This window comes from Streptomyces acidicola, assembly GCF_009377235.1.
In the GTDB taxonomy this organism is placed as follows: domain Bacteria; phylum Actinomycetota; class Actinomycetes; order Streptomycetales; family Streptomycetaceae; genus Streptomyces; species Streptomyces acidicola.
Genome location: NZ_VMNX01000007.1, coordinates 1 through 114,095 on the forward strand (window position 1 = coordinate 1; position 114,095 = coordinate 114,095).

The 114,095-nt window shown below is 70.7% G+C and carries 94 protein-coding genes and 2 pseudogenes; 39 read left to right on the plus strand and 57 right to left on the minus strand.

Annotated features, from left to right (window positions below; genetic code table 11):
• Window positions 1-166: 166 nt before the first annotated feature.
• From folP to FPZ41_RS04380, 3 genes and pseudogenes are all read right to left on the minus strand, one after another.
• Window positions 167-958: pseudogene (folP, locus tag FPZ41_RS04370) on the minus strand (dihydropteroate synthase); the annotation flags it as partial.
• A gap of 128 nt (window positions 959-1,086) precedes the next feature.
• Entirely contained in the window at window positions 1,087-1,947 is an 861-nt protein-coding gene (locus FPZ41_RS04375) for a class III extradiol dioxygenase subunit beta (RefSeq protein WP_152859294.1), read from the minus strand.
• Entirely contained in the window at window positions 1,940-2,299 is a 360-nt protein-coding gene (locus tag FPZ41_RS04380) for a protocatechuate 3,4-dioxygenase (protein WP_152859296.1), read from the minus strand. Before FPZ41_RS04380 ends, FPZ41_RS04375 begins: the two co-directional genes overlap by 8 nt.
• A 281-nt stretch (window positions 2,300-2,580) precedes the next feature.
• Here FPZ41_RS04380 and ligM point away from each other — a divergent pair, with 281 nt between their 5' ends.
• Window positions 2,581-3,984, plus strand: a complete 1,404-nt coding sequence (ligM, locus tag FPZ41_RS04385; RefSeq protein WP_152859297.1) for a vanillate/3-O-methylgallate O-demethylase — start codon at window positions 2,581-2,583, stop codon at window positions 3,982-3,984.
• Between the two features lie 110 nt (window positions 3,985-4,094).
• Here the strand turns inward: ligM and FPZ41_RS04390 are convergent, their stop codons facing one another.
• Both FPZ41_RS04390 and FPZ41_RS47905 read right to left on the minus strand, forming a co-directional pair.
• Window positions 4,095-4,781 carry a response regulator transcription factor gene (locus FPZ41_RS04390; RefSeq protein ID WP_322619813.1) on the minus strand — a complete coding sequence of 229 codons (687 nt, stop codon included), beginning with the start codon at window positions 4,779-4,781 and terminating at the stop codon, window positions 4,095-4,097.
• Window positions 4,778-4,930, minus strand: a complete 153-nt coding sequence (locus tag FPZ41_RS47905) for a hypothetical protein (RefSeq protein WP_228022452.1) — start codon at window positions 4,928-4,930, stop codon at window positions 4,778-4,780. Before FPZ41_RS47905 ends, FPZ41_RS04390 begins: the two co-directional genes overlap by 4 nt.
• A gap of 589 nt (window positions 4,931-5,519) precedes the next feature.
• Between FPZ41_RS47905 and FPZ41_RS04395 the strand changes: the two genes are divergently transcribed.
• Both FPZ41_RS04395 and FPZ41_RS04400 read left to right on the plus strand, forming a co-directional pair.
• A complete protein-coding gene (locus tag FPZ41_RS04395) occupies window positions 5,520-6,167 on the plus strand; it encodes a sulfatase family protein (RefSeq protein ID WP_194235982.1) in 648 nt (215 codons plus the stop codon).
• A gap of 295 nt (window positions 6,168-6,462) precedes the next feature.
• The gene (locus FPZ41_RS04400) at window positions 6,463-7,248 is read left to right on the plus strand and encodes a hypothetical protein (RefSeq protein ID WP_152859299.1); all 786 of its coding nucleotides are present in this window, start codon (window positions 6,463-6,465) and stop codon (window positions 7,246-7,248) included.
• A gap of 262 nt (window positions 7,249-7,510) precedes the next feature.
• On the opposite strand, the gene FPZ41_RS49790 is transcribed toward FPZ41_RS04400, so the two are convergent.
• The 5 genes and pseudogenes from FPZ41_RS49790 to FPZ41_RS04420 form a co-directional block, all read right to left on the minus strand.
• A complete protein-coding gene (locus FPZ41_RS49790; RefSeq protein WP_322619829.1) occupies window positions 7,511-7,918 on the minus strand; it encodes a YybH family protein in 408 nt (135 codons plus the stop codon).
• A 36-nt stretch (window positions 7,919-7,954) separates the two neighbouring features.
• Window positions 7,955-8,347, minus strand: a pseudogene (locus FPZ41_RS49795) (nuclear transport factor 2 family protein); the annotation flags it as partial.
• Window positions 8,348-8,607: 260 nt separating this feature from the next.
• Window positions 8,608-9,768 (minus strand): NAD-dependent formate dehydrogenase, encoded by a 1,161-nt coding sequence (locus tag FPZ41_RS04410; RefSeq protein ID WP_152859303.1) that lies wholly within the window; start codon window positions 9,766-9,768, stop codon window positions 8,608-8,610.
• Window positions 9,769-9,873: 105 nt separating this feature from the next.
• Window positions 9,874-10,806: a LysR family transcriptional regulator gene (locus FPZ41_RS04415; RefSeq protein WP_152859305.1), complete on the minus strand. Its 933-nt coding sequence runs from the start codon at window positions 10,804-10,806 to the stop codon at window positions 9,874-9,876.
• Between the two features lie 119 nt (window positions 10,807-10,925).
• Window positions 10,926-11,663: a uracil-DNA glycosylase gene (locus FPZ41_RS04420; protein ID WP_152859307.1), complete on the minus strand. Its 738-nt coding sequence runs from the start codon at window positions 11,661-11,663 to the stop codon at window positions 10,926-10,928.
• 261 nt (window positions 11,664-11,924) lie between these two features.
• Between FPZ41_RS04420 and FPZ41_RS04425 the strand changes: the two genes are divergently transcribed.
• Together FPZ41_RS04425 and FPZ41_RS04430 are read left to right on the plus strand one after the other, a co-directional pair.
• Window positions 11,925-12,287 carry a DUF488 domain-containing protein gene (locus FPZ41_RS04425; protein WP_152859309.1) on the plus strand — a complete coding sequence of 121 codons (363 nt, stop codon included), beginning with the start codon at window positions 11,925-11,927 and terminating at the stop codon, window positions 12,285-12,287.
• 488 nt (window positions 12,288-12,775) lie between these two features.
• A complete protein-coding gene (locus FPZ41_RS04430; RefSeq protein ID WP_322619814.1) occupies window positions 12,776-15,634 on the plus strand; it encodes a carbohydrate binding domain-containing protein in 2,859 nt (952 codons plus the stop codon).
• A gap of 92 nt (window positions 15,635-15,726) precedes the next feature.
• Here the strand turns inward: FPZ41_RS04430 and FPZ41_RS04435 are convergent, their stop codons facing one another.
• Entirely contained in the window at window positions 15,727-17,907 is a 2,181-nt protein-coding gene (locus FPZ41_RS04435; RefSeq protein ID WP_152859311.1) for a glycoside hydrolase family 36 protein, read from the minus strand.
• Between the two features lie 327 nt (window positions 17,908-18,234).
• Between FPZ41_RS04435 and FPZ41_RS04440 the strand changes: the two genes are divergently transcribed.
• Window positions 18,235-19,221 (plus strand): LacI family DNA-binding transcriptional regulator, encoded by a 987-nt coding sequence (locus FPZ41_RS04440; protein WP_407698749.1) that lies wholly within the window; start codon window positions 18,235-18,237, stop codon window positions 19,219-19,221.
• Window positions 19,222-19,302: 81 nt separating this feature from the next.
• On the opposite strand, the gene FPZ41_RS04445 is transcribed toward FPZ41_RS04440, so the two are convergent.
• The 4 genes from FPZ41_RS04445 to FPZ41_RS04460 form a co-directional block, all read right to left on the minus strand.
• The gene (locus FPZ41_RS04445) at window positions 19,303-20,310 is read right to left on the minus strand and encodes a PfkB family carbohydrate kinase (protein ID WP_152859315.1); all 1,008 of its coding nucleotides are present in this window, start codon (window positions 20,308-20,310) and stop codon (window positions 19,303-19,305) included.
• Window positions 20,307-21,800 (minus strand): purine-cytosine permease family protein, encoded by a 1,494-nt coding sequence (locus FPZ41_RS04450; RefSeq protein WP_152859317.1) that lies wholly within the window; start codon window positions 21,798-21,800, stop codon window positions 20,307-20,309. Before FPZ41_RS04450 ends, FPZ41_RS04445 begins: the two co-directional genes overlap by 4 nt.
• 133 nt (window positions 21,801-21,933) lie before the next feature.
• The gene (locus tag FPZ41_RS04455) at window positions 21,934-22,941 is read right to left on the minus strand and encodes an ADP-ribosylglycohydrolase family protein (protein ID WP_152859318.1); all 1,008 of its coding nucleotides are present in this window, start codon (window positions 22,939-22,941) and stop codon (window positions 21,934-21,936) included.
• 46 nt (window positions 22,942-22,987) lie between these two features.
• Complete coding sequence (locus FPZ41_RS04460) at window positions 22,988-23,710, minus strand: GntR family transcriptional regulator (protein WP_152859320.1); 723 nt, start codon at window positions 23,708-23,710, stop codon at window positions 22,988-22,990.
• A gap of 325 nt (window positions 23,711-24,035) precedes the next feature.
• Here FPZ41_RS04460 and FPZ41_RS04465 point away from each other — a divergent pair, with 325 nt between their 5' ends.
• The 6 genes from FPZ41_RS04465 (at window position 24,036) to FPZ41_RS04490 (ending at window position 31,578) form a co-directional block, all read left to right on the plus strand.
• A complete protein-coding gene (locus tag FPZ41_RS04465) occupies window positions 24,036-24,638 on the plus strand; it encodes an exonuclease domain-containing protein (RefSeq protein ID WP_152859321.1) in 603 nt (200 codons plus the stop codon).
• 271 nt (window positions 24,639-24,909) lie between these two features.
• Window positions 24,910-25,638, plus strand: a complete 729-nt coding sequence (locus FPZ41_RS04470) for a M23 family metallopeptidase (RefSeq protein ID WP_194235983.1) — start codon at window positions 24,910-24,912, stop codon at window positions 25,636-25,638.
• 277 nt (window positions 25,639-25,915) lie between these two features.
• Window positions 25,916-26,617 carry a LuxR C-terminal-related transcriptional regulator gene (locus FPZ41_RS04475; protein ID WP_194235984.1) on the plus strand — a complete coding sequence of 234 codons (702 nt, stop codon included), beginning with the start codon at window positions 25,916-25,918 and terminating at the stop codon, window positions 26,615-26,617.
• On the plus strand, window positions 26,614-27,867 hold the full coding sequence (locus tag FPZ41_RS04480; RefSeq protein ID WP_152859327.1) for a sensor histidine kinase: 1,254 nt from the start codon (window positions 26,614-26,616) through the stop codon (window positions 27,865-27,867). The genes FPZ41_RS04475 and FPZ41_RS04480 overlap by 4 nt, the downstream gene beginning before the upstream one ends.
• Before the next feature lie 116 nt (window positions 27,868-27,983).
• Window positions 27,984-28,946: an NAD(P)H-dependent flavin oxidoreductase gene (locus FPZ41_RS04485; protein WP_152859329.1), complete on the plus strand. Its 963-nt coding sequence runs from the start codon at window positions 27,984-27,986 to the stop codon at window positions 28,944-28,946.
• A gap of 202 nt (window positions 28,947-29,148) precedes the next feature.
• On the plus strand, window positions 29,149-31,578 hold the full coding sequence (locus FPZ41_RS04490) for a SpoIIE family protein phosphatase (protein WP_152859331.1): 2,430 nt from the start codon (window positions 29,149-29,151) through the stop codon (window positions 31,576-31,578).
• A gap of 90 nt (window positions 31,579-31,668) precedes the next feature.
• On the opposite strand, the gene FPZ41_RS04495 is transcribed toward FPZ41_RS04490, so the two are convergent.
• Window positions 31,669-32,148 (minus strand): carboxymuconolactone decarboxylase family protein, encoded by a 480-nt coding sequence (locus tag FPZ41_RS04495; protein ID WP_131557637.1) that lies wholly within the window; start codon window positions 32,146-32,148, stop codon window positions 31,669-31,671.
• A 124-nt stretch (window positions 32,149-32,272) separates the two neighbouring features.
• Here FPZ41_RS04495 and FPZ41_RS04500 point away from each other — a divergent pair, with 124 nt between their 5' ends.
• Window positions 32,273-33,262, plus strand: coding sequence for a pirin family protein (locus FPZ41_RS04500; protein WP_322619815.1), 990 nt, complete (start codon window positions 32,273-32,275; stop codon window positions 33,260-33,262).
• 37 nt (window positions 33,263-33,299) lie between these two features.
• Window positions 33,300-33,638, plus strand: a complete 339-nt coding sequence (locus FPZ41_RS04505; RefSeq protein ID WP_152859332.1) for a GNAT family N-acetyltransferase — start codon at window positions 33,300-33,302, stop codon at window positions 33,636-33,638.
• Window positions 33,639-33,702: 64 nt separating this feature from the next.
• Here FPZ41_RS04505 and FPZ41_RS04510 read toward each other — a convergent pair whose 3' ends face one another.
• Window positions 33,703-35,442: a cellulase family glycosylhydrolase gene (locus FPZ41_RS04510; protein ID WP_152859335.1), complete on the minus strand. Its 1,740-nt coding sequence runs from the start codon at window positions 35,440-35,442 to the stop codon at window positions 33,703-33,705.
• A gap of 279 nt (window positions 35,443-35,721) precedes the next feature.
• Here FPZ41_RS04510 and FPZ41_RS04515 point away from each other — a divergent pair, with 279 nt between their 5' ends.
• Entirely contained in the window at window positions 35,722-36,786 is a 1,065-nt protein-coding gene (locus FPZ41_RS04515; RefSeq protein ID WP_152859337.1) for a LacI family DNA-binding transcriptional regulator, read from the plus strand.
• 251 nt (window positions 36,787-37,037) lie between these two features.
• Window positions 37,038-38,549 carry a glycoside hydrolase family 43 protein gene (locus FPZ41_RS04520; protein WP_322619816.1) on the plus strand — a complete coding sequence of 504 codons (1,512 nt, stop codon included), beginning with the start codon at window positions 37,038-37,040 and terminating at the stop codon, window positions 38,547-38,549.
• A gap of 33 nt (window positions 38,550-38,582) precedes the next feature.
• On the opposite strand, the gene FPZ41_RS04525 is transcribed toward FPZ41_RS04520, so the two are convergent.
• The gene (locus FPZ41_RS04525; protein ID WP_152859341.1) at window positions 38,583-39,113 is read right to left on the minus strand and encodes a CBS domain-containing protein; all 531 of its coding nucleotides are present in this window, start codon (window positions 39,111-39,113) and stop codon (window positions 38,583-38,585) included.
• A gap of 43 nt (window positions 39,114-39,156) precedes the next feature.
• The gene (ftsH, locus tag FPZ41_RS04530) at window positions 39,157-41,133 is read right to left on the minus strand and encodes an ATP-dependent zinc metalloprotease FtsH (protein WP_322619817.1); all 1,977 of its coding nucleotides are present in this window, start codon (window positions 41,131-41,133) and stop codon (window positions 39,157-39,159) included.
• A 309-nt stretch (window positions 41,134-41,442) separates the two neighbouring features.
• On the opposite strand from ftsH, the gene FPZ41_RS04535 reads away from it, so the two are divergent.
• Together FPZ41_RS04535 and FPZ41_RS04540 are read left to right on the plus strand one after the other, a co-directional pair.
• Window positions 41,443-42,441, plus strand: a complete 999-nt coding sequence (locus tag FPZ41_RS04535) for an alpha/beta fold hydrolase (RefSeq protein WP_152859343.1) — start codon at window positions 41,443-41,445, stop codon at window positions 42,439-42,441.
• 239 nt (window positions 42,442-42,680) lie between these two features.
• Complete coding sequence (locus tag FPZ41_RS04540) at window positions 42,681-43,754, plus strand: lysylphosphatidylglycerol synthase transmembrane domain-containing protein (RefSeq protein ID WP_152859345.1); 1,074 nt, start codon at window positions 42,681-42,683, stop codon at window positions 43,752-43,754.
• 42 nt (window positions 43,755-43,796) lie between these two features.
• On the opposite strand, the gene FPZ41_RS04545 is transcribed toward FPZ41_RS04540, so the two are convergent.
• From FPZ41_RS04545 to FPZ41_RS04555, 3 genes are all read right to left on the minus strand, one after another.
• Complete coding sequence (locus FPZ41_RS04545; RefSeq protein ID WP_152859347.1) at window positions 43,797-48,731, minus strand: DNA repair ATPase; 4,935 nt, start codon at window positions 48,729-48,731, stop codon at window positions 43,797-43,799.
• A gap of 75 nt (window positions 48,732-48,806) precedes the next feature.
• The gene (locus tag FPZ41_RS04550) at window positions 48,807-50,840 is read right to left on the minus strand and encodes a flotillin family protein (RefSeq protein ID WP_194235985.1); all 2,034 of its coding nucleotides are present in this window, start codon (window positions 50,838-50,840) and stop codon (window positions 48,807-48,809) included.
• A 90-nt stretch (window positions 50,841-50,930) separates the two neighbouring features.
• Window positions 50,931-51,419, minus strand: coding sequence for a hypothetical protein (locus FPZ41_RS04555; RefSeq protein ID WP_194235986.1), 489 nt, complete (start codon window positions 51,417-51,419; stop codon window positions 50,931-50,933).
• A gap of 443 nt (window positions 51,420-51,862) precedes the next feature.
• On the opposite strand from FPZ41_RS04555, the gene FPZ41_RS04560 reads away from it, so the two are divergent.
• From FPZ41_RS04560 to FPZ41_RS04580, 4 genes are all read left to right on the plus strand, one after another.
• Window positions 51,863-53,230: an MFS transporter gene (locus tag FPZ41_RS04560; RefSeq protein ID WP_152859349.1), complete on the plus strand. Its 1,368-nt coding sequence runs from the start codon at window positions 51,863-51,865 to the stop codon at window positions 53,228-53,230.
• Window positions 53,231-53,671: 441 nt separating this feature from the next.
• Window positions 53,672-54,754, plus strand: a complete 1,083-nt coding sequence (locus FPZ41_RS04565; RefSeq protein ID WP_152859351.1) for a non-reducing end alpha-L-arabinofuranosidase family hydrolase — start codon at window positions 53,672-53,674, stop codon at window positions 54,752-54,754.
• Window positions 54,755-54,949: 195 nt separating this feature from the next.
• Window positions 54,950-57,013 carry a non-reducing end alpha-L-arabinofuranosidase family hydrolase gene (locus FPZ41_RS04575; protein ID WP_152859355.1) on the plus strand — a complete coding sequence of 688 codons (2,064 nt, stop codon included), beginning with the start codon at window positions 54,950-54,952 and terminating at the stop codon, window positions 57,011-57,013.
• A 124-nt stretch (window positions 57,014-57,137) separates the two neighbouring features.
• Window positions 57,138-58,139, plus strand: a complete 1,002-nt coding sequence (locus FPZ41_RS04580) for an NAD-dependent epimerase/dehydratase family protein (RefSeq protein WP_152859357.1) — start codon at window positions 57,138-57,140, stop codon at window positions 58,137-58,139.
• 5 nt (window positions 58,140-58,144) lie between these two features.
• Here the strand turns inward: FPZ41_RS04580 and FPZ41_RS04585 are convergent, their stop codons facing one another.
• The gene (locus tag FPZ41_RS04585) at window positions 58,145-59,257 is read right to left on the minus strand and encodes a sensor histidine kinase (protein WP_152859359.1); all 1,113 of its coding nucleotides are present in this window, start codon (window positions 59,255-59,257) and stop codon (window positions 58,145-58,147) included.
• Window positions 59,258-59,259: 2 nt separating this feature from the next.
• Complete coding sequence (locus tag FPZ41_RS04590) at window positions 59,260-60,018, minus strand: response regulator transcription factor (protein WP_152859361.1); 759 nt, start codon at window positions 60,016-60,018, stop codon at window positions 59,260-59,262.
• A gap of 126 nt (window positions 60,019-60,144) precedes the next feature.
• Between FPZ41_RS04590 and FPZ41_RS04595 the strand changes: the two genes are divergently transcribed.
• Genes FPZ41_RS04595 through FPZ41_RS04605 form a run of 3 tightly spaced genes read left to right on the plus strand, consistent with a single transcriptional unit; the run spans window position 60,145 to window position 62,257 of the window.
• A complete protein-coding gene (locus tag FPZ41_RS04595; RefSeq protein WP_152859363.1) occupies window positions 60,145-60,867 on the plus strand; it encodes a glycosyltransferase family 2 protein in 723 nt (240 codons plus the stop codon).
• Window positions 60,864-61,481, plus strand: coding sequence for a TIGR04282 family arsenosugar biosynthesis glycosyltransferase (locus FPZ41_RS04600; protein ID WP_152859365.1), 618 nt, complete (start codon window positions 60,864-60,866; stop codon window positions 61,479-61,481). The genes FPZ41_RS04595 and FPZ41_RS04600 overlap by 4 nt, the downstream gene beginning before the upstream one ends.
• Window positions 61,478-62,257, plus strand: coding sequence for a class I SAM-dependent methyltransferase (locus tag FPZ41_RS04605; protein ID WP_152859367.1), 780 nt, complete (start codon window positions 61,478-61,480; stop codon window positions 62,255-62,257). The genes FPZ41_RS04600 and FPZ41_RS04605 overlap by 4 nt, the downstream gene beginning before the upstream one ends.
• A gap of 389 nt (window positions 62,258-62,646) precedes the next feature.
• Here the strand turns inward: FPZ41_RS04605 and FPZ41_RS04615 are convergent, their stop codons facing one another.
• Window positions 62,647-63,915 carry a molybdopterin-dependent oxidoreductase gene (locus tag FPZ41_RS04615; protein ID WP_152859369.1) on the minus strand — a complete coding sequence of 423 codons (1,269 nt, stop codon included), beginning with the start codon at window positions 63,913-63,915 and terminating at the stop codon, window positions 62,647-62,649.
• Window positions 63,916-64,113: 198 nt separating this feature from the next.
• Between FPZ41_RS04615 and FPZ41_RS04620 the strand changes: the two genes are divergently transcribed.
• Together FPZ41_RS04620 and FPZ41_RS04625 are read left to right on the plus strand one after the other, a co-directional pair.
• Entirely contained in the window at window positions 64,114-65,472 is a 1,359-nt protein-coding gene (locus tag FPZ41_RS04620) for a hypothetical protein (protein ID WP_322619830.1), read from the plus strand.
• Between the two features lie 199 nt (window positions 65,473-65,671).
• Window positions 65,672-66,577, plus strand: coding sequence for a helix-turn-helix domain-containing protein (locus FPZ41_RS04625; RefSeq protein ID WP_152859371.1), 906 nt, complete (start codon window positions 65,672-65,674; stop codon window positions 66,575-66,577).
• 44 nt (window positions 66,578-66,621) lie between these two features.
• On the opposite strand, the gene FPZ41_RS04630 is transcribed toward FPZ41_RS04625, so the two are convergent.
• From FPZ41_RS04630 to FPZ41_RS04750, 25 genes are all read right to left on the minus strand, one after another.
• Window positions 66,622-67,437: an SAM-dependent methyltransferase gene (locus FPZ41_RS04630; RefSeq protein WP_152859373.1), complete on the minus strand. Its 816-nt coding sequence runs from the start codon at window positions 67,435-67,437 to the stop codon at window positions 66,622-66,624.
• Window positions 67,438-67,609: 172 nt separating this feature from the next.
• Window positions 67,610-67,888 (minus strand): muconolactone Delta-isomerase, encoded by a 279-nt coding sequence (gene catC, locus FPZ41_RS04635; RefSeq protein WP_322619818.1) that lies wholly within the window; start codon window positions 67,886-67,888, stop codon window positions 67,610-67,612.
• A 22-nt stretch (window positions 67,889-67,910) separates the two neighbouring features.
• Entirely contained in the window at window positions 67,911-68,765 is an 855-nt protein-coding gene (gene catA / locus FPZ41_RS04640) for a catechol 1,2-dioxygenase (protein ID WP_152859375.1), read from the minus strand.
• A gap of 30 nt (window positions 68,766-68,795) precedes the next feature.
• Entirely contained in the window at window positions 68,796-69,899 is a 1,104-nt protein-coding gene (locus FPZ41_RS04645; protein ID WP_152859377.1) for a mandelate racemase/muconate lactonizing enzyme family protein, read from the minus strand.
• Window positions 69,899-71,113: an amidase gene (locus FPZ41_RS04650; protein ID WP_152859379.1), complete on the minus strand. Its 1,215-nt coding sequence runs from the start codon at window positions 71,111-71,113 to the stop codon at window positions 69,899-69,901. Before FPZ41_RS04650 ends, FPZ41_RS04645 begins: the two co-directional genes overlap by 1 nt.
• Window positions 71,110-71,667 (minus strand): flavin reductase, encoded by a 558-nt coding sequence (locus FPZ41_RS04655; RefSeq protein ID WP_322619819.1) that lies wholly within the window; start codon window positions 71,665-71,667, stop codon window positions 71,110-71,112. The genes FPZ41_RS04650 and FPZ41_RS04655 overlap by 4 nt, the downstream gene beginning before the upstream one ends.
• Window positions 71,664-72,617 (minus strand): PDR/VanB family oxidoreductase, encoded by a 954-nt coding sequence (locus FPZ41_RS04660; protein WP_152859381.1) that lies wholly within the window; start codon window positions 72,615-72,617, stop codon window positions 71,664-71,666. The genes FPZ41_RS04655 and FPZ41_RS04660 overlap by 4 nt, the downstream gene beginning before the upstream one ends.
• 51 nt (window positions 72,618-72,668) lie before the next feature.
• Window positions 72,669-73,448 (minus strand): SDR family NAD(P)-dependent oxidoreductase, encoded by a 780-nt coding sequence (locus FPZ41_RS04665; protein WP_322619820.1) that lies wholly within the window; start codon window positions 73,446-73,448, stop codon window positions 72,669-72,671.
• Window positions 73,445-73,969: an aromatic-ring-hydroxylating dioxygenase subunit beta gene (locus FPZ41_RS04670; protein WP_131557715.1), complete on the minus strand. Its 525-nt coding sequence runs from the start codon at window positions 73,967-73,969 to the stop codon at window positions 73,445-73,447. Before FPZ41_RS04670 ends, FPZ41_RS04665 begins: the two co-directional genes overlap by 4 nt.
• On the minus strand, window positions 73,959-75,218 hold the full coding sequence (locus FPZ41_RS04675) for an aromatic ring-hydroxylating oxygenase subunit alpha (RefSeq protein WP_152859383.1): 1,260 nt from the start codon (window positions 75,216-75,218) through the stop codon (window positions 73,959-73,961). Before FPZ41_RS04675 ends, FPZ41_RS04670 begins: the two co-directional genes overlap by 11 nt.
• Entirely contained in the window at window positions 75,215-75,577 is a 363-nt protein-coding gene (locus FPZ41_RS04680; RefSeq protein WP_152859385.1) for a hypothetical protein, read from the minus strand. Before FPZ41_RS04680 ends, FPZ41_RS04675 begins: the two co-directional genes overlap by 4 nt.
• Window positions 75,578-75,606: 29 nt before the next feature.
• Window positions 75,607-76,767, minus strand: coding sequence for an acyl-CoA dehydrogenase family protein (locus FPZ41_RS04685; protein ID WP_152859387.1), 1,161 nt, complete (start codon window positions 76,765-76,767; stop codon window positions 75,607-75,609).
• A gap of 133 nt (window positions 76,768-76,900) precedes the next feature.
• Entirely contained in the window at window positions 76,901-78,121 is a 1,221-nt protein-coding gene (locus FPZ41_RS04690; RefSeq protein ID WP_152859390.1) for a metal-dependent hydrolase family protein, read from the minus strand.
• Entirely contained in the window at window positions 78,118-79,560 is a 1,443-nt protein-coding gene (locus tag FPZ41_RS04695) for an ATP-binding protein (RefSeq protein ID WP_152859392.1), read from the minus strand. The genes FPZ41_RS04690 and FPZ41_RS04695 overlap by 4 nt, the downstream gene beginning before the upstream one ends.
• Before the next feature lie 14 nt (window positions 79,561-79,574).
• The gene (locus FPZ41_RS04700) at window positions 79,575-80,177 is read right to left on the minus strand and encodes a response regulator transcription factor (RefSeq protein ID WP_152859394.1); all 603 of its coding nucleotides are present in this window, start codon (window positions 80,175-80,177) and stop codon (window positions 79,575-79,577) included.
• 18 nt (window positions 80,178-80,195) lie between these two features.
• Entirely contained in the window at window positions 80,196-80,456 is a 261-nt protein-coding gene (locus FPZ41_RS04705) for a hypothetical protein (RefSeq protein ID WP_152859396.1), read from the minus strand.
• Window positions 80,453-80,881 (minus strand): nuclear transport factor 2 family protein, encoded by a 429-nt coding sequence (locus FPZ41_RS04710; RefSeq protein WP_152859398.1) that lies wholly within the window; start codon window positions 80,879-80,881, stop codon window positions 80,453-80,455. Before FPZ41_RS04710 ends, FPZ41_RS04705 begins: the two co-directional genes overlap by 4 nt.
• A complete protein-coding gene (locus tag FPZ41_RS04715) occupies window positions 80,878-81,714 on the minus strand; it encodes an ATP-binding cassette domain-containing protein (protein ID WP_152859400.1) in 837 nt (278 codons plus the stop codon). Before FPZ41_RS04715 ends, FPZ41_RS04710 begins: the two co-directional genes overlap by 4 nt.
• Complete coding sequence (locus tag FPZ41_RS04720) at window positions 81,711-83,477, minus strand: dipeptide/oligopeptide/nickel ABC transporter permease/ATP-binding protein (RefSeq protein WP_152859402.1); 1,767 nt, start codon at window positions 83,475-83,477, stop codon at window positions 81,711-81,713. The genes FPZ41_RS04715 and FPZ41_RS04720 overlap by 4 nt, the downstream gene beginning before the upstream one ends.
• Window positions 83,474-84,415, minus strand: coding sequence for an ABC transporter permease (locus tag FPZ41_RS04725; protein WP_322619821.1), 942 nt, complete (start codon window positions 84,413-84,415; stop codon window positions 83,474-83,476). The genes FPZ41_RS04720 and FPZ41_RS04725 overlap by 4 nt, the downstream gene beginning before the upstream one ends.
• A gap of 39 nt (window positions 84,416-84,454) precedes the next feature.
• Window positions 84,455-85,963: an ABC transporter substrate-binding protein gene (locus FPZ41_RS04730; protein ID WP_152859404.1), complete on the minus strand. Its 1,509-nt coding sequence runs from the start codon at window positions 85,961-85,963 to the stop codon at window positions 84,455-84,457.
• 96 nt (window positions 85,964-86,059) lie between these two features.
• Entirely contained in the window at window positions 86,060-86,947 is an 888-nt protein-coding gene (locus tag FPZ41_RS04735; RefSeq protein WP_152859406.1) for a sugar phosphate isomerase/epimerase family protein, read from the minus strand.
• A gap of 14 nt (window positions 86,948-86,961) precedes the next feature.
• Window positions 86,962-88,071, minus strand: a complete 1,110-nt coding sequence (locus tag FPZ41_RS04740) for a Gfo/Idh/MocA family protein (protein WP_152859408.1) — start codon at window positions 88,069-88,071, stop codon at window positions 86,962-86,964.
• 33 nt (window positions 88,072-88,104) lie between these two features.
• Window positions 88,105-89,025 (minus strand): sugar phosphate isomerase/epimerase family protein, encoded by a 921-nt coding sequence (locus FPZ41_RS04745; RefSeq protein WP_152859410.1) that lies wholly within the window; start codon window positions 89,023-89,025, stop codon window positions 88,105-88,107.
• Window positions 89,022-90,170: a Gfo/Idh/MocA family protein gene (locus FPZ41_RS04750; protein WP_322619822.1), complete on the minus strand. Its 1,149-nt coding sequence runs from the start codon at window positions 90,168-90,170 to the stop codon at window positions 89,022-89,024. The genes FPZ41_RS04745 and FPZ41_RS04750 overlap by 4 nt, the downstream gene beginning before the upstream one ends.
• 220 nt (window positions 90,171-90,390) lie before the next feature.
• On the opposite strand from FPZ41_RS04750, the gene FPZ41_RS04755 reads away from it, so the two are divergent.
• A complete protein-coding gene (locus FPZ41_RS04755; RefSeq protein WP_152859412.1) occupies window positions 90,391-91,626 on the plus strand; it encodes an ROK family transcriptional regulator in 1,236 nt (411 codons plus the stop codon).
• 92 nt (window positions 91,627-91,718) lie between these two features.
• Here the strand turns inward: FPZ41_RS04755 and FPZ41_RS04760 are convergent, their stop codons facing one another.
• From FPZ41_RS04760 to FPZ41_RS04770, 3 genes are all read right to left on the minus strand, one after another.
• Complete coding sequence (locus tag FPZ41_RS04760) at window positions 91,719-92,366, minus strand: TIGR00645 family protein (RefSeq protein WP_131557748.1); 648 nt, start codon at window positions 92,364-92,366, stop codon at window positions 91,719-91,721.
• Window positions 92,367-92,478: 112 nt separating this feature from the next.
• Window positions 92,479-95,304, minus strand: a complete 2,826-nt coding sequence (locus FPZ41_RS04765; RefSeq protein WP_322619823.1) for an FAD-binding and (Fe-S)-binding domain-containing protein — start codon at window positions 95,302-95,304, stop codon at window positions 92,479-92,481.
• A complete protein-coding gene (locus tag FPZ41_RS04770; RefSeq protein WP_322619824.1) occupies window positions 95,291-97,003 on the minus strand; it encodes an IlvD/Edd family dehydratase in 1,713 nt (570 codons plus the stop codon). The genes FPZ41_RS04765 and FPZ41_RS04770 overlap by 14 nt, the downstream gene beginning before the upstream one ends.
• A gap of 50 nt (window positions 97,004-97,053) precedes the next feature.
• Here FPZ41_RS04770 and FPZ41_RS04775 point away from each other — a divergent pair, with 50 nt between their 5' ends.
• The 6 genes from FPZ41_RS04775 (at window position 97,054) to FPZ41_RS04800 (ending at window position 101,974) form a co-directional block, all read left to right on the plus strand.
• Complete coding sequence (locus FPZ41_RS04775; RefSeq protein ID WP_152859416.1) at window positions 97,054-97,878, plus strand: IclR family transcriptional regulator; 825 nt, start codon at window positions 97,054-97,056, stop codon at window positions 97,876-97,878.
• A 69-nt stretch (window positions 97,879-97,947) separates the two neighbouring features.
• Complete coding sequence (locus FPZ41_RS04780; protein WP_322619825.1) at window positions 97,948-98,808, plus strand: fumarylacetoacetate hydrolase family protein; 861 nt, start codon at window positions 97,948-97,950, stop codon at window positions 98,806-98,808.
• Between the two features lie 11 nt (window positions 98,809-98,819).
• Complete coding sequence (locus FPZ41_RS04785; protein ID WP_152859418.1) at window positions 98,820-99,854, plus strand: zinc-dependent alcohol dehydrogenase; 1,035 nt, start codon at window positions 98,820-98,822, stop codon at window positions 99,852-99,854.
• Window positions 99,851-100,591 (plus strand): SDR family NAD(P)-dependent oxidoreductase, encoded by a 741-nt coding sequence (locus FPZ41_RS04790; RefSeq protein WP_152859420.1) that lies wholly within the window; start codon window positions 99,851-99,853, stop codon window positions 100,589-100,591. The genes FPZ41_RS04785 and FPZ41_RS04790 overlap by 4 nt, the downstream gene beginning before the upstream one ends.
• Before the next feature lie 195 nt (window positions 100,592-100,786).
• On the plus strand, window positions 100,787-101,569 hold the full coding sequence (locus FPZ41_RS04795; RefSeq protein WP_152859422.1) for a VOC family protein: 783 nt from the start codon (window positions 100,787-100,789) through the stop codon (window positions 101,567-101,569).
• Between the two features lie 108 nt (window positions 101,570-101,677).
• On the plus strand, window positions 101,678-101,974 hold the full coding sequence (locus FPZ41_RS04800) for a hypothetical protein (RefSeq protein WP_322619826.1): 297 nt from the start codon (window positions 101,678-101,680) through the stop codon (window positions 101,972-101,974).
• 194 nt (window positions 101,975-102,168) lie between these two features.
• Here FPZ41_RS04800 and FPZ41_RS04805 read toward each other — a convergent pair whose 3' ends face one another.
• Entirely contained in the window at window positions 102,169-103,623 is a 1,455-nt protein-coding gene (locus FPZ41_RS04805; RefSeq protein ID WP_194235988.1) for a S1 family peptidase, read from the minus strand.
• A 986-nt stretch (window positions 103,624-104,609) separates the two neighbouring features.
• On the opposite strand from FPZ41_RS04805, the gene FPZ41_RS04810 reads away from it, so the two are divergent.
• From FPZ41_RS04810 to FPZ41_RS04825, 4 genes are all read left to right on the plus strand, one after another.
• Entirely contained in the window at window positions 104,610-104,825 is a 216-nt protein-coding gene (locus tag FPZ41_RS04810; RefSeq protein ID WP_131557765.1) for a type A2 lantipeptide, read from the plus strand.
• Between the two features lie 149 nt (window positions 104,826-104,974).
• Complete coding sequence (locus FPZ41_RS04815) at window positions 104,975-105,781, plus strand: HlyD family efflux transporter periplasmic adaptor subunit (protein WP_322619827.1); 807 nt, start codon at window positions 104,975-104,977, stop codon at window positions 105,779-105,781.
• Window positions 105,766-108,027, plus strand: a complete 2,262-nt coding sequence (locus tag FPZ41_RS04820; RefSeq protein WP_152859424.1) for an NHLP family bacteriocin export ABC transporter peptidase/permease/ATPase subunit — start codon at window positions 105,766-105,768, stop codon at window positions 108,025-108,027. Before FPZ41_RS04815 ends, FPZ41_RS04820 begins: the two co-directional genes overlap by 16 nt.
• 1 nt (window position 108,028) lies before the next feature.
• Window positions 108,029-110,854, plus strand: coding sequence for an NHLP bacteriocin export ABC transporter permease/ATPase subunit (locus tag FPZ41_RS04825; protein ID WP_152859426.1), 2,826 nt, complete (start codon window positions 108,029-108,031; stop codon window positions 110,852-110,854).
• A gap of 3 nt (window positions 110,855-110,857) precedes the next feature.
• Here FPZ41_RS04825 and FPZ41_RS04830 read toward each other — a convergent pair whose 3' ends face one another.
• The 3 genes from FPZ41_RS04830 to FPZ41_RS04840 form a co-directional block, all read right to left on the minus strand.
• Window positions 110,858-111,385: an SRPBCC family protein gene (locus tag FPZ41_RS04830; protein WP_152859428.1), complete on the minus strand. Its 528-nt coding sequence runs from the start codon at window positions 111,383-111,385 to the stop codon at window positions 110,858-110,860.
• Window positions 111,386-111,391: 6 nt separating this feature from the next.
• A complete protein-coding gene (locus FPZ41_RS04835) occupies window positions 111,392-111,772 on the minus strand; it encodes an ArsR/SmtB family transcription factor (protein ID WP_152859430.1) in 381 nt (126 codons plus the stop codon).
• 429 nt (window positions 111,773-112,201) lie between these two features.
• Window positions 112,202-113,224 carry a Ppx/GppA phosphatase family protein gene (locus FPZ41_RS04840; RefSeq protein WP_152859432.1) on the minus strand — a complete coding sequence of 341 codons (1,023 nt, stop codon included), beginning with the start codon at window positions 113,222-113,224 and terminating at the stop codon, window positions 112,202-112,204.
• 303 nt (window positions 113,225-113,527) lie between these two features.
• Here FPZ41_RS04840 and FPZ41_RS04845 point away from each other — a divergent pair, with 303 nt between their 5' ends.
• The gene (locus FPZ41_RS04845; protein WP_152859465.1) at window positions 113,528-114,061 is read left to right on the plus strand and encodes a GNAT family N-acetyltransferase; all 534 of its coding nucleotides are present in this window, start codon (window positions 113,528-113,530) and stop codon (window positions 114,059-114,061) included.
• Window positions 114,062-114,095 lie beyond the last annotated feature (34 nt).

The window sequence follows — 114,095 nt, forward strand, 5'->3', positions numbered from 1 at the left end:
CCACACCCAGGCACTTCTCCGCCTGGCCCGCCAACGGATCAACGTGCTGTTCGCGATGCTCCGCGACAGCACCTTCTACGAACCCAGAACCCCACGCCTCGCTTGACGAAAGACATAGAGGCACCCCCCCCCACCAGGCCGGCCGGGCGCGCTCGCTGTCGGCCGGTCGAGCCTGGCCGAGGGCCGACACCACGCGGACCGCGTCCGCCGATGCGGCCACGTCGTGCACGCGGACGCCCCACGCCCCGGCCCGTGCGGCAATCACGGTCGTCGCGAGCGTGGCGGCATCCCGGCCGGTCGCAGGACGCTGGATGCGGTCACCGAAGAGAGCGTCACCCAGGAAGTGCTTGCGTGAGGCTCCCACCAGAACGGGAAAGCCGAGGTCGACCAGTTCGCCGAGATCCGCGAGCAGACTCCAGTTCTGCCCGCCCCGCTTGGCGAATCCCAGTCCCGGGTCGAGGATCAGCTGGTCGGGGCGGACGCCGGCTTCCACGGCAGCGTGCACCCGCATCATCAGCTCGACCGAGACCTCGCGCACGACATCGTGGTACACGGCGGCGGCGTACATGTCGCGGCTCGCGCCTCGGGAGTGGTTGAGCACCCACGGCACCCCGGCGGCCGCCACGACCCGTGCCATGGCGGGGTCGGCCAGGCCTCCGCTGACGTCGTTGACCAGGACGGCCCCCGCGGCCACAGCGGCGTCGGCCACCGCGGCCCGTGTGGTGTCGATGCTGACCGGGACACCGGCCGCCACCAGTTCACGCACGACGGGGACGACACGCTTCAACTCGTCGGCGAGATCCACGCGGTCGGCGCCCGGGCGGGTGGACTCCCCGCCGACGTCGACACAGTCGGCGCCGGCGCCTCGGAGGGCGAGTCCGTGCGTCACCGCCGCGTCCGTCGTGACGTACAGGCCACCGTCGGAGAAGGAGTCCGGGGTGACGTTGACGACTCCCATCACCTGACAGCGCTCGGCGAAGGCGGGGACATCGCCCTCATCGGTGGCGGACCGCAACCGCCCGGGAATGTGGACCGACACCGACAGGGCTCCTCCGTGAATGCGGGGTGACAACGGCGCGACACCGATCAGCGGGCGGGCCGCGTGGTGGTGTTCTCGAACAGCGCCAGACCGGCCGCGGTGTTGGAGGCAGGCACGTGGTACGCCGAGTGGACCTTGCGGACCTCGGCGTTCATCGCTCCGCGCATGACCAGCCACATGATCAGCTCGATGCCTTCGGAGCCCGCCTGGCGGATGTAGTCCTCCCGGCTCAGCGCCGCGAGTTTCTCCGGGTCCTTCTCGATCGCTTCGAGGAACATGTGGTCGAAGCTGGGGTTGATGAACCCGGCTCGCTGGCCCGCGAGTTGGTGCGACATCCCGCCGGTGCCGAGAATCCCGACGGTTCTCGCCCCGCCGTAGCCGGCGATGGCCCGCCCGAGGGCCTGGCCGAGCGCGTAGCAGCGTGCCGCGGTCGGCTGCGGGTAGCGGATGACGTTGACCATGATCGGGACGACCGGGCAGGGCCAGGCGTCGCGGGGCTCCGGCGTCCAGACGGACAACGGCACGGTGAAGCCGTGGTCGACGTCGAGTTCGGAGAACACCGTCAGGTCGAAGCCGTCGTCCATCAGCTGGTGCAGAAGGTGGAAGGAGAAGTCGGGGTCCCCCACGACGTCCGGGACCGGGCGACGGCCGAAGCCCTCGTCGGCGACCTGGTACCTCTCCGCGGTGCCGATGGCGAACGTCGGGACGATGTCGAGGTCGACCCCGTTGGCGTGGTCGTTGTAGACGAGGATCGCGACATCCGGCGTGCGCTCCGCGAGCCACTCCCGCGCCGGCCGGTATCCCTCGAACAGCGGCGCCCACACCGGCTCCGCGGTCATGCCGCGGTCCATCGCCGCTCCGATCGACGGCACGTGCGACGTGGCCAGTCCCCAGATCACCTCAGACATCGGTACGCCCTCCCGCCAGCATCTCGGCCTTGAAGTCCGCCTCGGACATCCCGGTGAACACACCGCCGAGGTACTGCATGGACAGCCCGTCCATCAACGCGAGCTTGTAGATGTAGAAGATGCTGCCGCCGAGATCGAGCATCGCCTGCCAGTCACGACCGAGAACCGCGGTGGTCTGCTCCTCGGAGAGGCCGAAGCGCCGGCAGTAGCCGGCCTGGTCGGCGAGGAACTCCGCGCGGGCGTCTTCCTTGCGCAGCGACATGAACAGCTTGTTCATATGGTGCCCGCGGCGGCTCGTCGGACCGTCGAAGACATAGGTCCCGGGCAGGTCCGGCCTGCTCTGGCTGGTCATGTGGTGCTCCCTGGCTAGGGCCGCGCGATGCGCCGCCAGTGGTTTGCTCCGACCGTAGAGCGCGAGATTCCGCCCGCCATCGCCCAGTTGTCGCGACCACCGGGCGACGACCTGTCGCATGCGGTGCACGACAAATGACGTACCGGCGGCCGGCTACGTCAAATGACCCGGAGGCACCGGCCGCCCCGGTCGTTCCGCTTCCGCCATTCCTCACTGCCGCCGCGCCGGGTCGGTCCCTAGCGTCGGACGGAGGATTCGCGACTTCAGAACGGGTGGCACCTATGAGCGCCAAGAACCTGCAGGACCTGCTGGACCAGACGGGCAACACCGTCGATCTGCTTCGAAACTCCCAGCTCGGGGCCTACATCTACCCGGTTGTGCCGGCGGAGTTCACCAATTTCCGCCGCGAGGTGACGGCCTGGCAGAAGACGGCCGTGCTGTTCGACCAGTCGCACCACATGGTCAACCTGTGGGTGTCCGGCCCGGACGCGCTGAAGCTGTTCACCGACACCGGCATCAACAGCACCGCGAAGTTCCCGGTCGACTCGGCCAAGCAGTTCGTGCCGGTGTCCCCCGAGGGCGGTGTGATCGGCGACGGCATCCTGTTCCGGCTCGCCGAGGAGGAGTTCGTCTTCGTGGGACGCGCCCCGGTCGCCAACTGGCTGATGTTCAAGGGCGGGCAGGGCTACAACCTCGACATCCGGTTCGACGACCGCTCCCCGTCGCGCCCCTACGGCAAGCAGGTCAACCGTGACGTCTGGCGCTTCCAGATCCAGGGCCCGCGCGCCTGGGAGGTGATCGAGAAGGTCAACGGCGGTTCCGTCGAGCAGGTCAAGTTCTTCAAGATGGGCTACATGAACATCGCGGGGGAACGGATCCGCACCCTGCGCCACGGTATGGCCGGAGCACCCGGGCTGGAGATCTGGGGATCGTACGAGACCTACGACAAGGTCCGCGACGCCATCCTCGAAGCCGGACGGGAGTTCGGCCTCGAACCGGCCGGAGCCCGCGCCTACTCCTGCAACACGCTCGAGTCGGGCTGGATCCCGTCGCCGCTGCCCGCGATCTACACCTCGGAGGAGCTGCGCCCGTACCGCGAGTCGCTCGGTGCCAACAGCTACGAGGCGATCAACGCGCTGGCGGGCAGCTTCGTCTCCGACAGCATCGAGGACTACTACCTCAACCCGTGGGAGCTCGGCTACGGCGGGTTCGTCAAGTTCGACCACGACTTCGTGGGCCGCAGCGCGCTGGAGGCCATCGACCCGGCCACCCAGCGCCGCAAGGTCACCCTCGCCTGGAACGCCGAGGACGTCGCCAAGCTCCTCGCCTCCCCGCTCGCCACCGACGGCCCCCGCTACCAGTTCTTCGACCTGCCCAACGCCAACTACGGCTCGTCGAACTTCGACGCGGTGCAGGACGCCGACGGCAACACCGTCGGGCTGTCGCTGTTCACGGGCTACAGCGCCAACGAGCGCAAGGCCCTGTCGCTGGCCACGGTCAACCCCGACGTCCCGCTCGGCGCCGAGGTCAAGGTCATCTGGGGTGAGCCGAACGGCGGCTCGAAGAAGACCACCGTCGAGCCGCACGAGCAGTTCGCCGTCCGCGCCATCGTGAGCCCTGCCCCGTACGCCGCCATGGCCCGCGATGCCTACCAGCCGGGGTGGCGCACCGCCGTCTCCGTCTGAGACCCACGACCAGCCAGGGTGCCGGTCTCCCTGAGGGGGTCGGTCTCCCCGAGGGGGTCGGCATCGTCCGTCTCCGCGCCCCGGTTCTCCTCACAGGCGCAGAATTCGAGTCAGCCCTGCGGTGGCACGAGCCCTTTCCGTACCGCGACGAGCGCGGCCTGGGTGCGGGATGTGAGCTGGAGTTTGCGCAGGACGTTGCTGACGTGCGTCCGTGCGGTGCGCTCGCTGATGACGAGCTCGTCGGCGATCTCCTGGTTGGAACGTCCCTGGGCGACGAGGATGAGGACGTCGCGTTCACGGCTGGTCAGCGCACCGATACCGGTCGGCGGCGACACGATCTCCCGGGTGAGCTGGCGGGCGATCGCTGGGTCGAGGAACACCTCGCCGGTCGCTGCCGCGCGGATCGCGGCGACGACCTCGTCCGGTTCGGCGTCCTTGAGCAGATAGCCCGACGCACCGTTGGCCAGCGCGGCGTGCACCCGCTCCATCTCTCCGAAGCTCGTCAGAACCACGACCTTCACACTCGGATACTGCTGGGTGATGCGCGCCGTCACCGCCACGCCGTCCATCTTGGGCATCAGCAGGTCGACCACGGCGACGTCCGGCAGTTCGTCGTAGGGGGCCATGGCCGCCAGCCGGTCCAGGGCCTCCTGGCCGTTGCCGGCCTCGGCGGCCACCTGTAGGTCGTCGAGCAGCTCGAGGTAGGCGCGGATACCACGGCGGACGACGGCGTGGTCGTCGACGATCAGGATCCGGATCGCTGTCCTGTTCGGAGCCGGCTCGGTCGGGGCGTTCACGGTGTCGGGTCCTCCGTCGGTTCGTCGAGCTGGTCGGGCTGCGAGAGCGAGGCATGGGGTACGAGAACCGGTAGCGGGACCACCGCACACGCCCTGCGGATGCCCCTGCCGGCGTCGGCCATGATCACGGCGAAGGCGTGGTCCCGCACGCCCTTGCGGATGGTGACCCGGATCGCCTCGGCGCGCCCGCCCGACGACGGCCTGGATGGTCACCGCCGGCCCCAGCTGGTTCGATGCCGTCGGCCGGAGCTCGTGAACCATGGCACGCAGGTCGGCGAGGACGGTCTGGGTCAACACTCCGAACACTCCGACCTCGTCGGCGAAGAGTGGCACACTTTCGGCCGGTGCGCTATCGGCACGGCTTCCCGGCATGACGGCCGACTCGGCCTGCATCCCGATGGAGAACACCTGCCGCACGATCGAGTCGAGCTGTGTGAACAGCCCATCGGAGTCGATCACGATGATGGCACCTGGACCCCCGACACTGCAGACCGTCGGGACAGCATGCCCATGGTCACGCTCCGCCGTCATCCGGCTCACGGCACATTCCCCGTACGTCATCCGTCGTGGGCGCACGGAGACGAGTGGCCGAGGCCATCGGTCTTGAGTCTTTGATTCGCTGATGACGTCCGGCGAGGCGTTCGAGGATCCCGTCTGCGGTCCCCACCCGGACAAACGGTCGTAGATCTTCATTCCCCAGCTTGATCCAGGCGCAGCTGTCCGCCTCAGGCACGCACGTTGCACGCGCATGCCAACGAGGCCGTACAGCGTGTACCGCTGGTCGTGTACTGGCCCGGCGTCACGGACAACCTGCCCGCCGACGAGCGGCGTTGCGATGCGCTCCTGTACAACATCGACCTCGCGCCCACGCTGTGCGAGCTGCTCGACCTGCCGGTCCCGTCCGGCTGGCAGGGCACGTCGTTCGCAGGCGCCGTACGGGGCGAGGAGATCCCGTCGCGGCCCTACCTGGTGCTGGGGCACGGCGCGCACACCTACCAGCGCTCGGTGCGCACCCGCGACCATCTCTACATCCGCACCTACCATCCAGGCGCGTACCGGCTGGAATGGGAACAACTGTACGGCGTCACCGAGGATCCGCACCTCACGACCGACCTGCTGGAGGCCGAGCCCGAGCTGGCCGCGCAGATGCGCACGCATCTCGCCGAGTGGTGGCACACCTACGCGGGACGGCCCGGCGCGCTGCCCGACCCCATGCAGTCCACACTCCAGGTGGGGCCGACCGGCTACAACGATCCGCAGGAGTACGCCGAGCACCTCCGAGCCACCGGCAGGGCGCACCTCGCGGACGATCTGCTGGAGCGCCTGGCGACCGCCACCGGCGCGCCCCCGGTGTCCTGGCACGCCCCACAACACACGGTGGCCTGACCGGGGCGGGAAACCCCTGACCCGCCTGCGGCGCCCGAACTGCCCCGTTCCTACGGGCCCTGCCGTCTCCTCCAGCCGGGCCGGCCACGCAACCGGCCCACTGCGCTGGGGCCCGCCAGCCCGCGTCGCTGAGGGGGTGGCTGAAGCCCTGGTCGGAGATGAGCTGGGCGGCCCGCGGTGCGGCGGCAATCCTGGACTTCATCGTCTCGCCCCTCTCCCTTGGCTGACGGGCCACGTCGTCTGCTCAGGATCAGGCTGTTCGCATGACACCCGCACCAGCAAGAGAGACCGCCTTATGGAACGACGCGCCTTCGCCGCCGCACTGTCCGCTGCCGCCGCAGCTCCCCTGCTGATCGGCGCCGCGCCGGGCCGTTCCGAGCACCAGGTGAGCCCCCAGGCAGACGCGCACCTTCAGCGCGAGATGCTGAAGGTGCTGGCGGCGGTGCTCCAGGACCCCGACACGGCCCGGACCGTGGTCCCCTGGATCCTTGACATCGGATTCGACTGGGCCCCGGCCACCGCGCCGGTGGACCAACTCGACTTCATCGTCGCCTACTCCTTCGGCAACCGGCCGCCGGCCAACGGCGGCGACCCGACCAGGGTGCTTGCCGAACCGGGGCCGATGAACGAGCAACTCGCCGACGTGGTTGCCGAGATCAGGGCGGTGCGGACTCTGCCGGTCTACGCCCAGTGGGAGATCGCGCACTTCCTCACCACCAAGCACGGGCTGGACCAGGTGACCGCGATCGAGCCGGTGATCGCTGCCGACGGCACGATCACCTATCTGAGTACCGATGGCGTCGCCGCCCAGGTGGCCGAGTTGCGCAAGGCCGCGTCCGGCGGGATCGGGACGGCCGGCGTGGTCGGCTGGCGGGACCACATCAAGCGTTGCGTGCTCACCACCAAGGGCCGGGGCATGACCGCGTTCGCACCGGAAGGCTTCACCATGCCGGACACCTACGACCCCGAGTCCGGGCAGCCTTGGACCCGGCGCCGCGACCTGTACCTGATGCACGACATGTCGGCGCAGTGGACCATGAAGCGGACTCAGCTGATCGCCGAGCTGTATCCCAACGGCTGAGCCTGTCCGGCGCGAGGAAGGAAAGGAAGAGACCAGCCTCGCGGGGCGGTGAGGTCTCTTCCTCTCCGGTTCGTCCGCAGCCGCGCGCCGGACCATTCCCGGGCCGATCGCTGTCGGCAGGACCGCAAGCCTCCATCGTCACGGCCACCGTTCTGCGCTTGCCGCGCCGGCGCGACCAGCCGCCTCGACTGCGGAGCACCAACATGCAGTTCCCTCGGCAGTGTTTCCACGGATACCGGTCGTGTCGGCGGGCGCTCATGTGTCAGGGGCTCAGGTCGGTCTTCGTCTCACCGGTCTCCGGGGCGTAGGGGTAGGAGACATGCTGGTGGATCATTTGCCACTCGCCGCCGCGTCGCTGGAGTACCCGGGTGCCCCGTGACCAGGTGCTGTCGGTTGTCCCGTCCTCCATCTCGCCGGTCATGTGGTTCAGACCCCAGACAACCGCGAGGTCGTCGCGGATCAGCACCTTCATCTCGGGCACGTCCCAGGTCACCCCACCTGGCGCCGATTCCAGTCCCGCGCGGCAGACCTCACGCACCCGGTCCCGGCCGATGTACTGCAGGGGCGCGTCGTGCTCGTAGGAGACGATGTCCTCAGCGATATGGGCCATCAGCCCGTCCAGGTCCTTCGCGGCGGTGCGCTCGAACCAGTGCTGGTGCACCGCACGCACCTCGCGCTCGGCCTGGGCCTGTTCGTCCGGGCCGTGGAGGTCGGGGAAGGAGTGGTGCTCGTGCGCCACCACCCAGCGTCCCCCCTCCTTGCGCAGTCCCAACGTGAGCCGCATCCGGAGATCAGGCTGATCGGCAAGCTCCTCCTCGGTGCCGCAGCGCAGCAGCGCGAAGGCGAAGGCGACGTCCTCGCCCGCCGTGACCTCCAGCTCCTCGATCTCGAAGCAGGCGCCTTGCGCCTGCCAGGTGAAAAACGGCGGCCAGACCTCCCGGTACGCGTCAAGGCCCCGCACCCCCTCGTACGGCGGCGGCACATCGAACATCACGATGTCGTCGGCGTGGTCTGCCGTGACCACGTTCAGGGCGCCCTGATGCACGGCCGCCGCCCACCGCTCGATCAGGTCGCGGATCTGCTCAGTGTCGTCGGACATACCGATCGCGGTTCCTTTCACTGCCGTAGTCGCGCCGGAACGCGAGGGACGAGCCTGTGCTGCTCGCCTCCCTACACGTAGACCGGTGCCGGGCAGGAAACTCATCGCGGGCACCGTGTCGCAAGATCCTGCGGAACCACGGCGGCAAGGACAGGTAGGGACGGAGGCCACCGCCCAGGTGAAGTCGACGAGCGTGCGCATCGGCCGCTGCTGAGCGGAGCGGGACGAGCCGGGCCGGGGCGGACGGCGGCCTCCGTGGGTCACTTGTTGACCGAGTACGAGTGGGCGCCTGCTCCGGCCAGGGCTCCCTCGTCGACGATGAGGTACTCGTCGCGGATCGGACGCCCGGTCAGCCAGGACTCCAGGATTTCGCGGGTGCCGGCCGCGTAGCGGGCCTGGGCGGACAGGGACGAGCCGGAGATGTGCGGGGTCATGCCGTGGTGCGGCATGGTGCGCCAGGGGTGGTCGGCGGGGGCCGGCTGCGGGTACCAGACGTCACCGGCGTAGCCCGCCAACTGACCGCTGCGCAGGGCGCGGTCCACGGCGTCGCGGTCGACGATCTTCGCCCGTGCGGTGTTGATGAGGTAGGCGCCGCGCCTCATCGTGGCCAGCAATTCGTCGCCGAACAGGCCCTCGGTCTCGGGGTGCAGCGGCGCGTTGATCGTCACGACGTCGCAGTGCGGCACCATGTCGGCCGTGCTCTCGTGGAAGACGAGCCCCAACTCGCGCTCGACGTCCTCGGGCAGCCGGTAGCGGTCGGTGTAGTGCAGCTTGACGTCGAAGGGGGCGAGGCGGCGCAGTACGGCCAACCCGATCCGCCCGGCGGCCACCGTGCCGACGTGCATGCCCTCCAGGTCGTACGAGCGGGCCACACAGTCCGCGATGTTCCAGCCACCGTCCAGGACCACCTGGTGGGAGGGCAGGTAGTTCCGCACGAGGGACAGCGTCATCATCACCACGTGCTCGGCGACGCTGATGCTGTTGCAGTACGTCACCTCCGCGACCGTCACCCCGTGCGCGATCGCGGCGTCGAGGTCGACGTGGTCGGAGCCGATGCCCGCGGTGACGGCCAGTTTGAGGTTCTTCGCGGCGGCGAGACGGTCCGCGGTGAGGTACGCCGGCCAGAACGGCTGCGAGATCACGACGTCCGCGTCGGGCAGTTCACGGTCGAACACAGACCCGTCGCCGTCCTTGTCGGAGGTGACGACGAGGGTGTGGCCCGCCTTCTCCAGGAAGCCGCGCAGGCCGAGTTCGCCGGAGACGCTGCCGAGCAGGTGGCCCGGGGTGAAGTCGATCGTCTCGGGGGTGGGGGTGGTCTGGCCGCCGGGGTAGTGGTCGATCGTGGGGAGGTCGTCGCGGGCGTACGTGGTCGGGTATCCGTCGGTGGGGTCGTCGTACAGGACGCAGAGCACCTTGGCCATGTCGCGGCTCCTCAACTGGCGTTGCGGGAAGGTGCGGTTCACGATCCACGGGATCGTTCGCGCTGGTCAAAGCGATCCTTGCTATGCCCTCATAGCCCGCTTCTATCAGCTGCGTCCACCTAGGTAGGAGTGCAGCAGCTCGTCCAGCGCGTCCCGGACGCCCGCCTCCCGCGCCACCGTCACCAGGGCCTCGGCGAGCACCGACTCGGGTTCGCTGCGCGCCACGACCAGCCCGACGCGCGGCCCGTGCGCCGCCCCCGTCAGCGGCACCACCCGCATGCCTTCCGGCACCCCGAACATGTGGAGCCAGGCGTGCGAGATGACGCTGGACCAGCGGCCACCGGGCAGATGGGCGTAGAGCCCGGCGACGCTGTCCGTTTCGATCGCGGGGGCGGCGGTGGCGCCGTCGGCGGCGAAGCACTCGTCGATGATCCGCCGGTTGCGCATCCTCGGGGAGAGAAGGCACAGGGGCAGGGCCGCGGCCTGCGACCACCGGGCCGTGTCGGACGCGCCCAGCGGGCCGTCGACCGGGGTGAGGAGCATGTACCGCTCCTCGTAGAGCGGGAAGCGTCGGACCTGGCGCAATGTGTCGTCGTCCAGGTAGGTCATCGCCGCGTCCAGCTCGAACTCGGCCAGTCCGTGCGTGATCTGTGCCGACGACAGCGACTCCAGGGTCACTCCGGCGCGCGGATGGCGTTCGCAGAACGGGGTGGTCAGCAGGGAGGCCACCGGCAGCGCCGTCGGTACGACGCCGAGGCGCAGCGTACCGGTCAACCCGCCGCGCAGCGCCGACAGTTCCTGCCGCAGCGCGTCCCCTTCGGCCAGGATCCGGTGCGCCCACGCCAGCACCACCTCGCCTTCGGGCGTCAGCCCTTCGTAGCGCCTGCCCCGCCGCACGATCGGTACGTCGAGTTCGTGTTCGAGCCGGCGTATCGCGGCGGACAGCGATGGCTGCGAGACGTAACAGGCGGCTGCGGCGCGGGCGAAGTGGCGTTCGCGGGCGAGTGCGACGAGGTACTCCAACTGACGCAGCAGCATGCACGGCCTCCGTGGGACAAGGGACGGCTGGGGTTCGAGGGTGCCGACGTACAGCATCGGTCAGGCCGCGCGCAGGTGAGGGTGAGTCCAAGGACCGTGCGCCGCCGGGCGGACGCACATCAGGCGCCGGGCGGCGGGCCGGGGCGCTGCCCGGCCGGCAGTCCGGCGAGGTCGGCGCCGCGGCGCAGTACGTCGCGGAGCATGGTGGGGGTGAGGGTGCGGGTGAACAGGTTGCGCCGGCTGGGGTGGTAGCAGCCCAGCAGGTGCAGTTGCCGCTCGTCGCCGGGACCGGCAATCAGTACGTGCGCACCGTGCCCGAAGTCCGGTCGCGGACGGGGCACTTGCCATCCCGCTTCCGCCAGCACCGGCAGCAGCGCGTGCCACGCGAAGGCGCCGAGTACCAGGACGGCCCGCAAGCTGGGACGCAACAACTCCAGTTCGCGGGCGAGCCAGGGGCGGCAGGTGTCCCGCTCGGTGGTGGTCGGCTGGTTGGCGGGCGGCGCGCAGTGCACCGGCACGGTGATCCGCACCCCGTACAGCTCCATCCCGTCGCCGCGGTGCGTGGCGGTCGGCTGGGAGGCCAGCCCGATGTCGTACAGCGCGGCATAGAGCGCGTCGCCGGCCGGGTCGCCGGTGAAGATGCGCCCGGTGCGGTTGCCGCCGTGCGCGGCCGGCGCAAGCCCGATGATCGCAAGGGGAGCGTCCGGCGGGCCGAAGCCGGGCACCGGCCTGGCCCAGTACTCCCAGTCCCTGAAGGTCCGGCGCTTGACGCGCGCGGTCTCCTCCCGCCAGGCCACCAACCGCGGGCAGGCCCGGCATGCGGCCACCGCCGCGTCCAGATCCCGGACCGTGTTCATCGAGGGAGCCGTGCGCGCGGGAAAGTCGCGTGACTCCGGCGGGACGTCTGCCGGGCATGCCGTCGCACCTCCTCGACACCGGGATGCGGGCCGTTGTCGATGCCGCCCGTACCGGGCACTCGTGAGGGCCACTCCGGGAGCGGTCGGCTCGCCCGAGAAGTCCCCGATAAACTGGTTGAGTCTGATTCCGTTTCGCGGCGGGGGGCCGAGCCGTCCAGCAGCTCAGGCCGAGCCGACCGATCGATCTGGAAGGGCACTCCCATGGCCAAACAGATCACGTATCGCAGAGTCTACGAGGAGACCTCGCCTCAGGACGGTAAACGTGTGCTCGTCGACCGGGTCTGGCCACGCGGCATGCGCAAGGAAGACGCGCATCTGGACGAGTGGCTCCGTGACGTCGCCCCGTCGACCGAACTACGCAAATGGTACAGCCACGAACCGAGCCGCTTCACCGAGTTCCGCCGCCGCTACTTTGCGGAACTGCGGGATTCCGGGCATCGGCAGGCCGCGGAGCATCTGCGTGATCTCGCCACGCAGGACAAGCTCCTGCTGCTGACCGCCACCAAGGACGTGGACCACAGCCAGGCCGCCGTACTCGCCGAGTGGCTGACCAGGAAGCGGTGACGGACACGCTTCCATGCCGCCAGGCCAGTAACCGTTTACGGTCGGATCGTAGAACGGGCAGGTGAGGTCGGGTAAGGCAGTTGAACCACATCGCCACCCCGAGCTTCCCATCGAGTCTGCGGTACGGGGCCTGAACTGCCTGTATTCAGCGGAGACTGTGGCCGCACAGGCCTTCCCTGCGAGCCGAAGTTCAGTCGTGCACGGCCATTGACCGGCCCACACCCCTCTCATTAGCGTGGAATACGTTTACTGCACCGGACATCGGACATCGGACGCCGGCCGCCGCCCGCTGCCCACCGCCCACCAGGTCCAGCGCCGAGTCGGCAAGCGGACTCGGCGCTGCCCGCCTCCCTCTCCTGTCCCTGCCCGACCGGGCCGACGGTTCGTTCGCCGCGGCAGGGGTGGCTGCCACACCCGCACCGAGCCGTATCGCCCCCGCAGGCCTCCTCTCTTGCTGCCGTCCCGCAGAGCCGAAAGGAACATCCACCGTGTTCGAGTCTCTCCAGCGCAGATCCCTTCTCAAGATGGCCGCGGGCACGGCAGCCACGGGATGGCTGTGGCGGGGCGGCACCGCCCAGGCCGCCGCCACGACCGGCACCGCTATGACCGGCGCCGTCACCAACACCGGTCCCCTCGACACGCTCGTCTTCGGGGACACCGCGTCGGAGAGCGCGCACGGTCTGACCGCGACCCTCTCCGACGTCGTCCCGGGCGGACTCGGCCAGGCAGCCCGTGTGCTCAACGCCCCTCAGACCGCCGGCTTCTGGGGCGGCACGCTGTCGGCGACGATGGCCTGCAAGCCCAGGGGCGTCACCTACATCACCATCAAGCTGTGGGGTTCGGAGAGCGGCGCGGACCTCGGCCGGCTGCAACTGTTCGCCGAGGGCAGGCAGGTCGGCCACTACCACCTGGGCGCCGTCGACCCCCTCGACATCGCGAGCGATGATCCGCGTACCCCGGAGCGGTTCTACTTCCACACACTGCCCCTGCCCGTCGACCTCACCGAGGGCAAGAAGGCGGTCTCCCTGGAGGTCCGCTCCATGGGCCGCATCGCCGGGTACGCGTCATCGGCCGACGAGTACTACAAGGACATGACCGGCCCGAGCCGCACGATCTACCGCCTCTACACCCACGACGAGCCGTACTTCGCCCTCGCCGCGGACGACGTCACCGGCACCATGCCGGCTCTCGCCACCCGTACCTCCCCTGGCAGCGAGGTCATCGACACGATCAACGCACGCGTCACCGCCCGGGCCGCCGCCGAGGCCGCCCGCCCCAGCGCCCAACTCGACCTGTGGTACCTGGACTTCCTCGCGCGTGCCTACGGCATGTCGTCGACGGGCGCGTACCGGCACATCGCCGTGCCGCCGCAGATCGCACGCAGTCTGGACGGCGTCTACTGGAAGTACGTCGCCGACTCCACCGTGATGACCGGCTCCAGCCAGCAGTGGATGGGCCTGGGACGTGCGGGACTTGTCCTGCTCGGCCTCGCCGACGAGCTGAAGCCGCTGCTCGACGAGCCGGTGCTCGGATCGCCGTACGGGCTCACCAACGCCGGTTTCGAGTTCGGTACCACGGGCTGGAGGTCCTCCATCTGGTCCGGCAGCGGCACCGCCTCCCGGGACACCACCGTGTACCGCACCGGCCACGCCTCGGCGAGGGTGACGGTCCCCAGCGCGGGCACGGTCGGCTACACGACCTCGGCCAAGATCCCGGTGGACCAGGGCACTTACACGTACGGCGCCTGGATCAAGACCGACGGCGTGGGCGCCGGCAGTGCCTTTCTGGACGTCCTGTTCTACGACGCGAGCGGCACGCCGGTCGGCGGCGACAACAAGGTCCACGCCTCGGCCGGTACCCACGACTGGGAGCACGTGACGACCGCCCTCACCACGCCCGGCGGCGCAACCCAGGTCACGATCAGCATCCGCCTGTCGGGCGCGGGCACCGCCTGGTTCGACGACCTGACGATGGTAAAGCCGGAGGGCTCGTCGTACGCACCGGTCATCCGCCGGGACGCCTGGACGAAGATGCTGCTGGACAGCCGCGAGTACTGGCGGCAGAACGTCCCGCAGTACACCAACCAGGCCATCATCTGCGCCATCGGCCTCTATCTCGCCGACCGCGGCCTCACCTACCTCGGTTCGGACGACGCCTGGGGCGAGAAGAAGGCCCGCGACCACATCTACCAGGCGGTCGGCCTCGTGCCCTGGCTGGGCCCGGAGAAGGCGGACGGCACCCCGACCATGCCGCTCGGCGGCTCGTACTACCAGGTCACCACGAAGGGCATCTCCAAGGAACTCGGCTACGCCGGCAACTACGGCGAACTCCAGGAGTGGCTCTCCATGGTGTACGACGCGGTCATCGGCATCGGCGGTGTCGAGGACACCACCCTGCACTCCCATCTGCTGAAGATCGCCAAGGCGCGCACCGTCTTCCACTGTCCGGCACTGGACGGCGACGGCTACAAGTCGATGCGAATGGAGGCGATCATCGGCTGGCGTGACACCGAGTACCCCGGCAAGGTCGCCTACGACGAGGGCAACAAGTGGGACGGCCACCCACTGCGCCTGGCCGCACTGCTCAAGGATCCCGACTACACCTCGTACGCCCAGCAGTCCATCACCGACAACCAGGCCTTCCACGTGCTGGAGGAGGCCGCAGGGCTCACCGCCTCCGCCCGCACCAACCTCAACCTGCTGAGCACCGCCGACGACTACGCGTACATCACCGGCGCCACGGGCAGCGGCGCCCAACTGCCCATGACGCCCGGGCAGCCCGACTTTGTCTTCTCCGACGAGGAGAACGGACTGGTCGCGGTCAAGCACGGCGACGAGATCCTGTACGCGTCGCTGTACTGGCGGGCCCGGTGGGGCGTCAACCGGCTCGCCCGCGTCCACCACATCAGCGCGGCGGGCATCGAGCGTTCGGCCACCGTCCGACAGGAGGTGAAGTACATCGCCGACGGGCGGGCCTTCACCGAACCCGACTGGGTCAACTGGGAGTTCACGGTGAACGACCTCGACATCCCGGACGGCGGTTTCAACCCGCCCGGCGACGCCCTGCACCAGGCGTACGCCGGACAGGTGCTCCCGCTGGCCAAGGCACCCGACGACGTACCGGAGCGCGACCCCGGCGTGGAGAGCCCGTACGCCGGACGCGCCTCCTTCTACCGGTGCGCGTACGGCCCGTATCTGATCGCCATGAACACCACCGCCGACCGCAGCTACACCTTCACCACGCAGGGCTTCGGCGAATCCACGAACCTGGTGACCGGGGCGAAGGTGAGCGCTGACGCCACACTGCGTGTGAAGCCGGGCACGACCGTGGTGCTGCGCAGACGCTGAGCCTGGTATCGCCGTATCGCCGTATCGCTGCGTCACTGTGCCGCTGTGCCGCTGTGCCGCTGTGCCGCTGTGCCGCTGTGTCGGTACGGCGGTCAGGCGCTCTCCGCCGGGTCAAGGGCGATCAGCACCGCGGACCCCTCGATCGGCAGGCCCACCCGCAGCGCGCGACCGCCCTCGTCCCAGTCGAGCCTCGTGCGCTCCCCAGCCTCGAACAGCACCCGGGGCCGACCGCCTGCGAGCGCGACCGTCACCGTCTCGGGCGCCCCGTCACGGCGCCACAGCGCCAGCAGCGTCGTACCGTCGTCCGCACTCAGCGCCAGGGCGAGCCAGCCGTCGCGCCAGCCCGGCAGGCCCAGCGGCCAGTGCGGGCGGGCGTTCGGCAGGAGGTGGCGGTAGGTCTTGTACGTGGCCAACGCCTCGCACACCAGCGCCATCCGGTCCTTGGCCAGCAGATCGGGGCGGCCGCTGAGGTGGACTCGGCCGAGCATGGCCGACACGAGCACCATGCCGAGTTCGGCCTCGGTGTGCTCGGCCTGCGGATACGCCCAGATGGCGCCCTGCTCCGGGGTGACCGCGGTGGGCGCGGCGGCGGCGATCGCGGGGAGCAGACGGAAGTCCTGCTGGTCGGTGACCGAGTGGATCGGCAGACGGGAGAGGATCGCGTGGTCGGTGCGGCTGCCGCCGGCCGCGCAGCTCTCCAGGACCAGGCCGGGATGGCGGTCGAGCACGCCGTCGAGCCAGTCGAGGTGGGCGCGGTTGTGGCCGAGCAGGCCGTCTCCAGGGCTGTCGGTGCCGTCGGGGCCGTCTGTGCCCGCGCCGATGTCGATGTTGTAGTCGAGCTTGAGGTATCCGACGCCGTAGTCGCGCACCAGCCGGTCCACGACCGCGTCGAGGTGGGCGCGGGCGGCGGGGTGCCGCAGGTCGAGTTGGTTGCGTCCCCACTCCACGACGCGGACGCCGTCCCGCCGGAAGAACGCCGCGTCCGGCAGTGCGGCGGCGACCGCGCCGCGCACCCCCACGACCTCCGGCTCCAGCCACAGCCCCGGCACCATCCCCGCCTCGCGGATCCGGTCGATCACCTCTCCGAGGCCGCCGGGGAACCGTGGCTCCGCCTCCTCCCACTCCCCCACCGCGTCCCACCAGCCCGGCACCCCGCCGGGGCCGACCGTGCGGGGCGGCTCGGCGTCGAACCAGCCGGCGTCGATGCAGAACACCTCTGCACCGGCGGCCGCCGCGGCGTCCACCAGGGGCAACAGTGCCCTGGTGCTGGGTTCGCCCATCAGGCTGTTCATGAAGTCGTTGAAGACGACGGGGAGTTGTTCGAGGTCGGGGTGCGGTCGGCGAGTGGCGCGCCGGTGGGTCGTCAGCGCGCCGACCGCCGCCTCCAGGCCGCCTTCCGGTACGACGGCCAGCGCGGCCGGGACGGTGTGAAAGGAGTCGCCGGGGGCGAGGCGGCGGCGCCACTGGTGTTCACGATCGGTGGGGCCGGAGAGGGTGAGGTAGACGTCGTCGAAGCGGTCGCCGAGCTCTGCGTGCCAGGAGCCGTTGTGCTCGATCTGCCAGAGCAGCGCCCGGCCGGTGGCCGTCTCCTCCAGGCAGCCCATCGGCAGGTACTCGGACGAGGACCAGGACCCGGTACTGGTCACGGCGACGCGGTTCTTCGATCCGGTCTGGCCGTACGCGACCATGCCGACGTCGTACAGGCCCCGCTCGGCGAGCGTCGCCCGGGACCAGCGGAACTCCCCGCTCCACGGGTTGGCGGCCAGCCAGAGGGACAGACCGTCCTCCCACCGCTCGCCGGCCGGGAGGTGGCGGGCCAGGTTGGAGAGGGCGAGGGACGAGACGTACTCCAGGGTCACCGGGGAGTCGCCCTCGTTCTCGACGTGTGCCTCCGTGTGCAGCACGGGCAGTCCAGGCCGCAGCCGGTACACGGCCGTCACACGCAACCCGGTCGTGTCGTCCGCCATCCGGACACGCAACGTCCGCACGCCTTCGTCCTCGTTCTCCTCATGACCGGTGCAGCGCAGACCTCGGGCGAGCGCACCGTCCACATGCCGCTTGCCCGACGTGCCCGACCGCCCGCTGCCGACGGTCTGGATCTCGACCAAGGGGAGCGCCCGCCGCGCGAGTCGCGCGCACAGGTCCGGCTCCCGCCCGGGATCGGGCAGGCCTGCCGGCTCGCCCACGGCCAGCAGCCGCGCGGGGCCGTCCGGGTCGAGGGATATGAGGAGCGACAACTGGTGGCTGCCCCAGCGCAGAGGGGTGAGCGTCATGGAGCGGCTCCGGCTACGGAGGGGGGAGGAAGAGCAGGCACAAAGCAATCCCGGAATCACGGAGTAAGGGAGCAACGGAGTAAAGGGCCAAGGGGGACCAAGGGACGAAGGGAAACGTTTACTGTGCGATCACGCTAGCTCCTCTCCTCCAGCTGCCGCAAGGCGCCCGGCTTGCAGTAACGTCGAGGCGTGACGGACAACGGGAACAGCGAGCGGCCCATCCCCCGCACGGGCCGGCCAGGAAAGCGGAAGCGGACCGACGCGCAGCAGGACCTCAGGGACAGGCCCAGCACGATCCGGGACGTCGCCTCGAAGGCCGGTGTTTCGGTGGCAACCGTTTCCCGCACCCTGGCCGGGAACTATCCCGTCTCCGACGAAACCAGGGCGCGGGTCATGGCCGCCGTCGAGTCCCTGCACTACGTGGTCAACGTGCACGCCAAGGCGCTCTCCGGGCGGGTCGCCGGCCCGGTCGCCCTGGTCATGAAGGACATCACCGGTCCGTCGCTCGCCCATGTCGCCGCCGGAGTGGAACAGGAGGCCGCCGACCGGGGCAGGCTGAGCCTGGTGTGCGCCACGCACGACGACCCGGCCCGCGAGGACGACCTGGTCCAGCTCATGCGGGAGCAGCACGCGGCCGCCGTCCTCCTCGTCGGCAGTGTGGTGCCGGACGAGGCGTACGACCGGCGGATGATCGGATACGCCGAGGCGTTGAACGCCGCGGGATCGCGCCTGGTACTGGTCGGCCGTCCGGCACCGGCGCCCGACCTGCCGGTGACCGTCGTGGACTACGACAACCGGGGCGGTGCCTTCCAGGCCACCTCGCACCTGCTCGCGTCCGGGCACCGGCGGGTGTTGTTCCTAGGCGGGGAGACCGGGCTGAGCAGCGGGGACGAGCGCAGGGCGGGGCACCGGGACGCGCTGCGCGCGCACGGCGTCGACCATGCCGAGGAGCTGGACACCGCGGGGACGTACACCCGGGCCTCGGGTTATGTCCGCACGCGGGACGCGTTGCGGGCCGGACTGGAGTTCACCGCCGTGTTCGCCGCCTCCGACGTGGTCGCGCTGGGCGCACTCGCCGCGCTGCGCGAGGCCGGCCTCGACGTACCGGGCGACGTGTCCGTGGTGGGTTTCGACGACGTGCCCTTCGCCACCGACCTGACACCGTCGCTGACGACGGTTCGGGTGCCCTACGAGGAACTCGGCCGCACCGCCGTACGCATGGCCCTGTCGCGCACACAGGCCCCCGCCGACGACCACGTCGTACTCGGCACCCAGCTCGTCATCCGCCGGTCGGTGCGCCGACTGGACTGGTAGGCACACTCGTTCGCGGACCTGCCGTCCGGCCTCTCCCCCGTATCCCGATCGCCGCCCTGGTGCGTGGCGCGCGCCGACGGGCTACCGCCGGAGCGCCGACGCCAGTTGCGCCGCTGACGGATCCTGGCCGAGGAAGTCGAGCAGCTCGGCGAGCGTCGGTGCGGTGGCGGGGCCGTGCCGGGTGACCGCGAAGGCCGCCGCGGCGTTGGCGCCCTGTGCGGCTGCGGCCGGGTCCAGCCCGTGGCCGAGGAGGGCCAGGAAAGCTCCCATGTGGGCGTCGCCGGCGCCGTTGCTGTCGACCGCGGTCACCCGGCGGCCGGGGAGGTGCTGGGCCTCGCCGCCGGGCGGGACCAGCCAGCAGCCGTCCGCGTCGGCCCGCAGCAGCACCCCGGTGCCGGAACCCAGCCGGGCGGCGAGCGCGACCGCCGCTTCACGGGCGTCGGCCAGTCCGGTCAGCAACCGTCCTTCACGCTGGTTGCAGCTGATCCAGTCGCAGCGCGCCAGGACGGGTTCCAGCACCTCCTCGGGGATCTCGGCGACCAGCGGACCCGGATCGAGGAAGACCTGGATGTGCTCCGGCAGCCGCTCCACGAGTGAGGCCAGGACCGGGCCGTTGACCGGGTAGGCGAGCCCGTATCCGGAGATCTGCACCATGTCGCCGGGTCGCAGCGCGGCGAGTACGGCTTTGGCGTCGGCCTCGGTCAGCCGGGCCTCCGCGCCGAGGCTGGTGGCGAAGGTGCGCTCGCCACCGTCGTCGACCAGGGCGACGCAGAACCCGGTGTCCGTCTCCGTGACCGGAGACAGCACCAGTTCGACGCCTTCCCGCGCGAGGTCCGTCCGTACTCGCTCACCGAACGGCCCTGTGCCGTGGGCGCCCGCGTACAGGGCCGGCATGCCCAGACGGCGGGCGGCGGTAAGGACGTTGAAGCCGCCGCCCGTGGTGAGGGCGGTGTCGCTGGAGATGATGTCGCCGCCGCGTTCGGGCAGTGCGGGCACCCGCATCACCAGGTCGACGATGGCGTTGCCGGCCAGAACCAGCCGGGCGCCCGTGACGACGCCGTTCTGACCGTTCACGTTCCGACTGCTCATGAGGTCTCCTGCGCGGCCGCAGCGGGAAGAACCTGCTGCTGGGGACGTTGTTCGGACGCCTCTTGGCGGACGGTGCCGTCCAGCCTGCGCAACAGCGCGTAGGCGCCGGCCGCGAGCGCCAGGGTCACGACCCATCCGAGCCCGTTGGACCCGATCCAGCTGTGGGCGAGCGGTCCGGAGAACCACACATCGGTCGCACTGGTGCTCGCCTCGGTGAACAGCAGGCCCACCACGATGGCCACCGCCCAGGCGATCATCGCGGCCCAGGCGAAACCACCGCGGAACCAGTAGCGGCTGGAGCGTCCGACGTTCATCAGGGCTTCGCTGTCGTAGGACCGACGAACCATGAGGTCCACCGCGAAGACGCCCACCCAGGCGGTGATCGGCACGGCGAGGAGGGTGAGGAAGGTGATGAACGGGCCGTAGAAGTCCTGGGCGATCAGGATGAAGTAGATCCCGCCCGCGAAGGTGACGACGACATCCAGGCCGACGGCGAGGGTACGCCGGACCCGTATGCCCAGGGTGATCATGGTGAGTCCGGCCGAGTAGACGGACAGGTGGTTGGAGAGCAGCAGCCCGCCGAAGGCGGCGATGAGGTACGGGATGGACATCCACGAGGGCAGCATCGCGTTGATCGCCGACACCGGGTCGGAGGCGGAGGCGAGGTCCGGCTCACCCGCCGCGAGCAGCGAGCCCAGCGAGATCAGCACGACCAGCGGAATACCGGCGCCGAAGGCGGAGGCGGCCACCAGCCTTCCGCCGGGGACCTTCCGGGGCAGGTAACGGGCGTAGTCGGCGCCCGCGTTGGCCCAGCCGATGCCGGTCCCCGCGGCGATCATGCCGATTCCCAGGACCATCGAACTCGCCGGTCCCACCGGCGCGCTGAAGACCTTGTTCCAGTCCACCGTGGCCGCGAGGAAGGCGATCACGATCAGGTTGAGCACGCCGAAGACGTAGGTCGCCCACTTGTTGATCCACATGATGGTGGCGTGCCCGAGTCCGCTGATCAGCAGCGTGCAGCCGATGAAGACCAGCAGACACACCACGGTGAGCACGGTGTTCCGCTTGATACCGAAGGCGACGTCGAGCAGCGCCAGCAGGGCGAACGCGGCCGTGGTGGTGTTGATGGTCTCCCAGCCGAGCCGGCTCAGCCAGGTGACCAGCGTGGGGCCCGCGTTGCCTCGTACCCCGAACACCGCCCGGGAGAGGGTGAGCGCGGGCGCTCCGCCCCGCTTGCCGCCGATGCTGAGTGCGCCCACCAGGGCGAAGGAGCCGAAGGACCCGAGCACGGCCACGATGGCCGCCTGCCAGAAGTTCAGGCCGCGGAAGCTGACGAGCGCCGCGCCGAGCGGCAGGCCGAGGATGCTGATGTTCGCGGCGAACCAGGTCCAGAACATCTGTCCGGCGTGGCCGTGGCGTTCGGTGTCCGGGACCGGCTCGATGCCTCTGGTCTCCACGGTGCCGACGCGGTCGTTCTCTGAAACCGCCATGGTCGTACCTGTCTTTCTCTCCGGTCTCTCCGGTGTCTCAAGTCGCTCCGGTCGAATCCGGTTGATCCGGTCGATCCGGTCTCTTCGGCCGGGGGTGCTCCGGTGCGGTGCGGGTTGGTGTGCGGGCGTGTGTTCACTCGGCCGGATCGGCGCGCAGTGCGAGCAGAGCGGTGGCCATCGGTTCCAGGTCGAGACCGTTGACCGAGCGCAGGGTGGCCAGTGCCTCGGCGGGCAGGCCGGAGGCGCCGCTGATGGCACCGGCGATGGCGCCGGCGATCGCGCCGATGGTGTCGCAGTCGCCGCCGAGGTTCGCCGCCAGCAGACAGGCCCGCCATGGGTCGCCGTCGGCGAGGGCCAGTACGGCGAAGGCCGCGGGAACCGACTCCTGGCTGGCGACGCTGGTGCCGACCAGATCGCATACGCGGTCCAGGGCCTGCTGCTCGGGCAGACCGCGGACCAGGTCCACGGCCCAGCCGATACGGGCGGCGATATCGGCGCCGGCGACCCAGTGGCCGCGCTCCGCGCCGGCCGCGGCCGCCGTGATCGCCGCGTCGAAGGCGTCCTCCAGGTCACCGCCGTCGACGCCCCGGCTCACCGCCGCGGCCACGGCGGCGGCGGAGGCTATGCCGATGGTGGTGTCATGGGTGACCTGGCACGCCGCCGCGACCTGGTCGAGGAAGCGCTCCAGCGGTGTGTGGGAGAAGGCGATGCCGACAGGGGTGATCCGCATGGCCGCGCCGTTGGTGGCACCGGACTTGCCCGCCTCCTCCGGCGGTACACCGCGGGACACCGCTTCCAAGGCGGCCTTGGTGGAGGGGCCGAGCAGATCGAAGGAGCCCTTGGCCTTCATGTCGCGCTCCCACTCCAGGAGCTCGTGTGCGAGCCGCAGCGGGTCGATACGACCGCCGGACTCGGTGAGCAGCCGGCCGACGATGACGGCTTGGTCGGTGTCGTCCGTGACCGAACCGGCGGGCATTCCGGCACTCACCGGATTGTCCGACGGACCGGGCTCGAACCCGGTGACGGTGCCGAACCGGGCGACAATCGAACGCCGGGACATGATCTGGGTGGGCATCCCCAGTGCGTCGCCCAAGGCCAGGCCGTACAGGGCGCCAAGGGCGCGGTCATGCTGGTGGTTCATTCGGGCTTCCTGTGAGTGTGCGCGTGTACGTCGGTTATGAGCCGGGTCATTCCGGCTGTGGCTGCTCGCCGAAGCCGAGGTGCAACTGGAACCGGGCGGGGTCGAGCAGGCTGGTCACCTGCTCCACGACCCGGCCGTCCGCTCCGCGGCTGACCCGGCGGGTCCTGAGCCAGGTCTCGCCCCCCGGGCGGCGGAGCAGCGCCGCTTCGTCGGCGGCCAGCGGCTGCACGCTCGCCCACTCGTCGCCGTGGGTGGCGCGCAGCCCCGCCGCAGCCAGGGTCTTGGTGAGCGAGTCGTCCAGCAGCCCGCGCAGCGGGACGTCGGCCAGGGCCGGGGCCAGCGGAACCCTGCTGCGCTCCAGTGCGACGGGTGTGCCCTCCGGAAGCACGCGCATCCGGTCGAGCACCATGAACTCGGTTTCCTCGACACCGAGTTCCTCGGCCAGCCGGGCATCGCGCACCGCCTCGAGGCGGAGGATCTCGGTGGTGATCCGGGCACCCTGGTCGGCCAGCGCCCTGGTCCATCCAAGCGTGTTGTCCAGCAGGCTGCCGTCGAAGGTGACGAACGAGCCGACACCAGCGTGCGTGGAGATCAGTCCTTGCCGGCTGAGCTCGTCCAGCGCTTGGCGGACGGTGGTCCGGCTGACCTCGAAGCGCCGGGTGAGCGCGTGTTCGCCGGGCAGCCTGCTGCCCGGCTCCAGGGTGCCGCTCTGGATCTCGCGGGCCAGGACACGGGCGATGCGCTGATGCTTGAGGACCTGTTTGGGCATGGCTGGAAGCTAGCCATACATGTCCAGTCTTGTCTAGAGTCAGATGTCTGCAACGTTCAGCGGCCGTCGGTCGAGGCGCAGTGCACCCTGAGCCCGCTGTGCGTGATGCGTCAGCCCGGTCTTCCGCGCGACCCCCAGGGTGGGACGCAGCCCTTGTGCCGCAACTTGCCACACAAGGCAATGAAGGCTGTACTCCCCATTAATAAATGGCGGTGATTCTGCGAGGGCAGGCGAAGTAGCCCTGGCGGGAAATCGTCTCTGCCGGCGCAAGAGCGCAAGGGGCAGGGCTAGCCTGTCAGCGACCCGCACCAGAGGGAGATCAATTTTGCGCACGTTCGTTCTATTCGACCTGGAATTCACGTCATGGCCAGGGGCGCTCGAGCAGGACTGGGGGGCGTCAGGGCAGCTTCGCGAGATTGTGCAGATCGGCGCGCTCCGCCTGCGTGAGGACTTTTCCATCGTCGAGGAGTACGAAGCGCTGGTCCGGCCCACGGCCAATCCACAACTGTCCTCGTACTTCACCGAGCTCACTGGAATCGACCAGGAGACCGTGGACCGTGAAGGGCTCTCCCCGGCAGCCGCACTTGGCGACTTCCTGGGCTTCTGTCGTGGTCAGTCCGTACTCTCCTACGGCAACGACATGGTCGTTCTCGGGGAGAACGTGGGTTGGGCGCGAGCCCGGGGTGAAGAAGTCAAGAACAGCTACCTCGCTGCCCATTTCCTGAATATCCGCCCTTGGCTGAACGCCATCGCACCGACGACGGCGACAGTCAACGTGGGTCGCCTGTGGCAGGTTCTGGATCTCCCCAGGCCCGCGGCCGGGAAGGAGCACTCGGCTCTTTTCGACTGCTATTCCTTCGCGGCAGCCATCAAGCACTTGTGCAGCACCGGGGCCGCCTTGCCGGAAGGGTGCCTGCAGCGTTCTTGAGCGGGGCTTTCAGCCGTCTGATCCGTGACCGACTCAGTGAGTTACGCACGCGCCACGCCGGCCTTCCCCCAACTCGTACCGGCGATCCGGAAACCGCATCCCACACCCTGCACCACAACCCCTGTCGTGCGAATTACCGACAGAGCGCACCCTGATCCGGCGACGCCTCCGCTGTCACTCTTGGGCGGCCAACAGATGGACAGACACTTCGGCACCCCTGTCTGTCACCCCCCAGGGAGGCTCCATGCGTTCCAGACGCTCACTACGTTCCATGCGGATCCGAGGGCCGAGATCCGCTGCCCACCCCACTGCCCAGCCCGCTGACGGCGCCCGACGCGGCGCACGCCCGGGGCGGCTCGCCCTGGTGCTGACCGCGGCGGTGGCGGCGCTCGCCGCCCTCGTCTCCGTGCCCGCCGCGTCCGCCGCACCGGCCGCGCCGTCGGCGATCGCCGGCTGCGTGGACTGGCCGACCAGCAAGTTCCTGCAGACCCCGCTGACCTCCAAGGCCAACGGCGGTGCGGGCTACGCCTGGCAGAACGGCAGCTACTACGGCGAGGGCTACCACGTCAACTGCAACGCCGCCGGCAACATGAACCAGTACTACGCGCTCGACCTCGGCATGGCCCAGGGCGACGAGGTGCTTGCCCCCGGCGGCCCCGGCACCGTGCTCTACGCCGGCTGGGCCCCGGCCGGCTGGGAGACCTGCGGGCAGTACATCGTCGTGGACCACGGCGGCGGCTACTGGAGCGTGGTGTGCCACCTGAGCAGGATCATGGTCAGCAAGGGCCAGCAGATCACCGACGCCACCGTCATCGGCCTGGTGGGCGGCACGGGCGGCTTCGCTCCGCATCTGCACTTCTCGCTCATGTACAACGCCAAGCTCACCGCGGCCGGCGGCGTCTACGGCGGCCAGAGCGCCCAGCCGCGCCGTCTGTGGCACCTCGGCTGCGGACAGGGCTACTACGAGTACATCAACAAGGGCCAGAAGGTCTGCTACTGACGTACTGACCACTTCGGGCACCGGACACCGGGCCGGGCTCCGCCACCACGCCGGGAAGGCTCCGCGCAGCACGGGAAAGACGCCGCGCGGACACCGGGGGCGGAGTCCGGCCCGGCTCTCTGTGCCTCCGCACTTTTCTGCGGCGGGAGGAAGGTAAACAATGTCCGCCGATGACCATGACCATGACCGTGCCCCTGCCCCTGCCCCTGCCCCTACACATGCGCCTGTCGCCCCGGCGCCGCCCTCCCGCGGTGGCCCGGCCGCCGAGGACGCCGGCTTGATCACCGTCGCGGTGGTGGACGACCACCCCCTCGCCCGGCACGGCGTCGCCCACATCCTCGGCGCCCCGCCGGGCTCGGGCATATCGGCAGACACCTCCGGGGCGGCATCGGGGGCCGTGTCCGTATCCGTGTCCGTGGGATCGCTCGCCGAACTGGAGGACGCGCTGGCGGCCGGTGCGGCCCCCGACGTGATCGTCATGGACCTCTACCTCGACGCTGACACCCCAGCCCTGGACGGGGTCGCGGCGCTCGCCGCCACCACCCGGGTCATGGTGATGTCCGCCTCGGGGCGGCCCGCTGACGTACTCGGCGCGATTCGGGCCGGTGCCTGCGGCTACGTCACCAAGCACTGCAGCGCGGAGCTGTTCGTGTCGGCGGTGGAGACGGTGGCCGCGGGCGGTTTCTCGCTCTCGGCCGAGCTGGCCGACATCCTCCAGGCCGAGCTGACCCGGGTGGGCGGCGGCCCGGCGGCCCCCGGGAGCCCCCGGCTCTCCGCCCGTGAGGAAGAGACGCTGAGCTATGTGGCACGCGGCTTCACCCACGCACAGATCGCCACGCGGCTAGGCGTGCGCAAGACCACCGTGGACACGTACGTCGAGCGGATCCGGGCGAAGCTCCAGGTCGGCAACAAGGCCGAGCTGACCAGGGCCGCGCTGGCGAGGATGCGCCGCGACTCCACGGGGCGCGCGCCACTGTGACGAGGGCGGAGGAGGTAGCGGACCCCGGGTGTGGCGGGGCCCTGCGCAACGAGCGGATCGTGCTGCGGGCGTATGTCCTTTTCCGGCTCGGCGGGCTGCTCCAGGTGGCCATCGGCGCGGTCGCGACCCACCCGCACTACCGGCCGCTCTGGGCCGGTCTGGCGCTGTGCGCGGCGGTGTTCGCCGAGAGTCTTGCGCTGGTGGCCGTGGCGTTACGGCGCCGGCGGGTGCCACCGCCCGCGCTCGCGGTCGCGGACTCCGCCGTACTGGCCGTCGTCCTGGTGGTGGGCGGCGGGCTGGCCGACCACACGCACGGCTCCACCTGGGCGTACTTCGCGTATCCGTTCAGCCTGCTGGCCAGCATCGGCTTCGGGCTCGTGGTCGAACGGCTGGCGGCCGTTCTCGTACTGGCCGCCGTGCCGGCGAGCGCGTACGCCGCCACCGCCGTGCTCCGGCTCGGCGAACCCGTGTGGAACGCTGTCCCCAACGGTGTCCCCTACCTGGCCAACGCGGGCATCGCCTGGGCCGTGGCCCGCGCCCTGCGGCGCACCGGACGGGAACTGGACGCGGCCACCTCCACCGCGGCCGCCCGAGAGGCGGAACTCGCCGCCGAACGGGAGCGGGTCCGGCACGCACGCCTGCTGCACGACCGGGTGCTGCAGACCCTGGAGACGCTGGCTCGTACCCCCTGGGTCACGGATCCGGGGTTACGGGCCCATGTGCGGGCGGAGGCGGTATGGCTGCGCGGGTTCGTGCGCGGCGAGCACCCGGCGCCGGGCGGTGCAGGCTCTGACGGCCGACACGGCCCGGACGGCCAGGACGGTACGACGCACCTGGCGCACGGGCTGTCGTCCCTCGCGGAGGACATGGCGCGCGTCGGCCTCGCCGTGGAGCTGAACACCGCCCAACTGCGCAGCGCGGGCCGCCGGGAGGGAGCCGGGGCGACCGTCCCGGCCCTGATCGTCGAGGCCCTGGTCGACGCCACCCGGGAGGCCCTGGCCAACGTCCTCCGGCACGCCGGAACCGAACGGGCGGTGGTACGGGCGGAACTGTCCGGGAACGCGGTCCTGGTCAGCGTCCTCGACAACGGCACCGGCTTCGACCCGTCCGCGGTGCCGGGCGGCGGCCTGGGCCTGCGCAGCTCCGTGCGGGACCGGGTGACGGGTGTCGGCGGCCTGGTACAGGTGGAGTCGGCTCCCGGCGCCGGGACGTACGTGGAGATGCGAGTACCGCTGTCCGCTACGAGGTGACAGCGACCGCACTGCTCGAACACGCCGAGGCAGCGGGCACGTCCTACGCCGCGGCGCAGAGGTTGGGTTGCCGCGTTTGTGCGCCCGTCCGTCCGGCGACGAGCGAGGATGCGGGCATGGCGTTGTCGACGGCGTTCACAGAGATGTTCGGCGTGCGGTACCCGATCGCGCTCGCTCCGATGGGCGGGTCGGCCGGCGGCGCGCTGACCGCGGCTGTCTCCCGGGCTGGAGGGCTTGGGCTGCTCGGCGGCGGATACGGGCATGCGCAGTGGCTCGACCGCGAGCTGCCGATCGTCAGCGAGGGCACCGACAAGCCGTGGGGTGTCGGTTTTCTCACCTGGGCGATCGATGTCGGTGCGGTGGAGCGTGCGCTGGAGCACGGCCCGCGGGCGGTGATGCTGTCCTTCGGCGACCCGAGCCCGTTCGTGGACCTCGTCCGGCAGGCCGGAGTGGCGCTGATCCTTCAGGTCACCGACTTGGAGGAGGCCAGACGTGCGGTGGATCTGGGCGCCGATGTCATCGTGGCCCAGGGCACCGAGGCCGGTGGGCACGGAGCCCGGCGCGGGCGGTCCACCTTGCCGTTCGTGCCCGCCGTGGTGGATCTGGCGGCACCCGTGCCGGTACTGGCGGCCGGTGGGATCGCCGACGGCCGGGGCGTGGCCGCGGCCCTGGTGCTGGGCGCTGCCGGAGCGGTCATCGGCACCCGCTTCCAGGCCACCACCGAGGCCCTGGTCGACCCCTCGATCACCAAGGCGATCCTCGAGGGCGGTGGGCAGGACACCGAGCGCAGCCGCGTGCTGGACATCGCCCGCGGCGCGCGCTGGCCGGAGCAGTACACCGCCCGCACCCTCGGCCATCCCCACCTCGACCGATGGCGCGGCCGGGAGGCCGAACTCGCCGCCGATCCCCAGGCGCGTCAGGACTACCAGCACGACGTGGCCCGCGGTGCCGTACCCCCGCTACCGGTCTGGGCCGGCGAGGGCGTCGACCTCATCACCGACCTGGCCCCGGCAGCCGACCTCGTCGCCGCTCTGGCCACTCAGACCGAGGACGCACTGACCCGAGCGGGACGCCACTGACACACCCACGCCGGCACCCGCCGCCGGGGCGCCCGCGCGGTTCCGGTTCCTGTGCCACGCGCCGCGGGTGAAGCCGTTCAGGACTCCGCCATTGCAGCCGTGCACATGACATCTCCCCCTCCCCCACAACCAAACTCGCGACATTTGCGACACTTAACCCGATTGCGCCGATTAAGTTGTTTATGATCAAAGGTGAGGTTTGGTGTCAGACAGGGGGCAGGCCGAGGGGCTGCCGTTCCACGAGCGCGCTGTGACCGGTGTCGGGCTCGTGGCTCAGGGTGCGGCTCTGGTGGCCGCACTGTTCGGCGCGGCTGGCCTGTTCGGCTGGGTCCTCGGCATCGATGTCCTGAGGGGCGTGCTGCCCGGCGTTGCCGGATCCATGAAGCCGAACACCGCCCTGGCGCTGCTGGCGCTGGGGCTCTCCCTGGTCATCGCGGCCCGCAGATCCGTGACCGCGCGAATGACCACGGTGGCGCGTACGGCCGCAGTCCTTGCGGCCTTGATCGGCGTGCTCACTATTGTGGAATACGTCACCCAGGCGGACCTGGGCTTCGATCAGCTCCTCTTCCACGACGACACCGTCCAGGTGGCGACAGGGGCGCCCGGACGCATGGCACCGAACACGGCAGTGGCACTGATGCTCGCAGGCGTGGCGTCACTGTGCGCGACCACATTCCGGCTGCCCGCCTGGATGAGTCAGATCCCGGGCCTGGCCGTCCTCGCCCTGGGCATGCTGCGGCTCTACGGCTTCGCCTACGAAGTGCCTGAGCTGGAACGGTTCGGCGGCTACACGGCCATGGCCCTGCACACCGCGCTCGCCCTGGTGCTGGTGGGCCTCGCGGCCTTCCTGAGCCGGCCGGACGAAGGCCCTGCGGGACTACTGATGAACGCGGGCACCACGGGAGCACTGGGCCGCAGGCTGTTCGTCACCACCCTGGTCGCTCCGCTGCTGTTGGGCTGGATCGTCCTGGCCGGTGAGGACATCGGTCTGTACGAGACGCGTCTGGGCACCGCGCTGCTGGTGTGTGGCCACGTGACCGTGTTCACCGCGGTCATCTTCACGACCTTGAACGTGGGCCGACGTATCGAGGTGGCGCACGCCCGTGCCGAATGGCAGCTGCGGCAGAACGAACTGGTGCAGGCGTTCATGGACCACACGCCCGCGGTGATGTTCATCAAGGACCTGGACGGCCGCTTCCTGGCAGTGAACACGAGGTTCGAGGAGAGCATGGGCCTGCCCCGCGAACAGATACTGGGGCGCCCGGACCAGGACGTTCTGCCGCCGGACGTGGCGCGTCAGGCGCGGGCCGCCGACCTCGACATGCTGGCACGGGGCACCCCCGTCCAACGGCACGAGCATCTCAACCTGCCCGCGGGCCCGCAGGACTTCCTCGCCGCATTGTTCCCGCTCAACGATCCGTCCGGCGTGCCCTACGCCGTATGCGGTGTGTTCGTCGACATCACCGAACGGGTCGCGGCCCAGCGCGAGGTCCAGCAGGCCAACCAGCGCTTCCTCGCGCTGCTGGAATCCGGACCGGACGCCACCCTCATCACGGACGGCGACGGCACCATCGTCATGGCCAACGCGCAGGTGGAACCACTGTTCGGCCATGCCCCGGCCGGCCTCATCGGCACCAAGGTCGACAATCTGGTACCCGGCCCGCAGCGTCCCCGGCACAACGCGCTTCTGCGCCGGTACCTGCAGCTGCCCGACCCGAAGCCGACGGTGGTGGACAAGGACCTGTACGGGCTGCACAGCGACGGCGCCGAGTTCCCCGTCGAGGCGAGCGTCAGCACCCTCCAGGCCGAACAGGGAACGCTGGTGTTCCTGACCGTGCGGGACATCACGGAACGCAAGAAGGCCGAGGCCGAACGCGCCGAGCGCTACGAGCAGCAACGACGCATCGCCTACACCCTGCAGCACAGCCTCATGGGCGAACCGCCCCTCCTGCCGCACCTGCCCAGCGCCCACCGGTACTTCGCGTCCGTCCAGGACCCCGGGGTCGGCGGCGACTGGTTCGACATCATTCCCCTGGACAAGGACCGTACCGGCATCGTCATCGGAGACGTGATGGGCCGGGGCCTCGACGCGGCGGCCGTCATGGGCCAGCTGCGCGCCGCCGCCCACGCACTGGCCCGCACGGGCGTACCACCCGGCCAGCTCATGACCGGGCTGGACGCGTTCGTCAGCGACCTGGCGGACCAGCTCGTCACCTGCTGCTACCTGGTGATCGACCAGGGCACCCGCGAGGTCACCCTGTGCTCGGCCGGACACCCCCCGGTCATCGCGCTGAACCCCGAAGGCCCTGCCAGCCGGCTGCAGGCACCGGTCAGTGTGCCCCTGGGCGTCAACGATTCGTCCGGCGGCGAGCCGTACGAGCAGACGACCCACCGGCTGCCGCCGGGCAGCACACTCGCCCTCTACACCGACGGACTGGTCGAGCGACCGGGCACCGACATCGACGTCCAGATCGACGTCCTCGCCCACACCCTCGATGTCACGCTGAAGGGCGCCCCCGCGAGCCCGGAGCACCTCGATCATGCCGCAGCCCAGCTCATCGGGACCCTCCTTCCCGACTCGGCCGCCCATGACGACGACGTGACACTGCTCCTGATCGGCGTACCCGAGTGATCCGCGTACCCGAGTGACCGGCGTACCCGAGCGATTGGCGTACCCGAGCGATTGGCGCGGCCGAACTCCGGCAACAACCCCCGGGACCGTCTACTGCGGCCGTACCGGATGCTTGCTCATGATCGAGACGCGGTTGAACGCGTTGATGGTGACCGCCACCCAGATCACGGCGGAGATCTGGTCGTCGGTGAGCACTTCGCGGGCCGTGCTGTAGGCGGTCTCCTGAAGTGCCGCGTCACCGGGGTCGGTGGTCGCCTCCGCGAGTGCGAGCGCCGCGCGTTCGTCCGGGGTGAACAGTTCGGTGTCCCGCCAGGCTGCCAGCACGCCGAGCCGCTGCGCGGTCTCACCCGCGCGCACGGCCGCCCTGGTGTGTACGTTGAGGCAGTAGGCGCAGCCGTTGATCTGCGACACGCGCAGATTGACCAGTTCCACGAGCGTCCGGTCGAGCCCCGCCTCGGAGGCGACCGCGCGGACCGCTTCCGAGGTCTGCACCAGTGCGTGGTAGGCGGTGGGGCTCTGCTTGTCGATGAAGATCCGCTGAACCGCGGACCCGGTCGCGTGGGTGCTCAACCTGGGACTCCTCCGGGGCCTGTCCGGCTCCCTCGTCGTGTGGTGTACACCTGTTGGTGCCACTGCCTGTCACACGGCATGATAGTTGAATGTATAACAATTTTCGGGTGGGAGGCGGTCCCCAGTGAGCAATGTCGAAACGAAACCCATGGAACTGCGGTGCGGCGCAGCGGTGGACGGCGAGCGGCCGGCCGGGGCGGCGCGGGTCGACGTACTGACCCCGCGTGATGTGCCCCTCGGCGGTCCCCGGGCGATGACCGTGCGACGGACTCTGCCGCAGCGGGCCCGGACCCTGATCGGCGCCTGGTGCTTCGCCGATCACTACGGCCCCGACGACGTCTCGGCGACCGGCGGCATGGATGTCGCCCCGCATCCGCACACCGGGCTGCAGACGGTGAGCTGGCTGTTCAGCGGGGAGATCGAGCACCGTGACAGCCTCGGCAGCCACGCCTACGTGCGGCCCGGCGAGCTGAACCTCATGACGGGCGGCTACGGCATCTGCCACTCGGAGGTCTCCACCCCGCGGACCACCATCCTGCACGGCGTCCAGTTGTGGGTGGCCCTGCCGGAGGAACACCGCAACACCGAACGGGACTTCCAGCACTACGCACCCGAGTCCGTACGGATCGACGGGGGCGAGATCAGGGTCTTCCTGGGATCCCTCGCCGGTCGCGCCTCCCCGGTGCGGACCTTCACGCCCCTGCTCGGCGCCGAGATCGTCCTCCAGCCGCGCGCGGCCCTCACGCTCGCCGTGGACCCCGGCTTCGAGCACGGCCTCCTGGTCGACCAGGGAGAGGTACGCCTGGCCGACACCCTGGTCGGCCGCGCGGAGTTGGGCTACGCCCACCCCGGCGTCGACACGCTGACGGTGACGAACGAGTCGGACGCCGTCGCACGGACGGTCCTGCTCGGCGGTACCCCGTTCGAGGAGGAAATCGTCATGTGGTGGAACTTCATCGGGCGCAGCCATGAGGACATCGCCAAGGCCCGCGACGACTGGCAGAACTCCTCCGATCGCTTCGGCGCCGTCGAAGGGTATCCGGGCGACCGTCTTCCCGCCCCCGCCCTGCCGAACGCCGTCATCACGCCACGCAGGAACCCGCCGCGCGACTGATTCCGACGCGTCATCAACCCCCTCTGAAAGGCACCCCATGAGCCAGCATTCCGCCGCCACGACCGTCGAGCGGGCAGACTCCAGGAACCGCTACGAAATCCTGGTCGACGGCAAGCGCGCCGGACTCACCGCCTACCGCGACCGCGGTGAACAGCGCGTCTTCTTCCACACCGAGGTCGATGACGCCTTCGCCGGACAGGGCCTGGCCTCCCGGCTGGTCCAGGAGGCGCTCACCGACGTGCGCGCCTCGGGAAAGCGGATCGTGCCCGTCTGCCCGTACGTGGCCAAGTTCCTGAAGAAGCACGACGAGTTCGCCGATATCACCGACCCCGTGACACCCGATGTCCTGCAGTGGCTGGAGACGGAACTGGGCTGACCGCTCGCGCACGCCGAGGCCGAGCCGTTGAGGTGGTGTCGGTGTCGATGTCGGTTCACTGAGGTCAGGCGGTTGTCCCGGTCAGGGTGTCTCCCGTCCTGGTGACGTAGTACGTCACCAGGACGCCGCTCCAGAAGTGGAAGGTGAGCGTGACCCGGGAGCCGTCCCTCAGCGAGTTGGCGAAGTCGGGGGTCAGCTTGATGGAGTCGCCGGTGTACGCCGAGAACGCGGTGTCCCACTGCTGATAGGGAGTCCAGCTCGCTGGGCCCGCGTTGCTTCCGTCGTCGTACCTGGCCTCCATCGTCGCCGGCATGTCGCCCCGGAACCGGGTGGGGATGGTCACGCCGCCGCTGGTGGTCCCGGAGGCGTTCGACAGGACCGGTGTGTCATATGTGATCACGTCGATCCGCCATGGCACACCGCGGGAGAACCCGGCCTCCAGCGTCGCGTTGACTCCGTACGTCCGATCGCCGGCCAGCTCGGTGAGGGCGGCGGCCGTCAGGGTGAGCTGGTTGCCGGAGACGGTGTAGTCCCTGCCATGGACGAGGGTGCGGGAGCCGTGCCGCAGTCCCTCGAAGTCGGTGCCGTTCGGGTTGAGCGTGAGCGTCCGGCTTGTGACGGCGCCCGACTTCGGCATGAACAGCAGGTCGCTGGCGGCAGTGCCCGAACGCGTGGTCCAGCTCGACTTGATCTGGGCGAAGAGCTCCGGGTCCCGCCATTGCAGGGTATTGCGGTTCAGGAACTGACCGGCGTCCCACAGCATGGTGGTGAGCTGCCGCTCGCGGGCGTAGTTGCCCAGGAACTCGAAGTACTTGCGCTGCTCGCCCCGCTCGATGATGCCGGGGCGGTTGTGGTCGTAGGCGAGCAGGGCGTACTCACCGATGACGACCGGGATGCCGTGTGCGACGAAGGTGTTGTACACGCGGTCGAACGTCTCGGTGAGGTCCTTCTCCGAGGTGGCGTCGAACCGGGTGTATCCGGCGATGTTCACGCTGAACGGCCACCATCCGTAGAAGTGGACGGTCGTGACCACCATGGGATCGCGCAGAGCGGTGAGGTGGGCGGCCAGCGCATCCAGCCGTCCTTGGTCGGCATTCGTGTAGAGGGTGGGCAGGACGAGCAGCCGGTCGGTGTTGCCGCCGCCGGAGGCGCGGACGATCCGGTGGAAGGCGGTGTTGAGCTCGTCCAGCAGCCGGTAGTTCTGGTCGTCTCCGGAAGTGCCGCTGAATGTTGGTTCGTTGATGCTCTCGAACACCAGCCTGGACGGCTTGTCCCGGAACTCCGCCGCGATCTGGGTCCAGGTGGCGGTGTACCGGGCGAGGACGGCGTCGTGATCCGCCGAGAGGTTGTTGACCCACATCCATGAGTCGTGATGCATGTTGATCATCACGTACAGGTCTTCGTCCAGCGCCCAGTCGACGACCTGCCGCACCTTCGCCATCCAGGCCGGGGCGATCGCGTAGTCGGGTGCGGCGCCCTGGTGGACGCCCCAGGTGACGGGCAGTCGGATGCTCCTGAACCCCTCCGACTTGACCTTCCTGAGGAGCTCCCTGGTCACGGGTGGGTTGCCCCAGGACGTCTCGTCGGGGATGGCGTCGTAGGTGTTGCCCAGATTCCAGCCTGGCTGCATGGCCGCCACCGCGGCGCGGGCGGCCGGGGCGCTGGGCGGGGGCGGGTCGGCTGCCCGGGCGGTGGCCGGCAGCAGCGGAAGCAGGCATACCGCCAGGAGCAGTGCCGTGAGTCCCGGCACGAAACGCGGTAACCAGCGTCCGCGGCGAAAGAAGCTTGACCGTCTCCTCGTCATCACGTGCACCTTCCGGCTCGTGGGCGGCACGGACCCGGCAGGGCCCTGCCAGACACTTCGACACGTGGCCGGCCTCAAGTCGGCCATGAACCCGATAGAAACCTGATGAAAACTCGATGAAGATGGAAACTTTCTCTGCTCGCGGTCGGAGAAAGTAACATGACGATGTGTCATAGGCCACAGGTTCGTCAGCACGAGATGCGAGACTTGCCGTCGGGCACACCCACGCGGCACTGTTCAACGAGCTTTCGTCCTCGCGGCTGTTGGGCAGGCTGTTCGATGACCGGGAAGGCGACCTTGGCGGACAACGCAGCTGACGGACCGGCGGACCACGAGAGCGGCCGAAGCGACTCGTCCAGGCCGGTGACCATCGCGTACATCGCCGAGTCGGCGGGGGTGTCGGTCCCGACCGTGTCCAAGGTGATCAACGGCAAGTCGGGGGTTTCCGCGGACACCCGCGCCAAAGTCGAGGAACTGGTCAACCGATACGGGTATCGCAAGCCCAGTGGTGCCAACCGGAGCAACGTCGTGGAACTGGTGTTCCGCGAGCTCAAGGACATGTGGGCGGTGGAGATCATCCGGGGTGTGGAGCGGGTGGCCCGCCGGCACCGCGTGGGCCTCATGGTGTCCGAGTTCGGCCTGCACGACGCCACTCCGACCTGGGACGACACCGTCTCCCGGCGCCCCAACTGCGTTCTGTCCGTGGCCCAGCTCTCCGCGGTCGAGCGGGAGCAACTGAGGGCGAAGGGCATCCCGTTCGTCGTCTTCGACCCGACCACGGAGCTGCCGGACGACGTCCCGTTCGTGGGCGCCACGAACTGGTCCGGCGGCCGGGCCGCGACCCGCCACCTCACCGAGCTCGGGCACCGCCGCATCGCGATGATCAGCGGACCTCAGGACGTGCTGTGCTGCTGCGCCCGGCTGGACGGGTACCGCTCCGCGATGCGGGCCGCGGGCCTGCCGGTCGATCCCGAACTCGTCGTACACACGGAACTCACCCGCGAGGACGGCTGTGCGGCGGCGCGTTCCCTGCTCGCCCTGCCCGAGCGTCCGACAGCGATCTTCACCGCCAACGACCTGCAGGCGCTCGGCGTGTACCAGGCGGCACGCGAGGCCGGAATGCGCATCCCCGATGATCTCAGTGTCGTCGGTTTCGACGACCTGCCGGTCGTGGCCTGGGTGGACCCGCCCCTGACCACCGTCCACCAGCCCTTGACCGAGATGGCCGTGGCGGCCACGGAGTTGGCGCTCACCCTCGGTCGGGGCGAGGCGGCGCCCCAGGTCGGCTTGGAGATCGCGACGACTCTGACAGTCCGGGCCAGCACGGCACCCCTCAAGGACTGAGATCGCAAGGCAGGTCTCCCTGTCTTACCGGCTACAGCCGGGGTGCGTCCGCGTCGGCCCGCGCCGGGAGGGGGACCTGTGCGGCCATTGACCCCATGCCTGGCCATGGCTACTCTCCGCCAGAGAAACTATCTGACACATCGTTCGAAAGTTTCGAAATCCCTGTCAGGTCAGGTGCTTGCCCGATTGCTCGTGGCCCCTGGTCACAGTGCCCCAGCCCTGTGGTCGAACCAGTGAAAGGACTCGACAGAGTGCCGAGCACGTCCGAGACCGGCAACACCTTCAACAACCCCGTGATCCCCGGCTTCCACCCCGATCCGAGCATCTGCCGGGCAGGCGCGGACTACTACCTCGCGTGCTCCAGCTTCGAATACTTCCCCGGCGTGCCCGTCTTCCACAGCCGGGACCTGGTGCACTGGACCCAGATCGGCAACGCGCTGGACCGGCCGGGCCAACTGCGCCTGCCGCCCGGCACGCCCTCCTCGGGAGGGATTTACGCACCGACACTGCGCCACCACGACGGACGGTTCTGGCTGATCGTCACCAACGTGAGCGGCGACGGCAATCTGCTGCTCACGGCCACCGACCCGGCCGGCCCCTGGTCCGACCCGGTCCGGCTGCCCGGCGTTCACGGCATCGACCCGGATCTCGCCTGGGACGACGACGGCAACTGCTGGTGTACCTACGCCGGAGTCGGACAGGTCCGCATCGACCCCCACACCGGGGAGACACTCGGTCCGCCACGCCGGCTCTGGTCGGGTGCCCCCGGCGCGAAGGCCCCCGAAGCACCGCATCTGCATCAGATCGGCGACTACTGGTATCTGCTCATCGCCGAGGGCGGCACGGAGCGGGGTCACGCCGTCTCGATCGCCCGCGGCCGCACACCCACCGGCCCCTTCGAGCCGTGCCCGGCCAATCCGATCCTGACCCACCGTGGCACCGACCACCCCATCCAGAACACCGGCCACGCCGACCTGGTCCAGGCACCCGACGGTTCATGGTGGATGGTGCTGCTCGGCGTACGGCCGCGGGGCGGCACTCCTGGCTGGCACGTACTCGGCCGGGAGACGTTCCTGGTGCCGGTCGACTGGGTCGACGGCTGGCCGGTCGTCGGCGCGCTGTCCCCCGTCATGCCCGCTCCCCCTTGGCCGTTGCAGCGCCCCGCAATGACGCCGGGCCGGGACGACTTCGACCAGAGCGAGCTGGCCCCGTACTGGATCTCGCCGCGTCACCGCTCCGCGCAGGACTGCACCACGAAGGAACAGCCCGGCCGGCTGACCCTGCGCGCCCGCGGTGGATCGCTCGACGAGACCGACGTGACGTTCGTCGGCCGACGGCAGCAACATCTGTCCTGCCGGGTACGAGCCCTGGTCGACACGGTGGAAGGACAGGGCGGCCTCGCCGTCCGCCTGGACGAGCAGCACCACTACGACATCGAGGCCTCGTCCGCGGAAGTACGGGTCCACGCCCGTGTCGGCGCCTTGAACGCGGTCGAGGCGTCCCGGCCCGCAGCCTCCGGGCCCGTGATCCTCCGTATCGACGTGACCGCCGTACACACGGTGAAGGACGCACGCACCGGCCCCGACACCATCGCGATCGGCGTCGAGGAACCGGACGGCACATTCGTCGAGCTCACGTCGCTGGACGGTCGGTACCTGTCGACGGAGGTCGCCGGTGGGTTCACGGGCCGGGTCATCGGCATGTTCGCCTCGGCCGGGTCCGTTCACTTCGACTGGTTCGACTACGAGCCGCTCGACGACTGAGCCGGCGGAGACGTACACGGCCGCGGCCGCTCGTCAGGGCACCGCCGTGCCGCGGTGGCCACGCAGAGGCGAGAGGCCGGGCAGCACCGTGGGCGGGGCCTGCGGCCGTGTGTCGGCGGGTTCTTTCTGCGCCGGACGACCGGCGAGGGCCGCGACGATGTCGGCTGCGGTCAGCACCCCCGCGAGACGCCCGTCCTCCTCCAGCACCGGGAGGGCGTCGGCCTCGGTGTAGCTCATGATGTCGGCCGCGTGGCGTACGGTCTGCTCCACGTGGACGTGCGCCGGTCTGTGGCCGGGCAGGAGTTGGTCCACGCGCAGCCCGGACAGCGAAGCGGCCGGTGTCGCGCAGGCGACCGCCACCTCGGCCCGGTCCAGCAGGCCTGCACAGCGGCCGTCCGGACGCACGACCGGGAGGTGACGGGAGCCGGAACGCTCCAGCAGTTCCCAGGCCACGAGCACGGTTTCGTCGACTGCGATCGTGACCACAGCGGTGTGCATCACGACGGCGACCGTCCGCGCCAGAACCTCCCGCTCGTCGGGAACCGTCCCTGGCTGCTGTTCCATGGTCGTCTCCAGCCTCACTCCTGTTCGCGGGCGTCACCGCGCGTCACGGGGAGGGAGTCGGTTTCCCTGCCGCGGCGGGGTGGTGACCGCCCGGCTGCTGTTGCTGTTGCTGTTGCTGTTGCTGTTGTCGGAGTACGTCGAGGACCACGGACCCGTCGACGGTCTCGCGGACGGTGAGCAGTTCGGCCAGGGCATCCAGGGCCTTGCGGTGGTCGCGCAGCAGGGCCACGGCGCGTTCCTCGGCCTGGCGCACCAGGCGGGCCGTCTCCTCGTCGACGATGCGCTGGGTCTGCTCCGAGTAGGGCCGCCGCAGCGTGTCCTCGGTGCTCTCGCCGCCGAGGTAGCGGGGGGCGCCGGAGCCGTACCCGATGGGCCCGAGGGTCGGGGACAGGCCGAACTCACGGACCATGCGGCTGGCGATCTGGGTGGCGCCGGCGAGGTCGTCGGCGGCGCCGGTGGAGCCTTCGCCGAAGACGACCAGCTCGGCGGCCCGTCCGCCGAGCCGGACGGTGAGCAGGTCGGTCAGATAGCTCTCGCTGTACAGGTGCCGTTCGACTTCGGGGAGTTGCTCGGTGGCGCCCAGCGCGGGCCCGGAGGGAAGGATGGTGACCTTGGCGACCGGGTCGGCGTTCTCGCACAGGGCCGCCATGAGCGCGTGTCCTGATTCGTGGACGGCGACGGAGTGGCGTTCCTCGGGGAGCAGGGCGTTGGTGGACTCCCGCCGGCCCAGCAGGAGCCGGTCGCGGGCGTCGTCGAGGTTCTGGGCGTCGATGATGGCACCGCCGGCCCGGACGGCGTTGATGGCCGCTTCGTTGACCAGGTTGGCGAGGTCGGCGCCGGAGAAGCCGGGTGTGGCCCGGGCGACGGTGTCCCAGTCGACGTCGGGTGCCAGGGTCTTGCCGCGGGCGTGGACGGTCAGGATCGCCGCCCGCTCCGTCTGGTTGGGCAGCGGTACCGTCACGTGCCGGTCGAAGCGGCCGGGGCGCAGCAGGGCGGGGTCGAGGCTCTCGGGCTGGTTGGTCGCGGCCAGCACCACGATGCCGCTGGCCTGGTCGAAGCCGTCCATCTCGGCAAGGAGCTGGTTGAGGGTCTGCTCGCGCTCGTCATTGCCGCCCAGCCGGGCGGCCCCGCCGCGTCGGCTGCCGACGGCGTCGATCTCGTCGATGAAGATGATCGAGGGGGCCCGTTTGCGCGCCTCGGCGAACAGGTCGCGCACCCGGGAGGCCCCCACCCCGACGAACATCTCCACGAACCCGGAGCCGGTCACCGACAGGAACGGCACCTGTGCCTCGCCGGCCACCGCACGGGCGATGAGCGTCTTGCCGGTGCCGGGCGGCCCCACCATGATCACGCCACGGGGGCCTTTGGCTCCCGCGACCGCATAGCGCTCGGGGCTGCGCAGGAAGTCGACGATCTCGCTGATCTCCTGCTTGACGCCCTGATAGCCGGCGACGTCGTCGAATCGGTTGGTCGGCCGTTCGGTCTCGATGATCTTGGCGCGGGACCGCCCGATGGCGCTGAGCCCTCCGCTCATCGTCTGGGCCGCGCGCCGCCCGGCCCAGACGAAGAAGCCGACGATGAGCAGCAGCGGCAGGAACAGCACCAGCAGTGCCCCGAGGGGGCTGCCGCTGCTGCTCTGGGAGGCGGTGATCTGCACGTGCTTGGACTCCAGCTGCTGTTCGAGGCGGCTGTTGTCCAGGGCGGTGGGTATCCGCGTGGTGAACTTCGTACCGTTCTTGAGATCTCCCTTGATGGCGCCCTTGTCGTTGATGTCGACGGCCTTGACCTGGCCGCTGGTCACCTTGCCGACGAAGGTGCTGTACGGGAGCGATGTGCCCTGCCGCGGTGAGGGGGCCTGCATCAGGATCGCGAGCAGCAGGGCCAGCGTGGCCAGGGGCAGCAGCCAGCGCCTCCAGGAGGGCGACGAGGCGGGCGCCGACGGCTTCGGTGGCTCGCGGGGAGGCCCCGCTTTGGCCGAGCGTGACAGGTGGCGGCCCGGCAGAAGGACTGATGTGATCACGGACGGCTCCCTCTGCGGAAGGACGGACCTCGGGCGAGGCCGTTCCCGGAATGCGAAGGGACGCGGATCGCGGGTGGGTCCTGCTTCAGGGATCAACGCCCCCTCCACCACTGTCCATTTTTACTTGTTTGACATGAAACGATCCACCTTTCGGGAGCCCCGGTCGGGAGGCCCGCAAGGGCCGGAGGCCGATCCGCGCGGCAGGCTCTTCGCACGGCGCGGATTGCGGCGTTGGATTACGATTTGTCTAGCACTGACTTCTGATACATCTGATGAAGGAGTGCCCTACGGTGAGGTAGGTGTCTGACGATGGCCCTGATCTCTTCGTTCATCGCCGCCGTAGACCGTCCGGGCCGCTCCGTGCGGGCGGCGGCGGGTTATCTCCACGACTTGCTCACCGCGACGCAGCCGGGGCCCGAGAGCGGGTGTCCGCACGACAACGGAGAGGTTGCCGCCCCCCGGAGGGCGGCCTCGTTCGTGAAGGGATCCGCTCCGGGTCTGGGGGCGGTGACCGTGGCGTACGAGCAGCAGGGCACCGGGGAGCCGCTGGTCCTCCTGCACGGTGTCGGGCATCATCGGCAGGCCTGGGACGAGATCGTGCCGCTGCTCGCCGGGCAGCGGGAGACGATCGCCATGGACCTGCCCGGGTTCGGAGAGTCCCCCGACCTGGGTCCGACCGTGCCGCGCGATCTGCCGACGGCTGTGCTCTGGCTGGGTGCCGTGTTCGCCGAGCTGGGCGTGGAGCGGCCGCATGTGGTCGGGCATTCGCTGGGCGGACTGATCGCGCTGAACCTGGGCCAGGCCGGTCTCGCGCGCAGCGTGACGGCCGTGGCACCGGCGGGGTTCTGGACCGATGCCGAGCGACGGCACACCTACAGCATGCTGGCAGCGGCGCGACAGAGCGTGCGGCTGCTGCCGGACACGGCCATGGTCCGCCTGGCGCACACGGCGGCTGCCCGGGCCGCGCTGGCCGGCACCCTCTACGGCCGGCCGGACAGGTGCCCGCCCGAGACGCTGATCTCCGATCTGCGGGCGCTGCGGGACGCCACCGCCTTCAACGCGACCTTGCGGGCCGGGCGGGCACCGGGCCTGTTCACCGGAGACATCCCCGGCGTGCCGGTCACCATCGTCTGGGGCACCCGTGACCGCATCCTGCCGCCCCGGCAGGCCGCTCGCGTCCAGGCCATGATCCCCCGGGCCCGGCTCGTAGAACTGCCCGACTGCGGTCACATTCCGATGAACGACGCGCCCGACCTCGTCGCCCACATCATCCTTGAGGCAACCGCGTCGGCCCCTGTGGAGCAGTAGGCGGCCTCGTGTGAGAACGCCGCGGTTTCCACGCTCCGTCGCGCAGTTCGCATGACGCTCCCCTCCGGGGGTACCCGCGCCGAGCGGGCCGGGCGACGCCCACCCGCCACCGAGGACACCGGGCCCTCAACAGGGCCGGTCCTCCGGGCGAACGTGGTCCGGGGCCGGCAGGTGTGTCCCGTGGATCAGTTGCCGTCACCGGACTCCCGCACCGCGCGGATTCTCGAAGGTGACGAGCCATGCCACAGCCGGGGGCCGAGTCCGAGAACCCCAGGGTGGCGCACGGCCCCTTCGCGCGGCTGCCGGGCTGGGTGTGGTGGCTGGGTGCCGTGCTCGTCGTGGTGGCCGCGGTTGTGGTGGCGATCTCCCGGCGGCGCGAGCTGGTGGAGGCGTACCACCTGATCACCCGGGTGCGCCTGCCCGGCCTGGCGGTCGCCGTGGTGTTCGAGGCGATGTCCATCATGTGCTTCGCGGCCGTGTCGCGCTGGCTGCTGCGGGCCGGTGGTGTGCGGTGGAGCATGTTCCGGATGACGGCCTTCGCCATGGCCGCCAACGCCATGGCCGGTGCGCTGCCGGGCGGGGCGGTCTTTTCCGCCGCCTGGGTGTACCGGCAGCTGTCACGCAGGGACGTGGGGCATGTGCTCGCGGCGGCGGTGCTGGTGATCGCCGGTGCGTTGTCGACGCTCAGTCTGGTCGTCCTCCTCCTGGTCGGCGCGCTCGCGACCGGCCCGAGCGGCCTCGGCTCCTTCGTTCGCCCAGTGATAGGCGTGCTGGTGTTCGCCCTCGCGCTCGGTCTGGTGGCCCTTGGTCTGTCCCGCTTCGCGAGCTTCCGCCGTGTGCTGCGGCGCTTCTGGGGGCACATCGGTGAGCGTTCCAGGCGAGTCCGGCAGGCAGAGGTGGCCCTGGTCAACCTGGCCGACCAGGCCCGCAGCGTGCAGCCCGGGTTCCTGCCGTGGCTGCGGCCGTTCACGTTCGCCCTGCTCAACTGGATCTTTGATGCCGCATGTCTGGCGGGCGGGATGTGGGCGCTCGGCATCGGTGTGCCGTGGCACGGACTGCTGCTCGCCTACGGGCTCACCCAGATCGCGGGCTCTCTGCGTCTGACCCCCGGCGGCCTGGGCATCGTCGAGGCGAGCCTGTCCGCGCTGCTCGTCGCCTACGGTCTGCACCCCGGGCAGGCGATCGCCGCCACGTTCCTCTACCGGATCATCAGCTACTGGGCGTTGCAGCCGATCGGCTGGGCGTGCTGGGTCGCCGTGACCCTCAGCCCCGCCCCGTCCTCTCGAAGCCGCAAGGCGGAGGGCGGGCGGTGATCCCTCGGACCGGCCCGACGCCGGCGCGACGGGTACCCCGGCTCACCCTTCCCCTGGTCCTGGCGCTGGACGAGCTGCGTGCCGGGCGGTCGGATGCGCGACGGGGCGCCCCGCGTCGGCGGCGCGGTTGATCGCGGTCTCGACGGCCGCGAGCCGGTCGGCGAGCAGTCCGAGTGTGGCGACCGCGCGGGCGAGCGCAGCGAGATGGGGGTCCCCCTGGCCGAAGGCTGGGGGATGGTCGGCCTCCGGTCCGCCGAGGGTGTGGGTGCGGACGTACGCCGCTTTCAGCTCGCCCCAGCGCTGGGCCTGTTCGGTGGTGAGCGTGCCGCGGAGTTCGGCCAGTTTCAGCAGGTTGGCCTCGGCGCCGGTGGTGAGGGTCTGGGCCTCGGCCCTGTAGTGGTCGTCGATCAGCGCGGCCAGTTCGGCGTCGTTCATGACCGGCTGGACGCGCTGGGCGATCTTGTTCATGGTGCGGTAGGACCCCTGCAGCCGAAAGGCCGGTTCCGTGCGGGTGGCGTCGGTCTGGGCGGCCGAGGCGATGTACGCGGCGTTCACGGCCAGGACCGTCTCGCGGGCGGTCCGCACATGGCGCAGGACGGCCAGGATCGCCTCCAGCTCGGCGGGCGCGTACGGGTGGGTCAGCCGGTCCGCGTGAGCCGTGGAGTCGCCCTCGGCCAGGCGGACCAGGAGGTCGAGGTCGGTGCGGTCCCGGCCGGCGAGCGGCGCGAGGACCGGGTTCGCGGTGAGCGCGTTCTCGATGAAGCTGACAGCGAAGGCGTCCTCCTTGCCGGTCAGGACGTCGCCGAGGTTCCATACGTCGGCGCGGTTGGCGAGCATGTCGGGGACGCTGAAGCGGCTGCCGGACTCGGTGTAGGGGTTGCCGGCCATGCAGACGGCGAAGCGCTTGCCGCGCAGGTCGTAGGTGCGGGGCCCGCCGTCCCGCACGCCCTCGATACGGCGCGTGGCGTCGCACAGCGGGATGAACCTCTGCAGCAGCTCGGGCGAGGTGTGCTGGATGTCGTCGAGGTAGAGCAGGGTGTTGTTGCCCGCCTCCAGCGCGAAGTTGATCTTCTCGACCTCCTGGCGGGCCGTGGCGTTCGGTGCCTCGGCCGGATCGAGCGAGGTGACGGCGTGCCCGAGCGCGGGGCCGTTGACTTTCACCAGCATGAGACCGAGACGGTCGGCCACGTACTCCATGAGCGTCGTCTTGCCGTAGCCCGGCGGGGAGATGAGCAGAAGCAGGCCTCCCGTGTCGGTACGCCGGGTCTCGCCGGTGGTGCCGAGCTGCTTGGCGAGACCGTCGCCGACCAGGGGGAGGTAGACCTCGTCGATCAGTGTGCCGCGGACGAACGCGGACATCACCCGCGGCCGGTGCTCGTCCAGGCGGATACGTGATCGCTCGGCGGCCACCAGTGCCGTGCGGCGACGCTGGTAGGCGCGGTGCGCGGGGACCTGGTGGGTGCGGAACGCCCGGGTGCGGGCGAGGAGTTCGTCGACCCGGACCGTGAGCGCACGGCCGCTGATGCGGGGGTGGGTGCCGAGCAGTCCCTCGACGGTCTTCGCGAGCGGCGCGTCGGACTCGTAGCGGAGCAGGCCGGGGCAGAGCTCGGCGGCCACTGCTTCGGCCAGGTCGCCGGGGGCCGGGTCGGTGCCGGTGGCAGCGGTGTACGACGACAGCCACGCCTCGACCAGCTGCTTGCGGGCGGTGAGGTCGCCGACCGCGGCGAGGTCGTCGTCGTACGCCGACGTGCCCACCGTGCGGCGGAACTTGTCGAGCAGTGTGCGGGCGCCGGCGCTGAGGACGAAGCCGTCGGGGCCGGCCGTCAGCTCCTCGAACAGGTACGCGGCCGCGGCGGCCCTGACCGGTCCGCCGATCGCCTCCGCCAGTTCCTCCCGCAGCTCGGCGATCGCGGGCGGCGGCCCGAAGGTGTCCCGGGCCCGGGCGAGTGACACCGAGCGCCGTGTCCAGTTCGCGCGTGCCTCGGGTGTCGTGCCGTGCGCCCAGAACAGCTGGGCGGCGGCGCGGGCGGCGGGTTCGTGCCGCAGCAGGCCGGCGTCTTCGTGCAGGTGCAGGAGTGCGGTGAGGATCAGCACCGTGTCGTGGTCGTGGATTCCGCGCTCGTAGCCCTCGTCGTAGGCCTCGTCCGCCGCCTGCCGGACCAGGGCGGGCAGGTCGGCCTCCGCCAGCGCCTGCGGACCGTGCTCGTCCAGGAGTCGGGCGGCGAGGTGCTCGGCGCGGTAGACCTCGGGCGACTCCGACGGCAGCGGACGGTCCCAGTACGGACGGGTGGCGGCGAAGTCGGGGTCCGTGACGGGGGCGCGGTAGTCCGTGCCGGTCAGGGCGAAGGCCACGCCGTCGCCGTGCGGAACCAGGGCGAGGTCGAGGGGCTGGGTGTTGACGGCGAAGCGGTGGGGGCCCAGACGCAGGGTGCGGCCGTCGTCGGCGTACAGGTCGGAGCGGTCGCGCAGGGCGCGCAGGGCCTCCTGGCGGGCCGCCTTGAGTCGGCCGTCGAGTTCCTCCGCTCTTACCTGGTCGCCGAGTTCGCGCAGTTCGCCGGCGATACGGCGGACCTTGGCGGGCATCGGGTCGGAGGTGAAGTACGTGGCGACGGCGTCCGCGTCGGTGAGGGCGACGGCGCGGCGGGTGACCGTGCGCAGGACCCTGGTCGCCGAGTCGGCGAGGCGTTCGGCACGGCGGGAGCGGGCGTCGGCGAGGGTCTGCCTGCGGGCGGAGAACGCTTCGTGGACCTCGTCGCGCTTGTCCGCCAGCTCGCCGAGAAAGTCGTCGGACTCGGCGAAGCGGGACTCCAGGTTCTCCACCTGCACGAGCATCCGGGTGAGGTGTTCGTCGCACGCCTCGGGGCTGTCGGAGGCCGCGAGCGCGCCGACGACCGCCTGGCCGAGCAGCGCGAACTCGGCGGCGAACACGGCGTGTCCCTCCCGGTCCAGGAGGTCGCGGCGGCGGCCGTCGAGGACGGACCGGGCACGGTTGACGCCGCCGAGAACCTCGGCGATGTGTTCCAGGACGGAGGTGCGGACGGTGGCGTCGCCGATGTCGAGTCCGGCGACGATCTCGGTCACCGTGCGCAGCTCGTCGGCGAGTTCACCGAGACGGGCGGCGAGGGGCGCGGCCTCGGCGACGGTGGTGAGCGCCTCGGCGTCGGCAGCGATCCTTTCGATGCCGGCCTGGTGGTCGGCGAAGGCGTCCTCGCGGGCGAGGTGGGCGACGGCCCGCTGCCCGAAGGCGGCGAGGTCGGCCTGGATGTCGGCGTCGAGTTCGTCGATGCGGGCGGTGTCCGCGTACCGCGTGTCCTTGAGGGTGAGCAGATGGCCCTGGGCTTGGCGAAGTTCGGTCAGTCCGGCCACCCAGGCGGCGGCACTGCGGGGCGCCTCGCCGCGCAGGCGTCGTACGACTCCGGCGGCCCGGGCGATGGCCGCGGCGAGCGCGTCCGCGGCCTGCCGGGTCAGTGCCTGGACGGTCTCGAACTCGGACAGCACTTGCTCGGCGGTGACGCGCATCTGCTCCAACGGGCCCAGCAGATCGCCGAGTTCGGCCTCGCCCAGCCAGTGGTAGGAGTCGGTGGCCCGCACGCAGGCGGCGGCGAGTGCCTCGTACACCTCGCTCGTCGGCGTGGTCTCCGCGACGGCGCGGGTGAGGGACAGACAGTCGGAGATGCCGCGTACGAGGTCGGCGTTGCCGACGCGGGCCAGCGTGCCGGTGCCGGCCGGCTGGGCGGCGGCGTGGGTGTCGGAGACGTAGGGGGAGTTCCACAACTGGACGCTGTGCACGCGCTGCGGCTCGGCGTCGGCTCCCGTGGGGTCCCCGCGCAGCACCATCAGCGTGCCGTCGTCGTGGAGAGCCCAGCCGTGGCCGGACAAGGGGGTGGCGACCTCCTTGCGGATCAGGTTGTACGGCAGCAGCAGGCTGCGGCCTTCCACGCGCGCGTGGAAGGCGTACAGGACGTCCTCCCCGTTGGGTGAGCGGATCTCACGCTCGAACTCCAGGTCCGCAGTGCCGATGCCGTCGAAGGTCTTGTGCGCGCCGGTGGCGAGGCAGTAGCCGCCGGGGAAGACGATGCCCTGGTTCTCGGGCAGGCGGCGGCAGGCCCGGCCGATGCCGTCGAGACGGACGACGGTCCTGGTGAGGGTGTTGAACACCAGGTAGCGGTGGACGTCCTCGTTGTACGGAAGGACGTCCAGCAGGATGAGGGCGCCCACGCGCGCGTACGCGATGTCCGCGTCGGCGAGGGACTGCAGCGGCTCGGCGACGGGCTCGGCGTAAATGCCTTCATCCGTCTCGGTGTTGTCCTCGACTTTGACGGTGAGAGTGCCGCCGACCGTGTCCACGAAGACCTCGTCCTCGATGGAGACATGCGGGTGACGGCCGAGGACGTGGTCGTCGCGGGTCGTCCTCGTCCACTCGACGTCGTGCGAGGGCGGGACGACGTGGTCGCGTTCTCCGCGCGCGTCCAGGAACGTCACCGGTCCGTCCTCGGACACGGCCCAGCGCAGGACGCGGATGTCCCCCGCCTTCTCACCGGTCTGGAAGACGGCCAGCAACCTGCCGTCGACGCGGCGGAGTCGGCGAAGGCGGGCCCCGCGGTAGTAGCGGTGGAGGGCGGTGAACTCGCGTACGAGGGCCGGGTCGTCGAGCAGGCCGGGCACGGCGTCGTCGGGCAGCGTGTTCAGACCGCGGTCATGCAGCGTGAAGACGTCGCTGAGGGTCGTCTCCGGCTTCAGGTCGAGAGGGACGTGGTGGCCGAAGAGCAGAGTGCCGCCCACGGAGACTATGTCGCGGGGCACGCAGTTGTGCTCGGTGCGCAGCCGGCCGGTGCTCGTCAGCTCCAGCCGGGTGGAACCGAACTCCTCGGTGCGACGGGCGTTGAGCGCCTCGGCGCGGCGGGCGAGTTCGGCGGCCTGCGCGGTGAGGCGGTCGCGCAGCACCTCGTAGCTGCCGGTGTCCGGGCCGGTGGTCATGGGTCCCTCTCAAAAGGTTGGGAAGCATGGCCGGGAGCTGCCGTCCCCTGTGCGGCAGCTCCCGGCCATGGGCTGTCAGGGCTTGGCGCTGCCGTTGACCGCGGCGAGCGGAGTGTCCGCGAGGCCCAGCTCGCCGGCCCTGTCGAGCAGTTGCTGAAGCCGTCCGGCATGGGCGCCGCCGCTGTGCATGAGCTTCATCAGCAGGGCGGACACGGTCAGGTTCTGCACATCGCCGGTGGAGACCGAGCCGAGGACACGGCTCAAGTCGTCGGCGAAGCTCGCCGTACCGTCCAGCCAGGGCCCCGCCAGCGCCTGCGCGGTCTCGGAGTGCTGGACGAATCCGTCGACGCCCTTGCCGAGCGCGATCGAGGACACCAGCCGGTCGAAGAAGACCGACTCGCCGCCGACGATGTCGATGTCGGCGTTCTCCAGTCCGGTGGCGAGCACGGTGGCCTGTGCCTCGGCGACCTGCCGCTGCACGTCAAGCCCGGCCAGGCGGATGTCCTTCTCTGCCTCCAGCCGCAGCCGGTACTCCTCGTGGCCGCGGGACGCCTCGTCGAGCGCGGCCATCGCCGCCGCCTTCTCGGTGAGACCGGCCGCCTCCGCCTTGAGCTTCTCCCCGATGGCCTCCGCCTCGGCGAGCGCCCTGGCCCGGGCTCCCTCGGCCTCCGCACGCATGCGCGCCTCGGTGGCCTCGGCCTCCGCGCGGCCGGCCTTCTCGATGACCTCGGCCTCCTTGTCACGGACCTGGACGGCCGCCAGCCCCTCGGCGGCGCGTTCGGCCTGGATGCCCTCGGCCAGCCGCAGCTTGGCCCGCGCGTCGAGGTCGGCGCTCTTCAACCGCGCCTCGGCCAGAGCGAGTTCCTCGGCGGCGCGGTGCACGGCCGCCTGCTCGGCGGCCTCCGCGGCCTTGATGTCCTTGACCAGCTTCTCCTGCGCCTCCGCCTCGGCGGCGATGACGACCGCCTGTCGCTGCCGCTCCGCCTCCTCCACGGCACGCAGCCTCTTGATGGACTCCTCCTGCTCGGCGACCGTACGGTCCACCGCGACCCGCTCGCGGATGACCTCGGCAATCTCCCGCTTCTCCGCCTCGACCTCCTTCGAAGCGGCGATTCGGGTCAGCTCGGTCTCCCGCTCCCGGGCGATGACTTCGAGCTGCCGGTCCTTCTCGATGCGCTCGTTCTCGACGGCGATGACCCGCTCGCGGTTCTTCGCGGCCACGGCGACCTCGCGACCCTGGTTCTCCCGCTGGACGCCGAGCTGTTCCTCGGTGCGCAGGAACGCGCCCTGTGCCCGCAGCCGCTCCTCCTCCACCACGCGCGCCGTCTCGGCCTCCTCACGGGCCCGTACGGTCTCGATCTCCCTCTTCTGCTTGATCTCGGCGTCCGCCTGACGCCGCTCCAGCTCCAGGATCGTCTCGCGGGCGTCGACGTTCTGCCGGGTGATCTCCATCTCCTCGGTGCGCTGGGCCTCGTTGGTGCGCACGTGCTCCACGGCCGTCAGCTCGGTGATCTTGCGGATGCCCTGGGCGTCCAGCACGTTGGCCGGGTCGAGCTGGGTCAGCGGCGTCTGCTCCAGGTAGTCGATCGCCGCGTCCTCCAGGTGGTAGCCGTTGAGGTCGACACCGATGACCTCGATGATCCGGTACCGCAGCTCCTCGCGCTTGGTGTACAGGTCGGTGAAGTCCAGTTGCTTGCCGACGGTTTTCAGCGCCTCGGAGAACTTCGCGTGGAACAACTCCTGCAGCGTCTTCTGGTCGCTCGCACGAGCGGTGCCGACGGCCTGAGCGACCTTGATGACGTCCTCGACCGTCTTGTTGACCTTCACGAAGAACGAGATGCGGATGTCTGCGCGGATGTTGTCCCGGCAGATCAGCCCGTCCCGTCCGGCCCGGGTGATCTCGATGGCCTTCACCGAGATGTCCATCACCTCGGCCTTGTGCAGCACCGGCAGCACGACCTGCCCCGTGAAGGTCACGTCGACCTTCCGCAGCTTGGACACGATCAGTGCCTTGCCCTGCTCCACCTTGCGGAACAGCAGCGAGACGACGAGTAGGGCAAGCAGGCAGACGGCGACGAACACGCCGAGGCCCACGGTCATGGCATTCATGGCATACGTCCTTGAGGCGTAAGGGAGTTGGAGCGTGGTGATGGAGGAGCCGGGGGTGGGCTCGGTGGCGGCGCGACTCGGACTGCGTGGCTAGGCGGCGCGGTCGCGCGGCCGGACCGGGTCACTCGATGCGCCCCAGCAGGGGTCGCGGTCGCCGGCATCCGGGATCCCGTTGCCGTCGCCCGTGCGGGCCTCCCTCGGCACGGGCAGCCCGGGTTTGTCCGGGAAGAGGCGGTGCAACGGCCGTACGATCAGGCAGGTCGTGGCCCAGGCGACGAGCAGCGCTCCCGCGGGCGCGACCAGGCGCAGCAGCCCGTCGGCGGGTCCCGGGGGCACGAACACGGCGATCAGAAGCGCGGCTCCCACGCTCAGGGACCAGGCGAGCACCGTCAGCAAGGACAGGGCGACCGTCACGGGCACGCCGCTCATCCGCCACGCCCGCAGGTCCACGTCCGTGTCGAAGCTGTCGACGGCGGCGACACCCAGGGCGGACAGGAGCCAGAAGCAGACGACCACGACGAGGGCAGCGGTCAACAGGATCGTGGGCAGACCGGTGGCGGCCGTCAGCAATGTCCGCATCTCCCCGTCCCCCCTCCGCTCGCAGCACGCGCCCCTTGTCTGACACGGCCGTTCCGGATTCCGGTGCCGGACACCTGCCGGTGCCCGGCACCGGAATCATCCGTTGTGCTCCCCGCGAGCCATGCTGCACGACCGGGCCTCGGCCGCGCATTGCCGGTTCCCGGCAGTGTTCCTTGGGGTCTGCATGCCGGTGACCGTTAAGGAACCGCCGCCACGGTATCCAGGGCTGCGCGACAGTCCGCCGCAGCCACTACCCGGACGCATCGACGTCTCCTCACACCATTGACACTCGCCTGTCCCAACCCGAGACTCATGTCCGCCAGTGAATCGGATTTCACCAGGCGAACAATCCTCACGTTCCAGGGCCCGCTCATCACCTTCCCGTCCCCCTCTCTCCCCCACTCATCTCCGATCTCTCCTCCCGCTCATCTCCAAGGACGAAGATGAACCAATCCCCCGCGTCCGCCGCGCTCCGTCCCCCACACACGTTCCGCACCGTGTTCCCGGTCCTGGCCCTGTGCTGGCTGGCCGTGTTCTTCGACGGCATGGACGTCAACATCTACGGCGCCGTCATGCCGCACATGCTCGACGACCCAGGGCTCGGCCTGACCCCGGCCATTGCGGGCACGATCGGCAGTTGGACCACGTTCGGCATGCTCATCGGTGCGCTCACGGCCGGAAACCTCACCGACTGGCTCGGTCGGAGGCTGATGCTGGTGGCCAGCGTGACGTTGTTCTCCGTCGGCTCGGCGATCTGTGCCATGGCCGGCGGCGTCGGCCTGTTCGGTTTCGGCCGGTTCTTCTCAGGTCTCGGCCTCGGCGGGCTCATGCCGCTGTGCCTGGCCATGGTCATGGAGTTCGCCCCGCCGCGCCGGGCGGCCCTGACCACCGGCCTGCTCATGACGTCGTACCACTTCGGGGGCATGGCGGCGACCGGGCTCGGTCTGACGCTGGCCCCGGCCGCAGGCTGGCGCTGGGTGTTCTGGGCGGGTGTGCTGCCGGCTCTGATCGCGGTGCCGCTGCTGCTGGCCCTGCTGCCCGAGTCGCCCGGTGTCCTGCTGGCGCGGGGCGAGCGCGACAAGGCCGATGCCGTCGCGGACCGCTACGGGCTTCCGCGGCCCACCGCTGTCGCAGCTCCGGCGGCCGGCGCCAAGGGCCGGCTCGCCGCCGTACGGGCGTTGTTCCGCCCCGAGTCCCGCTGGGCGACTCCGCTGCTGTGGCTGGCCTCGTTCTGCGGTCTGCTGCTGGTGTACGGCGTGAGTACCTGGCTGCCGCAGATGATGCGCGCCGAGGGTTACGGCCTGAGCTCCTCCGTCAGCTTCCTCATGGTGATCAACGCGGGCGGCATCGTCGGCCTGCTCATCGCGGGCCGCACCGCCGACAAGTTCGGCGCGGTGCGCGTGTCGGCGATCTGGTTCGTGCTGACCGCCGCCGGGGCCCTGCTGCTCAAGGCCCATCTCCCGCTGGGCGTGACGTACGCCGTCGTCGCCGTCACCGGTGTGTGGCTGTTCAGCGCACAGGTCATGGTCTACGCCGCCACCAACTCCGTCTACCGCGACAGCGAGCGCGCAGCCGGCCTCGGCTGGGTCACCGGAGTCGGCCGCACCGGAGCCGTCGTCGGCCCGTGGCTGATCGGCTCGCTCGCGAGCAACGGCAACCAGAGCTGGGGCTTCACCACCTTCGCCCTGGCCGGGCTCGTGGGCGCGGTCGCGATCGCCCTAGTGCCACTCGCCCGGCGGATCGGCCGGAGCGACACCCAGTCTCCGGCGCCCGTCGCGGCCACGACGGGCGCGAGCACCTCGGGCGCCTGACGCTCCGCCCCTCGCTGCGTTCACGGTTACCCGTACGACGACTGCGCTCGGAGCGCGTTCCGCGCACACTGGCGGCGGCCGCCGCAGCGGTGGCTCTCATCACTGCTGCGGGGGCCGCCGCCGCCCTTCCCCGCACGCCGAGGGCCACGGGCCCGAAGGGCCTCGTGCGCTTGACGCGGCGCCGAAAACCGAATGATGCAAGGGGTATTGACGCTTGCACTCAGGCTCGTATTCTCCATCACGCCCGAAGTGTCGGCCGACGTTCGAGACTTCGAACCCCGGCTTGGTTGAAGCGGCTCGTGCTCTCTGCGCGGGTCGGGCACGACAGCACCCGCATCATCCGTACCGGTAAGGCTCTCCCCCACGCGCCACCGTGCCGGAACTCCAAGGGCGCACAGGTGTGTCCGTGCGGCGGGCCCCGACCGCTTCCTGGAGCCTTGTATGCCCGCATCCGTACGACGACGGCCTCACCCGCGCCTCCGCCGGACGGCGGCGGCCTTCGTGTCAGGCCTGGCGCTGGCGCTCGCCCTCCCCGCGCAGGCCTCCTCCGCTCCGCCCGGGCCGGAGCGGGCAGCCGCCACCGCAGCGGCAGAGCTGCCGAGCAGTTTCCGGTGGTCGTCCAGTGGCCCGCTGATCGCCCCCAAGCCCGACGCGAGTCACCCGGTGGTCTCGGTCAAGGACCCGACGGTGGTCCAGGCGAACGGGAAGTGGCACGTCTTCATGACGACCGCGAACACCTCCGGCACCTGGAGCCTGGCCCAAACGAGTTTCACCGACTGGTCGCAGGCCGCCTCGGCCCCGCTGACCTACCTGGACACGAACCCCAACATCGGCACCCGGTATGCCGCGGCTCCCCAGGTGTTCTACTTCGCGCCGAAGGGCGTGTGGTACCTCGTGTACCAGACCGGGCCGCCCTCGTACTCCACCAGCACGGACCCCGGCAACCCGCAGAGCTGGTCCGCCCCTCGGACCTTCCAGAACGCCGCTCCGTCGGGGACGCTCGACTACTGGGTGATCTGCGACAGCACCAAGTGCTATCTGTTCTCCGCGGACGACAACGGCCACGTCTACCGGTCGGAGACCACCGTCGGCGAGTTCCCGGGCGGCTTCCGCAACACGCAACTCGTGCTCCAGGACGCCGCATTCGCCCTGTTCGAGGGCGGAGCCGTCTACCGCGTCCAGGGCACCGACACCTATCTGCTGCTGTGGGAGGCCATCGGCGGCGACGGGAGGCGGCACTACCGCTCCTTCACCGCCCAGGGGCTCACCGGCCAGTGGCAGCCGCTGGCCGCGACCGAGGCCAACCCGTTCGCCCGCAGCAACAACGTCACCTTCCCCTCCGGCGCCTGGACAGCGGACATCAGCCACGGCGAACTCATCCGCAGCGGCAACGACCAGACCATGACCATCGACCCGTGCCGCCTGCGGTTCCTCTACCAGGGCATGAACCCGTCGGCCGGCGGGGACTACTCCCAGCTCCCCTGGCGCCTGGGGCTGCTCACCCAGACGAACAGTTCCTGCTGATCCCTCATCCGCCCGCATCTGTTCGGTCCATCACACCAGGAGGCCGCCACGTTGTCATGACTCGAACAACCGCGCTGATCACGGGAGCCGCCCTTCCCGGCGCCCCCCGACGCACAAACCGCACAACCCGCACCCGCACCCGCACCCGCACCCGCACCCGCACCCGCACCCGCACCCAACCGTACGAGGAGAATCATGAGACTTCTGAAGCGGACACATCGGCGCCCGCTCACGGCATTAGGCATGGTGACCGCCGGCGTACTGGCGACGTTGACCGGAACCGCGACGGCCGCTGCCGCTCCCGACGCCGTCCAGGCCTCCACCCTGGGAGCCCAAGCGGCGCAGTCCGGACGGTACTTCGGAACCGCCGTGGCCGCCGGCAAGCTGGGCGACGGCACGTACACCACGATCCTTGACCGCGAGTTCAACTCGGTCACGCCCGAGAACGAGATGAAGTGGGACACCATCGAGCGGTCCCGCGGCTCGTTCAACTTCGGCCCCGCGGACCAGATCGTCAACCGCGCCACGGCACGCGGACAGCGTGTACGCGGCCACACCCTGGTCTGGCACTCCCAGCTGCCCAGCTGGGTCAGCTCCATCACGGACGCGAACACGCTGCGCAGCGTGATGAACAACCACATCACCACGGTGATGAATCACTACAAGGGCAAGGTCTTCGCCTGGGACGTGGTCAACGAGGCCTTCGCCGACGGCGGCAGCGGCCAGCACCGCCCCTCGGTGTTCCAGAACCTGCTCGGCGACGGCTTCATCGAGGAGGCCTTCCGCTCCGCGCGGGCGGCCGACGCGGGGGCCAAGCTCTGTTACAACGACTACAACATCGAGGACTGGAACGCCGCGAAGACCCAGGGCGTCTACCGCATGGTGCGCGACTTCAAGGCGCGTGGCGTGCCCATCGACTGCGTCGGGTTCCAGGCCCACTTCGGCACCGGCGGGCCGCCGGCCGGCTTCCAGACCACGCTGTCGAACTTCGCCGCCCTCGGCGTGGACGTCCAGATCACCGAGCTGGACATCGCGCAGGCACCGACGACCGCGTACACGAACTCCGTGCGGGCCTGTATGAACGTCGCGCGCTGCACCGGCATCACCGTGTGGGGCATCCGTGACAGCGACTCCTGGCGGGCAGGGGAGAACCCGTTGCTGTTCGACCGCAACGGCGCCAAGAAGCCGGCGTACAACGCGGCTCTGACCGCGATGGGCGGAACGCCCGCAGCCGCGCCCGCTGCCGCCGCGCCCACGCCCGCAGCCGCCGCGGTCACGAGCACCACCACCAGGGCCGCAGCCGCCCTGCCCGGCAGTTACAACTGGAGCTCCAGCGGTGTGCTGATGTCCCCGAAGTCGGACTCGACGCACAACATCGCGGGCCTCAAGGACCCCTCGGTCGTCTACCACAACGGCAAGTGGCACGTCTTCGCCAGCGTCGCCGGCTCCTCCGGCTACAGCCTGGTGTACCTGAACTTCACCGACTGGTCCCAGGCGGCCTCCGCCACCCACCACTATCTCGACCGCAGCGCCATCGGCACCGGATACCGGGCCGCGCCCCAGGTGTTCTACTACGCGCCGCAGGGCCTGTGGTACCTCGTCTACCAGACCGGAAACGCCTCGTACTCCACGAACCCCGACATCAGCAACCCCAATGGCTGGAGCGCGCCCCGCAACTTCTACTCGTCGATGCCCGACATCATCCGGCAGAACATCGGCAACGGCTACTGGGTCGACATGTGGGTGATCTGCGACAGCACCAACTGCTACCTGTTCTCCTCCGACGACAACGGGCACCTCTACCGCTCGCAGACGACGGTGGGCCAGTTCCCGGGCGGCTTCACCAACACCGTCATCGCGGCCCAGGACTCCAACAAATACGCCCTGTTCGAGGCGAGCAACGTGTACAAGGTGCAGGGCAGCAACCAGTATCTGCTGCTCGTCGAGGCGATCGGCTCGGACGGACGGCGCTACTTCCGCTCCTGGACGTCCGGCAGCCTGGCCGGCTCCTGGACGCCGCTGGCCGCGTCCGAGAGCAACCCGTTCGCCCGGGCCAACAACGTCTCCTTCCCCTCGGGCACCTGGACGAGGGACATCAGCCACGGGGAGATGATCCGCGCCGGCAACGACCAGACGCTGACCATCCCCTCCTGCCGGCTCCAGTACCTGTACCAGGGCAAGGACCCCAATGCAGGCGGCGACTACAACAGCCTGCCGTGGCGGCTCAGCCTCCTCACGCAGACCAACTCCACCTGCTGACGAGCCGCGGGCAGCATCATCCACCGCTCCTCCAGGACCGCGAGGCGGCGTGGTGTCTTACGGAGGTGTGACGTGGTGGGCGTGGCCCCACGGTGGGACGGGTGCGCCGCCCTACCGTGGGCCCATGCGTGTACTGGTCACCGGCGGTGCCGGGTTCATCGGTTCCCATGTGGTCGAGGCGCTGGCGGCGCGCGGGCACGAACCCGTCGTGTTCGACGTGCGCGAGGACGCGGAATCGGACGTACGGGACCCGGAGGCGGTCGCCCGTGCCCTGTCCGGGATGGACGCCGTGTGCCATCAGGCGGCGATGGTCGGCCTCGGCAGCGGATTCACCGACGCGGCGGAGTACGTCTCCCGCAACGACCTCGGCACCGCCGTGCTGCTCACCGCCATGGCGGACGCGGGGGTGCGGCACCTCGTGCTGGCCGGGTCGATGGTGGTGTACGGGGAGGGGCGGTACCTCTGTGCGCGGCACGGGGTGGTGCGGCCGGGACCGCGGGCCGTCACCGACCTGGCGGCCGGCCGCTTCGAGCCGCGGTGTCCGGTCTGCGCGGAGGAGTTGTCGCCGGGACTGGTCGGGGAGGACGCCCCGGCCGATCCGCGCAACGTGTACGCCACCACCAAGCTCGCCCAGGAGCATCTGGCCGCCGCATGGGCGCGGGCGACGGGCGGATCGGCGGTGTCGTTGCGCTACCACAACGTGTACGGGCCCCGGATGCCGCGCGACACCCCGTACGCCGGGGTCGCGTCCTTCTTCCGGTCGGCGCTCGCCCGCGGTGAGGCACCGCGCGTGTACGAGGACGGCCGCCAGCGGCGGGACTTCGTGCACGTACGCGATGTGGCGGCGGCCAACGCTGCGGCGCTGGAGGCGGATTCGGCCCCCGGTGCGCTGACCGCGTACAACACCGGCAGCGGCGAACCGCACACCGTCGGGGAGATGGCACGGGCGCTGGCGGCCGCGTACGGCGGTCCCGAGCCCGTCGTCACCGGGGAGTACCGCCTCGGGGACGTACGGCACATCACGGCGGACTCGTCGCGGCTGCGGACCGGGCTGGGCTGGAAGCCGGAGGTCGGATTCGCCGAGGGGATGCGGGAGTTCGCGCGGGCCCGGCTGCGGGGTGAGTGAAGCGGTCAGTGTTCGGCTGCCGGGAGGGTCACCTCGAAGCGGCAGCCGCCGGGAATGTTGCGTACGGCCGCGCGGCCCTGGTGGGCCTCCACGATCCCGCGGACGATGGCGAGCCCCAGTCCCGCACCGGCCGGAGGGGTCCGTGCGTGCGTACCGCGCCAGCCGGTGTCGAACACGCGCGGCAGATCCTCCTCGGGGATGCCGCCGCAGCCGTCCGTCACCGACAGCACGACGCCCTCGGCGGAGCGTTCGGCGGCGACCGCGACCGTCCCGTCCTCGGGTGTCCGGCGGATCGCGTTGACGAGGAGGTTGCCCAGCACCCGGTTCATCTCCTTGCTGTCCACCTCGACGGGTACCTCCTCGATGCGGTCGCCCACCAGTTTCACGCCGTGTTCCCGGGCGAGCGGGTCGGCTCCGGAGAGGGCGTCGCCCACCAGGTCGTACAGCGAGATCCGGGACGGGGTGAGGGCGAGGGTGCCGGCGTGGATACGGGACAGCTCGAAGAGGTCGCCGACCATGTCGTTGAGGCGTTCGACCTCGGTGCGTATCTGCCGCAGATAGCGGTCGGGGTCGGCGGCGACACCGTCCTCCAGCGCCTCGGACATGGCGCGCAGTCCGGCGAGCGGGGTGCGCAGGTCGTGCGAGATCCAGGCGACGAGTTCCCGCCGGGAGGACTCCAGCATGCGTTCCCGCTCCCGGGACTCCGCGAGCCTCGCGCTGGTGGCCGCCAACTCCCGGCTCAGCGCGGCGAGTTCGGCGGTCGCGGGCCGGGCCGGGGCCGCGAAGTCGCCGCCCTCGCCGAAGGAGCGGGCGGCGAGCTGGAGTTCCCGGCTGCGGGCCACCACCCAGCGGCCCAGCAGCAGCGCGGTGGCCAGGGAGACCACGGCCGCCATCGCGACCACCGTCGTGACGACGGTCAGGTCGTGCGCGGACAGGAACATCGCCTGCGCCACGGCCAGTGTGCCCGCGAACATCGCGGCCACGGCCACCGCGGCGACCACCGCCAGCGAGGCGGTCAGCGAACGGCGGCGCAACTGCCACAGCGCCGCGGCACCCAGTAGCCCGGCCGCACCGGCGCCGAGGAAGGCGAACAGGGCGATGAGGAGGGTGTCTTTCATGATCACTCCTCGTCGGAGGCCGTGGGGGCGGGATCGAAGCGGTAGCCCACACCCCAGACCGTACGGATCAGGCGGGGCCGGCCGGGATCGTCCTCGACCTTGCCCCGCAGTCGCCGGACGTGGACGGTGACGGTCGACAGGTCACCGAAGTCCCAGCCCCACACCTCGCGCATCAGATCCTCGCGGCTGTACGCCCGGCCCGGATGGCGCAGGAGGAACGCGAGCAGGTCGAACTCGCGGAGGGTGAGGGCGAGGTCCGCGCCGTTCCTGGTGGCGCGGCGGGCGGCCGGGTCGACGGTGAGTCCGGCCGCGCTCAGCGGGCGCGTCGCCGCGGGAGGCCGGGTCCGGCGCAGCACCGACTCCACGCGCAGCACCAGCTCCCGGGGGCTGAACGGCTTGGTGACGTAGTCGTCGGCGCCGACCTCCAGGCCCAGGATCCGGTCGTCCTCGTCACCGCGGGCGGTGAGCATGATGACCGGGACGGGGGCGCGTCCACGCATCCGGCGGCACACCTCCAGTCCGTCCATCCCGGGCAGCATCAGGTCCAGGACCACCAGGTCCGGCCAGTGCGCGGCGGCCCGGTCGAGTGCCGCCGGACCGTCTCCGGCCCGGTCCACCACGTATCCGGCACGGTCCAGATAACCCGAGACGACCTCGGCGACCGTGGGGTCGTCGTCGACGACGAGGACGCGGGCGCCCCCGGCCCCGCGGCCGGCGGTCCCGCCCGCCGTCGGATCGTAAGACTGCTGCTCCTTGGCCATGGGGCCAGCCTCGCACCGCCTGTCCTTGCCCGTCCCCCTCCGAGCCGCCCAGAGCCCCGACGTCCGTGTTTCGTAAGGAGCGGCAGTCCGATATGCGCCATTCGCATTCGTAAGGTGAGACCCGTGATGACCTCTTCCACGCCTGAGGACGTCGATGTCGTCCTCCCCTGCCTGAACGAGGCCGGCGCCCTGCCCTGGGTTCTTGCCCGGATCCCTCCTGGCTGGCGCGCCCTCGTGGTGGACAACGGCTCCACCGACGGCTCGGCGGACCTCGCCCGGGCACTTGGCGCGACCGTCGTCCGGGAACCGCGCCGTGGCTTCGGCGCGGCCTGCCACGCGGGGCTGACCGCCGCGACGGCCGAGATCGTGTGCTTCTGCGACTGCGACGCCTCACTGAACCCGGCCCTGCTCGTGCCCTTCGTGCATGAAGTGCGGGACGGCCAGGCGGACCTGGTGCTCGGGCGGCGCCGGCCGCGGGGCCGGGGCGCCTGGCCCGCGCACGCCCGGGCCGGCAATCTCGCGCTGGCCCTGATGCTGCGCCGCCGCACCGGACTGCGCCTGCACGACCTCGGCCCGCTGCGCGCCGCCCGCCGCGAGGCGCTGCTCGCCCTGGACCTGACCGACCGCCGCAGCGGCTATCCGCTGCAGATGGTCGTGCGCGCCGCCGACGCGGGCTGGCGTGTCACCGAGCACGACGTCCCGTACCGGCCGCGCACCGGCGCCTCGAAGGTGACCGGGACCTGGCGCGGCACCTGGCAGGCGGTACGGGACATGAGCCGCGTCCTGGCCGAGGAGCCCGCCACACCGCCGGCTGCCGCTCCCCAGGCGCAAGGAGGGCCCTGCCCTTGACCACCCTCCTCGTCATCGCGAAAGAGCCCCGGCCCGGAAGGGTGAAGACCCGGCTCACGCCACCGTTCACACCCGTGGAGGCGGCGGCCCTCGCCGCGGCGGCCCTCACGGACACCCTGCGTACGGTGGCCGCGACGCCCGCCCGGCGCCGGGTCCTGGTCCTCGACGGGAGGGCCGGTCACTGGCTGCCGCCCGGCTTCGACGTCGTACCGCAGTGCGCGGGCGCCCTCGACGAACGGCTGGCCGCGGCCTTCGCCGACTGCGCCGGACCCACCCTGCTGATCGGGATGGACACCCCGCAGGTGACACCGGAGCTGCTCACCGTGGACCTCGACGAAGGCGACGCCTGCCTCGGTCCCGCCGAGGACGGTGGCTTCTGGGCCCTGGGGCTGGCCGATCCGGACCCGGAACTGCTGCGCGGAGTCCCGATGTCGACGCCCACCACCGGCGCCGCCCAGCGCGACCGGCTCGTCGCCGCCGGTCTGCGCGTACACGATCTGCCGCGCCTGCGGGACGTCGACACGGCCGCCGACGCCGAGGCTGTCGCCGCCGAGGCACCGCACAGCCACTTCGCCGCGGAGCTGGCCCGGCTGCGAGCGGTCGGCGGCCGATGAGCACGGCGCACGAAGCGACGGCGCGGGACGGCACGAAGCGCCCCTGGTCCGCCGACCCCTACGCCGACGCCCTGCGGACCGGTCGCGGACCGCTCTTCCTGCGCCGCAGCGACGGGTGGCTGCTGCCCCTGGACGTGGAACGGTGGTGTGCCCGCGCCGACGCCGTGGACCTGGCGGTCCTGGACCGGTGCGAGGGTGCCGTGCTCGACGTGGGATGCGGGCCGGGGCGGCTGGTCGTGGAGCTCGCCGCCCGGGGCCGGTCCGCGCTCGGCATCGACGTCAGCGAGGCGGCGGTCGCCCACACCGCGGCACTCGGGGGGCGGGCCCTGTGGCGCTCGGTCTTCGAACCGCTGCCCGGCGAGGGCCGTTGGAACACCGCCCTGCTCCTGGACGGCAACCTCGGCATCGGCGGCGACCCGCGGGCCCTGCTCCGCAGGCTGGCCGAGCTGTTGCGGCCCGGCGGCCTGCTGATCGCCGAGACGGCCCCGGCGGACGTGGACGAGCGCGTCGAGGTCCGCCTCGTGTACGGCCCCGACGCACGGGGCTCCGCCGACGCCCTGTTCCCCTGGGCCAGGCTCGGCACCCCGGCACTGCTTCGGTACGCCGGCCCGCTGGGCTGGAGTGCCGACGATCAGTGGTCGGCCGGGGACCGCTGCTTCGTCGCCCTGCGCAGCCGCAGCACCAGCAGCAGCGCCGAGCCGCCGAAGAGCACGGCCGTGATCAGCAGCCAGCGGGTGAAGAAGCCCTCCGCGGACAGTCCGGTGACGGGCTCGTAGCTTTCCGCCACGCGACCGCTGATCAGCGGGAACCACACGAGCAGAAGAAGCCCGGACAGGGCGGCCGGAACGCGGACGTACATCGTCCGCTCCCGGTGGCCGACGGCGCCGAACACACCGGCGACGGCCCGGTCCACTGCCGCGTACAGCGGCAGAAACACGAGGTCGTGCAGCACCGCCGCGCCCACGAACCAGAGCGTCACCGCCGGCGCGTCACCGGCCAGCAGGCGCACGCCCGCGTATCCGGCAAGCGCGAACGAACAGGCCAGGAGCAGGATCTGCAAGGGGCTTCCCAGCGTAGGAAGTCTTCTCATCACGGGGTTCTCCTCACCGCACGGCTCTTGTCGTCCCGAGGGCTCTTGTCGTCACAGGTCCCCCCGCAGGCCCGGTCACAGGTCGCCGAAGGTCATCCGGGCCACCCACTTGGTGTTGAGCACGCCGGGCGCCGCGGGCACGATGATCCGGGCCGGGTGGCCGTGGTCGGGTGTCAGCGGCTCGCCGTTGACGTCCAGGGCCAGCAGGGAGCGCGCATCACGCACCTGGTTGGCGCGCAGGGCGGCCCTGCGGAAGGCCCCGTGCCGTTGGAGGGACTCCACCAGGACGTCGGGGGCCGTGTCCGCCTCGTAACCGACCAGCGCGGCGAGGTCCCGCAGCCGTACGCCCCGCCACCACTGGTTGGAGGTCGACCAGCCCTCCACACAGGCGATGGGGAGCGCCGAGCTGTGCAGGGGGAGACCCAGCAGTTCGGCCCGGCTCAACCGGACGGTGCCCGAGGGCCCGGTGACGGCCAGTCGCCACACCTCGTCACTGGTCTCCCGCGCGCTGATCCCCCGGTACGCGGCCGTCTTGTTGATCTGGAAGCCGCCCGGGCCGCTGCCGGGATCCGCGAAGCCGTGCGGTGCGAGGAGGGCCGTGCGCCGCAGCGGACCGTCGAAGCTCTGTCCCGCCGTCGTCACGAACAGCGCCAGCGAACCGCCTCCGACCAGCCACAGCGATCCTCGCCGGGACACCGTGGGCGCCGCGGGCCGCGGGGACACCAGCGGGAAGTCCGGCTCCCCGCCTGCCTCCTCCTCAGGGCCCTTCCCCGCCCGCATGCGACGCAGGTTGCGTACGGCGGCGGGCGCGCGGAGGAGCGCGTGCACGACGAACGCGGCGAAGAACACCCACGCCCCGTAGAAGTGCAGCGGATAGAAGGAGCCGGGGAAGACGTAGTCCAGCTGAACGTTGAGCACACCCGTCACGAACTCGAAGAGCGCTCCGCCGACCAGCAGGAGCAGCGAGATCCGCTCCAGGGCGTGGGCTAGCGACCGGACCGGCGGCAGGGCGAACAGCTTCGGCACCACCGACCAGAGTTTGGCCAGCAGGACGGGGACGATCGTGATGCCCAGTGTGACGTGGACGCCCTGGGTGAGCCGGTACAGCCAGTACGGACCGGTCGGCCAGGCGAAGAGGTAGAAGCCGAGGATCCCCTTCTCCGGGGTCTTGTCGTTCACCGGCGACAGATCCGGGTTGTACGCCGCGTACGACAGCAGCCCCGTCACGAACAGCACGGTGATACCCACCAGCAGCACGACACCGAGCACGGAGGTGAACCAGGGGCCGCGCACCGGACTGCGCCAGAAGCCGGGCGATGAGGGAGGAAGCGGTTGGTCGCGCATGTCCCGACGGTAGGCCGGAACCGGCCCCCGAAAGGGTGCGCGACCCATGACGAAACGCTGACGTCAGCGGTGCGGGCGACAGTGTTCGCCCCCTTCCGCCCTAGCGTTCCTCCTGTGACCCGCTCCCCGCTCGGTTTCTCCCTCCGTCCGTTTCCGCGCACCCCCCGCCGCTCCGACCATGCCCCCCTTCGCGCGTCGGTGCGCACCGTTCTTCCCGACCTGGCCGCCGCACTGGCCGCCGTCCTCCTCGTCGTGGCAGCCGCCCTGGTCGGCCGCCACCTTCAGGACCACTACGGGAATCTGCACGTCGGCTGGCCCCCGCTGTACGCGAACTGGGGCCCGCACGCCGGTCCGGGCACCCCGGCCGCCCTGGCGGTGGCGGCCGCTGTCGTGGCCTATGGTCCCGTCGTCGCCGCGCGGCTGCCGTGGCGCGCCCTGCTCGCCGCGGCCTGGGGCACGGCCATGGCGTGGACCTGGTCCCTGGCGCTGATCGACGGCTGGCACCGGGGCATCGCGGTCCGGCTCACCACCCGCTACGAGTACCTCCAGGTCATCGACCGCTTCCACGACATCCCCGCCACCCTGCGGGACTTCACCCACCACATCCTGCTCCACTCCCCCGACCACTGGCCGCCTCATGTGGCCGGACATCCTCCGGCGGCCACCCTCACCTTCGTCCTCCTCGACCGGATCGGCCTGGGAGGCGGCGGCTGGGCCGGGGTGTGGTGCATCACCGTCGGCGCCGCCGCCGGCGTGGCGGTGCTGGTGACGGTGCGGGCACTGGCCGGAGAGGAACTGGCGCGGCGGGCGGCGCCGTTCCTGGTGATGGCGCCGGCCGCGGTGTGGATGGGCACGTCGGCCGACGGGTACTTCGCCGCTGTCGCCGCATGGTCCGTGGCACTGCTCGCGCTCGCGGTGACCGGGCGGCCTGGGCCCCGTATGCGGGCCGCCGCGTTCTCCTCCGGGCTGCTGTTCGGCCTGACCTGCTATCTCTCCTACGGACTGACACTGTTCGTACTGGTCGCGGCGGGTGTTCTGCTCCTCGGACGGCACCGGGCACGTCCGCTCCCCTTCGTTGTCGCCGGAGCCGCCGTCGTGCCTCTCGCGTTCACGCTCGCCGGCTTCGACTGGTGGGAGGGGTACCGCCTGCTGACCGAGCGCTACTACCAGGGGGCCGGCGGCATCCGGCCCTACGGGTACTGGGTGTGGGCGAACCTCGCCTGCACCGTGTTCCTGGTGGGCCTGGCGACGGCCGCGGGACTACGGCATACCGTCGCCGCCCTCGTCCACCGGCGCGGCAGCGTCCTCACCCGGCCGGACAGCCCGGGTCCCCTCGCTGCCGAGGCCCGCCTCGCGCTCCTCGTGTCCGCCGCCGTGCTCGCCGTCCTCGCGGCCGACCTGTCCGGGATGAGCAAGGCCGAGACGGAACGCATCTGGCTGCCGTTCGCGATGTGGCTGCTCCCCGCGTGTGCCTTCCTCAGCCGGCCCCGCGTCTGGCTCACGGCCCAGGCCTCCCTCGCCCTCCTGACCAACCATCTGCTCATGACCGGATGGTGACAGCGGCGACGGCCGGAAGGCGCCCAACTCAGTGGCTGCGGACCAGCCTTGTAGCGGTGCCCTGCCATCCCTGGCTGCCGAAGTCAAGACGCCGTGCGTTCGGCAACTCGAAGATCGCGCACAGAACAGCCCCCTAGGATGGGCTGACCGCATCGCTTGTCCACGTGCGGAGTTGTGTCCACCGCAGGGGAGCATGTCCATGGGCGTCCAAGAAGCCACATGTACACCGTCCGGCAGCGGGGTCCTGGACGGCCAGTCGGCCGGCCCCATGGTTCCGCGACTGGCGCTGGGGGCACACCTGCGCAGACTGCGGGAGGGGCGGCTCATCTCCCGTGAGGCCGCGGGTCGGGCCATCCGCGCCTCCCGGTCCAAGATCAGCCGACTGGAGGCCGGCCGTCACGGGGTCAAACCGCGTGACGTGGCCGATCTACTCACCCTCTACGGAGTCACGGACGAGGCGGAACGCGCCACCTTGCTGGCGTTGGCCGAGCAGGCCAACGCCGCCGCCTGGTGGCAGTCCTACAACGACGTGGTGCCTGCCTGGATGCAGACGTACCTCGGGGTCGAACAGGCAGCGAGCCTCATCCGCTGTTTCGAGGTCCAGCGTGTTCCCGGCCTGCTGCAGACCCGCGCCTACGCGCGTGCCTCCATCCGGTCCGTCCATCCAGGCGCTTCGGCGGAGGAGATCGAGCGGCGGGTCACCCTGCGGATGACCCGCCAGCGGATCCTTCACCGGCAGCCGGCGACCCAGCTCTGGGCCGTGATCGACGAGGCGGCGCTTCGCCGCCCGGTGGGCGGAGTCGGCGCGATGCGCGCCCAGCTCAAGCACCTCATCGAGATCTGCCGACTCCCGCAGGTCACGGTGCAGATCCTGCCGTTCCTCGCCGGCGGCCACGCCGCGGAGAGCGGTCCGGTCACCATCCTGCGCCTGCCCGGCGGTCAGTTGACCGACGTGGTCTACCTCGAACAGCTCGCCACTGCCCTCTACCCTGGCAGGCCGTCCGAGATCGAGTGCTACTGGGATGCCATGAACCGCCTGGTGGTCCAGGCCGAGTCACCGGACGAGACGCCCACGATCCTCCATCGCATCCTCCAGGAGACGTGACCGGGGGATGTGATCGAGGACGTGGGCGGTTCGTCGGCCGGGGTTCACCTCTTGAGGGCGACACCACCGTACTGATGTACCTCCGCGGGGAGGCCCCAGGCACCCGCGTCGGGACGCCAGCGTGAGCAGGACGCCACGCCCGGTTCGAGCAGTTCCAGGCCGTCGAAGAAGCGCGCGATCTGGTCGGGGCTGCGGAGGATGTACGGGACCGAGCCGCCGTCGTTGTACTGCTGGATGGCCTTGACGTACGCCTTGCTGGTGTTGGTGCTGTCGTACTGCACGAGGTAGCTGCCGGAGGGCAGCGCCTCCACCAGCTCCCGCACGATCGAGCGCGCCTCGTCGAAGTCCTCGATGTGGCCCAGGATGCCCATCAGCATGAGCGCGACGGGCTTGTCGAAGTCCAGCGTCTTGGCGGCTTCCCGCAGGATCGTGCTCGGCTCGCGCAGGTCGGCGTCGACGTAGTTGGTGACGCCTTCCGGTGTGCTGGTGAGCAGCGCGCGGGCGTGCGCCAGCACCAACGGGTCGTTGTCGACATAGACAATCCGGGATTCGGGGACGACCCGCTGGGCGATCTGATGGGTGTTGTCCACGTTGGGCAGCCCGGTGCCGATGTCCAGGAACTGCCGGATGCCCTCCTCGGCGGCCAGATGACGAACAGCGCGGGCGAGGAAGTACCGGGCGGCACGGGCTCCGGTTTCGATGGCGGGGAAGATCGTGCGGAAGGCGTCACCGGCCACACGGTCGACTTCGTAGTTGTCCTTGCCGCCCAGCCAGTAGTTCCAGATCCGAGCCGACTGCGGCACGGAGGTATCGATCTTGGGGAAGCCCTCCTGCGCGGAGTTCTCTGCCTCATCAGTCATGGACACTCCCTGCGTGTACGTGGTGCGAGAACCACGAAACCGTCGAACACCAGTTGTGGACGCCCACGTTATTCCACCCCGCTCGCCTCAAGTAAATCAGCGGTCCCAACCCACTTGTCCGGCTGGGCGGTTGGCCGGCTTGCTCCCCCCACCGAGGGGGGAGCGCCCAAGGTCAGCCGACTGCCGACGGGTGCCGGGCCAGCGGCGTCACGGTGATGTCCATGTAGGGAAAGAGCGGCAGGTCCCAGAGGAGTTCGTTGAGGCGGTCGTTGTCGCTCACCTCGAAGACGCTGAGGTTCGCGTACTGACCGGCACAGCGCCACAAGTGCAGCCACTCACCGCTGTGTTGCAGCTTCTGCGCGTACTCCTTCTCCGCCGCGAGGAGCGACGTGCGGAGTTCGGGGTCCATGTCGGGCGGCAGTACGACTGTCATCCGGACGGCGAAGAGCACGGGCACGCCTCCTTTCGTCGGGTCAGGACGCCGGGTCGAGGACGAAGTCGTACACGACCTCGTTGCCGCCCCCGGAGGCAGGCCGCGGGTCGAGGACGAGTTCGGGCTTGACCGCGGACGCCACGTCGTCCTGGATGTGTTCGCCGCCCCTGAAGTACAGCTGCGTGGTGAGCGGCTCGTAACCGGGCGCGGACACCTTCAGGTGCAGGTGGGCGGGGCGCCAGGCGTGCCAGCCGGCGGCGGCGATGAGCCGGCCGCAGGAGCCGTCGGTGGGGATCTGGTACGGGGCGGGCTCGACGGTCGTCACCGCGAACCGGCCCTCGGCGTCGGCGACGACGCTGCCGCGCAGGTTCCACTCCGGAAGGCCGGGCGCGAACTGCGCGTACAGCCCGTCGTCGTCGGCCTGCCACATCTCCAGCAGGGCGCCGCCGAGCGGCTCGCCCGACACGCCGGTGACCTGCCCCTGGAAGAGCAGCGGGGTGCCCGGCTCGTTCTCGCGCATCGGCAGGACGGCGGTGCTGGGGAGGGCGGGAGCGCCCGGTACGTAGTACGGGCCCTCGATGGTGCCTTTGCTGCCCTCGCGGGCGGCACCCGCGACCTCCTCGACGACGTGCTCGATCCACACGTCCAGGAACAGCGGCCACTCTCCGTCCTGGCCGACCGCGATCAGCCACGCCTTGAGAGCGTTGTACTCGTCGTAGGTGACCCGGTGGCGGCGGATCACGTCGTGTACGGCGGTGAGGACCTCGGTGGCCAGCGTGTTGACGCGGGCGGTGTCGGTGCCTTCGGTGGGCAGGGAGGTCTTGTCGGTGAGGAAGCGTTCGGTCGCCGAAGCGCCGGATGCGGCGGCCGTGGGGGTGAGGGCGGTGTCGGACATGGTGGTGCGGCTCCTTCGCGGGTGGAGGGGTCAGTGGTCCTGGCGGTAGCGGGCGAGCTTGTCCTCGTCGATCGCGACGCCCAGTCCGGGCCGGTCGCGGACGGCGAGCGTGCCGCCGGTGATGGTGAGTGGTTCGGTGAGCAGGTCGTCGCTCATGTCCAGGAAGTTGGACAGTTCGCCGGCACGCCGTGACGTGGCGGCATGGGCGGCGCCGAAGGCCACCGTGCACACGGTGCCCAGCTGACCGTCGATCTGGTTGCCCATCACCACTTCGGTGCCTAGTCCCTCGCACTGGAACAGCACGCGCTGGGAACGGGTGAAGCCGGTGCGGGCGGTCTTGATGCTGATGGCGGTGGCGTCGCCGTCGAGCAGGGAGCGGGTCACCTCGGCCGGTGTGGTGGCGGACTCGTCGGCGACGAACGGGACACGGCAGTCCCTGACGAGCCGGCGGCGGCCGAGTACGTCGTCGGCGGGGCACAGCTCCTCGGCGAGCGTCAGGCCGAGGTCGTCCAGTTCACGCAGGGCGAAGGCGGCCTCGGAGGCGGTCCAGCCGCGATTGCCGTCGACGTACAACTCGGCGTCGTCGCCCAGGGTTTCGCGCAGGGCACGGCACACGTCGAGGTCGAGGCGGACCGGGCGGCGGCCGACCTTCACCTTGAAGACGGTGATGCCGTGGGTGTCGCGGATGCGTTCCGCCTCCGCGGTCACGCACTGGGGTGTGTCGAAGCCGAGCATGTGGCTGACGCGCATACGGTCGGTGCTGCCGCCGAGCAGCTGGGTGACGGACCGCCCGCAGGCCTGGCCCGCGATGTCCCACAGCGCCATGTCGAGGGCGGACTTCGCGGCCGGGTTACCGACCGTGCGGTACAGGAGGGCGTGGACGCGCTCGCGGGCGAAGACCTCCGCGCCCAGCAGTTGCGGGGCGAAGACCTTCTCGATCACCCCGGTCACGGATGCCTGCGTCTCGCCGTAGGTGAACGGACGCGGTGGGGCGTCCGCCACGCCGACCAGCCCCTCATCGGTGTGTACGCGGACCAGGACGTGCTCGGCGGTGTGCACCTCGCCGCTCGCGAACCTGAGTGGCTTGGTGTAGGGGATGGCGTACGGGATGGCCTCGATCCCGGTGATCTTCATCAGGGGCTCCCGGTGATGTCCTGGACGAGGGTTTCCGTGTGCCGGGCGATGCCGAGCAGACGGCCCGCGCGGTCGGGGTGGCCGATGAGCTGGAGGCCGAGGGGCATGCCGTGCGGGTCGCGGTGCCCCGCGATGGTGACGACGGGCAGGCCGAGCAGTTGCCAGGGGCGGCTGAGGACCGGTGTGCCGGTGGCGTCGAGGCCGTGCGGGGCGGGGCCCGGAGCGGCAGGGCCAAGGATTACGTCGGCACGGTCGAGTAGGTCGAGGATCCGGGTGCGGGCGCTGTCCCTGACGGCGAGCGCCGCCTCGTAGGCGGCCACAGGGGTGTCGCGTCCTCGTTGCAGGAGTTCGCAGAGGTGTGCGCTCAGTGCCTCGGGGTGCCGTGCCTCGGCTTCGAGCGCGCGGGCGGCCTCGTACGCCATGACGGTGGCGTGCGTCTCGGCGAGTACAGGTGTGCCGGTCCGGTCCCCGAGATCGGCCGTTTCCGCGCCGAAGGCGGCCAGGGCCCGTCGGGTGTGCTCCAGCGCGTCCAGCATCGCCGGGTCGATGTCCGCCAGTTCGGTGCCGGACCACAGCAACACCTCCGGGGACCGGGGCTCCTCGGTCAGGGTGCCGTCGACGGCCTCCACGGCCGTGGCCAGGAAGCCGACGTCCGCCGCGAGCAGTCCGGGCGCGTCCAGGGTCCGGCTGAGGCCGGTGAAGCCCGTGGTCGGCCACGCGCCCGCCGGGGCGACATATCCGGCGACACCGCAGAAGGACGCCGGCCGGGTCAGGGAGCCCGCGGTCTGCGAACCCAGTGCGAGCGGTACGACGCCGGAGGCGACCGCGGCGGCCGAGCCGCTGGAGGAACCTCCCGGTGTATGGGCGGGGTTGTGCGGATTGCGGGTGGGACCGGGCTGGAAGTACGCGAACTCGGTGGTCACGGTCTTGCCCAGCGGAACGGCGCCCGCCCTGCGCAACCGGTCCACCAGCCAGGCGTCGGCCGTGGCGATCCGCCCCCGGCGCAGCGGGGAGCCGCACTCGGTGGGCAGTCCGGCAACGTCGATGATGTCCTTCACGCCGAACGGCACACCGCGCAACGGGCCGGACGACACGCTCTCGGCAGCCGCACGGGCGCCGTCCGCGTCGACCCGGACCCAGGCACGGATTCCGGGCTCGGTCTGCTCCAGGCGACGCAGTGCCTCCTCGACCGCGGCCGTCCTCTCGGTGGTCATGACCCGGCACCTTCCGGAATCAGGGGCGTGGCGTCGAGGCGGTGGAACGCCCGGTTGAAGTAGACGAGGCTCTGCCCGCCCGAACGGGTGCGGATCTGCTCGACGTCGACGAAGAGGACGCTGTGGGAGCCCATGGGGACGGTGTGGCTGACGGTGCCGACCGCGGTCACCAGGGCGTCCTTGAGGACCGGCACGTCCTGGGTGCGGTCCCAGACGTCCCAGGTGAAGCGCTCGGCCATGGGCACCTTGGTGGCGCCGGCGAAGTGCAGTGCCAGTTCCTGCTGGTCGCCGCCGAGGACGTTGACGCAGACGTGACCGTTGGTGCGGAAGACGTCGTGCATGGCGCTGGAGCGGTTGACGCAGACCAGGAGGGTCGGCGGTGCGTCGGTGACCGAGCAGACCGCGCTGACGGTGAGGCCGCAGCGGCCGCTCGGGCCGTTTGTCGTCAGGATGTTGACGGCTGCCGGGAGATGCGCCATGGCCTCCCGGAACTCGCGCTGATCGGGGGCCACGGCGGTGCCGCTCCTCTCCTGCTCGGGTCGGTTCTCGCTCACCACAGCTCGACCACCAGCCGCGGCGACTTCGCGCGTGACACACAGGCGGCGATCTGGTCGCCGGCCGCCTTCTCCTTCGCGGACAGGCAGTGGTCGCGGTGGTCGGGTTCGCCCTGGACGACCCGCAGGACGCAGGTCCCGCAGATGCCTTCCCGGCACGAGGTTTCGAGGGGGACGCCGCCCGCCTCCAGTACGTCGGCGATGCTCTTGTCCGGTGGCACCGTGTACACCTCACCGGTGTCCAGTTCGACTTCGAAGCCGGTGGCGGGTTCGGCTTTCAGGACGTCGCCTGCCTGGAACAGCTCACGGTGGACGCGGTCCTCGGGCAGAGTGCGGGCCGCGAGCGCGCCGACCCGGTCCATGAAGCCCTGGGGGCCGCAGGTGTAGACGTGTGCGTCCGGCCCGGCCCCGGCGAGTCCCGTGGCCAGGGCCCTGGCCGTGGCCTCGCGTCCGAGGCCGAAGTGGAAGACGACGCGGTCGGCGAAGGCGCTGCGTTCGAGCAGGCCGACGAAGGCCGCCTCGGCCCGGCGGCGTGCCACGTAGTGCAGCCGGAACTCGGCGCCGGTGGTGTGCAGTTCGTACGCCATCGCCAGCAGCGGGGTGATGCCGATCCCGGCCGCCACCAGGTGGTGCTCCCCGGCGTCGGCGGCGAGCCCGAACAGCCGGCGGGGCTGCCCCACGGTCAGTTCGGTGCCCCGGTCGGCCTTGTCGTGCAGGGCCTGGGAGCCGCCGCGGGAGTTCTCCTCGCGTTTGACCGCGATGGTGTAGGCGCCGGTGTCGTCGAGTGGCCCGCACAGGGAGTAGGGGCGGGTGATCCCGGTGGGTCCGGTCACGTCGACGTGTGCGCCGGCCGGATACGGAGGGAGGGCGTCGCCGTCGGAGCGGACGAGCCTCAGGGCCTTGATCGTGTCGGTTTCGTCAGCGGTCTCGGTGACGGTGACAGTGAACATCCGTCTGCCTTCGCGTTCGCGGGTGGTGCTGATGTGGTGCTGACGGCGCTGTCAGCGCATGTAGAGGCCGCCGTTGGCGTCCCAGCAGGCGCCGGTGACCGCGTCCGCGTGCTCGGCGGCGAGCAGGACGGCCATGTCGGCGATGAACCGGGGCCGGCCGAGGCGGCCGACCGGGATCGACGCCTCGATCTGGGCGAGCCGGTCCGGGGCGACGGTCTCACGGACCACCGGGAGGTCCTGCGGTCCCGGGGAGATGGCGTTGACTGTCACCCCGTGCGGTCCGAGTTCGCGGGCGAACACCTTGGTCAGTGTCGCCACACCCCCCTTGGCCGCCGCGTAGTGCGCGCCCGTCGCCGTACCGCCGTTCTGGCCGGCGAGGGAGGCGATGTTGACGATGCGTCCGTAGCCGCGCTCGGCGAAGTAGGCGCCGAAGACCTGACAGCCGAAGAAGGTGCCGTTGAGGTTGGTGGTCACCACGGCGTCGAAGCTCTCCGGGCTGATCCGCATCAGGGGCTCGACCTTGGACTGCCCGGCGTTGTTGACCAGGACGTGCACGGCGCCCCAGCGTTCGGTCAGCTGGTCGCGCACCCGGACGAAGGCGTCCTTGTCCCGCACGTCCAGGGCGAGACCCACGGCGTTGCGGCCGGAGGGGTCGAGCTCCGCGGCGGCCTCGGCGGCGGCCTCCGCGTCCAGGTCGGTCAGGGCGACGCGGTAGCCCCGGTCGTACAGCCGCCCGGCGATACAGCCGCCGAGGCCGCGGGCCGCGCCGGTCACCAGTGCGACACGGTGGGCGTCGTCCTCCCAGCTCTCGCCGGTTCCCTGCGGGCTCACAGCAGGAATCCCGATGCCGTGACGGTGTCGTCCGAGTTGACCAGCCGGACGACCTTCCGGGAGATCCGGGGGCCGTCGGCGTCCCACACGATCCGGTGGGTGAGGTCGGCGGCGAGGACGAAGGTCTCCTCGCGCTTGTAGCCGACGAGGACCTGCGCCGAGCAGATCTCGATCGCGTCCGGCTCGCGGCCGGTGACGACGAAGCGCGAGACGGTGCGGACCGTGCGCGCCGCCGCGGCCGCGGAGATGGAGAATCCGCCGGTGAGGCGCTCGATGCGCATACGGCGCATCCGGTCGTCGTCGAAGACGAGGTTGAGGGTGGAGGCGAAGTCGGTGGTCTCACGGTCGATGGGGACGACGTACTCTCCCCCCTCGGCCCACAGGCCGTCCCAGTCCTCGTACCGCCGGGCGTCCAGCAGGTGTGCCTCGCGCCAGATGAGGGACACGGCCGCCAGGGCACGGGGGTCGTCGAACGGCAGTGCCGTGGCCGGGGCGGCCGTGCTCGGGGCGTCACTCGCCATCCGTCATCATCCTCTTCCACATCGCGTAGGCCTCGCGCATCCCGGTCTCGTCGGTCGCGTGGGAGGTGGGCTGCCCCAGGTCGTTGGGCTTCTCGCGGCCGAGGCCGCGGTTGACCAGGATCGGCATGTCGACACCGCCCGTCACGCCGCGCTGGACGCGGTTCCACGCCTCGGCGTCATCAGGGCTGCCGAAGCCGAACGGGCCCTGGAAATGCTCGTGGATGCGCAGCCGTTCACGGTTGACGATCTCCGGACCGCCGTCCAGGCCGAGGGCCACGTGCCGGATCTCCGTCTCGGCGACCGAGACCGGACGCAGGACGCGGAAGAACGACATCGACATGGCCACGTTCGGGAACAGATTGAGGTTGAACCCGGCGCCGTGCAGCGAGCGGACGATGCGCCGCACCTTCTCCGGCGGCATGTCCTTCGACAGTTCCTCGACGATGTGGCTGAAGCGGTCCTGGAGCTTCTCGGTGCCGTCGTCGACGTCGAGGTCGGCGTGCTCGGCAACGGATACGGACACGCTGTGGCCATTGCCGAGGGCGTGGGTGACCGCGCGCTCGTCGGTCATGATCGACAGCATGCTCGCGGTCTCGGCGTCGACCGACGACATCCAGGAGCGGTGCACGATCGGGAAGTGGTACCAGTCGGTGGTGTTCTCCAGTTGGATCTTCCAGTTGCCCCGGAAGCGGAACCTGTGCTCGCCCTGCACCTTGACCGGGTAGCCGGCGCCCTGCTTCATGAAGCGGTCGATCCACAGGCGGGCCCCGCCGAGGAAGTCCTCCAGCGGCTCGATGCCGTGGTCGAAGCTGGCGAAGATCATGCCGGCGTAGCTGCCGGCCTTCAGCCGCTGCAGCGGCAGGTCCTTCTTCTCGACGACGTCCTCGTAGCCGTCGGGGTAGGGGATGCCGCGCAGAGTGCCGTCCAGGGCGTACGACCAGGCGTGGTACGGGCAGGTGAAGCCGTTGCCGTTGCCCTTGGGGGTCTCGCAGACGCTGGCGCCGCGGTGGCGGCAGCGGTTGAGCAGGACGTTGATGCCGCCGCGGCGGTCGCGGCTGACGATGACCGGCCTGCGGCCGATCCAGGCCGTCTTGAAGTCTCCGGGCTTGGCGACCTCGCTCTCGTGCGCCACCCACACCCAGGTGCGGTGGAAGATCCGGTCCATCTCCCGCTCGAACAGGTCCGGGTCGGTGTAGAGGGTGCCGGCGACCCGGTCGGACTCGACCAGGGAGGAGATGTCGGGGCTCATCGGACCGCCTCCGGTTCGGGCAGCGGGCGGCCGAGGCGGGCCTCGATCTTCATGTAGCGCCACAGGCCGTGCTCGCCGACCTGCACGGTGCGCAGGAGGTTGCAGGCGGCGGCGACTGTCGGCTGGTCGACGACGTCGGCGAGGACGTAACAGGTCCACGGCCAGGAGCCGGACGGGCCGACCATGTGCTGGTCGTCGTCGATGGTGCCGAGGACGGTCACCCCGGGCAGCTCGAACAGCTGGGTGAGCATGGTGGTGAAACCGTCCCAGACCGTCTTGCCCTGGCCGGTGGGCAGGTCGAAGAAGTTCTGGTTGACGCCGATACAGAAGAGCACCCTCAGCGGGGAGTTGTCGGGCATGGGGATTCCTGCCTCTCAGAGGTAGCCGGTCAGAGGTAGCCGGGGAAGGGCTGGACGCCCATGAGCACAGCGCCGGCGCCGTCGTACATGCCCTCCTGGAGGAAGGCGTGCTGCGGGACGACCGACGCGTCGCGCAGGTAACGCTGGAGGGGGCTGCCGTCGGCGATGGCGCCGATGCCGCCGAGCTGGTAGGCGGCCCGGACGACTTCGAAGGTGGTCCTGGCCAGGTGGGCGGAGGCGAGCCGCAGCAGGCTGGCCTGCTCGGGGGTGGCCGGGTCCCCCGCCTCGACGGTGGCCCAGACCTCTTCGGTGGTCTCGTAGAAGAAGGCGCGCACGGAGCGGAGTTGGGCCTCGGCCTGCGCCACCGCGATGCGGTAGGTGGCGCGTTCGGCGGGTTTCGGGGCGCCGGTGTAGCCGGAGCGGCCGCCCTGGGCGATGACGTGGTCGAGGGCCGCACGGGCCACTCCGAGGCCGACGACGGCCAGGACCTGGGCCGCGTACGGAACCGTCGGGTAGCGGTACAGCGGTTCGTCGACAGCGGGCTCACCGCCGCGGACGAACGTCCACTCCTCCGGTACGACAGCTCCGTCGACCACCAGGTCGTGGCTGCCGGTGCCGCGCATGCCGATGACGTCCCAGTTGTCGATGATCTCCACCTGGTCGGGCCGCAGGACGGCGGTCAGCGGCCGGCCGGAGTGGTCCGCGCCGGACTTGATTCCCACGCCCAGCACGTCGGCCCCCTTGCAGCCGCTGGCGAACCTCCATCGGCCGGAGACGCGGTAGCCGTTCTCGACGCGCTGCGCGGGCTGCACCGGGAACAGTCCGCCGGCGAAGGCCACATCGGGGCCGTCCGCGTACAGCAGGGCCTGCGTCTCCAGTGGCAGTGCGGTGAGGTAGATGGCCGACGAGCCGAAGCTCGCGACCCAGCCGGCCGAGCCGTCGACCACGGATATCCGCTCGACGAGGTGAAGGAATTCAGCGGGCGACAGGGCGTCTCCACCGAAACGCTTCGGGACGCCGGCCCGGTAGATTCCGGCCTTCTTGAATTCGGCGATCACATCGCGCGGGACATGGCGTTTCTCCTCGAATTCGGCCCGCCGTCCCCTCACTGTCTCCAGCAGTCGGTCGAACGCCGCCCCGGCTTGCGAACGGCCTTCGGCCGCGGTCGGGGAATCCAGCGTCTGCGTCATGAGAAATTCTCCTCGCATTGCCGGGGCGGTTCTCTCTTCCGCCTCCCTTTCACGCTACGGGGATCAACCGCGCATTCACCATTGGGACTTGGCCGCGTCCGCGTAGGGGATTTCCCCTACGCTCGGGCCGCTATCACCGGGCCGTGATCAGGTCTTTTCGTACGGTTCCCGACTGCGCGACCAGCACGATGGCATCGGACCGGCCCAGTACGCCGATGTCGGCCAGCGGATCCCCGTCGACAACCACGAAGTCCGCGGTCTTTCCTGTTTCGAGGGAGCCCAGCGTCCTGTCGAGACCGAGAAGGCGTGCCGCGTTCAGGGTTCCGGCCGTGATCGCGTCGAGCGGTTCCATGCCCAGTTCGACGAGGTACGACAGTTCCAGCAGATTACGGGCGTGCGGGACGACGCCCGAATCCGTGCCGAGGGCGATGGGGACTCCGCGGCTGATCGCGTGCGCGATGTTTTCCCTGCTGATCCGGGCCCAGCGGCTCTTCTTGCGGAAATGGTGCTCGGCCATCGCCTCGCGGTCGAGCGGGGCGAAGACGGTGGACAGGGTGGGGACGAGGAACGTGCCGTGCTCCAGGGCCAGATCGCACAGTTCGTCGGTCATGCCATAGCCGTGCTCGATGCTGGTGACCCGGGCACGCAGGGCGTTGCGGATGCCGGCGCTGCCCTGGGCGTGCGCCGCCACGCGTTTCCCCCGGTGCCGTGCCGCCTCGTCGACGACGGCTGTCAACTCCTCGTAGGTCAGGCCCTCGTCGTCGGGGTCGTCGTGCGGGCTGCCCATGCCGCCGGTGGCGCAGACCTTGACGAGGTCCGCTCCGGCTCGCAGCACCCGGCGTGCCGCGAGCCGTGCCTCGTCGGCGGTGTCGGCGATCTCTCCCAGATGCGGTGCGGCGTCGACCCCTCCGGGCAGCGAGCAGTCGGCGTGGCCGCCGGTGTGGCTGATCACCTTCACGGCGACCTGGAGCCGAGGGCCTTCGATCAGGCCCCGCTCGATCGCGGTGCGGTAGCCCGCGGGCACACCGCCGAGGTCGCGCAGTGTGGTCACGCCGGCGTCCAGGGTGGCGCGCAGCCGCCGGGCGATCTCGAAGGTCTCCACCGTCGCGTCGGCGGCCAGCCCCGCGAGCAGCCCGCGTTCGGGGGTCATGCACAGGTGCGCGTGGCAGTCGATGAAGCCGGGCAGCAGCGTCCGGCCGCCCAGGTCGACCGTCGTCGCGGTGGGGGTGGGTGGTGCGCCCGCCGCCGGACCCGCGTAGGCGATGAGTCCGTCGTCCACGACGAGGACCGCGTCGGGCACGGGGGTGGCTCCGGTTCCCTGGATGAGGGTGGTGTGCTGGTATCGGGTGGTCATGAGCTTTCTGTCTCCGCTCGCGATGGGGCCGGCGGCAGCGTGAAGCGGAAGACCGCGCCGCGCGGCTCGTTGGGGTGGACGTCGATGTGGCCGCCGTGCCGGGTGACGATGCGGTGGCTGAGGGCGAGGCCGATGCCGCTGCCGTTCTCCTTGGAGGTGAAGACGCCGTCGAAGATCCGGTTGTCGGGGGGCGGTCCGTGGCCCTGGTCGCGGACGGCGAGTTCTGCGCGACCGCCCTCACCGCGCCGGGTGGTGACCTGTACCCCGCGCTCCTGCCGGGGCCATCCGGCCATCTCCTCGACCGCGTTGAAGGCGAGGTTCATCACGACCTGGCCGATGAGGACGTTCTCGCAGCGCACCGGCAGCGGCTCGCCGGTGAGGTCGAACTCGACGGTCACCGCGTGCTCCTGGGCCCGCAACTCGATGAAGTACGCACAGTCGCGCACGATCGCGTTGAGGTCGGTCAGTTGCTCGGACTGCTCCAGGCGTCCGACGTAACTCCGCAGGCTCCCCAGGATGCGACGCGCCCGGTCGATCTGCCGTACGGCGTTGTCGAGCCCCCAGGCCACCGCCGCGTCACCGGCGCCGTGGCCGAGCCGGCCGCGCGCTCCCTCGACGAAGTTGTACGCGGCGGCGAGCGGCTGGCTGACCTCGTGGGCGATGGCCATCGCCATGTCGCCCATGGCGTTGTAGCGGGCGAGGTGGTCGAGGTGCTGGGTGTCGCGGCGGTGCCGCTCCTCCGCGCGGACCCGGTCGGTGATGTCGTAGAAGAGGAGCATCCGGCCGCGCAGGTCGCTCTCGATCTCGATGTGCTGGCACGTCGCGGCATACCAGCGGGGCGCCCGGCCGGGAGCGGCGAACCGGTAGCGGCCCTCGCGTTCGGGTACGGGTCCGTCGCAGCAGTAGGCGGTGAAGTCGGCGCCGTCGAGGTCGCCGCCGAGCAGCCGGAGGGCGGACTCACTCGCGAACACCACGCTGTCGGCGTCGTCGAGGACGACGATCCCCTCGGCCAGGCCGCCGAGGAAGGCGCGCAGCCTGTTCTCGGTGCGGAACAGGTCCCGCTGGACCGCCTTCTCCTCGGCGATGTCCCGGAACTGGACCATCACCGCCGTCCGCGCCGCCAGTTCGACACGGATCGCGATCGCCTCGGTGAGGATCTCCTCGCCGCTCTTGGAGCGGTAGCACCACTCGGTGGCGCTGACGCCGTGCTCGACGGCGCGGCCGAGCCAGCGGTGCCCCAGTTCGCGGCTGTACTGGCGGGCGTTCTTGCTCATGTCGGGCGCCTTGAGCGGCTTCAGCTCGTCGACGCTCCAGCCGAGCAGTTCGCAGGCGGCCCGGTTGGCCCACAGGATGTCGAAGGTGCGTGCGTCATGGAGCAGGACGCAGTACTTGAGGGCCTGGGTCAGCTCGCGGAAGTCGTCCGGGGCGAGGTCGTCCATGTGTCTGCTCCCGGTCACCGTGCGTCGAGCCGGAGGACGTCCCGGACCAGGGCGGCCATGCTCTCGGCACCGGTCTTCTCCCGGATGCGGGCCCGGTGCACGTCGACGGTCTTGGCGCTGATGCCCAGCCGCCCCGCGATCTGTTTGCTGGGCACGCCCTCGACGGACAGCGCGAGCACTTGCCGTTCCCGTACCGTCAGGCTGTCCAACCTGGCGCGCAGTTCGCCCTGTTGGGCCCGCCGAGCGAACCGGTCCCGGGCCGTGCGCTGGGCGGCCTGCACGACGTCGAGCATGTGCTGCGGGTCGTACGGCTTCTCCAGGAAGTCGATGGCGCCGTTCTGCAGGGCGCGCACGGACATACGGATGTCGCCGTGCGCGGAGACGAAGACGACGGGCAGAGGGGACCCCGCCTCGTTGAGGAGTTCCTGGACGCCGAAGCCGCTGAGCTCGGGCATGCGGACGTCCAGGACCAGGCAGGCGGGCCGGGCGCGGTCGTAGGAGGCGAGGAAGGTCCGGGCGTCCCGGAAACGCTCCGAACGGATGCCGACCGATTCCAGGAGCCAGGCGAGCGACTCGCTCAGCTCCTCGTCGTCGTCCAGGATGTAGACGAGGCACATCGCAGCCGTCCCGTGTCCTCAGCCGTCCCAGACGGCCTGGGCGGTCCAGTAGTCGCTGCCGTCGGCGCTGACGCCGTGCCGCCACTCGGTGGTGCGGCGCAGCGTGGGTTCGACGCGGGCGGTGGCCTCGTCGGCGCCGGCGGGGCCGTCCTCGTCGACCGTCCAGTGGACCCAGTTGACCTCTCGGCCGGTGCTGTCGTGCGTGAACAGGTCGACGTGGTGCCAGCCGTAGTTGTGGGTGTCGGCGTAGCAGGTCAGAAGCATCGTGCGGGTGTTCATCGCTCTCCCGACAGCGGTTCGCTGAAGAGTAGTTCGGTGCGGAAGGCGGAGATACGGGGCCGGTCGGCGTCGAGGCGGAACGTCACGTCGAGTCGGGCGACCATGACCTCCGAGGCACCGGACGCGTAGCGGGAGAACTGCTGCATCGACCAGCTCCCCCGCGCCGTCGCCCCGTCGGTGTCCACCGTGCCGGGAAACAGCAGATGGACGTTCGTGCGGAAGTGCGGGTTGGGCGGCAGATAGGCCGAGAGCATCCGGACGATCGCCTCGCGGCCCTCACTGCGTCCGAACTTCTCGGCGTACGCGCTGCCGCCGCCCTCCCACACGGCGTCCTCGGTGAAGAGGTCGCCCAGATCGCCCTCGACGCGTGCGGGCACGTCGCACAGGGCGAGGTAGCGGGTCAGGGTGTCCGTCACGTCGGTCATGACGCCCGCAGCTTCAGCCGCTCCGAGCGGCGTTGCGCCTGCCGCTGCGGGTCCGGTACCGGCGCGGCGAGCAACAGCCCCTTCGTGTAGGGGTGTTCCGGGCGCTCGGTGACCTGGACCGCGTCGCCGGTCTCCACGATGTCGCCCCGGTACAGCACGGCCACGCGGTGGCTGATGTGCCGTACGACGGACAGGTCGTGGGTGACGAAGAGGTACGCCACGCCGGTCGCCTCCTGGATCTCGATGAACAGGTCCAGTACCCGGGCCTGGGTCGTCAGGTCGAGGGCGCTGACCGGTTCGTCACAGACGATCAGTTTGGGGTCCCGGCAGAGGGCCCGGGCGATGGCGATCCGCTGGCGCTGGCCGCCGGAGAACTCGCGGGGCAGCCGGCGGGCCGCGTCCTGCGGCAGGTACACGTGGTCGAGCAGCTTCTGGACCCTGCGTTCGGCGTCGGCGCGGGCGACGCCGGTGACGAGCAGCGGCTCGGTGAGGATGTCCATGACGCTCATGGCCGGGTTCAGCGAGGTGTACGGGTCCTGGAAGACGACCTGGATGTCCTTGCTGAGTGCCCTCCGTTCCCGCTTGCCGAGCCCGGAGACGGTCCGTCCCTCGAACCGGACGGTGCCCCGGGTGACAGGCGCGAGGCCGAGTACGGCCCTGCCCAGGGTCGTCTTGCCCGAGCCGGACTCGCCCACCAGGCCGAGCGTCTCACCGGGCGCGACGGAGAGGGACACGCCGTGCAGGACCCGGAAGGGCTTCCTGCCGCGGCCCTTGCCCGGGTACTCCACCACGACGTCGTCGAGTTCGAGGAGCGGTGAGTTCCCTGACGTCATGACGTCACCTCCTTGACGGGCTTCGAGGGAACGTGCAGCGCGCCCCGTGCGGGCCCGCCTTCGAGCGTGGAGTCCAGCAGCATGCGGGTGTACGCGTGGCCGGGCGACGCGAAGATCTGCCGTGCGGGCGCGGTCTCCACGATGCGGCCCTTCTGCATCACCGCGACCCGGTCGCAGATGTCGGCGACGACACCGAAGTCGTGGGTCACGAGGATCATGCCCATGTGGCGCTCCTGCTGGAGCGAGCGCATCAGGTCGAGGACCTCGGCCTGGACGGTGACGTCGAGTGCGGTGGTCGGCTCGTCGGCGATGAGGAGTTGCGGGTCGCAGGAGACGGCGCCGGCGATGAGGACGCGCTGCGCCATGCCGCCGGAGATCTGGTGCGGGTACGACCGGAACACGCGCTCGGGGTCCGGGATGCCGACCCTCTCGAGGAGGTCGAGGGCCTTGGTGCGGGCCTCGGCCCGGGACAGTCCCAGGTGCTTCCGCATGGGTTCCACCAGTTGGGAGCCGATGCGGAAGCAGGGGTCCAGGTTGGACATGGGCTCCTGAGGGATGTAGCCGATGCCCCGGCCGCGCAGGGCGTTGAGGGCGGCGAGGTCCAGGGCCAGCAGCTCCTTGCCGTCGAAGACGAGGTGGTCGGCCGTCACCCCGGCCTCGTACGGCAGCAGCCCGAGGACGGAGAACGCCGTCTGGCTCTTGCCGGACCCGGACTCGCCGACCAGGCCCAGGACTTCGCCGCGTGCCACGGTCAGGTTCACTCCGTCGACGACCGTCTTCTCGCCGTAGGCGACGCGCAGACCCTCCACGGTCAGGAGACGGTCCGCGGGCAGCTCGGCCACGGCTGCCGCGGCTTTCCGCGCGACGGGTTCGCGCCGCCTGACCACCCGGGGCTCGGCCGTGCCCAGTGCGTCCCGCACCGCGTTGCCGAGCATGCTGGACGCCAGGATGGTCAGGCCCATGGCGGCGCCCGGCCAGACCAGCAGCACGGGTGCGTTGTACACGTTGGTGAAGGCGTCGCCCAGCATCGCGCCCCAGCTGGCCTGGGACGCCTTGCCCAGGCCCAGGAAGGCGAGGCCGGCCTGGATGCCGATCGCCACGGCGAACACCTGGGTCGCCTGGATGACGGACGGCGCGATCACCACGGGCAGGACGTGCCGGCGGATGATGCGCGCGTCGCCGAGCCCGGAGACTCGGGCGGCGTCGACGTACAGCTCCTCACGCACCGCGAGCACCGAGGCGCGGATGAGGCGGAAGACCATCGGTGCCATGATCACACCGAGGACGATCATCGCGACGTTGAGGTCCTGGGACACGGCCGCCATGACCACGAACATCACGATGATCGCGGGCACGGCCATGATCACGTTGACGGTCCAGCCGGCCACCGCGTCGAACCAGCCCCGGTAGAAACCGCTGACCAGGCCGAGCGGCGCGCCGACCGCGAAGGCCACGAGGACGGCGAGAGTTCCGCCCAGGAGGCTGGTGCGTCCGCCGTACAGCAGCCGGGACAGGACGTCGCGGCCCACGCCGTCGCCGCCGAGGGGGTGGGTGGCCGACATCGGCGCGAGGGTGTCCGCCAGGACGCTGCGATCGGGCGCGTGGTCCGTGAGCAGCGGCGCCCCGAGGCTCACGGCGATCACCAGGGCCAGGACGAGGAGACAGACGACGGCGACCGGGTCGCGCAGGGACCGGCGCAGCAGGCGGTCCCGTTCGGGGGCCGCCGCGGACGCCGCGGGCGCCACGGAGTCCACGGGGGTCATGAGACACGCACCTTCGGATTGAGCCAGCCGTACGCGACGTCCAGCAGCAGGTTGACGGCGACGACGATGACGACGGTGACCACGACCGTGCCGAGCAGCACGGGCGCGTCGCCGCGCACGGCGGCCGAGTTGGCGAGGGTACCGATGCCCGGCAGCCCGAACACCTTCTCCACGACGACCGCGCCGCCGATCAGCCCGATGAACTGGAGGGCGAGCACGGTCAGGGCGGGCGGTGCCGCGTTGCGCAGCGCGTGCCGGTACACGACGCTGCGGGTGGTCAGGCCCCGGCTGCGCAGGGTGCGGACGAAGTCGGCGCGCAGGATGTCGATCAGGGCGCCGCGCACCTGCATCGCGGTGGCCGCGGTCGCGGCGACGGCGAGGGACAGGGCGGGCAGGGTGATCGAACGGAGCCAGCCGCCGGGCGAGGTGCCGAGGGCGACGTATCCGGTGGCCGGCAGCCAGCCGAGCCGGACGGCCAGGGTGACGGCGAGGACCAGGGCGATCAGGAAGCTCGGCACCGCGGTGCCGAGCACCGCGCCGAACTGCACCGCACGGTCCACCCAGCCGCCGCGCAGCGCCGCCGCGGTGCCCAGCGCCACGCTGAGCACCGCCGCGATCACCATGCCGGCGAGCACGATGGACAGGGTGACCGGCAGCGTGTCCGTCAGGGACTGGCTCACCGAATCGCCGGTGAACCACGAACTGCCCAGGTTTCCCTGAAGGGCCTGTTCGGCCCAGTGCCAGTAGCGCTCCACCAGGGGCTGATCCAGGCCCAGTTCACGGCTCTTGGCGGCCACAGCGGACGCCGAGGCCGTCTCGCCCAGGATGTTGCGGGCGACATCGGTGCCCGTGAGGCTGAGCAGCAGGAAGGTCGCGGTGGCCACGACGACCACCAGGACGGCGCCGGCGGCGATGCGCCGGAGCAAGAAGGCAAGCACGACAGAGTTCCTCCTTCCGGACGTCGGAGCGGGCCGAAGCTACTTCGCGGCCGGCGCGTAGTTGTAGATCGGCGGATACTGGGAGCCCGGCTGGGGTGTCACCTTGACGTCCTTCGCGGTCTCGTACGCGTTGGCGATGACGTTCCAGGGGGCGTTCCATGCCTGGTCGACGACGTAGGTGTTGAGTTCCTCGAACAGCGCCTCGCGTTCGGCCCCGGTCGACCTGCCGATGCGGTCGATGAGGCCGTCGGCCTTGGGGTCGCTGTACTTGAAGGGGTTCCAGGTCGACTTCTTCGTCAGCTCCAGCTGGACCTTGTCCCAGGCCGTGGGCGCGCCGAGCTTGAAGTACGACATCGCGTACTTGCCGGAGAGCATGGCGCTGAAGATCTGGTCGCTGGGCAGGGTGTCCAGCTTCACCTTGATGCCTATGTCCTTGAGGGACTGGGTGAGGGCGGCCTGCTCCTGCGGGAAGTTCGTGGAGAGGTCCGGGATGGTGACGGCGAAACCGTTCGGATAACCGGCCTCCGCGAGCAGTTTCCTGGCCTTCTCCGGGTCGTACGTGTAGGTCTCGTCGAGCGCGGCCTTGTAGCCGTCCTCGCCCTTGGCGAACATCTGCGTGGTGGGCGTGCCGAGTCCGGTCTTGGCCGACTTGATGATCGCCTCCCTGTCGAAGGCATGGTTGAGGGCCTGACGGACCTTCAGCTTGCCGAGGGCGGGCACCTTCTTTCCGGCGCGGTCCCAGATGTAGAGGCCCTCGATATCGCCGGGCTGGTAGGTGACGACGTTCAGACCGCGGCCCTTCACGGTCGCCACCCGGTTGAGGTTGAGGGTGGCGCCGTCGAGCTGGCCGGACAGCAGCGCGTTGGTGCGGGCGGTCGGGTCGGCCAGGTACTTGATGACGATCTTGTCGTAGGGGAATGCCTTGGTGTTCCAGTAGCCGGCGTTGCGCGTGTAGGTGTACGTCTGGCCGGCCGTGGTCGCGGCCGTGTCCATCTTGTACGGGCCCGAGCCGATGGGTGTCCTGGGGTTCTCCAGCGCCTTCGGACTGGCGATCATGCCGGAGACCTGGCCCAGCGCGGGAAGCAGGGCCGCGGTGGGGTGGCTCAGCCTGATCGCCACGGTGTGGGAGTCGACGACGTCGACGCCGGTGATGTCCTGGATCTCGCCCGCCGCGGAGGCCGTGCCGCTCTTGGTGTGCAGCAGGCTCTTGCGCACGGCGTCCGCGTCGAGGGCGGTGCCGTCGGTGAACTTCACTCCCTCGCGCAGTTTCAGCCTCAGGGTGGTCTGGGCCTTGTCGTACGACCACGAGGTGGCCAGGTTGGGGGTGGGCTCCCCCTTGGTGTTCAGCCGGATCAGGGTGTCGTACACCGGCTGGTAGTACTGGGACTCGGGGCCCATGCTGGCCTTGGCCAGGTCCCACGGTGTGGCCGCGACCGATTCGGCGAGCGTCAGGGTCCTGTCCCCGCCCGCGGCCTGTGTGCCGCCGCCGCAGGCTGTCACCGTCGCTGTCAGAATTCCCGCGCCGATGAACGCCACTGTCTTGCGCATGTTCTCTCCACCTGTCTCAATCCTTCGGCTCCTGGTCGCCCCGTCTGCGGCCGTGCCCGGCCGGTACTGCTCGTGGTCCGCGTGTCCCGGTCATGGCTACGCGTGCTTGGCGGCCCACTCCCCGCAGAGCCGCACGCTCTCCTCCGGTGTGGGCCTGGCCCCGCGGTCGACCTCGACGATCAGCCAGCCGTCGAAGTCGTCCGGGAGCGCGCCGACGAAGCCCTCGATGTCGGCGTTGCCGTGGCCCGGCTCCGACCACAGCCCCGCCAGCACCGTCCTGCGGTAGTCCCAGCCCGCTTTCCTGGCCTCGGCGGCGAGGTCGAGGTCCAGGTCCTTGATGTGGACGGCCGCCACCCGGTCCGCGTAGTCGCGTACGAGCCCCGCGGCGTCGGCACCCGCCCAGGCCAGGTGGCCCATGTCGGGTCCGAAGCCGAGGACGGAGGCGTCGACCGTGTCGAGGATGAAGCGGGTCTCCTCCTCGGTCTCCGCCCAGGTGCCGACATGCGGGTGGAAGGCGGGGGTGATGCCCTGGGCCCGGACGATCCCGGCGATCTCGGCCAGCAGGTCCCGTACGCGCTCCAGCCGCCCCTGGTCGGCGAGGTGGCCGACGGCGGGTTGGGCGACGCGCTCGGCGTCCTTCGCCATCCCCATGGCGAGGAAAACCGTCGGAACGCCTAGTGCGGCGTGCTGTTCCGCGACGCGGGCCGCGGTGTCCCGGAAGGTCCCCCGCTCGGACTCGTCGTCCGTGAGGCGGACGGGGATGTAGCCGGGAGCGGGGCTGATCCCGTACTCGGCGAGTCTGGCGGCGTACGCCTCCGGTGCCATGTCGCCGGGGACCGCACTGTGCAGAGCCGTGATACCCGCGTCGCGGATGACCGCCAGCTGCGCGTCGAGCGAAGGGGCCAGGGAGGGGTCGATCCAGCCGTCGGCGCTCGCGACCCACTGCAGGGGGTTGATGGCGAGGCGGTCCTGCCTGATCTTCATGGTGTTCGGTCCTCTCAGTGGACGGGGCGCGGTTCGGGGCGCTCGCAGCTGCTCTCCGGCGTGACGAAACGTTTCTCTCGTTGGGAGGTCTCGAAGCTCGCCAGGACGTCCAGGACGTGGAAGGCGAACTGCGGGGTCGCGCGGTGCGGCCCGCCGCCGATCGCGCCGGCCAGGTCACGGACGCCGAGTCCGCGGCGGTGCTGCTCGGGGGTGTCGACGGCGCCGAACAGCTCGGTGACCGGGGTGAGAACCCGCCACTCCGCATCCCCGTGCCGCTTGAGACGTACGTCGCCGTCGAAGAAGTTCGGGTTGGGCAGCGCGAGCGTGCCCTCGGTGCCGTAGATCTCGATGCGCGGGAGCTCGGTGTCCCAGACGTCGAAGCTCATGAGGGTGGTGCCGATGACGCCGGAGGCGAAGGTCAGGGTGGCCGAGGCGTGGGTGGCAACCTCGACGGTGACCTCGTCGACGACGCGCCCGGGGCTGGTGACCTTGCGGGCGGGTGCGCCGATGCGGGTGGCGGCGGACACCTGGGCGACCGGGCCGAGGCAGTTGATGAGGGCGGCCAGGTAGTAGGGGCCCATGTCGAGGACGGGTCCGCCACCGGGGCCGTAGAAGGCGCGCGGGTCCGGATGCCAGGTCTCGGAGCGGCTGGAGCGTACGAAGGCGGTGGCGCCGACGGCCTCGCCGATCAGGCCGGTGTCGATCGCGTGCCGGGCCGTCTGCACGGAGCTGCCCAGGAAGGTGTCGGGGGCCGACCCCAGCAGCGCCGCACTCCGGCCGACGGCGTCGAGGACCTCGCGGGCCTCCTCGACCGTGGGCGCGAGCGGCTTCTCGACATAGACGTGCTTGCCCGCCTCCAGCGCCGAGATGACGGTCTTGGCGTGGAACTGCGGCGGGGTGATGTTGACGACGATCTCGACGGAGTCGTCGTCGAGGAGCTGGTCGCCGTCGCCCCAGGCCGGAATGCCGTACTCGTCCGCGGCCTGCTTGGCGCGGGCCGTGTCGACGTCGGCCACACGGACCACCTCCAGCTCCGGGAAGGTCCGCAGGCCCTCGACGTAGCGGCCGAAGATGTTGCCGGCGCCCAGGATCCCGATGCGGTGCCGTGCTTGGTTCTGAACCATGAATCTCCTGCAATCGGTAGTGATTGGCGGGTGTCAGGCGACGATGAGAGGCCGCAGGGTCCTGTGGGCGATCTCCAGGCCGGTCTTCACCTTCTCCTCGGTCCCGCTCCAGACGGGGTCCTCGTGCTCGACGGAGAGGGTGCCGGTGAAACCGTGCTCGTACAGCGCGTCGACGACGGCGTTCCAGTCGACCTGGCCGCGGCCCGGGACGCGGTAGCGCCACCAGCCGGTGTCCCAGGGGTCCTCGCGCCGGACCGCCTTGCCGAAGAAGCCGTAGCGGTCGGCCTTGCCCGGCAGGATCTGCAGGTCCTTGGCCTGGGCGTGCACGATCCGGTCCGCGTACGGCGCGACGGTGGTCACCGGGTCGATACCGATCCAGGTCAGGTGGGACGGGTCCCAGTTGAGGTACAGGCCCAGGGAGAACATCCACTCCCACAGCTCCGGCGAGTAGGCGAGGTTGCCCGGGTAGCCGTCCGGGTGCCAGCCCTCCATCACGCAGTTCTCGATGACGAGCCGTACACCCCGCTCCCCCGCGTACTCGACGAGTCCGGGAAAGACCTTCTCCGCCTCGGCCAGGTTGTCCGCCACCGGCCGGGTCCAGTCACGGCCGACGAAGGTGCCCGCGAACGGGACGTCCAGCGCCGAGGCCGCGTCGATGACCTGCTTGAGGTGGGCGTGGATCTCCGCCCGGCGGGCGGGATCGGGGTGGAGGTTGTTCTCGTAGTAGGCGAGGGCGGAGATGTCGAGTCCGTGGCGCGCCATGAGCGCCCTGGTCTCGTCGGCCGCCCGGGAGTCGAAGCCGGCGACCGGCAGATGGGCGGCCTCGAAGTCACGGCCGCCGGTGTCCGGCCAGGCGGCGACCTCCAGCGCCTCGTATCCCGTTTCACCCGCCCAGGCGGCGATCTCGGCGAGGGAGAGCTGGGGCAGACAGGCGGTGAGCATGCCGAGTTTCATGCGAGGGTCTCCAGGGTTTCGGACGTGTCCACGTCGGTCCAGGTCAGCGATGCCGCGGACTTCAGGACGGCCTCGACGATGCGGGCCGAGCGGACCCCGTCCTCACCGGTCGGCAGGCCTTCCGGCGTCTCGCCCCGTATCGCCGCGTAGGCGTCGGCCACGAAGGAGTGGAAGCAGTCGGCGTAGCCCTGCGCATGTCCGGCGGGCAGCCGGGACAGGCGGCGCTGCTCGGCGGAGCCGTGGCCCGGGTCCCGGACCAGCACACGGGCTCCGTCCGGTGCGCCGAGCCAGGCGGTCTCGGCGTTCTCCTGATCGAAGACCGCGCTGGCGGCCGCGCCGTCGAGCTCGAACCACAGGCGGTTCTTGCGGCCGGCCGACACCTGGGACACCGTCAGCGTGCCGAGGACGCCGTCTCCGGTGCGCATCATCACGGTCGCCACGTCCTCCGTACGAACCTGAACGCGCGGTCCGCCGCTGGACGTGGTGAAGCTCGCCCCGGTACCGGCGGGCCGGGTGGCGACGGTGGTGCCGAGACGCGCGGTCAGTTCGCTGAACCGGATTCCGGCAACCCATTCGACGAGGTCGCACCAGTGGGAGCCGATGTCCGCGAACGCACGTGACGGCCCGCCCTCGGACGGGTCGACCCGCCACGACATGGCGTCCTCGGACAGCATCCAGTCCTGCAGATAACTCCCGTGGATCACCTGCCACGCCCCGAACTCGCCGCGCAGCCGGCGCTCACGGATCTCCCGGACGAGCGGGTGGTAGCGGTACACGAAGGGGACCGCCAGCACGAGGCCCGCCTCCTGCGCCAGCCGCGTCAGACGTTCCGCGTCGGCGGCCGCCGTGGCGAGCGGCTTTTCACAGATCACGTGCTTCCCCGCGGCCAGGGCCGCCTCCGCCTGCCACACATGGAGCGCGTTCGGTGTGCACACGTGGACGACGGAGACGCTGTCGTCGGCGAGCACGGCTTCGAAGTCCGGGTAACGGGCGGGCACCTGCCAGGCATCCGCGACCCGGGCGCTGCGCTCGGGGCTGGAGGCCACCACCCCGGCCAGTTCGCCGCCGGCGGCGCGAATGGCGGCGGCGTGCACGGCACCGATCATCCCGGCCCCCACCACCACTGCCCGAATCGAGACACCCACCGCCGCACCTCCGCTTTCCGATACTCGACCGCGGTCTGAGCTCCGCGTTGCGCATCACCTTCGTTTAGTTCGCGCATCGCACACAAGACGCTGCATTTAATTTTTTCCAAGGCCTAAAAGTGGCTGAAATTCAGGCAACATGTCCGCTTAGATCCCCATCGAACAGCACACGGGCACGAGCTATTGACGGGCATAACGAGGCGACATTACGTTCGCTCGAATGCATAAAGATGACGCCCGCATCACGGAAGCGCTTGGCCCCACGTCGGTTCCCCTGGCGCTGCGCCGGGTCCTGGGGCTCGTCGTTTCCGGGCAGGCTACCAACCGGGCGGAGATCGCCCGCCGCAGCGGCCTGGCGCGCTCGACCGTGGGCCAGCAGGTCGACCATCTCGTCGGCACCGGCATCCTGGAGGAGGTCGAGTCCAGACGGTCCGTCCGGGGGCGGCCCCCTCGCGTGCTGACGATCAGCCCGCAGGCCGGGACCGTCGTCGTCGCCGACGTCGATTCCGCGGAATCCCAGGTCGCCATCGCCGACCTCACCCGGCGGGTGATCGCACAGGAGACCGTGGCGGTCCGGATCGGCGCGGGCCCCCGGGCGGTGCTGGACGCGGTCACCGAACGGCTGCAGGAGCTGCTGGAGAAGCACGGGCGCGATCCCGGTCGCGTCCGCCAGGTGGTCGTCGGTCTGCCCGGTCCGGTGGACTTCGAACAGGGGTGCGCGGTGCAACCGACCGGCATGCCCGGCTGGGACGGCTACTCCGTCGCCGCACACCTCCGGGAGCGCCTGCGTGCCCCCGTCGTGGTGGACAACGACGTCAATCTGATGGCCCTCGGCGAAGCGGTGCAGGCCCGTATGGACACCCCGCTCCTGTGCATCAGGATCGGGAGCGGCATCGGCGCGGGGCTCATCACCACGGGCGGTGACGTGTACCGCGGCGCAGACGGAGCCGCGGGCGACATCGGCCACATCAGAGCCGTGGGCGGTGGCAACGTGCTGTGCGCGTGCGGCAACGTCGGCTGCGTCGGGGCGCTGGCCTCCCACCGGGCGGTCCTCCGCGGCCTCGGCATCCCCGAGTCGACCGACGACGACCCGCTGCACGGCGCCCGCGAGCTCGCCCGGCGCATCGCCGACAGCGAGCCGACCGCCCTGCACGCCGTACGGCAGGCCGCCACGGAGATCGGCGAGGTGGTGGCCATGCTGGTTCACATGTTCAACCCGCGCACCGTGGTGCTGGCCGGACCGCTCAGCGAACTCCGCGACGACCTCGTCTCGGCCGTACGCGCGGCGGTGTACCAGCGGGCCCTCCCACTGGCCACCCGCAAACTGACCATCACGGCAACCCAGCTCAAACGCAGCTCCGGCCTGCACGGCGGCATCGCCCTCGCCACACAGGACGTCTTCAGTCCGGCGGGCATCGCCCGACTGCTCGCCGACGAGGGACCGACGGAGGAGTAGCGCCCTCCCGGTGCCGGTGACATCGGCCTGCCACAGAAGGCCACAGCGGGTCGCGGGGGTCGGCGGCACAGAGGTCGGCTGGGCTCGCCGGTTCAGTCGTGAAGCGTGCTGGAGTCCGACGCCGTTGCGCCCCCTTGCTCGGGATGGCGTGCCGCCGCGTGCCGGCCCTGCGGGGGGATGCGATGGTTCCGGTGCTCCAGAAGGGCGGCCCTGGCTTCCAGGGGGCCGGCCATATAGGCGAGGACGCAGGCCGAGGCGATGAAGGCCATGTGGATGATCGTGCCCATGAGCAGCTCCGCGCGTGGGGTGCGGTGGATGTCCACGAACATCTGCAGCAGATGGATCGAGGAGATACCGACGATCGCCATGGCGAGCTTGACCTTGAGCACGTGCGAGAGCCACTCCGGCTGATCACGGTGGCCCTGCAGACCGATGCGGGACACGAACGTCTCGCCTCCGACGATCACCATGACCAGCAGGTTGGCGATCATGACGACGTCCACCAGTTTCAGGACGGTGAGCATCACCAGGTTCTCGTCCGAAGTCCCGGTGACCACCGCACGGATGAGGTTGCCCAGCTCGCCGAAGAACTCGTAGACGTAGACGGCCTGGGCGACCACAAGCCCGAAGTACAACGGGGCTTGCAGCCAGCGGCTGGCGAACAGCGCGTGGCCCAGCGACGGCACGCGCCCGCTCGCCGGGTCCGACACCGCGGACGTGTACCGACCGAAAGTGCGCACTGGTTGTCTCCCGTCCTCGCTCTCCCCCCGGTCAGGGATCAGAACTGCCCAGATGCGCAGCGCTTAGGGATGACACGCGTAGACTTCCTCAATGTGGGTGAAACGCCCCGGGTCAGCGTCGGGTGGCCTCGTCGAGGAGTTCGAGCAGGTGCCGGTAGGGGTGCCCGGTGGCGCGGGTCATGCCGAGTTCGCAGGTGCGGTTGACCGAGGCGTAGGCGGTTGCCGGGTGGTTCCGGACAGCGCGCGACTCGGCCGCGGTGGCGGACGACGTCAGTTCCGGGTGGAGCAGTCCGCGGTCGCCGGCGAAGGCACAGCAGCTCCAGTCCTCCGGCTGCACGACGTCCTCGGCGATGGCGTCGGCCACGCGCAGGAGCGCCGGGTCGATGCCGAGTTGGGTGGAGGAACAGGTGGGGTGCACGACGACGGAGGGGATACGGCGGGCCGCGGGCAGCCGTGGCAGCACCGTTGAGTCGACGAACGCCACCGCGTCCACAACCTGGATGCCCTCTTCGCCGAGCATGCGCGCCAGGCCTTCAGTGCAGGATGCCGCGTCGACGACGACTGGGAGCGCGCCCTCCTCGGTCGCCGAACGCAGCACGGGAACGACCTGCTCGCGCATGACCGCATGGCCGGCGGTGAGGCCCTTGGACTTCCACGGTGTGCCGCAGCACAGGGAGGCGATTCCCTCCGGCACCCGAACCTCGACTCCGGCACGCTCGCACAGGGCCAGGAAGGCATCGCGGACTCCGGGGCCCGAGTCCGGGTCGGCGGGCCCGAACATCGTCGAGACGCAGGCGGGGAAGTAGACCGCCTGGGGTGTTCCGGCTGCACGCGGACGTCTTCTTGTGCCGCCGCGCGGAAGCTCCGGGGACCAGGCGGGTACCACGTCCGTGCCGAGCAGTCTCCGCCCTGCGGCCGTGGCTCCGGCGGGCACGGCGTCGGGCGTGGCCCGGGCGAGAGTGAGCGCTCCGGACGCCGCTCTGGTGAAGCCGTCCCAGTGCCGGGCGGCCGAGGCCCACGCCTTCTGTTCGGTCCGGCCTCGTCGTTCGGCGCGCAGTCGCCGGGTGAGTTCCCCGGTGTCGATGAGCACGGGGCAGGCCGTCCGGCACATGCCGTCGACCGCGCAGGTGTCGACGGCGTCGTACTGGTACTCGCGCTCCAACCGGTCGAGCAGGTCGGTGTCCCCGGCTGCCCGGGCGCGCGCGATCTCGCGGCGCAGCACGATCCGCCGGCGTGGTGTCGTGGTCAGGTCCCGGCTGGGGCAGACCGGTTCGCAGTAGCCGCACTCGACACAGCGGTCCACCTCCTCCTCGACGGTGGGTGTGGACTTCAGATGGCTGATGTGGACGGTGGGGTCGTCGGTGAGCAGGACCCCGGGGTTGAGCAGTCCGTGCGGGTCGAGGAGGTGTTTGACCTCCCGCATGACGTCGTGGAGCTCGTCGCCGTACTGGCGGCGGACGTACGGCGCCATGATGCGGCCGGTGCCGTGCTCGGCCTTGAGGGTGCCGCCGTGGCCGAGGACGAGGTCGGCCATGTCGTCGGTGAACGCCAGGTAGCGCTCGACGAGTCGGGGGTCGTCGAAGTCCTCGTTGAGCAGGAAGTGGACGTTGCCGTCTTTGGCGTGGCCGAAGATGACGCTGCCGGTGTAGCTGTGGCGGTCGAACAGTTCGGTGAGGTCCGCGCAGGTGGGCAGCAGCCGGTCGACGGGGACGGCGATGTCCTCCAGCAGGGCCGTCGTGCCGGAGGGGCGTGCCCCGGCGACCGCGGCGTAGAGGCCCTTGCGGATGTGCCAGAGGGCGGCCCGTGTGTCCGGTTCGGCGCTCAGCTCTCCGGGGGCGGTCAGGGGAAGGCCGCGCAGGACGTGCCTGGCGTCCGCGATCCGGTCGTCCAGGGCCTCGGCGGTCGGCTCCTGGTACTCGACGAGGAGTGCCGTGTGGTCCCGGACGGTCAGGTCCCGTAGCGCTTCGGTGGCCTCCGGGTCGCGCCCGGCGACCCGGAGGCTCGTGGCGTCGAGGAGTTCGACGGTCGCGAACCCGGCGGCGACCAGTTCGGGCAGGGCGCCGGTCGCCGCCGCCAGGTCGCGGAAGAGGAGCAGGCCGGTGGCCGCGTACGGGTGGGCCGGGACGGTGCGGAAGGTCGCCTCGGCGACGAAGGCGAGCGTGCCTTCGCTGCCGATGACGAGGTGGGTGAGGATGTCGACCGGGCGGGTGTGGTCGACGAAGGAGTTCACGCCGTAGCCCATGGTGTTCTTGATGGCGTAGAGGCGGCGGATCGTCTCGACGGACGCGGCGTTGCCGCGCACACGGTCCCGCAGTCGCACGAGTCCGTCGTGGATGCGCGGTTCGAGCGTGCGCAGACGGTCGTCGGCGTCGGGGGCGCCGGTGTCGAGGACCGTGCCGCTCGGCAGCACGAGGACGGCCGACTCCAGCGTGCGGTAGGTGTTGAGTTCGGTGCCGCAGGCCATGCCGCTGGAGTTGTTGGCGACGACACCACCGATGGTGCAGGCGGTCTCGCTGGCCGGGTCGGGGCCGAGCTTGCGGCCGTACCGGGCGAGGCGGGTGTTCACCGCCCTTACGGTGACGCCGGGTTGGACCCGTACGCGGGCGCCGTCATCAAGGATCTCGATGCCGCGGAAGCCTCGGCGGGTGTCGACGAGGATCCCGTCGCCCGTGGCCTGACCCGAGAGGCTGGTGCCGCCCGAGCGAAACGTCAGGGACAACCCGTGGGCGGCACTCGTGCGCAACAGCTCGGACACCTGGGCCGCGTCCTTCGGGGTGACCACGGCCTGCGGCACCAGCAGGTAGTGCGAGGCGTCGTGGGCGAAGGCGAGCCGGTCGGAGGCGCGTGCGGCGACCCCGCCCGGTACCACCGCTTCCAGGCGCGCGAGGAGCGCGGCGTCGGCGGTGAGGAGCCCGCCGTCGCGGTCAGTGCGACTCACGTGTCACCTCGGAGCCGCTGGAGCCGACGAGGAAGTCGAGGTCGGCGCCGGTGTCGGCCTGCTGGACGTGGTCGACGTAGAGCCGTTCCCAGCCGCGGCGGGGGTTGGCGAAGCCGGTGGTGGTGGCCTCGCCCGGGGTCCTGCGGGCGAGTTCGTCGGCGGGTACGTCGACGTCTATGCGGCGGGCCTCGACGTCGAGGGTGATGAAGTCCCCGGTCCGTACGAGGGCGAGGGGGCCGCCGGCCGCGGCCTCGGGGGCCACGTGCAGGACGACCGTGCCGTACGCGGTGCCGCTCATCCGGCCGTCGCAGACTCGGACCATGTCGCGGACGCCCTGCTCCAGCAGCTTCCTCGGCAGCGGCATGTTCGACACCTCGGGCATGCCCGGGTAGCCCTTGGGGCCGCAGCCGCGCAGGACGAGGACGGACGTCTCGTCCACGTCGAGTGCGGGGTCGTCGATGCGGGCGTGGAAGTCCTCTATGGAGTCGAAGACGACGGCCCGGCCGCGAGCCTTGAGCAGGTGCGGAGAGGCGGCGGCCGGTTTGATGAGGGCGCCGTCGGGGGCGAGGTTGCCGCGCAGGACGGCGATGCCGCCCTCGGCGACCAGCGGTTCGGCGCGGGTTCGGATGACCTCGCCGTCCCAGATCGGGGCGTCGTCGAGGAAGTCGACCAGGGGGGTGCCGGTGACGGTCAGCGCGTCGGGGTCGAGCAGGTCGCGCACCTCGCGCAGGACGGCGCGCAGGCCTCCGGCGCGGTGGAAGTCCTCCATGAGGAATCGGCCGGCCGGCTGGAGGTCGGCCAGGACCGGCACGCGGGAGCCGATGCGGTCGAAGTCGTCGAGGGACAGGTCGATGCCCAGTCGGCCCGCGATGGCCAGAAGGTGGACGACGGCGTTGGTGGAACCGCCGATGGCGGCCAGCGCGACGATCGCGTTGTGGAAGGACGCCTTGGTCAGGAACGTCCCGGGACGGCGGTCGGCGCCGACCATGTCCACCGCGAGCCGGCCGGTGTGGTGCGCGGCCTCCAGCAGACGGCTGTCGGGGGCGGGGGTTCCGGCCGTACCGGGCACGATCGTGCCCAGTGCCTCGGCGACCAGAGCCATCGTCGAGGCGGTGCCCATGGTGTTGCAGTGCCCGCGGCTGCGGATCATCGCCGACTCTGACCGGGTGAACTCCCCCTGGGAGAGTGTCCCGGCCCGGACCTCCTCCGACAGCTGCCACACTCCGGTGCCGCAGCCCAGCAGGCTGCCTCGGAAGGTGCCGTTGAGCATCGGGCCACCGGGTACGACGACAGCGGGCAGATCCACGGAAGCGGCGGCCATCAGCAGCGACGGGATCGTCTTGTCGCAGCCGCCCAACAGGACGACGCCGTCTATGGGGTTGGCGCGCAGCATCTCCTCCGTGGCCATCGCGGCCATGTTGCGCCAGAGCATGGCCGTGGGACGCACGTTCGTCTCGCCGAGCGACACCACGGGCAGGTCCAGCGGGATGCCACCTGCCTCGTACACGCCGTTGCGCACCGAGGCCGCGACCTCGTTCAGATGCGCGTTGCAGGGAGTCAGGTCCGATGCCGTGTTGGCGATGGCGATCTGCGGCCGGCCGGTGAAGGCGTCACCCGGCACACCGCGTCGCATCCACGCGCGGTGGATATAGGCGTTGCGGTCCTGCCCCTCGTACCAGTGCGCGCTGCGGAGCGTCACCCTTGAGCCCCTTCCAATAAACGGTACGGCGGTCTAAAGTCTGGAACGCCATGGAGCATACGCAGACGTACGACGATTCGACAGCCCCCGGCGAGGACGGCGTGGCAGGCGCCGAGGGCGGCCGCCTCGTCGGCTCGGACCGGGTGCTCGCCGTCCTCAAGGAGCTCGCTCGCCATCCCGGCGGCGTGGGGCTGGAGGAGCTGACGCGTGCGATGGGCAGTCCCAAGCCGACCGTGCACCGGGCACTCGGCGCACTACGCCGGGCCGGGCTGGCCGGTCAGGACGCCCGCGGCCGCTATGTACTCGGCGACGAGTTCCTGCGTATGGCCTTCGCCCACCACGAGGCCCGGCCCGAGCACGTCCGCGTCCGCCCCGTACTCGCGGCGCTGGCGCACCGGTTCGGCGAGACCGCGCACTACGCGGTTCTCGACGGGCACGAGGTCGTCTACCGCGCCAAGGTCGACCCGCCCTCCGGTGCCGTCCGGCTGACGTCGACGATCGGCGGACGCAATCCCGCCCACACCACCGCCGTCGGCAAGCTGCTGCTCACCCGGCAGTTGAGCTCCCTGAAGGAGGTCGAGGCGTGGACCGGCGGCTCCCCCCTGGAGCGTCGCACGCCACGGACCCTGTGCGCGGCGGCCGACCTGCACCGTGAGCTGGAGGCCACCCGCGAACGGGGCTACGGCGTCGACGACCAGGAGAACGAGACCGGCGTCAACTGCCTCGCCCTGCCCGTGTACCTCACCTCACCGACGACCCCCTCCGGAGCCGTGAGCATCAGCGCGCTGGCGTACCGGACACCCCTGGCCACCCTGGTCGACGCGCTCGACGAGATCCGGGCACTGCTCGGCCCGCTCGGCGAGCCCCACCGCTGAAGTCCTGCCGGAACCGCCCGTCCGGCGCCCCTCAGTCATCCACCACCCCGCACCCTGGAGTCAGTCCTCGTGTACCTCATGCGCATCGGTGCCCCCGGCGCCGAGAAGCCCGTCGCCCGTATCGACGACGAGACGTACGTCGACCTCTCCGACGTCGTCACGGACTTCGACGAGGCGTTCTTCGAGTCGGGCGGCGTCGACCGCATCCGCCCCGTCGTGACCGAGCGGACGCAGGCGGGCCGAGTGTCCCGCTTCGCCGGGGAACGCGTAGGCGCCCCCATCGCCCGCCCGCACCAGATCCTGTGCATCGGCCTCAACTACCGTGACCACGCCGCCGAGAGCGGCATGCCCGTCCCCGACGAGCCGATCCTGTTCACCAAGTCGCCCAACACCCTCATCGGCCCGGGCGACGACGTGCGCATCCCCCGCGGCTCCACCAGGACCGACTGGGAGGTGGAGCTCGGCATCGTGATCGGCCGCCGCACCAGCTACCTGGACTCGGTGGAGGAAGCACGCGACGCCATCGCCGGCTACGTGGTCGTCAACGACGTGAGCGAGCGCTCCTTCCAGTTGGAACGCGGCGGGCAGTGGGCCAAGGGCAAGTCCGCCGAGACGTTCAACCCCGCGGGCCCCTGGCTCGCCACGACCGACGAGATCGACGACGTCCTCGCCCTGGACATGTGGCTGGACGTCAACGGCGTGCGCCGGCAGACCGGCAGCACCAAGACGATGATCTTCGACCCGTACTTCATCGTGCACTACCTCAGCCAGTTCCTCGTCCTGGAACCCGGCGACCTGATCAACACCGGCACCCCGCCCGGTGTCGGCATGGGCCTCACCCCGCCCGTGTACCTCCAGGAGGGCGACGTGATGGAGCTGGGCATCAAGCACCTCGGCACCCAGCGCCAGCACGTCCTCGGTCCCCGGTGAGCCGTCGGCTGATGCGCGCGTTCGTCCTGACCGCCCCCGGCTCCTACGAGGTCCAGGACCTCCCGGCGCCGGTGGCGGGCCCCGGTGAGGTCGTCATCGACGTCGAGCGGGTCGGCGTGTGCGGCACCGACGTGGAGTTCTTCAGCGGCGCCATGGCCTACCTCCACCAGGGACACTCCTCCTACCCGATGCGGCCGGGCCACGAGTGGGCCGGCCGGGTGACGACGGTCGGCGACGGCGTCGACCCGGGCTGGCTCGGCCGCCGCGTCATGGGCGACACGATGCTCGGCTGCGGCATCTGCCGCCGCTGCCGACGTGGCCACCAGCACGTGTGCGAGAAACGGCAGGAGGTCGGCATCCGCGGGGCCCGGGCCGGTGCCCTTGCGGAGCAACTCGCCGTACCCGCCTCCTCGTTGCACGCCCTGCCCGACTCCGTCGACGCCGTGCTCGGCGCGCTCGTGGAGCCGGGCGGCAACGCCCTGCGCGCCGCGCAGGCCGCCACGCAGGCCCCCGGGGACCGCGCCCTGGTCCTGGGTCCGGGGACGATCGGGCTGCTGGTCGCGATGTTCCTCCGTGCCAGCGGTACGGAAGTCCATCTCATGGGCCACACCGACAGTTCCCTCGCCTTCGCCCGCGATCTGGGCTTCGACCACGTATGGACGGAGGACTCCGTGCCGGACCTGCCGTTCGACGCGGTCGTCGACGCGTCCAACGCCGCTCATCTGCCGGACAGGGCCCTGGAGTTGGTCGAGCCGGCCGGCCGCCTCGTGTACGTCGGGCTGGCCGGCGAACCCAGCAGGATCGACACCCGCAGGCTCGCCCTGAAGGACGTGACCGCGGTGGGCGTCCTGTCCGCCTCCCCCGGACTCGACGCCACCATCCAGGCGTACGCCGCCGGTTCGGTCGACCCCGGGCCGCTCGTCGCCGCCACGCTGAGCCTCGACGAGGTCGGCCCCGTGCTCGCCGGTGAGCGACCGGCCGGCGCCGGGCCCGGACCCAAGATCCACGTCAACCCCCGACTCGGCCGAGCGAGGACAGCCCCATGAACGACTTCCACGGCGTCGGCGCGATCGTCACCGGCGGCACCGGCGGCATCGGCGCCGCCACGGCCACCCTCCTGCGCGAGCGCGGCGCGCGGGTGGCCGTCCTGGACCGGCGCATCGACGACGCGCCGGACGGAGTGCACGCCGTACGCTGCGACATCACCGATCCCGCGGCGGTCGACGAAGCGGTCGCCACCGCCGTCGACCGCCTGGGCTCGCTCGACGTCCTGGTCAACAACGCCGGAATCGGAGCGGTCGGCGACATCGCGCAGAACGACGACGCCGAGTGGGCCCGGGTCCTCGACGTCAACGTCACCGGCATCGCCAGAGTCACCCGGGCGGCCCTCCCCCATCTGCTCCGCTCGCCACACCCGGCGATCGTCAACACCTGCTCGGCCGTCGCCTACGTCGGCGTACGCCAACGCGCCCTGTACAGCGCCAGCAAAGGCGCCGTGCACGCGCTGACCCTCGCCATGGCCGCCGACCACGCCGCCGACGGCATCCGCGTCAACGCCGTCGCCCCCGGCACCGCCGACACTCCGTGGGTGGCACGCCTGCTGGAGGGCGCCGACGACCCCGACACGGCGGCCCGCGCCCTGCGGGCACGCCAGCCGCTGGGCCGGCTGGTGACCGCCGAGGAGGTGGCCGACGCCATCGCGTCACTCGCCTCCCCCACCGCCGGTGCCACCACCGGCACGATCCTGCGCGTGGACGGGGGCATGACCAGCCTGCGCCTGTGACCGCCGGGTCCCGGTCCGGGTTCCTCAGCAGCTCCTGAACAACAGCTGATTCACCTGGCTGAGGCGCGTCACCCCGGAGTGTGATTCCGGCGGCCCTCCGCGCCGGGCGCTGCGAGCGGGCGGGAGGACGTGGGCATCGTTGCGGATTCGTACGGGGCTGCGGAGCGGTGGTCCCGCAGAGCCGTTGGAGGGCGCATGCTCGGCACAGACTTCACGCATGGATCACCCTGCTGGATCGACCTCGGCAGTCCGGACACCGAGCGGGCGACCGCCTTCTACGGCGGCGTCTTCGGCTGGCGGTTCGTCTCCGCCGGGCCCGAGGCCGGCGGGTACGGGTTCTTCCAGAAGGACGGCAGCACCGTCGCCGCACTGGGCCGGCTCACCGAGGAGGGCGCGAGCACCGCCTGGACGGTGTACTTCCGCACCGATGACGCCCAGGCCACGGCCGAGGCCGTCGAGCGGGGCGGCGGCACGGTGCGGGTGGCGCCCATGAACATGGGAGAGGCGCGGATGGCTCAGTTCACCGACCCCCAGGGGGCCCGGTTCGCGGTGTTGCAGCCGGGCGGGACGCCAGGCGGGCTGGAGAGGACGTCCGAGGACGACACCCTGCTGTGGGTGGAGCTCCACGTACCCGACCCGGTGGCCGGGATCGGCTTCTACCGCGGCCTCTTCGGCTGGCGCTCGGAGGAGATGCAGGCGCCCGGGATGACGTACCGAGTGCTCAGCCTGCGGGACGGGGACCAGCAGGCCACATCCTTCGGCGGGGTCGCCCCGCTCCAGGACGGCGGCCTCGGCGCGCGCTGGGTGCCGTACTTCGCCGTCGCGGACGCCGACGACGTCGTGCGGAAGACGCAGGAGAACGGTGGCACGGTGCTGATGCCGGCGTCGGACGTGCCGGACGTCGGCAGGATCTCATGGCTGGCGGACACCTCGGGCGCGGTCTTCGCGGTGCTCAAGCCGAACCCCCGGCAGGCGTAGCCGAGCGCGCCACCGGACGATCGCCGCGCAGGCGGGAGCGGTGCTTTCGACCTACGGTGGCCTGAGAGGACCGACGAGAGCCGAACCGATGTCGCGGAGGAGGGTGCGGTGGAGGAACACTTCGTCTGGGTGACGACACGCCGTCTTCAGCCGAGCTCGCTGGAGGAGTTCGAGCGTGCCTGGCGGCCGGACCCCTACCCGCAGAGTCTGCGCCACGCCTACGCGTACTGGTCCGAGGACGGGGAGGAGATCACCGGCGTGTCGTTCTGGGAGTCGAAAGAGGCGTGCGACACCTGGCGGGCTTCCGAGCCGGAGACGCAGCGGCGTGCGGCCATGGCGCCGTACGTCGTCGAGGAGTGGGAGGGCTTCTACCGGGGCCGTGAACTCACGGTCCCCCGGCGATAGTCGAGGCGATCAGGGGCAGCCCCGGACTTCCGTGCGGAGTGCCGCCGGTCGTCTCACGGAGACGGCAGGGACGACGGGGACGGCAGGGAAGCAAAACGGTCCGGCCCTCCCGCCGGAGGGCCGGACCGTTGCGCTGCCCGGTCCGGAACCGCTGGATACGGCCGGGTCAGCGGCTTTTGAGTCCGAGAGACAGCTCAGGGAATGGTGACGCTGATCCCACCGCCGTCCTCCACTTCCACTTCCTGGCCGGCCTGCTCGTTGCCGACGCCCTGCTGCCCGTCGCCGACGCCCTGCTCCTGACCGGCACCGGCGTCCTGGCCCGCACCGGCCTCTTCGCCCGCACCGGCACCCTGACCAGCACCGGCGTCGCCGCCCGCACCGGCCTCGCCACCGGCGCCCGCTTCTCCGCCGGCACCCGCTTCCTCACCAGCGCCCGCTTCTCCGCCGGCACCCGCTTCCTCACCAGCGCCCGCTTCTCCGCCGGCGCCCCCTTCCTCACCGGCACCGGCCTCGCCGCCGCCGGCCGCGCCGCCGTCACCCAGGGTCGCGCCGGTCGCCTCCAGGGCGGTCGTGACCGGCTGGAAGAACGTCTCGCCGCCGACGGTGCAGTCGCCGCTGCCGCCGGAGGTCAGGCCGATGGCGCTGCCGTCCGCGGTGAACAGGGAGCCGCCGCTGTCGCCCGGCTCGGCGCAGACGTTCGTCTGGATGAGCCCGGTGACCGTGCCCTCGGGGTAGTTGACCGTGGCGTTGAGGCCCGTGACCTCGCCGTCGCTGAGGCCGGTGGTGGAACCCATGCGGATGACCGGCTGGCCGACGGTCGCCTCGGCGGCCTGGGTTATCTCCACGACCTGGCCGTCGCCGGTGTCCACGGCGCTGGCCGCCTGGGTGGCCGGGTCGTCGTAGTTGACCAGCGCGAAGTCGCCCGCGCCGGGGAAGGTGGCCGTCTGCGCGTCGACCGTGCCGATCGGCGCGCCGTTCTCCTCCTCCGACCACTCGGCGGCCGCGACACCGCAGTGACCCGCGGTCAGGAAGGCGGGGTTGCCCTCGGAGTTGGTCACGTTGAAGCCGAGCGAGCAGCGCGCGCCGCCGCCGAAGATGGCGTCACCGCCCTCGGCGAAGATCTTGAAGGTGCCCTCGGACTTCTTGACCGTCGCAACACCGTCGCCGAGCGCCTGCACCGTCGACTGCAGTCTGTTCCACGTGTCACCGGTGACGGTGGAGTCGGCGGTGACCCGGACCTCGTTGGTCTTCGGGTCGACGGCCCAGGCGGTGCCCGGGATCGTCGCGTCCGCCTTCAGCGTCTTCTCGGCCGCGTCGATCGCGGCGAGGCTGTTCTGCACCTCGTTCGGGACGGCGCCGGCATCCTTGATCTGCTGGATCACCTGACTGTTGTCGCCGACCACGTTGATGATGATCTGCTTCTGGTCACCGTCGTAGTACGAGCCGGCGAACGCCTCACCGAGCAGTTCGGAGAGCTGCGCGGCCACGTCCGGGACGTCGGCCGCCGTGAACGTCTTGGGGGTGGCGGCCTCACTGTCGTCCGACTGACCCGCCATGGCGTTCGGGATGATCAGTGCCGCCGCTCCGAGCGCCACCACGCTTCCTGCCGCGATGACAGCCTTGCGCTTGGGTGTGCGTTTGTGACTCAACTCTGAACCTCCTGGGGACGGGGCCAGGGCCACCGTCCGGAAGTGACTGGGGCGCCTGGATGCCTGTTGATACGCACATGCCGCGTGGGGTGTTCAACGCTCGTAAGAATCAGTTCAGGGCACCGGCCCGCTCCAGGACAGAGAAGATCATTTCCGCGAACTTCCCCCATGGTGCAGTGAACTGCCGGTTTTCGTACAGGAGTTGAGTGAGCGTCGGACAGTGGCACGCCTGCCGGCCGGGGAAGGTGGCGCTCGCCTCGGGCGGACGCTGACGGCCACCGTCGACACGGCGACCGTGATCACGGTGTCCGGGGCGCCCGGTACCCACGCCCCCTTTGGCGACCGTTCCGCGGTCCACCGACTTCCAGCGCCCCGTCACGGAAGCGAACGCCGTCACCGACGGCGTACCTCACCGAGCTCCCCTTGAGTCCGTCCCCGCTTGCCCGCACTCCGGTCACGGCAGCACCCGAGTGCACTCCGAGCGCACCCCAAGTGCGCTCCGAATACGCCCGACACGGTCTGTTGTCGATCAGTAGCGATCCGTTCACGACAGCGAGCGGAATCCTGGCTTCCGTGAATCTCCACATCGATTGCGCAACCAAGTCACGCCACGCGGTGAATCGGCACACCCTTCCAGCGCGCGCCGTGCCATTAAGGCGGGAGTGTCCTGTTCGTTTTCCGGGTGGCAACGAAGGGAACGCGACGATGCCGCGCACCCTGTGAAGAAGTGGAAACCGAGCCGTGCGCGGGACTGCACGGTTGACCCCTTGGTGGGCCCAAGTCCTCTGGTGAGGGCCGTCGTTGATTGGAAGCGCGGAGCGCGACCGTGCTTTGATCCATCGCATCGCGGGGGTCGCCGCGGGTTCTCCGGGGAACCAGCGGCCGACACCCGCGGCCGCGGCCGACCGTCTGTTCCAGAAGCCGTCTGTTCCAGGAGGGGGCCGCTCTCCCCCTTATGAATATCCATTACGAAGGGAAGTTCCATCATGAACTCCACCCCCCAGGTTGAGACCGTCGAGATCTCGGACGCCGACCTCGACAACGTCTCCGGCGGTCTGTCCGTGAACGCGGTCAACACCCTCACCGGCGCCGTTGACGGCATCGTCCCGCTGTCCGCCACCGTGGACACGGTTGTCGGCACCGTCGAGGGCGCGACCGGCCTGAGCACGGCCCCGGTCACCAACCTGGTCGCCGGTCTCTGATCGCACCTTGTTGCCGCTGAGTCCCGGAACCGTTCTCCGGTTCCGGGGCTCTCGGTTGTCGTCACACCCGTCCGCCGCGGGGGCTTCGTACGTCCCGCTCCGTCGCGCGCGGACGCCGTACTCCTTTCCTAGCAGGTGAGGGAAGTCCCGTGCAGTTCCGCCAACAGGCCCTCGCCAAGCTGCAGTCGCCCGAGGAGCTCGATCTCCCGGTGCGCTTCGCTCGCCCCCAGGGCTGGCTGGTGCTGTCGGTGACGGTGGTCGTCATGGCCGCCGCGTCCGTATGGGCCGCGACCGGTTCGGTGGCCTCCACGGTCAGCGCGCCCGCCATTCTGACGCACGGGCAGGGCAGTTACGTCCTGCAGAGCCCTGTCGCCGGCCAGGTCACCGCCGTACTCGCCAAGCAGGGCCAGCGGCTCGACGCCAAAGCGCCCGTCCTCAAGGTCCGTACCGAGCAGGGCGAGACGGTCGTACGCACCGTCGCCCCGGGCCGGGTCACCACGCTCGCCGCCCAGATCGGCCAGATCATCTCGACCGGCGCCAATGTCGCGGCCGTGGAGAAGGTCGCCAAGGCCGACGACCCGCTGTACGCGACCGTGTACGTGCCGGCCGACAACGCCGCCACGATCCCCAAGGACGCGTCGGTCGACCTCACCGTGCAGTCCGTGCCCACGCAGCAGTACGGCGTGCTGCGCGGCCATGTGAAGTCCGTGGACCGTACCCCCCAGACCCCGCAGTCGATCACCGCGTTCCTCGGCGACAGCCAGCTGGGCGAGCAGTTCACGAAAGAGGGCCGGCCGGTGGCCGTACTGGTGCGTCTGGACAGCGGGTCCGCCACCAAGTCCGGCTACGAGTGGTCCTCGCAGGACGGACCGCCGTTCAGGCTCACCTCCATGACCATGGCCACAGGTTCGATCCGCATGGCCGATCAGCGTCCGATCGATTGGCTGCTGCCGTGAGTTCGCCCAGCACGTCCCAGGAGACCGCGCCACCGCCCGTACGGGGACGGCGGAAGGCCGCGCCGAAGCGCCCCGTGCCCAAACCGAAGCGGCGGCAGAAGGGCGTCCGCACCCCGACCGTCCTCCAGATGGAGGCCGTGGAGTGCGGTGCCGCGTCCCTCGCCATGGTGCTCGGCCACTACGGGCGGCACATCCCGCTGGAGGAGCTGCGCATCGCGTGCGGCGTCTCCCGCGACGGCTCGCGTGCGAGCAACCTCCTCAAGGCCGCCCGGAGTTACGGGCTCACGGCCAAGGGCATGCAGATGGACCTGGCCGCGCTCGCCGAGGTCAAGGCGCCGGCCATCCTGTTCTGGGAGTTCAACCACTACGTCGTCTACGACGGCATGGGGCGCCGCTTCGGCCGCCGTGGCGTGCTCATCAACGACCCCGGCAAGGGCCGCCGGTTCGTGCCCCTGGAGGACTTCGACGCCAGTTTCACCGGGGTCGTCCTCGTCATGGAGCCCGGCGAGGACTTCGAGCGCGGCGGACGCAGGCCGGGCGTGCTCGGCGCCATGCCGGCCCGGCTGCGCGGCACCTCGGGCACGCTGCCCACCGCCGTGCTGGCGAGCCTGCTGCTGGTGGCGGTCGGCGCGGCGGTGCCCGCGCTGAGCCGCACGTACATCGACATGTTCCTCATCGGCGGGCAGACCTCTCTGCTGGGTGTGCTGTTCGCGTCGATGGGCGCGTCGGTGGCGCTGACGGTGGTGCTGACCTGGCTCCAGCAGGCCAACCTGCTGCGCGGCCGCATCATCTCCTCTACCCTCTCCAGCGCCCGCTTTCTGCGCCATCTGCTGCGGCTGCCGGTCACGTTCTTCTCCCAGCGCAGCCCCGCCGACCTGGTGCAGCGGCTCCAGTCGAACGACGCGGTGGCGGAGACGCTGGCACGTGACCTCGCGGCGGCGGGTGTGGACGCGATCGTGGTCGTGCTCTACGCGGCCCTGCTGTACACCTACGATCCGCAGCTCACCTTCGTCGGCATCGGCGTGGCCCTGCTCAACGTGGTGGCGATGCGGGTGGTCATCAAACTGCGCGCGACCCGTACGGCGAAGCTGCGCGCCGACAGCGCCCGGCTCACCAACACGTCGTACACCGGCCTGCAGTTGATCGAGACGATGAAGGCGACCGGCGGCGAGGACGGCTACTTCCGCAAGTGGGCCGGGCAGCACGCCACCACCCTGGAGGAGCAGCAGCGCCTCGGGGTGCCGAGCGCCTGGCTGGGCGTGGTCGCGCCGACGCTGGCCACCCTGAACAGCGCGCTGATCCTGTGGATCGGCGGCATGCGGGCGATCGAGGGCCATATCTCGGTCGGTCTGCTGGTCGCGTTCCAGGCGCTGGTGACCCGCTTCACCGCGCCGATCACCCGGCTGAACGGCGTCGCGGGCCGTATCCAGGACTTCGCTGCCGACGTGGCCCGGCTGAAGGACGTCGAGAACTTCCAGGCCGACCCGCTGTACGCCCGCCGCGAGGGGGCCGAGTCCACGCGCCGGCTGCACGGGCACGTCGAGCTGCAGAACATCACGTTCGGCTACAGCCCGCTGGACAAGCCGCTGCTGTCCGGCTTCGACCTGACGGTGGGACCGGGGCAGCAGGTGGCGCTGGTCGGCGGCTCGGGCAGCGGCAAGTCCACCGTGTCCCGGCTGATCTCGGGCCTCTACACACCGTGGGAGGGCGTGATCCGCATCGACGGCCAGCGCCTGGACGACATCCCGCGCGGCGCGCTGGCCGCCTCGGTGTCCTTCGTCGACCAGGACGTGTTCCTCTTCGAGGGCACGGTCCGCGACAACGTGGCGCTGTGGGACCCGTCGGTGCCGGACGACGCGGTCGTGGCGGCGCTTGAGGACGCGGCGCTGTACGACGTGGTGACCCGCCGGCCTGGCGGCATCCACAGCCGGGTCGAGCAGGACGGACGGAACTTCTCCGGCGGGCAGCGCCAGCGGCTGGAGATCGCCCGCGCGCTGGTGCGCAGGCCCAGCATCCTGGTCCTGGACGAGGTGACGAGCGCCCTGGACGCGGAGACCGAGCTCATCGTGATGGACAACCTGCGCAAGCGCGGCTGTGCCTGTGTGGTGATCGCGCACCGGCTCAGCACGGTCCGCGACAGCGACGAGATCGTCGTGCTCCAGCACGGCACGATCGTGGAACGCGGCCGGCACGAGGAGCTCGTGGCGCGCGGCGGTGCGTACGCCCAGCTGGTCAAGGAGCGGTGAGATGACGACCGTTCACGAAGGACACGAAGGAGACCTCGTCCTCGGTGCGCTCGGCGCCATGGGCACGCCGATGGACTGCACCGGTCACAGCCGCCTCGACCTGGAGGGTCCGCAGGTCCTGTGGCTGGTGGCGTCGGGCGCGCTCGACCTGTTCGCGGTCGACGCCGTGCAGCAGGGCCACTGGCACCACCTGGGCCGCCTGGAGGCGGGCTCGCTGCTGCTCGGCCCGGTGGCGGGACCCCAGCACACCCTGGTGGCCCGCCCGCTCAGGGACTGCGTGGTGCGCCGCATCGGACTGCGCGAGCTCTACCAGCAGGCCGACACCGCGAGCTGGTCGTACGACGAGTACGGCAACCCGCAGTACGTGCCGCCCACGACGAGCCCGCTGGAGTACGCCCTCGCCCTCGGCGTCGGCCGGGGCCTGTCGATCCTCTTCCAGGCGCCGATGGCCACCGAGAACGCCGCCGCGCTCACCGACGACGACGTCTTCTGGATGCAGGTGCCGCCGGGCAGCGTGCAGTACGGCTCCCTGTACGGGGCGGAGGCGGCGGCCGACCTGCTGATGGACCCCAGGGTCTGGCAGGGCATGGTCGACCAGCAGTACCGGCTGCTGGCCACCCTGGACCGGTGGATCGAGCAGCTGGAGCGCACCCACGAGGACCGTACGGCCGCCGGGATCAAGGCCGGCGAGGCCGTGCGCGCCCAGGCCGACCGGACGTTGCTGGCCTCGATGGGCAAGCCGTCGGCGCGGCGCACCACCTCCGCCGACGCCGACGCCACGTACGCGGCCTGCGAACTCGCCGCCCGCGCTGCGGGGATCAGCCTCTCCGAGCCCGCGCAGAGCGGCACGGAGAGCGACCGGATCGACCCCGTGGAACGCATCGCGATCGCCTCCCGCGTCCGCACCCGTGCCGTACGCCTCACCGGCCACTGGTGGCGGGAGAACGTCGGCCCGCTGGTGGGGCACCGTGCCCTGTCGGGGGCGCCGGTCGCGCTGCTGTGGCGGCGCGGCGGATACGTGGCCGTGCAGCCCTCCTCCGGACGCGAGACACCGATCGAGAAGGCGAACGCGGCGGAGTTCGAGCCCCGTGCGGTGATGTTCTACCGCCCGCTGCCCGAACGGACGCTGAGCCCTCTGCGCCTCGTGCGCTTCAGCCTCCAGGGCACGCGCGGCGACCTCGGCAACCTGGCGGTCAGCGGGCTGGTGACCGTCGCGCTGGGCGCGCTGGTGCCGATCGCGACGGGCAAGGTGCTCGGCGAGTATGTGCCCAAGGCACAGGAGAACCTGATCGTGCAGGTCTGCCTGGCCATCATCATCGCGAGCGTGGTGTCGGCGGCGTTCATGCTGCTGCAGAACCTCACGATCCTGCGGCTGGAGGGAAGGATCGAGGCGACGCTGCAACCGGCCGTCTGGGACCGGCTGCTGCGCCTGCCGACGAAGTTCTTCGCCTCCCGCTCCACGGGCGAACTCGCCAGCGCCGCCATGGGCATCAGCTCGATCCGCCGGCTGCTGGCGGGCGTCGGCCCGGTGGTGGCCCAGTCGGTCACGGTCGGCGCGATGAACCTGGGGCTGCTGCTCTGGTACAGCGTGCCCATGGCGCTGGCCGCGATCGGCATGCTCGTCGTCATCGCCGCCGTGTTCCTCGCGCTGGGCCTGTGGCAGGTGCGCTGGCAGCGCCGTCTGGTGGTACTGAACAACAAGCTCAACAACCAGGCGTTCCAGACCCTGCGCGGACTGCCGAAACTGCGGGTCGCGGCGGCCGAGAACTACGCGTACGCGGCCTGGGCGGGCGAGTTCGCACGCGGCCGGGAGCTCCAGCAGCGGGTGGGCCGCATCAAGAACCTCACCACGGTGCTCGGCGCGGTCTACCTGCCGCTGTGCACGCTGGTGATGTTCATGCTGCTGGCCGGACCGGCCCGCGGCTCGATGTCGGCCGGCGCGTTCCTCACCTTCAACACCTCGGTGACCATGCTGCTGACCTCGGTCACACAGCTCACCGGCGCGTTCGTGTCGGCGGTGTCCGCGCTGCCGCTGTTCGAGGAGATCAAGCCGGTGCTGGAGACCCAGCCAGAGGTGCGCACGGCGAGCACCCGGCCGGGTGTGCTGTCCGGTGCGATGGAAACCCGAAAGCTGTCGTTCCGGTACGCCGACGACGGTCCCCTCGTCCTCGACGACGTGTCCTTCAGGATCGAGCCGGGTGAGTTCGTGGCGATCGTCGGCCCGAGCGGCTGCGGCAAGTCCACGCTGCTGCGGCTCCTCATCGGCTTCGACAAACCCGTCTCGGGCAGCGTCCTGTACGACGGCCAGGACCTCGCCGCCCTCGACCAGTCGGCCGTACGCCGCCAGTGCGGTGTGGTCCTCCAGCACGCGCAGCCGTTCACCGGCTCCATCCTGGACGTCATCTGCGGCACCGAGCCGTACACGCCCGAGGAGGCGATGGCGGCGGCCGAGATGGCAGGGCTCGCCGAGGACATCAAGCGCATGCCGATGGGCCTGCACACCATCGTCCAGGGCAGCGGGGCCGTCTCGGGCGGCCAGCGTCAGCGCCTGATGATCGCCCAGGCGCTGATCCGGCGCCCCCGCATCCTCTTCTTCGACGAGGCGACCAGTGCCCTCGACAACGAGACGCAGCGCAGGGTCATCGAGAGCACGCGTGCCCTCAACGCCACCCGGGTCGTCATCGCGCACCGTCTGTCCACGGTGATGGACGCGGACCGCGTCATCGTGATGGAGGACGGCAAGGTGGCCCAGCAGGGCCCGCCCGCGCAGCTGCTCGCGGACACGGGCGGGCGACTGCACGAGCTGGTGCGGCGGCAGATGGCGTGAGGGTCACTCCTGTCCGGGGATGGGGGCGCCGGACGGTACCCCGGCGTCGACGTAGCCGCGATAGATCTCCTGCCAGGGCGCGTTGCTCCCTGCGTGCGGTCCCCCGAAGTCCTCGCCGCGGGCCCACGCGTCCAGGGCGGCCAGGCACACCTCCCAGCCGGCGCCATTGCGGGCGGCCGTGTTCGCGGCCAACAGGACGTTGGTGAGCGTGAACCGGGTGCGCTTGTCGTCCAGCGCCTCCAGCTCGAAGTGCAGTTCGTCCCCCTCCCAGCTGAAGGAGAGGTGCCGGGGCGGGTCGACGGCGAGCACCGTGCCCGTGGAGTCCTCCGTGTTGGGGTCACCGCTGAAGGTGATCGTGCCTCCGACGCGCAGCTCGATCTCGGCGCGGCACGGGAACCAGTGGGTCAGCTCGTCGGCGTCGGTGACGAACTGCCACACGCGGTCGACGGGGTGGTCGTAGGTACGGCTGAAGCGGACCGCGGGGCGGCCGTCGTCGAGGATGAGGTAGGTGCCGGTGAGTTCGGCGGCCATGGTGGATCAGTCCTTCGATGGGGGTCGTTCCTTGGCGTCGGTGTCCGTGTCGGTGCCGACGTCGGCATCGGTGCCGTCCGACGCCTGGTCGAGGCGCCGGCCCAGGGCGTCGAGGCGCTCGTTCCAGAGTCGGCGGTAGGGGGCCAGCCAGGCGTCGAGGTCGGCGATGGGGGCGGGGTCGAGCGCGTAGACGCGGCGCTGTGCTTCCTGGTCCACGTGCACGAGACCCGCCTCTCGCAGCACCTTGAGATGCTTCGAGGTACTCGGCTGACTGAGCCCGCACGCCTCCACGATCTCTCCGACGGGCCGCGGCCGCTCCAGCAGCAGGCCGATGATCCTGCGCCGATGCGGGTCCGCCAGCGCGGTCCAGAAAGAGTCGTGGAGCATGGGTCCAATATGCCTCGGCGGTTATATTCCCGTCAAGGAATACACACGGGGGTCTCGTCCGCCGGACTGGGCGGGTGCCCGGGTGCGGGTCCGTGGTGGCTGGTCGCCCACGCTGCGGAGCCGCACATCCAACACAGCCCCGCGCCCCTGGAAGCACGGACCACGCGCCGCGAGCTCCGTACACATCGCCGCACCAAAGGCAACGTGTGCGGGGCCCGCCCCCACGCACCGGCAGCCGCGTACAGACCTAAGGGGGTGTGCCGGGAGGTGTCCGCCCGCAGCGGCCGGCGTCCGCCGCCGAGCACTTGCTCCCCCACAGACCCGCCGGACCGAGGACGGAGACCTCCCGGCACACACCCGACCCACGACGAAACCGCGGGCGACGCGAACCCCCATGCGCCCGCAGCACCAGGACGAACTGTCCGCGGCTCACCGCGCCGGTGTCGCGATCCGCAGCGGCACCGCCTCCCCCGTCGCCGCGCCGCACCACGACATCTCCTCGCCGAACCGGACGATGTCCTCCCACCATGACGGCCCGTCCTCTATGTGCCGCAGCAACACCCCCTCCCGCAGCGCCCACGGACAGATCGTGACCACCTTCAGCCCGGTCAGCTTCATCGTCGTGTGGCCGATCACCGCCCCCGCCAGACTCTGCGTGGCCCGCGGCGCCGAGATCCCGGGCAACCGAGCCCGCTCCGCCGCGGGCAGCGCCGCCAGCCGCTCCAGCGACCTGCGCAGCTCCGTCCGGTGCAACCGCCGCTCCATGAACGGCCCGTGACGCCCGGGCGCGGCCCCGCACAGCCGTCCGAGCTGCTGGAAGGTACGCGAGGTCGCCACGGCGGTGCGCGGCCCCTCCCACCGGATCCGGGCGGCCACGTCCCGGAGCTCATGGCGAACCTTCCGCCGCAGCGCCTTCACACTCCGCGCCGACGGCGGGTCCTCCCCCTGGAAGAACTCGTGCGTCAGCCGAGCGGCCCCCAGCGGCAGCGAGGCCGCGAAGTCGGGCAACCGCCCCCGCCCGAAGGCCACTTCCAGCGAACCCCCGCCGATGTCGAGCAGCGCCAGCGGACCCGACCTCCACCCCATCCACCGCCGCGCAGCGAGGAACGTGAGCTCCGCCTCCACCTCACCCGGGAGCGTGCACAGCCCTATCCCGGTCTCTGCACGAACGGCCCGCAGCACCTCCGGACGGTTCGGCGCACTGCGCACCACGGCCGTGGCGAACGCCAACGGTTCCGCCGCGCCCCACCGTTCAGCCGTCCGGCCCGCCGCCGCGACCGCCTCGCACAACTGCTGCACGGACTCGTCGGGGATACGGCCCCCGTGCGCCACGTGCTGGGAGAGCCGTAACCGCCACTTCGCGGTGTGCACCGGCAGCGGGACACCCCCCTCGGCATCCGCCACCACGAGCCGGACGGTGTTCGATCCCACATCCACCACGCTGATCCGCATGGCTGCGACGTACCCGAAAGTGGTCCCGGCACGCGTGCGGCGCGCACGAACATGCAGCACGAGAGTGCCTACGAGTCACGCACTCCCCGAGCACGGGACGCACGCCCCCGATCAGACGGCGCACATCTCTGATCCCCCGTCCGATCCGTCTCCCCGATCGCCCCATCCCCGATCCTCGATCCCCGATCATCAAGCGCAATCCTTAATGCATATGATGCGCAGGTGCAGATTCAGAGCATCAATGGCCGGGGCCACAGCATCAGGGAAGCAGCCCCAGACGACCTCGACGGCGCCCGAGCGGTGATGCTCGACACCGTCTACCGGGACTTCGGCACCGGCTACGTGCCCCGGTGGCACGGCGACATCATCGACCTCCACGGCGCGTACGTCGCCCCCGCGCGCCACACCCTGCTGGTGGCCGTCGACGACCGGCACGAAGAGGTCGTGGCCACCGCCGCACTCGACTCACGGGGCCCGGCTCATCCCCCCAACCCCCGTCGGCTGGCGGAGCGTTACCCGCCAGGCACCACCGCACAGCTGCGGCGCGTCTACGTGCGCCCCGACCACCGCAGGCGCGGCCTGGCCCGCCGACTGGTGGCCGCGCTGCTGGACTTCGCGGCGGCGGACGGCGGTTACCGCTGCGTCTATCTGCACACCGACCCGGGCGTGCCCGGCGCCGAGGCGTTCTGGCGGTCGCTGGGCGAGGTGGTGTGCGACGAACGGCAGGAGACCGGACAGCGGGTGGTGCACTTCGAGATCTCCTCCTTCCAGCCCGCCGCGGAGTTCCCCGAAGGGGCCACCCTCGACCGGCGGACCGAGCCCCAGCCCTCCGTATGAACACCATCCCCACGCCGACCCACCCCACACCAAC

Bases quoted from the DNA above. Each gene is read 5' to 3' on its own strand.
- FPZ41_RS04785 (WP_152859418.1), top strand. From the start codon at position 98,820: ATGCGCGCGTTCGTCCTGACCGCCCCCGGCTCCTACGAGGTCCAGGAC.
- FPZ41_RS04790 (WP_152859420.1), top strand. From the start codon at position 99,851: ATGAACGACTTCCACGGCGTCGGCGCGATCGTCACCGGCGGCACCGGC.
- FPZ41_RS04450 (WP_152859317.1), bottom strand. From the start codon at position 21,800: ATGGCGGTTTCAGAGAACGACCGCGTCGGCACCGTGGAGACCAGAGGC.
- FPZ41_RS04645 (WP_152859377.1), bottom strand. From the start codon at position 69,899: ATGAAGATCACCGGGATCGAGGCCATCCCGTACGCCATCCCCTACACC.
- FPZ41_RS04700 (WP_152859394.1), bottom strand. From the start codon at position 80,177: ATGTGCCTCGTCTACATCCTGGACGACGACGAGGAGCTGAGCGAGTCG.
- FPZ41_RS04745 (WP_152859410.1), bottom strand. From the start codon at position 89,025: ATGAAACTCGGCATGCTCACCGCCTGTCTGCCCCAGCTCTCCCTCGCC.
- FPZ41_RS04660 (WP_152859381.1), bottom strand. From the start codon at position 72,617: ATGTTCACTGTCACCGTCACCGAGACCGCTGACGAAACCGACACGATC.
- catA (WP_152859375.1), bottom strand. From the start codon at position 68,765: ATGTCCGACACCGCCCTCACCCCCACGGCCGCCGCATCCGGCGCTTCG.
- FPZ41_RS04425 (WP_152859309.1), top strand. From the start codon at position 11,925: ATGGCCAAACAGATCACGTATCGCAGAGTCTACGAGGAGACCTCGCCT.
- FPZ41_RS04410 (WP_152859303.1), bottom strand. From the start codon at position 9,768: ATGGCCAAGGTGCTCTGCGTCCTGTACGACGACCCCACCGACGGATAC.
- FPZ41_RS04380 (WP_152859296.1), bottom strand. From the start codon at position 2,299: ATGACCAGCCAGAGCAGGCCGGACCTGCCCGGGACCTATGTCTTCGAC.
- FPZ41_RS04625 (WP_152859371.1), top strand. From the start codon at position 65,672: ATGGGCGTCCAAGAAGCCACATGTACACCGTCCGGCAGCGGGGTCCTG.
- FPZ41_RS04575 (WP_152859355.1), top strand. From the start codon at position 54,950: ATGAGACTTCTGAAGCGGACACATCGGCGCCCGCTCACGGCATTAGGC.
- FPZ41_RS04445 (WP_152859315.1), bottom strand. From the start codon at position 20,310: ATGAGCAGTCGGAACGTGAACGGTCAGAACGGCGTCGTCACGGGCGCC.
- FPZ41_RS04840 (WP_152859432.1), bottom strand. From the start codon at position 113,224: ATGCGGATCAGCGTGGTGGATGTGGGATCGAACACCGTCCGGCTCGTG.
- FPZ41_RS04470 (WP_194235983.1), top strand. From the start codon at position 24,910: ATGCGGATCCGAGGGCCGAGATCCGCTGCCCACCCCACTGCCCAGCCC.
- FPZ41_RS04775 (WP_152859416.1), top strand. From the start codon at position 97,054: ATGGAGCATACGCAGACGTACGACGATTCGACAGCCCCCGGCGAGGAC.
- FPZ41_RS04735 (WP_152859406.1), bottom strand. From the start codon at position 86,947: ATGAAGATCAGGCAGGACCGCCTCGCCATCAACCCCCTGCAGTGGGTC.
- FPZ41_RS04460 (WP_152859320.1), bottom strand. From the start codon at position 23,710: ATGCCCAAACAGGTCCTCAAGCATCAGCGCATCGCCCGTGTCCTGGCC.
- FPZ41_RS04675 (WP_152859383.1), bottom strand. From the start codon at position 75,218: ATGAGCCCCGACATCTCCTCCCTGGTCGAGTCCGACCGGGTCGCCGGC.
- FPZ41_RS04375 (WP_152859294.1), bottom strand. From the start codon at position 1,947: ATGTCTGAGGTGATCTGGGGACTGGCCACGTCGCACGTGCCGTCGATC.
- FPZ41_RS04670 (WP_131557715.1), bottom strand. From the start codon at position 73,969: ATGGCGAGTGACGCCCCGAGCACGGCCGCCCCGGCCACGGCACTGCCG.
- FPZ41_RS04595 (WP_152859363.1), top strand. From the start codon at position 60,145: ATGACCTCTTCCACGCCTGAGGACGTCGATGTCGTCCTCCCCTGCCTG.
- FPZ41_RS04685 (WP_152859387.1), bottom strand. From the start codon at position 76,767: ATGACGCAGACGCTGGATTCCCCGACCGCGGCCGAAGGCCGTTCGCAA.
- FPZ41_RS04400 (WP_152859299.1), top strand. From the start codon at position 6,463: ATGGAACGACGCGCCTTCGCCGCCGCACTGTCCGCTGCCGCCGCAGCT.
- FPZ41_RS04845 (WP_152859465.1), top strand. From the start codon at position 113,528: ATGCTCGACACCGTCTACCGGGACTTCGGCACCGGCTACGTGCCCCGG.
- FPZ41_RS04545 (WP_152859347.1), bottom strand. From the start codon at position 48,731: ATGACCACCGGCCCGGACACCGGCAGCTACGAGGTGCTGCGCGACCGC.
- FPZ41_RS04810 (WP_131557765.1), top strand. From the start codon at position 104,610: ATGAACTCCACCCCCCAGGTTGAGACCGTCGAGATCTCGGACGCCGAC.
- FPZ41_RS04540 (WP_152859345.1), top strand. From the start codon at position 42,681: ATGCCACAGCCGGGGGCCGAGTCCGAGAACCCCAGGGTGGCGCACGGC.
- FPZ41_RS04615 (WP_152859369.1), bottom strand. From the start codon at position 63,915: ATGCGCGACCAACCGCTTCCTCCCTCATCGCCCGGCTTCTGGCGCAGT.
- FPZ41_RS04630 (WP_152859373.1), bottom strand. From the start codon at position 67,437: ATGACTGATGAGGCAGAGAACTCCGCGCAGGAGGGCTTCCCCAAGATC.
- FPZ41_RS04650 (WP_152859379.1), bottom strand. From the start codon at position 71,113: ATGACCACCGAGAGGACGGCCGCGGTCGAGGAGGCACTGCGTCGCCTG.
- FPZ41_RS04795 (WP_152859422.1), top strand. From the start codon at position 100,787: ATGCTCGGCACAGACTTCACGCATGGATCACCCTGCTGGATCGACCTC.
- FPZ41_RS04455 (WP_152859318.1), bottom strand. From the start codon at position 22,941: ATGAACCACCAGCATGACCGCGCCCTTGGCGCCCTGTACGGCCTGGCC.
- FPZ41_RS04535 (WP_152859343.1), top strand. From the start codon at position 41,443: ATGGCCCTGATCTCTTCGTTCATCGCCGCCGTAGACCGTCCGGGCCGC.
- FPZ41_RS04485 (WP_152859329.1), top strand. From the start codon at position 27,984: ATGGCGTTGTCGACGGCGTTCACAGAGATGTTCGGCGTGCGGTACCCG.
- FPZ41_RS04525 (WP_152859341.1), bottom strand. From the start codon at position 39,113: ATGGAACAGCAGCCAGGGACGGTTCCCGACGAGCGGGAGGTTCTGGCG.
- FPZ41_RS04415 (WP_152859305.1), bottom strand. From the start codon at position 10,806: ATGCTGCTGCGTCAGTTGGAGTACCTCGTCGCACTCGCCCGCGAACGC.
- FPZ41_RS04755 (WP_152859412.1), top strand. From the start codon at position 90,391: ATGCATAAAGATGACGCCCGCATCACGGAAGCGCTTGGCCCCACGTCG.
- FPZ41_RS04730 (WP_152859404.1), bottom strand. From the start codon at position 85,963: ATGCGCAAGACAGTGGCGTTCATCGGCGCGGGAATTCTGACAGCGACG.
- FPZ41_RS04705 (WP_152859396.1), bottom strand. From the start codon at position 80,456: ATGAACACCCGCACGATGCTTCTGACCTGCTACGCCGACACCCACAAC.
- FPZ41_RS04715 (WP_152859400.1), bottom strand. From the start codon at position 81,714: ATGACGTCAGGGAACTCACCGCTCCTCGAACTCGACGACGTCGTGGTG.
- FPZ41_RS04565 (WP_152859351.1), top strand. From the start codon at position 53,672: ATGCCCGCATCCGTACGACGACGGCCTCACCCGCGCCTCCGCCGGACG.
- FPZ41_RS04510 (WP_152859335.1), bottom strand. From the start codon at position 35,442: ATGACGAGGAGACGGTCAAGCTTCTTTCGCCGCGGACGCTGGTTACCG.
- FPZ41_RS04695 (WP_152859392.1), bottom strand. From the start codon at position 79,560: ATGGACGACCTCGCCCCGGACGACTTCCGCGAGCTGACCCAGGCCCTC.
- FPZ41_RS04825 (WP_152859426.1), top strand. From the start codon at position 108,029: ATGACGACCGTTCACGAAGGACACGAAGGAGACCTCGTCCTCGGTGCG.
- FPZ41_RS04550 (WP_194235985.1), bottom strand. From the start codon at position 50,840: ATGAATGCCATGACCGTGGGCCTCGGCGTGTTCGTCGCCGTCTGCCTG.
- FPZ41_RS04580 (WP_152859357.1), top strand. From the start codon at position 57,138: ATGCGTGTACTGGTCACCGGCGGTGCCGGGTTCATCGGTTCCCATGTG.
- FPZ41_RS04585 (WP_152859359.1), bottom strand. From the start codon at position 59,257: ATGAAAGACACCCTCCTCATCGCCCTGTTCGCCTTCCTCGGCGCCGGT.
- FPZ41_RS04435 (WP_152859311.1), bottom strand. From the start codon at position 17,907: ATGACGCTCACCCCTCTGCGCTGGGGCAGCCACCAGTTGTCGCTCCTC.
- FPZ41_RS04835 (WP_152859430.1), bottom strand. From the start codon at position 111,772: ATGCTCCACGACTCTTTCTGGACCGCGCTGGCGGACCCGCATCGGCGC.
- FPZ41_RS04560 (WP_152859349.1), top strand. From the start codon at position 51,863: ATGAACCAATCCCCCGCGTCCGCCGCGCTCCGTCCCCCACACACGTTC.
- FPZ41_RS04555 (WP_194235986.1), bottom strand. From the start codon at position 51,419: ATGCGGACATTGCTGACGGCCGCCACCGGTCTGCCCACGATCCTGTTG.
- FPZ41_RS04505 (WP_152859332.1), top strand. From the start codon at position 33,300: ATGAGCCAGCATTCCGCCGCCACGACCGTCGAGCGGGCAGACTCCAGG.
- FPZ41_RS04690 (WP_152859390.1), bottom strand. From the start codon at position 78,121: ATGACCACCCGATACCAGCACACCACCCTCATCCAGGGAACCGGAGCC.
- FPZ41_RS04710 (WP_152859398.1), bottom strand. From the start codon at position 80,881: ATGACCGACGTGACGGACACCCTGACCCGCTACCTCGCCCTGTGCGAC.
- FPZ41_RS04420 (WP_152859307.1), bottom strand. From the start codon at position 11,663: ATGAACACGGTCCGGGATCTGGACGCGGCGGTGGCCGCATGCCGGGCC.
- FPZ41_RS04590 (WP_152859361.1), bottom strand. From the start codon at position 60,018: ATGGCCAAGGAGCAGCAGTCTTACGATCCGACGGCGGGCGGGACCGCC.
- FPZ41_RS04515 (WP_152859337.1), top strand. From the start codon at position 35,722: ATGACCGGGAAGGCGACCTTGGCGGACAACGCAGCTGACGGACCGGCG.
- FPZ41_RS04830 (WP_152859428.1), bottom strand. From the start codon at position 111,385: ATGGCCGCCGAACTCACCGGCACCTACCTCATCCTCGACGACGGCCGC.
- FPZ41_RS04740 (WP_152859408.1), bottom strand. From the start codon at position 88,071: ATGGTTCAGAACCAAGCACGGCACCGCATCGGGATCCTGGGCGCCGGC.
- FPZ41_RS04680 (WP_152859385.1), bottom strand. From the start codon at position 75,577: ATGCCCGACAACTCCCCGCTGAGGGTGCTCTTCTGTATCGGCGTCAAC.
- ligM (WP_152859297.1), top strand. From the start codon at position 2,581: ATGAGCGCCAAGAACCTGCAGGACCTGCTGGACCAGACGGGCAACACC.
- FPZ41_RS04720 (WP_152859402.1), bottom strand. From the start codon at position 83,477: ATGACCCCCGTGGACTCCGTGGCGCCCGCGGCGTCCGCGGCGGCCCCC.
- FPZ41_RS04605 (WP_152859367.1), top strand. From the start codon at position 61,478: ATGAGCACGGCGCACGAAGCGACGGCGCGGGACGGCACGAAGCGCCCC.